This window comes from Agromyces sp. LHK192 (assembly GCF_004006235.1).
Lineage (GTDB): Bacteria > Actinomycetota > Actinomycetes > Actinomycetales > Microbacteriaceae > Agromyces.
This window is the reverse complement of record NZ_CP034753.1, coordinates 2,915,838-3,031,180: the sequence shown is the minus strand read 5'-3', so window position 1 is coordinate 3,031,180 and position 115,343 is coordinate 2,915,838. Positions and strand designations below refer to the sequence as shown.

The 115,343-nt window shown below is 72.2% G+C and carries 94 protein-coding genes, 1 tRNA gene, 2 pseudogenes and 1 riboswitch (2 of these 98 cut by a window edge); of the genes and pseudogenes, 58 read left to right on the top strand and 39 right to left on the bottom strand.

What is annotated here, in order from left to right; all coding sequences use genetic code 11:
* A protein-coding gene (locus ELQ40_RS13695; RefSeq protein WP_127794187.1) for an RNA polymerase sigma factor crosses the window boundary here: on the top strand, positions 1-126 show its 3' portion. Its footprint begins 1,158 nt before the window's first position; 126 of the gene's 1,284 nt are visible here — the last part of the coding sequence; its start codon lies beyond the left edge, outside the window; the stop codon is at positions 124-126.
* A gap of 72 nt (positions 127-198) precedes the next feature.
* Here the strand turns inward: ELQ40_RS13695 and ELQ40_RS13690 are convergent, their stop codons facing one another.
* Positions 199-1,011 (bottom strand): Bax inhibitor-1/YccA family protein, encoded by an 813-nt coding sequence (locus tag ELQ40_RS13690; RefSeq protein WP_127794186.1) that lies wholly within the window; start codon positions 1,009-1,011, stop codon positions 199-201.
* A 198-nt stretch (positions 1,012-1,209) separates the two neighbouring features.
* On the opposite strand from ELQ40_RS13690, the gene ELQ40_RS13685 reads away from it, so the two are divergent.
* The gene (locus ELQ40_RS13685; protein WP_127794185.1) at positions 1,210-2,250 is read left to right on the top strand and encodes a glycerophosphodiester phosphodiesterase family protein; all 1,041 of its coding nucleotides are present in this window, start codon (positions 1,210-1,212) and stop codon (positions 2,248-2,250) included.
* A 105-nt stretch (positions 2,251-2,355) separates the two neighbouring features.
* Here the strand turns inward: ELQ40_RS13685 and ELQ40_RS13675 are convergent, their stop codons facing one another.
* Positions 2,356-3,378, bottom strand: a complete 1,023-nt coding sequence (locus ELQ40_RS13675; RefSeq protein ID WP_205649347.1) for a YafY family protein — start codon at positions 3,376-3,378, stop codon at positions 2,356-2,358.
* A gap of 61 nt (positions 3,379-3,439) precedes the next feature.
* On the opposite strand from ELQ40_RS13675, the gene ELQ40_RS13670 reads away from it, so the two are divergent.
* The gene (locus ELQ40_RS13670; RefSeq protein ID WP_127794183.1) at positions 3,440-4,564 is read left to right on the top strand and encodes an ATP-binding cassette domain-containing protein; all 1,125 of its coding nucleotides are present in this window, start codon (positions 3,440-3,442) and stop codon (positions 4,562-4,564) included.
* Positions 4,561-5,343: an ABC transporter permease gene (locus tag ELQ40_RS13665; RefSeq protein WP_127794182.1), complete on the top strand. Its 783-nt coding sequence runs from the start codon at positions 4,561-4,563 to the stop codon at positions 5,341-5,343. The genes ELQ40_RS13670 and ELQ40_RS13665 overlap by 4 nt, the downstream gene beginning before the upstream one ends.
* A gap of 116 nt (positions 5,344-5,459) precedes the next feature.
* Here the strand turns inward: ELQ40_RS13665 and ELQ40_RS13660 are convergent, their stop codons facing one another.
* Entirely contained in the window at positions 5,460-6,158 is a 699-nt protein-coding gene (locus ELQ40_RS13660; protein WP_164863598.1) for a hypothetical protein, read from the bottom strand.
* Between the two features lie 235 nt (positions 6,159-6,393).
* Here ELQ40_RS13660 and ELQ40_RS13655 point away from each other — a divergent pair, with 235 nt between their 5' ends.
* Positions 6,394-7,623 carry a sensor histidine kinase gene (locus tag ELQ40_RS13655; protein WP_164863596.1) on the top strand — a complete coding sequence of 410 codons (1,230 nt, stop codon included), beginning with the start codon at positions 6,394-6,396 and terminating at the stop codon, positions 7,621-7,623.
* A 53-nt stretch (positions 7,624-7,676) separates the two neighbouring features.
* Positions 7,677-8,381 carry a response regulator transcription factor gene (locus tag ELQ40_RS13650; protein WP_127795314.1) on the top strand — a complete coding sequence of 235 codons (705 nt, stop codon included), beginning with the start codon at positions 7,677-7,679 and terminating at the stop codon, positions 8,379-8,381.
* Between the two features lie 12 nt (positions 8,382-8,393).
* Here ELQ40_RS13650 and ELQ40_RS13645 read toward each other — a convergent pair whose 3' ends face one another.
* Entirely contained in the window at positions 8,394-9,230 is an 837-nt protein-coding gene (locus tag ELQ40_RS13645; protein ID WP_164863594.1) for a ChbG/HpnK family deacetylase, read from the bottom strand.
* Positions 9,227-10,705 carry an MFS transporter gene (locus ELQ40_RS13640; protein WP_127794178.1) on the bottom strand — a complete coding sequence of 493 codons (1,479 nt, stop codon included), beginning with the start codon at positions 10,703-10,705 and terminating at the stop codon, positions 9,227-9,229. Before ELQ40_RS13640 ends, ELQ40_RS13645 begins: the two co-directional genes overlap by 4 nt.
* Positions 10,706-10,898: 193 nt before the next feature.
* On the opposite strand from ELQ40_RS13640, the gene ELQ40_RS13635 reads away from it, so the two are divergent.
* The 13 genes from ELQ40_RS13635 (at position 10,899) to ELQ40_RS13575 (ending at position 26,230) form a co-directional block, all read left to right on the top strand.
* A complete protein-coding gene (locus ELQ40_RS13635) occupies positions 10,899-12,023 on the top strand; it encodes a hypothetical protein (RefSeq protein WP_127794177.1) in 1,125 nt (374 codons plus the stop codon).
* Positions 11,956-14,463 (top strand): ATP-dependent helicase, encoded by a 2,508-nt coding sequence (locus ELQ40_RS13630; RefSeq protein ID WP_127794176.1) that lies wholly within the window; start codon positions 11,956-11,958, stop codon positions 14,461-14,463. Before ELQ40_RS13635 ends, ELQ40_RS13630 begins: the two co-directional genes overlap by 68 nt.
* Complete coding sequence (locus tag ELQ40_RS13625; protein WP_127794175.1) at positions 14,460-15,014, top strand: NUDIX hydrolase; 555 nt, start codon at positions 14,460-14,462, stop codon at positions 15,012-15,014. The genes ELQ40_RS13630 and ELQ40_RS13625 overlap by 4 nt, the downstream gene beginning before the upstream one ends.
* Positions 15,011-16,090: an FUSC family protein gene (locus ELQ40_RS13620; RefSeq protein ID WP_127794174.1), complete on the top strand. Its 1,080-nt coding sequence runs from the start codon at positions 15,011-15,013 to the stop codon at positions 16,088-16,090. The genes ELQ40_RS13625 and ELQ40_RS13620 overlap by 4 nt, the downstream gene beginning before the upstream one ends.
* An 87-nt stretch (positions 16,091-16,177) precedes the next feature.
* A complete protein-coding gene (locus tag ELQ40_RS13615) occupies positions 16,178-17,176 on the top strand; it encodes an ABC transporter ATP-binding protein (protein WP_127794173.1) in 999 nt (332 codons plus the stop codon).
* Positions 17,173-18,021 (top strand): ABC transporter permease, encoded by an 849-nt coding sequence (locus ELQ40_RS13610; RefSeq protein ID WP_127794172.1) that lies wholly within the window; start codon positions 17,173-17,175, stop codon positions 18,019-18,021. Before ELQ40_RS13615 ends, ELQ40_RS13610 begins: the two co-directional genes overlap by 4 nt.
* Positions 18,018-18,341, top strand: a complete 324-nt coding sequence (locus tag ELQ40_RS19405; RefSeq protein ID WP_127794171.1) for a helix-turn-helix transcriptional regulator — start codon at positions 18,018-18,020, stop codon at positions 18,339-18,341. The genes ELQ40_RS13610 and ELQ40_RS19405 overlap by 4 nt, the downstream gene beginning before the upstream one ends.
* Positions 18,342-18,709: 368 nt before the next feature.
* Positions 18,710-19,873, top strand: a complete 1,164-nt coding sequence (gene sucC / locus ELQ40_RS13600) for an ADP-forming succinate--CoA ligase subunit beta (RefSeq protein WP_127794170.1) — start codon at positions 18,710-18,712, stop codon at positions 19,871-19,873.
* 13 nt (positions 19,874-19,886) lie between these two features.
* Positions 19,887-20,795, top strand: a complete 909-nt coding sequence (gene sucD / locus ELQ40_RS13595) for a succinate--CoA ligase subunit alpha (RefSeq protein WP_127794169.1) — start codon at positions 19,887-19,889, stop codon at positions 20,793-20,795.
* A gap of 85 nt (positions 20,796-20,880) precedes the next feature.
* A complete protein-coding gene (locus ELQ40_RS13590) occupies positions 20,881-21,453 on the top strand; it encodes a hypothetical protein (RefSeq protein ID WP_240665802.1) in 573 nt (190 codons plus the stop codon).
* 108 nt (positions 21,454-21,561) lie between these two features.
* Entirely contained in the window at positions 21,562-23,112 is a 1,551-nt protein-coding gene (locus ELQ40_RS13585) for a hypothetical protein (RefSeq protein ID WP_127794168.1), read from the top strand.
* 104 nt (positions 23,113-23,216) lie between these two features.
* On the top strand, positions 23,217-24,644 hold the full coding sequence (locus tag ELQ40_RS13580) for a DUF6350 family protein (RefSeq protein WP_127794167.1): 1,428 nt from the start codon (positions 23,217-23,219) through the stop codon (positions 24,642-24,644).
* Positions 24,645-24,685: 41 nt separating this feature from the next.
* Entirely contained in the window at positions 24,686-26,230 is a 1,545-nt protein-coding gene (locus ELQ40_RS13575; protein WP_127794166.1) for an APC family permease, read from the top strand.
* Between the two features lie 25 nt (positions 26,231-26,255).
* Here the strand turns inward: ELQ40_RS13575 and ELQ40_RS13570 are convergent, their stop codons facing one another.
* The gene (locus ELQ40_RS13570; protein ID WP_127794165.1) at positions 26,256-27,284 is read right to left on the bottom strand and encodes a hypothetical protein; all 1,029 of its coding nucleotides are present in this window, start codon (positions 27,282-27,284) and stop codon (positions 26,256-26,258) included.
* Positions 27,285-27,462: 178 nt separating this feature from the next.
* On the opposite strand from ELQ40_RS13570, the gene purN reads away from it, so the two are divergent.
* The 6 genes from purN (at position 27,463) to ELQ40_RS13540 (ending at position 36,474) form a co-directional block, all read left to right on the top strand.
* Complete coding sequence (gene purN / locus ELQ40_RS13565; protein WP_127794164.1) at positions 27,463-28,056, top strand: phosphoribosylglycinamide formyltransferase; 594 nt, start codon at positions 27,463-27,465, stop codon at positions 28,054-28,056.
* Positions 28,053-29,735, top strand: coding sequence for a bifunctional phosphoribosylaminoimidazolecarboxamide formyltransferase/IMP cyclohydrolase (purH, locus tag ELQ40_RS13560; RefSeq protein ID WP_127794163.1), 1,683 nt, complete (start codon positions 28,053-28,055; stop codon positions 29,733-29,735). The genes purN and purH overlap by 4 nt, the downstream gene beginning before the upstream one ends.
* A gap of 113 nt (positions 29,736-29,848) precedes the next feature.
* Complete coding sequence (locus tag ELQ40_RS13555; protein ID WP_127794162.1) at positions 29,849-30,943, top strand: Glu/Leu/Phe/Val dehydrogenase family protein; 1,095 nt, start codon at positions 29,849-29,851, stop codon at positions 30,941-30,943.
* A gap of 92 nt (positions 30,944-31,035) precedes the next feature.
* Complete coding sequence (ddaH, locus tag ELQ40_RS19400; protein ID WP_127794161.1) at positions 31,036-32,292, top strand: dimethylargininase; 1,257 nt, start codon at positions 31,036-31,038, stop codon at positions 32,290-32,292.
* A 544-nt stretch (positions 32,293-32,836) separates the two neighbouring features.
* Positions 32,837-34,672, top strand: a complete 1,836-nt coding sequence (locus ELQ40_RS13545) for an ABC transporter ATP-binding protein (protein WP_127794160.1) — start codon at positions 32,837-32,839, stop codon at positions 34,670-34,672.
* Positions 34,669-36,474 carry an ABC transporter ATP-binding protein gene (locus tag ELQ40_RS13540; protein ID WP_127794159.1) on the top strand — a complete coding sequence of 602 codons (1,806 nt, stop codon included), beginning with the start codon at positions 34,669-34,671 and terminating at the stop codon, positions 36,472-36,474. Before ELQ40_RS13545 ends, ELQ40_RS13540 begins: the two co-directional genes overlap by 4 nt.
* A gap of 52 nt (positions 36,475-36,526) precedes the next feature.
* Here ELQ40_RS13540 and ELQ40_RS13535 read toward each other — a convergent pair whose 3' ends face one another.
* Positions 36,527-40,114 (bottom strand): DUF3376 domain-containing protein, encoded by a 3,588-nt coding sequence (locus ELQ40_RS13535; protein WP_127794158.1) that lies wholly within the window; start codon positions 40,112-40,114, stop codon positions 36,527-36,529.
* Positions 40,115-40,339: 225 nt separating this feature from the next.
* Here ELQ40_RS13535 and ELQ40_RS13530 point away from each other — a divergent pair, with 225 nt between their 5' ends.
* Positions 40,340-41,005, top strand: coding sequence for a response regulator transcription factor (locus ELQ40_RS13530; RefSeq protein ID WP_127794157.1), 666 nt, complete (start codon positions 40,340-40,342; stop codon positions 41,003-41,005).
* A 16-nt stretch (positions 41,006-41,021) separates the two neighbouring features.
* The gene (locus tag ELQ40_RS13525; RefSeq protein WP_127794156.1) at positions 41,022-42,833 is read left to right on the top strand and encodes an ATP-binding protein; all 1,812 of its coding nucleotides are present in this window, start codon (positions 41,022-41,024) and stop codon (positions 42,831-42,833) included.
* A gap of 40 nt (positions 42,834-42,873) precedes the next feature.
* Here the strand turns inward: ELQ40_RS13525 and ELQ40_RS13520 are convergent, their stop codons facing one another.
* From ELQ40_RS13520 to ELQ40_RS13490, 7 genes are all read right to left on the bottom strand, one after another.
* The gene (locus ELQ40_RS13520) at positions 42,874-43,185 is read right to left on the bottom strand and encodes an MGMT family protein (protein ID WP_127794155.1); all 312 of its coding nucleotides are present in this window, start codon (positions 43,183-43,185) and stop codon (positions 42,874-42,876) included.
* A gap of 53 nt (positions 43,186-43,238) precedes the next feature.
* Positions 43,239-43,691: a GNAT family N-acetyltransferase gene (locus tag ELQ40_RS13515; RefSeq protein WP_127794154.1), complete on the bottom strand. Its 453-nt coding sequence runs from the start codon at positions 43,689-43,691 to the stop codon at positions 43,239-43,241.
* Between the two features lie 55 nt (positions 43,692-43,746).
* The gene (locus ELQ40_RS13510) at positions 43,747-44,436 is read right to left on the bottom strand and encodes a hypothetical protein (RefSeq protein WP_240665801.1); all 690 of its coding nucleotides are present in this window, start codon (positions 44,434-44,436) and stop codon (positions 43,747-43,749) included.
* A 94-nt stretch (positions 44,437-44,530) separates the two neighbouring features.
* Positions 44,531-47,332, bottom strand: a complete 2,802-nt coding sequence (locus ELQ40_RS13505; protein ID WP_127794152.1) for a cell wall-binding repeat-containing protein — start codon at positions 47,330-47,332, stop codon at positions 44,531-44,533.
* 54 nt (positions 47,333-47,386) lie between these two features.
* Positions 47,387-49,165, bottom strand: a complete 1,779-nt coding sequence (glmS, locus tag ELQ40_RS13500; RefSeq protein ID WP_127794151.1) for a glutamine--fructose-6-phosphate transaminase (isomerizing) — start codon at positions 49,163-49,165, stop codon at positions 47,387-47,389.
* Complete coding sequence (locus ELQ40_RS13495; protein WP_127794150.1) at positions 49,165-50,211, bottom strand: GDP-mannose 4,6-dehydratase; 1,047 nt, start codon at positions 50,209-50,211, stop codon at positions 49,165-49,167. Before ELQ40_RS13495 ends, glmS begins: the two co-directional genes overlap by 1 nt.
* 37 nt (positions 50,212-50,248) lie before the next feature.
* Positions 50,249-51,655 carry a nucleotide sugar dehydrogenase gene (locus tag ELQ40_RS13490; RefSeq protein ID WP_240665800.1) on the bottom strand — a complete coding sequence of 469 codons (1,407 nt, stop codon included), beginning with the start codon at positions 51,653-51,655 and terminating at the stop codon, positions 50,249-50,251.
* Positions 51,656-51,897: 242 nt separating this feature from the next.
* Between ELQ40_RS13490 and ELQ40_RS13485 the strand changes: the two genes are divergently transcribed.
* On the top strand, positions 51,898-53,259 hold the full coding sequence (locus tag ELQ40_RS13485; RefSeq protein ID WP_127794149.1) for a glycosyltransferase family 2 protein: 1,362 nt from the start codon (positions 51,898-51,900) through the stop codon (positions 53,257-53,259).
* Positions 53,260-53,283: 24 nt separating this feature from the next.
* Here ELQ40_RS13485 and ELQ40_RS13480 read toward each other — a convergent pair whose 3' ends face one another.
* The gene (locus tag ELQ40_RS13480; RefSeq protein ID WP_127794148.1) at positions 53,284-55,926 is read right to left on the bottom strand and encodes a LuxR C-terminal-related transcriptional regulator; all 2,643 of its coding nucleotides are present in this window, start codon (positions 55,924-55,926) and stop codon (positions 53,284-53,286) included.
* A gap of 334 nt (positions 55,927-56,260) precedes the next feature.
* Here ELQ40_RS13480 and ELQ40_RS13475 point away from each other — a divergent pair, with 334 nt between their 5' ends.
* From ELQ40_RS13475 to nagB, 8 genes are all read left to right on the top strand, one after another.
* The gene (locus ELQ40_RS13475; protein ID WP_127794147.1) at positions 56,261-57,478 is read left to right on the top strand and encodes an NADP-dependent isocitrate dehydrogenase; all 1,218 of its coding nucleotides are present in this window, start codon (positions 56,261-56,263) and stop codon (positions 57,476-57,478) included.
* A 250-nt stretch (positions 57,479-57,728) separates the two neighbouring features.
* Positions 57,729-58,892, top strand: coding sequence for an ROK family transcriptional regulator (locus ELQ40_RS13470; RefSeq protein WP_127795311.1), 1,164 nt, complete (start codon positions 57,729-57,731; stop codon positions 58,890-58,892).
* 70 nt (positions 58,893-58,962) lie between these two features.
* Positions 58,963-60,228, top strand: a complete 1,266-nt coding sequence (locus ELQ40_RS13465) for an extracellular solute-binding protein (RefSeq protein ID WP_127794146.1) — start codon at positions 58,963-58,965, stop codon at positions 60,226-60,228.
* A gap of 159 nt (positions 60,229-60,387) precedes the next feature.
* Positions 60,388-61,389, top strand: coding sequence for a carbohydrate ABC transporter permease (locus ELQ40_RS13460; protein WP_240665799.1), 1,002 nt, complete (start codon positions 60,388-60,390; stop codon positions 61,387-61,389).
* Entirely contained in the window at positions 61,386-62,294 is a 909-nt protein-coding gene (locus ELQ40_RS13455; RefSeq protein ID WP_240665798.1) for a carbohydrate ABC transporter permease, read from the top strand. The genes ELQ40_RS13460 and ELQ40_RS13455 overlap by 4 nt, the downstream gene beginning before the upstream one ends.
* Positions 62,291-63,874: a glycoside hydrolase family 3 protein gene (locus tag ELQ40_RS13450; protein WP_127794145.1), complete on the top strand. Its 1,584-nt coding sequence runs from the start codon at positions 62,291-62,293 to the stop codon at positions 63,872-63,874. Before ELQ40_RS13455 ends, ELQ40_RS13450 begins: the two co-directional genes overlap by 4 nt.
* Positions 63,871-64,797 (top strand): ROK family protein, encoded by a 927-nt coding sequence (locus ELQ40_RS13445; RefSeq protein ID WP_127794144.1) that lies wholly within the window; start codon positions 63,871-63,873, stop codon positions 64,795-64,797. Before ELQ40_RS13450 ends, ELQ40_RS13445 begins: the two co-directional genes overlap by 4 nt.
* Complete coding sequence (nagB, locus tag ELQ40_RS13440) at positions 64,782-65,567, top strand: glucosamine-6-phosphate deaminase (RefSeq protein ID WP_127794143.1); 786 nt, start codon at positions 64,782-64,784, stop codon at positions 65,565-65,567. Before ELQ40_RS13445 ends, nagB begins: the two co-directional genes overlap by 16 nt.
* A 75-nt stretch (positions 65,568-65,642) precedes the next feature.
* Here the strand turns inward: nagB and ELQ40_RS13435 are convergent, their stop codons facing one another.
* Positions 65,643-66,842: a hypothetical protein gene (locus tag ELQ40_RS13435; protein WP_127794142.1), complete on the bottom strand. Its 1,200-nt coding sequence runs from the start codon at positions 66,840-66,842 to the stop codon at positions 65,643-65,645.
* A 62-nt stretch (positions 66,843-66,904) separates the two neighbouring features.
* Between ELQ40_RS13435 and ELQ40_RS13430 the strand changes: the two genes are divergently transcribed.
* Complete coding sequence (locus ELQ40_RS13430; protein ID WP_127794141.1) at positions 66,905-67,501, top strand: TetR/AcrR family transcriptional regulator; 597 nt, start codon at positions 66,905-66,907, stop codon at positions 67,499-67,501.
* A gap of 39 nt (positions 67,502-67,540) precedes the next feature.
* On the opposite strand, the gene ELQ40_RS13425 is transcribed toward ELQ40_RS13430, so the two are convergent.
* Positions 67,541-67,906: a YrdB family protein gene (locus ELQ40_RS13425; RefSeq protein ID WP_127794140.1), complete on the bottom strand. Its 366-nt coding sequence runs from the start codon at positions 67,904-67,906 to the stop codon at positions 67,541-67,543.
* Positions 67,907-67,931: 25 nt separating this feature from the next.
* A complete protein-coding gene (gene purU / locus ELQ40_RS13420) occupies positions 67,932-68,804 on the bottom strand; it encodes a formyltetrahydrofolate deformylase (RefSeq protein WP_127794139.1) in 873 nt (290 codons plus the stop codon).
* A gap of 140 nt (positions 68,805-68,944) precedes the next feature.
* Between purU and ELQ40_RS13415 the strand changes: the two genes are divergently transcribed.
* Positions 68,945-70,165, top strand: a complete 1,221-nt coding sequence (locus tag ELQ40_RS13415) for an MFS transporter (protein WP_240665797.1) — start codon at positions 68,945-68,947, stop codon at positions 70,163-70,165.
* A gap of 342 nt (positions 70,166-70,507) precedes the next feature.
* Here ELQ40_RS13415 and nagA read toward each other — a convergent pair whose 3' ends face one another.
* The 6 genes from nagA to ELQ40_RS13385 are packed head-to-tail and all read right to left on the bottom strand — an operon-like array spanning position 70,508 to position 76,024.
* On the bottom strand, positions 70,508-71,659 hold the full coding sequence (nagA, locus tag ELQ40_RS13410) for an N-acetylglucosamine-6-phosphate deacetylase (protein ID WP_127794138.1): 1,152 nt from the start codon (positions 71,657-71,659) through the stop codon (positions 70,508-70,510).
* Positions 71,656-72,444, bottom strand: coding sequence for a DeoR/GlpR family DNA-binding transcription regulator (locus tag ELQ40_RS13405; protein ID WP_127794137.1), 789 nt, complete (start codon positions 72,442-72,444; stop codon positions 71,656-71,658). The genes nagA and ELQ40_RS13405 overlap by 4 nt, the downstream gene beginning before the upstream one ends.
* On the bottom strand, positions 72,441-73,289 hold the full coding sequence (locus ELQ40_RS13400; RefSeq protein ID WP_127794136.1) for a class II fructose-bisphosphate aldolase: 849 nt from the start codon (positions 73,287-73,289) through the stop codon (positions 72,441-72,443). Before ELQ40_RS13400 ends, ELQ40_RS13405 begins: the two co-directional genes overlap by 4 nt.
* Positions 73,286-74,224, bottom strand: a complete 939-nt coding sequence (locus ELQ40_RS13395) for a 1-phosphofructokinase family hexose kinase (protein WP_127794135.1) — start codon at positions 74,222-74,224, stop codon at positions 73,286-73,288. The genes ELQ40_RS13400 and ELQ40_RS13395 overlap by 4 nt, the downstream gene beginning before the upstream one ends.
* Positions 74,221-75,141: an ROK family protein gene (locus tag ELQ40_RS13390; RefSeq protein WP_127794134.1), complete on the bottom strand. Its 921-nt coding sequence runs from the start codon at positions 75,139-75,141 to the stop codon at positions 74,221-74,223. Before ELQ40_RS13390 ends, ELQ40_RS13395 begins: the two co-directional genes overlap by 4 nt.
* Before the next feature lie 4 nt (positions 75,142-75,145).
* On the bottom strand, positions 75,146-76,024 hold the full coding sequence (locus ELQ40_RS13385; protein WP_127795307.1) for an SIS domain-containing protein: 879 nt from the start codon (positions 76,022-76,024) through the stop codon (positions 75,146-75,148).
* Between the two features lie 356 nt (positions 76,025-76,380).
* Between ELQ40_RS13385 and ELQ40_RS13380 the strand changes: the two genes are divergently transcribed.
* Genes ELQ40_RS13380 through ELQ40_RS13370 form a run of 3 tightly spaced genes read left to right on the top strand, consistent with a single transcriptional unit; the run spans position 76,381 to position 79,560 of the window.
* Positions 76,381-77,631, top strand: coding sequence for an extracellular solute-binding protein (locus tag ELQ40_RS13380; protein ID WP_127794133.1), 1,251 nt, complete (start codon positions 76,381-76,383; stop codon positions 77,629-77,631).
* Positions 77,632-77,671: 40 nt separating this feature from the next.
* A complete protein-coding gene (locus tag ELQ40_RS13375; RefSeq protein WP_127794132.1) occupies positions 77,672-78,658 on the top strand; it encodes a carbohydrate ABC transporter permease in 987 nt (328 codons plus the stop codon).
* Between the two features lie 2 nt (positions 78,659-78,660).
* Positions 78,661-79,560 carry a carbohydrate ABC transporter permease gene (locus ELQ40_RS13370; protein WP_205649346.1) on the top strand — a complete coding sequence of 300 codons (900 nt, stop codon included), beginning with the start codon at positions 78,661-78,663 and terminating at the stop codon, positions 79,558-79,560.
* Between the two features lie 170 nt (positions 79,561-79,730).
* Here ELQ40_RS13370 and ELQ40_RS13365 read toward each other — a convergent pair whose 3' ends face one another.
* Both ELQ40_RS13365 and ELQ40_RS13360 read right to left on the bottom strand, forming a co-directional pair.
* Positions 79,731-80,564 (bottom strand): DUF559 domain-containing protein, encoded by an 834-nt coding sequence (locus tag ELQ40_RS13365; RefSeq protein ID WP_164863592.1) that lies wholly within the window; start codon positions 80,562-80,564, stop codon positions 79,731-79,733.
* 229 nt (positions 80,565-80,793) lie between these two features.
* Entirely contained in the window at positions 80,794-82,383 is a 1,590-nt protein-coding gene (locus ELQ40_RS13360) for a beta-N-acetylhexosaminidase (protein WP_164863591.1), read from the bottom strand.
* Between the two features lie 273 nt (positions 82,384-82,656).
* Positions 82,657-82,738: riboswitch (ZMP/ZTP riboswitch) on the top strand.
* Between the two features lie 68 nt (positions 82,739-82,806).
* Here ELQ40_RS13360 and glyA point away from each other — a divergent pair.
* The 5 genes from glyA to ELQ40_RS13335 all read left to right on the top strand — a co-directional run bounded on the left by glyA (position 82,807) and on the right by ELQ40_RS13335 (position 88,813).
* Complete coding sequence (gene glyA, locus ELQ40_RS13355) at positions 82,807-84,081, top strand: serine hydroxymethyltransferase (RefSeq protein WP_127794129.1); 1,275 nt, start codon at positions 82,807-82,809, stop codon at positions 84,079-84,081.
* Between the two features lie 17 nt (positions 84,082-84,098).
* A complete protein-coding gene (locus ELQ40_RS13350) occupies positions 84,099-84,983 on the top strand; it encodes a bifunctional methylenetetrahydrofolate dehydrogenase/methenyltetrahydrofolate cyclohydrolase (protein ID WP_127794128.1) in 885 nt (294 codons plus the stop codon).
* Positions 84,984-85,147: 164 nt separating this feature from the next.
* Positions 85,148-86,467, top strand: coding sequence for an acylneuraminate cytidylyltransferase (locus ELQ40_RS13345; protein WP_127794127.1), 1,320 nt, complete (start codon positions 85,148-85,150; stop codon positions 86,465-86,467).
* A gap of 1 nt (position 86,468) precedes the next feature.
* On the top strand, positions 86,469-87,350 hold the full coding sequence (locus ELQ40_RS13340; protein ID WP_127794126.1) for an N-acetylneuraminate synthase family protein: 882 nt from the start codon (positions 86,469-86,471) through the stop codon (positions 87,348-87,350).
* Positions 87,347-88,813: a DUF6716 putative glycosyltransferase gene (locus ELQ40_RS13335; protein ID WP_127794125.1), complete on the top strand. Its 1,467-nt coding sequence runs from the start codon at positions 87,347-87,349 to the stop codon at positions 88,811-88,813. The genes ELQ40_RS13340 and ELQ40_RS13335 overlap by 4 nt, the downstream gene beginning before the upstream one ends.
* On the opposite strand, the gene ELQ40_RS13330 is transcribed toward ELQ40_RS13335, so the two are convergent.
* From ELQ40_RS13330 to ELQ40_RS13320, 3 genes are read right to left on the bottom strand one after another with little or no spacing between them, the layout of a single operon-like run.
* On the bottom strand, positions 88,775-89,236 hold the full coding sequence (locus ELQ40_RS13330; RefSeq protein WP_127794124.1) for an SRPBCC domain-containing protein: 462 nt from the start codon (positions 89,234-89,236) through the stop codon (positions 88,775-88,777). The two genes, ELQ40_RS13335 and ELQ40_RS13330, sit on opposite strands and share 39 nt — an antisense overlap.
* Positions 89,237-89,276: 40 nt before the next feature.
* Complete coding sequence (locus ELQ40_RS13325) at positions 89,277-89,831, bottom strand: gamma carbonic anhydrase family protein (protein WP_127794123.1); 555 nt, start codon at positions 89,829-89,831, stop codon at positions 89,277-89,279.
* Positions 89,828-91,096, bottom strand: coding sequence for an APC family permease (locus ELQ40_RS13320; RefSeq protein WP_240665796.1), 1,269 nt, complete (start codon positions 91,094-91,096; stop codon positions 89,828-89,830). Before ELQ40_RS13320 ends, ELQ40_RS13325 begins: the two co-directional genes overlap by 4 nt.
* Before the next feature lie 33 nt (positions 91,097-91,129).
* Between ELQ40_RS13320 and ELQ40_RS13315 the strand changes: the two genes are divergently transcribed.
* Both ELQ40_RS13315 and ELQ40_RS13310 read left to right on the top strand, forming a co-directional pair.
* Entirely contained in the window at positions 91,130-91,624 is a 495-nt protein-coding gene (locus ELQ40_RS13315; protein ID WP_127794122.1) for a YbaK/EbsC family protein, read from the top strand.
* A complete protein-coding gene (locus tag ELQ40_RS13310; RefSeq protein WP_205649345.1) occupies positions 91,621-92,193 on the top strand; it encodes a GNAT family N-acetyltransferase in 573 nt (190 codons plus the stop codon). The genes ELQ40_RS13315 and ELQ40_RS13310 overlap by 4 nt, the downstream gene beginning before the upstream one ends.
* A 28-nt stretch (positions 92,194-92,221) precedes the next feature.
* On the opposite strand, the pseudogene ELQ40_RS13305 reads toward ELQ40_RS13310, so the two are convergent.
* A pseudogene (locus ELQ40_RS13305) lies at positions 92,222-92,515 on the bottom strand (galactokinase); the annotation flags it as partial.
* On the opposite strand from ELQ40_RS13305, the pseudogene ELQ40_RS13300 reads away from it, so the two are divergent.
* A pseudogene (locus tag ELQ40_RS13300) lies at positions 92,515-92,847 on the top strand (YbaK/EbsC family protein); the annotation flags it as partial. The pseudogenes ELQ40_RS13305 and ELQ40_RS13300 overlap by 1 nt on opposite strands.
* A 24-nt stretch (positions 92,848-92,871) precedes the next feature.
* On the opposite strand, the gene galK reads toward ELQ40_RS13300, so the two are convergent.
* Complete coding sequence (gene galK / locus ELQ40_RS13295; protein WP_127794119.1) at positions 92,872-94,062, bottom strand: galactokinase; 1,191 nt, start codon at positions 94,060-94,062, stop codon at positions 92,872-92,874.
* Positions 94,059-95,216 (bottom strand): galactose-1-phosphate uridylyltransferase, encoded by a 1,158-nt coding sequence (galT, locus tag ELQ40_RS13290; RefSeq protein WP_240665795.1) that lies wholly within the window; start codon positions 95,214-95,216, stop codon positions 94,059-94,061. The genes galK and galT overlap by 4 nt, the downstream gene beginning before the upstream one ends.
* Positions 95,217-95,299: 83 nt before the next feature.
* On the opposite strand from galT, the gene ELQ40_RS13285 reads away from it, so the two are divergent.
* Both ELQ40_RS13285 and ELQ40_RS13280 read left to right on the top strand, forming a co-directional pair.
* A complete protein-coding gene (locus tag ELQ40_RS13285) occupies positions 95,300-96,139 on the top strand; it encodes a DeoR/GlpR family DNA-binding transcription regulator (RefSeq protein WP_127794118.1) in 840 nt (279 codons plus the stop codon).
* A gap of 54 nt (positions 96,140-96,193) precedes the next feature.
* Positions 96,194-97,135 (top strand): aldose 1-epimerase family protein, encoded by a 942-nt coding sequence (locus tag ELQ40_RS13280; protein ID WP_127794117.1) that lies wholly within the window; start codon positions 96,194-96,196, stop codon positions 97,133-97,135.
* A 132-nt stretch (positions 97,136-97,267) separates the two neighbouring features.
* Here ELQ40_RS13280 and ELQ40_RS13275 read toward each other — a convergent pair whose 3' ends face one another.
* Positions 97,268-98,446: a MarP family serine protease gene (locus ELQ40_RS13275; protein WP_127794116.1), complete on the bottom strand. Its 1,179-nt coding sequence runs from the start codon at positions 98,444-98,446 to the stop codon at positions 97,268-97,270.
* Between the two features lie 131 nt (positions 98,447-98,577).
* Here ELQ40_RS13275 and ELQ40_RS13270 point away from each other — a divergent pair, with 131 nt between their 5' ends.
* The 7 genes from ELQ40_RS13270 to ELQ40_RS19145 all read left to right on the top strand — a co-directional run bounded on the left by ELQ40_RS13270 (position 98,578) and on the right by ELQ40_RS19145 (position 109,246).
* A complete protein-coding gene (locus tag ELQ40_RS13270; RefSeq protein ID WP_127794115.1) occupies positions 98,578-99,627 on the top strand; it encodes an LLM class F420-dependent oxidoreductase in 1,050 nt (349 codons plus the stop codon).
* Between the two features lie 338 nt (positions 99,628-99,965).
* Positions 99,966-100,041, top strand: a tRNA-Lys gene (locus tag ELQ40_RS13265).
* A 27-nt stretch (positions 100,042-100,068) separates the two neighbouring features.
* Complete coding sequence (locus tag ELQ40_RS13260; protein ID WP_127794114.1) at positions 100,069-100,707, top strand: DNA-directed RNA polymerase subunit beta; 639 nt, start codon at positions 100,069-100,071, stop codon at positions 100,705-100,707.
* Between the two features lie 280 nt (positions 100,708-100,987).
* The gene (locus tag ELQ40_RS13255) at positions 100,988-101,875 is read left to right on the top strand and encodes an aminodeoxychorismate lyase (RefSeq protein WP_127794113.1); all 888 of its coding nucleotides are present in this window, start codon (positions 100,988-100,990) and stop codon (positions 101,873-101,875) included.
* A gap of 134 nt (positions 101,876-102,009) precedes the next feature.
* Positions 102,010-104,427: a helix-turn-helix transcriptional regulator gene (locus tag ELQ40_RS19160; RefSeq protein ID WP_127794112.1), complete on the top strand. Its 2,418-nt coding sequence runs from the start codon at positions 102,010-102,012 to the stop codon at positions 104,425-104,427.
* 104 nt (positions 104,428-104,531) lie between these two features.
* Positions 104,532-107,129, top strand: a complete 2,598-nt coding sequence (locus ELQ40_RS13245) for a glycosyl hydrolase family 18 protein (protein ID WP_205649344.1) — start codon at positions 104,532-104,534, stop codon at positions 107,127-107,129.
* Between the two features lie 233 nt (positions 107,130-107,362).
* Positions 107,363-109,246, top strand: a complete 1,884-nt coding sequence (locus ELQ40_RS19145) for a glycosyl hydrolase family 18 protein (protein ID WP_127794111.1) — start codon at positions 107,363-107,365, stop codon at positions 109,244-109,246.
* 150 nt (positions 109,247-109,396) lie between these two features.
* Here the strand turns inward: ELQ40_RS19145 and pstB are convergent, their stop codons facing one another.
* The 6 genes from pstB to ELQ40_RS13210 all read right to left on the bottom strand — a co-directional run.
* Complete coding sequence (gene pstB / locus ELQ40_RS13235; RefSeq protein ID WP_127794110.1) at positions 109,397-110,176, bottom strand: phosphate ABC transporter ATP-binding protein PstB; 780 nt, start codon at positions 110,174-110,176, stop codon at positions 109,397-109,399.
* Positions 110,177-110,196: 20 nt separating this feature from the next.
* A complete protein-coding gene (pstA, locus tag ELQ40_RS13230; RefSeq protein WP_127794109.1) occupies positions 110,197-111,300 on the bottom strand; it encodes a phosphate ABC transporter permease PstA in 1,104 nt (367 codons plus the stop codon).
* A complete protein-coding gene (gene pstC / locus ELQ40_RS13225; RefSeq protein ID WP_127794108.1) occupies positions 111,300-112,238 on the bottom strand; it encodes a phosphate ABC transporter permease subunit PstC in 939 nt (312 codons plus the stop codon). The genes pstA and pstC overlap by 1 nt, the downstream gene beginning before the upstream one ends.
* A gap of 109 nt (positions 112,239-112,347) precedes the next feature.
* A complete protein-coding gene (locus tag ELQ40_RS13220) occupies positions 112,348-113,439 on the bottom strand; it encodes a phosphate ABC transporter substrate-binding protein PstS (protein WP_127794107.1) in 1,092 nt (363 codons plus the stop codon).
* 158 nt (positions 113,440-113,597) lie between these two features.
* A complete protein-coding gene (locus ELQ40_RS13215) occupies positions 113,598-114,569 on the bottom strand; it encodes an NUDIX hydrolase (protein WP_240665794.1) in 972 nt (323 codons plus the stop codon).
* Positions 114,566-115,343, bottom strand: partial view of an RNA degradosome polyphosphate kinase gene (locus ELQ40_RS13210; protein ID WP_127794106.1) — the final stretch only. The gene runs 1,394 nt beyond the window's last position; only the last 778 of its 2,172 coding nucleotides appear in the window; its start codon lies beyond the right edge, outside the window; it ends in the stop codon at positions 114,566-114,568. The genes ELQ40_RS13215 and ELQ40_RS13210 overlap by 4 nt, the downstream gene beginning before the upstream one ends.

Genomic DNA, 115,343 nt, shown 5'->3' with positions numbered 1-115,343 from the left:
GGCGAACTGCTCGCCCGCCTCGGCCGCGACGACGAGGCCCGGGCGGAGTTCGAACTCGCGGCGCAGCGCGCCGAGAACGCCCGCGAACGTGCGGTGCTGCTCGCGAAGGCCGCCGCGCGGCGCTGACCCCGCCGGAAACGGCGAACGGGCCGCCGTCCCGGAGGACGACGGCCCGTTCGAGGTTCCGCGACGCGAGCGTCAGTCGCTGGACTGGGCGATCGCGAGGATGCGCAGGATCTCGAGGTACAGCCAGATGACCGTGACCATGACCCCGAAGGCGCCGGTCCACGAGTACTTCTTCGGGGCGCGGTTGCGCACGCCCTGCTGGATGAAGTCGAAGTCGAGCACGAGCGAGTACGCGGCCATGATGACGACGAGGACACCGATGATGATGCCCCACGGGATGCCGAAGATCTCGGCGCCGCGCAGGCCCCACGGGTCGTCGGTCGCGCCGAACAGCATGAGGCCGACGTTCACCAGCGAGAACACGAGGTAGCCGACCATCGCGATCAGGAAGATCTTCGTGGCCTTCTTCGACGCGCGGATCTTGCCCGAAGCGAAGAGGGCGAGCGTGACGCCGACGACCACGAGCGTCGCGATGACGGCCTGGCCGACGATGCCGCCGCCGAACTGCAGCTCGTACCACTGCGAGATCGCGCCGACGAAGACGCCCTGCACACCGGCGTACGTGAGGATCAGCGCGGGCGACGGCTCGCGCTTGAAGGCGTTGACGAGGCCCAGCACGAAGCCGACGATCGCGGCGCCGATCCAGAGCCACGGCATGGTGACGGCCGTGAACCAGCCGATCGCGGCGCCGACGAGGAGCACGCCGAACGAGATCGCGGACTTCTGCAGCGCGTCGTCGTACGTCATCACCTCGTTGTCGTTGAGGGTGGCGGGGCGGTCGTAGATGTCCTGCAGTTCGGCTGCGGAGACGTTCTGCGCTGCGGCGACGGCCCCTTGCTTCGAGAAGGCCTCGTTGCGTGAGAAGGCGGGGTTGTCGAGTGCCATGGGAGTGGTTCCTCTGCTTTCGGCATCAGTCGGATGGAGGGGAATCAGCGCGAATGGCTCATCCGGGTGCATCCGCGTCATCCCAATGTACCCGTTCGGGCCATTGCGCCGCCCGCTCCAATCCGTGACAACGCCGAGAATCCCGCGGATGTTCCCGGCGCGGATGCCCCGCCACGGCGTCGTCGATACGCTCGGAGGATGCTGCGCGACACGGCCGACCGACCGCTCGTCATCGGGCATCGAGGTGCGCCCGGGTACCGCCCCGAGCACACGGCCGAGGCGTACCGGCTGGCGTTCGCGTTGGGTGCCGACGCGGTCGAGCCCGACCTCGTGGCCACGCGCGACGGCGTGCTCGTGCTGCGGCACGAGAACGAGATCTCGGGCACGACCGATGTCGCGTCGCGCCGCGAGTTCGCGTCGCGCCGCACGACCCGCGAGATCGACGGAACGGAGCAGAGCGGGTGGTTCACGGAGGACTTCACGTGGGCCGAGCTCGCGACGCTGCGGGCGACCGAGCGGCTGGGCCCGCTCCGACAGTCGAGCGCGTCCTTCGACGGCCGATACCCCCTGATCCGGTTCCGCGACCTCCTGGAGCTCATCGACCAGGCAGCCGACGACGCCGGGCGGATGCTGCGCCTGGTCGCCGAGTTCAAGCACGCGAGCCACTTCGACGCGCTCGGGCTGCCGCTCGATGAACTGTTCGCCGCGGAATTGGATGCCGCCGGGTGGGGACGCGGCGACGAGCGCGTGATCATGGAGGCGTTCGAACCGACCGTGCTCGACCGGCTCGGGTTGCGCGGCGTCATCGGCGACCGGGTGCTCCTGATCGAGGATTCGGGTTCGCCGTGGGACCTCGTGCTGGCGTCGGGTGCGCAGGCGCCGGCCTACGACACCTTCGCGACGGAGGCCGGGCTGTACGCGCTCGCGGGTCGGTTCGACGGCGTGAGCGTCGGCAAGCGGAGGCTGCTCGGACCGCAGCGCCGTGGAACCGCGCCGGAGGTGCTCTCGGGCGCCGAGCTCGTGGATGCGGCCCACGGGGCGGGCCTGTCGGTGTTCACGTGGACGCTCCGCCCGGAGAACCGCTTCCTCGTCGCGGGGAACCGGCGCGGGGCGGCCCGCGCGGCGTGGGGCGACTGGCGCACCGAGTTCGAGGCCGTCATCGAGACCGGGGTCGACGGGATCTTCGTCGATCACCCCGACCTCGGCGTCGAGGCTCGCGGCTCGGGCGGGCAGCGCTGATCGCGCGGCCGAGCCTCGACGCGACCGGTCCGCGTCGCATTCGCGACCGCTCGTCGAGCAGCAGCTGACGGTCCGAGGGCCGCGTCGTCGCCGGTCGCGACGGCTTCAGCCGGTGCGCCGGTCGGTTCGCGGGGGCCGCTCGGCCGCTTCCCGCCTGCTCGCGGGCGCGGCGTCGAGCGCGCGCACGACGCGGGCGAGCAGCTCGCGCAGTGCCGCGCGATGCGGCTCGGCGAGATCGGTCGTGAACTCGACGCCCTCGGGGATGTAGAGCATGCCGTAGAGCGCCTCGCGGAAGTCGGCGCCGCCGATCGGCCAGCGGGTGTGCGCGGATCCCTCCGGGCTCGCGCCCTGTCCCCAGTATCCGAAGTGCTCGCGGAACTCATCGAACGGGAGTTCCATCACGACGTCGGCCTCGACCTGCAGGGGCGACCACGACGACGCCGCGAGCACCATCTCGGAGACCGTGTGCTCGTCGAGCTCCCGGGCGGGGACCATGACGCGGGTGTGGTGGATCCCGTCGATGCGGTCCACCCGGAACGTGCGCCAGTCGTCGCGGTCCAGGTCCCAGCAGATGAGGTACCAGTTGCGCTGCGAGGGCGCGAGCGTGTGCGGTTCGACCCGTCGGCGCGACGGGTCGCCGGCCTGGTTCACGTAGTCGAATCGCAGGCGCTCGCCGTCACGGCAGGCGAGCGCGAGCTCGCCGAGCACGTCGGGTGAGACCGCGGTGCCGCCGACCGACGTGGGCTGCACGACCTCGGCGAGCGCGGAGACGCGACGGCGCAGCGCGGGAGGCAGCACCTGTTCGAGCTTCGCGAGCGCGGAGAGCGTGGTGTGGGTGCCGTCGACGAGTCGCTGGGTCGCGGCGAGTCGCAGCCCGATCGCGATCGCGACCGCCTCCTCGTCGTCGAGCAGGAGCGGCGGCAGTGCGCTGCCCGCCTCGAGCCGGTAGCCGCCCGCGATGCCCGGCGAGGAGTCGATCCGGTAGCCGAGCTCGCGCAGCCGGTCGATGTCGCGGCGGACCGTGCGTTCGGTGATGCCGAGCCGGTCGCTGAGCTCGGTGCTCGTCCAGTGCCGGTGCGTCTGGAGCAGGCTCAGCAGCTTGAGGGCTCGGGCGGTGGTTTCGGCCATGCGTCCATTCTCCCGGGGATTCAGGACAGGAACTGTCCGCATCGGGTTCTAGCTTGGCGGCATGACCAGCGAACCCATCATCGAGACCCACGGGCTCACCAAGCGCTTCACGGTGAAGAAGCAGGAGGTCGCCGCGGTGACCGACCTGTCGATCACCGTGCAGCCGGGCGAACTCGTGGCCTTCCTCGGCCCCAACGGCGCGGGCAAGTCCACGAGCCTGCGCATGCTCACGACCCTCATCCCGCCGACGTCGGGCACGGCGCGCGTCGTCGGACACGACATCCACCGCGACCCCGCGGGGGTGCGGGCCCGCATCGGCTACGTCGGGCAGCTCACGAGCGGCAGCTTCGCCCAACGCGTCCGCGACGAGCTCATCAGCCAGGGCGCGTTCTACGGGATGGGACGGGCCGACGCCGTGCGCCGCGCCGACGAGCTCATCGAGTCGCTCGACCTCGGAGCGATCAAGACCCGATCGGTGCAGCAGCTCTCGGGCGGGCAGAAGCGCCGGCTCGACATCGCCCTCGGCCTCATGCACGCGCCGCCGCTGATCTTCCTCGACGAGCCCTCGACCGGCCTCGACCCGCAGAGCCGTTCGAACCTGTGGGAGCACATCATCGAGCTCCGCCGGCGACACGGCACGACGGTGTTCCTCACGACGCACTACCTCGAGGAGGCCGACCGCTACGCCGAACGGGTCCTGGTCATGGACCAGGGCCGCGTCATCGCCGACGACACGGCGACGGCGCTGAAGTCGACCCTCGCGGGCGACGTGCTCACGTTCGGATTCGAGACGTCGGATGCCGCGGCCGCGGCCGTCGCCGTCGTGTCGCGCATCGCCGACCGCGAGGCCACCCGCGCGGGCGACCGCGAGGTCACCGTCGCCGTACCCGACGGCGACCGGCTGCTGCCGACCGCGATCCGCGCGCTCGACGAGGCGCGGCTGCCGGTCGTGTCTGCGACCGGGGTGCCGCCGACGCTCGACGACGTGTTCCTCGCGCTCACCGGCCGGTCGCTGCGCGAGGCCGACCAGACCGCATCGGGCGGGGACGCCGAATCGGATGCCCCCGACGCGGGCGCCGAGGCATCCGCCGAGCGCCTCGCGGCTGCGCCCTCGCCCGTGCCCTCGCCTGGGGCATCCGCCGAATTCGAGGCATCCGGAATCGACCAGAAGGAGACGGCACGATGACCGAGCCGACCATGACCGCCGTTCGACCCAACGTCGTGCGGGACACCCGCAACGTGTTCGTCAGGGAGCTGCGCCCGGTGGTGCGCGACCCGTTCTCGCTGATCTTCAGCCTGCTCCAACCGCTCGTGTTCCTCGGCCTGTTCGCGCCGCTGCTGATCGGCGAGTCCGGGCAGTCCGCGGCGCAGACCCTGCAGTGGTTCGTTCCCGGCGTGCTCGTCATGATCGTGCTGTTCGGCACGGGCGCGACGGGATCGAACCTGCAGTACGAGATGATGACCGGCTCGCATGAGCGCACGCTCGTGGCACCGCTCGCGCGGTCGGCGCTGCTCATGGGGCGTGCGCTCAAGGAGATCGCGCCGATCGTGGTGCAGGGCCTGCTCATCGTGCTCATCGCGTGGCCGTTCGGCTTCGCGATCAACCTCGCCGGCCTCGTCGCGGGGATCGCGCTGCTCGCGGTGTTCGGCGTCGGGCTCGGCTCGCTCAGCTACGCGCTCGCGCTCGCCACGAAGGACCGCGAGTGGCTGTTCTGGGGCGTGCAGCAGTCGCTGATCTTCCCGCTGCTGATCCTGTCGGGGATGCTGCTGCCGCTCGATGCGGCGCCCGAGTGGATGCGCGCGGTCGCGGCCGTGAACCCCGTCAACTGGGTCGTGCAGGGCGAACGGGCGATGTTCTCCGGCTACTTCGGGGCGCCCGAGGTGCTGTGGGGCTGGATCTCCGCGGTCGCGGTGGCGGTCGTCGGGCTCGTGGTCGGCATCCGGGCGATGCGCCGGTCGAGCTGACGACGGCGCGCGCGGCTGCGCCGGACGCCTGCGCCGACGCGGATGGTCGCCCCGGAATGTCCGGGGCGACCATTCGCGTCCGTGCGCCGGGTGTCTGCGTGCGAGGCCGGCTGCGCTCACCGGCCGACGGCGGATGCCTCGACGTCGGAGACCGCCGGTTCGGTCGCGCCGGACTCGGCCTCGGTCCGCCAGTCGTCGAGCCCGCTGCGCCAGACGGCGACCGCGAGGGCGCCGAACACGACCACGCCGACGACCAGCGACAGGTACGACGACCAGGCGACGAAGTTCGGCAGCACGAACTCGACCACGACCCACGCGAGGAGGGCGATCGGCACCCAGAGCGGAGCGATCCGTGCACGGATCGCGGCGACGGCGAGCAGGACGAGGCCCAGCACGGTGCCGGCGAGGCCGAGGACGAGGTAGGGGACGAACACGGTCGACTCGCCGACCGCGAGTGCGGATGCCGCGGCGTCGGGGTCCGACCCGGCGAGGGCCAGCTGCAGGAGCAGCGCTCCGCCGTAGACGGCGTGGCCGAATGCGCCGAGCCCGCTGAGCGCGGCGCCGAAGGTGGCGAGCACCCTGGAGCGTCGCGCGGCGAGGTGCCCGAAGCCCACCAGCCCGATCGCCCAGAAGACCTGGGAGGCGACGAACAACTGGATGCCGACGGCTGCGCCGGGCGAGTTCGCGAGCACGCCGACGTATTCCGACGGGTCCTCGGGGATCGCCGGCTGGATCAGCAGGCTGCCGAGGCCGATCCACGCACCGGCCGCGACGGAGATCGCGACGGTCGAGCGGCGGAAGCTGGGAAGGGACATGGTGGATTCCTCTCTGGCGGTCGCGATGCGGCCGAACGGCGTCCGCGGGTGCGGCGTCGGCGGGTGCGACGTCGGCCGCGAAGGTACGCCCCGGCGGAATCCGAGGCATCCGCACTGGGTACCGAAGCGGATCGACCGACGTGCGGCGCCGTCGCCGGGAAGTCATCCGACGTCGACGCGCGTGTCCACTTCGGGTGACATCGGGCGCGGGGTGCGCGGGTCTACCCTCTGTGGCATGGATCGCTGTGACATGGATCGCAGTGGCATGGATCGCCGCGCGCGGTGGCACCTCGCCCAGGACGTCGGCCTCGCCGTCGTCGTGGCGGCGCTCGGCCTCGCCGAGATGTGGGTGCCGTTCGAGTCGACGCAGGGCGCAGCGCCGTCGGCGGCGACCTCCGTCGCGGTCGTGGTGGCGGCGATCGCGCTCGCGTTCCGCCGGACGAGGCCCATCGTGCTCGTCGTCGTGCCGGCCGTGTGGGTCGCCGCCGCATTCGCCGGCGGCGGGGTCGTTCCGATCCTGTTCTTCGGGCAACTGGTGCCCATGTACCTGGCGCTGTACTCGGCGGTCCGGCACGGAACACGGCGCGACGGTCCCGTGGTCGTCGGCGCCGTGCTCGCCGCGGTCGTCGCCGCCGACCTGACGCAGCCGGTGCTGCAATCTCCGAGCGAACTGCTGTTCCACTGGGGCGTGCTCCTCGCCGTGCTCGGCATCGGCTGGGGACTCCGGTCGTCCGAGCGGCGTGCGGTCGACGCGGCGGTCCGCGCGGCAGAGGCCCAGGCGGCCGCGAGGGAGGCGTCGGCGCGCGCCGTGGCCGACGAGCGGGCGCGTATCTCCCGCGAGTTGCACGACATCCTCGGGCACTCGGTGAGCGTGATGGTCGTGCAGGCCGGAGCCGCGGCGCAGGCCGTCGAAGACGATCCGGCGTTCGTGCGCGGCGCGCTCGATACGATCCGGTCGACCGGATCGGACGCGCTCGCCGAGGTGCGGCGGGTGGTCGCGCTCCTGCGCGAGGACGACGATCGCACGCTCGCGCCGCAACCCGGGATCGACCGGATCGCCGAGCTCGTCGAACACGCCCGGATGGACGGGCTCGAGGTCGAGTACCGGACCGCCGGCGGCGTCGCGCACCTCGGCGCCGGCGAGCAGCTCGCGATCTTCCGGATCGTGCAGGAGTCCCTGACGAACGTGCGCAAGCATGCTCTGGCGTCGAACGCGACGGTGACGCTGACCTCGGCGGACGGCCGCGTCGACATCGCGATCGAGGACGACGGCCCGCGACGTCCGGCCGCAGCCCCCGGGGCATCGGGAACACCCGCACCGACGCTCGCCCGGCCGGGAGGGCACGGGCTCATCGGCATGCGCGAGCGGGTCGCGCTCTACGGCGGGGAGTTCGCCGCAGGCCCGACCGAGGGAGGACAGGGCTGGACGGTGCACGCGAGCCTGCCGACGAGGGGTGCGAGTTGACCGCCGAGACGACCGCCGGGTCGGCGCCCTCGCAACCGGTGCCCTCGCAACCGATGCCCTCGCAACCGGCGCCCTCGCACCCGGTGCGCATCGTCATCGCCGACGACCAGGAGTTGGTGCGCGCCGGCTTCCGGCTCATCCTCGAGCGCGCCGGATTCGAGGTCGTGGCCGAGGCCGGCGACGGCGCGGCGGCGATCGACGGGGTCGCCCGCACCGCGCCCGACGTGGTGCTGATGGACATGCGGATGCCCGTGCTCGACGGCGTCGAGGCGACGCGCCGCATCGCCGCGCAACCGGACGCCCCGCGGGTGCTCGCGCTCACCACGTTCGACCTCGACGAACTCGTCTACGCCGCGATGCGCGCCGGAGCATCCGGATTCCTGCTGAAGGACATCCCGCCGGACGACCTCGTGCACGCCGTGCGCGTCGTCGCCCGCGGCGAGGCGATGCTCGCGCCGGCGGTGACCGCGCGGCTGCTCGAGCGGTTCGCCGGCACGACGGGCGGGCCGGCGTCGCCGGCGTCAGCGGCCGCCGAGGCGCAGCTGGCACGGCTCACCGAACGCGAGTCGGACATCGCCCGCCTCGTGGCCCGCGGATGCTCCAACGCCGAGATCGCCGCCCGACTGTTCCTCTCCGAATCGACGGTGAAGACCTACGTCTCGCGGCTGTTCGCGAGGCTCGGTGTCCGCGACCGCGTGCAGGTCGCCGTGATCGCCTACGAGGGCGGGCTCGTGCGCGTCGGCGAAGCGGACGCCTGATCGCCGGAGTGCTCACCAGGCGTGGGCGAGCTCGATGTCCTCGGCGTCGATCGCGGCGCGGAACGCGGGGTCGCGCAGCAGGCGGAACTCCCAGGCTCGAACGGCCGTACCGGGACCCGATGCCGCCGCCTCCTCCTCGGGGGCCGGATGCAGGAACAGCTCGCTGGTTCCCTCGGGCAGGGCGGCGAGCATCCGGCGCACGTCGTCGAGCAGCGCGTCGTAGCGGCCGAGGTCGCCGGCCGTGCGCCGGTTGGTGACCATCGCAGCGGGCAGCGGCACGCCCGCGGCATCCGCTGCGGCGACGGCCTGCTCATGCAGCGCCGCGAGCGGGGCAGGGGCCTCGGCTCCGAGGTAGGGCGCGAGGTCGCGGGGCAGTCGGAAGCCGATGCGTTCGCGCGCGCAGAGCGCGAGCGCCTCGGGCACGAACGAGCGGCCGGTGAGCCCGTAGAGGGTGCCCGCGTGCGAGTCCAGCGCGGCCGGGCGTGCGCCGAGCGCGCGCAGCCGGACGAGTTGGGCCGCGAGCTCGGCGGCGACCTCGCCGGGCACGGCGCGCTCGCCGACCAGCGCCGCGTCGAACGGGAGCGGGCCGCCAGGTTCGCTGCCCAGGGACGCGCCGGCGGTGAGCGGATGCCATGCCGCGATCCCGCGCTCGCTCGACAGCGTCGCGTGCAGCCTCGGTTCGATGCCGGCGGCCTGCAGTGCCGCGACGGTCTCGGCGGTCGGCCCGACGCCGACGACGATCGCGGTCGTCGCCGTGATGAGGCCCTCGGCGGCGAGCTCCACGATCGCGGGGTCGCCCGCCGGATCACGCCCGAGGTCGTCGGCCGTGATCACCAGGCGTCGGGTCACCCGTCGACCTCGTCGGATGCGCGGGCCGCGGCATCCCGCGTCGAGGCGTCGGCGTCTTCGCGGTGCTCGGCGGCACCCTCGGGAACCCGGATGAACCGCGCCAGCACCGCGCCGATCGCGCACAGCACGAACGGGTAGACGCACAGGAAGAACCGGAACGCGAGGTCGGGCTGGTCGCCCGGCGCATCGCCCGACTGGTACCCGAAGAACCAGGCCAGCGAGGCGAGTGCGAGCCCGCTCACGATCGCGTTGAGCCGGCCGAAGAACCCGAACGCCGAGAGGAACAGGCCTTCGCGGTGCTGGCCGTGCCGGCGCGCGTCGTCGTCGAGCACGCGGGCGACGATCAGGTCGTTCGTCGCGAGCATGCCCGAGTAGCCGATGCCGACGAGGATGCCCGCGAGGATCGCGGTGACGAGGCTGTTCGCGAAGAACAGCGGGATGAAGCTGAGCGCGAGCACCACGAACGCGAGGCGCCACGTGAACGCCGCGCCCCTGCGGCGCACCACGCGCGTCCACGCGAACAGGCCGAGCACCGAGACCAGGATCACCGCGGCCTGCAGGAACAGCGCGTCCGAGACGGGCAGGCCGAGCGCGTAGCGCACGTAGAGCTGGAGTCCCGCGAGCACGAGCGCCATCGCCGACCCGTAGCAGGCCCCGGCGATCCCGATCGTCCAGAAGCGCGGGTTGCGCACGATCTGCCACACCGTGGCGAAGAACCGCGGGCGGGCCGCCTCCGCATACCGCGGGTTCTCCTTCGCGCCGAACGCCATGAACAGGATCACGACGACCGCGATCGCCCCGTAGATGATCGCGGTGACGGTGAAGCCGGTGGTCGTCTCCTCGGTGCCGAACACCTTCGTCGTGAGCAGCGGCGTGACGGCGAGCGAGATCACGAGGGCGACGAGCTGGAAGCCCTGGCGCAGCGAGTTCGCGACCGCCCGCTGCTTCTCGACGGGGAACAGTTCCGGCAGCAGCGCGCCGTAGTTCGCGTTCAGCATCGAGTCGAACGCCTCGCACAGGATCGCGAACACTGCGAACCAGAGCACGAGGCCGAGTCCGTCGAGCGACGTCGGCGCCGAGAAGAACCCGATCATGGATGCCGCGAGCAGCGGCGCCCCGATGACCAGCCACGGCCGGCGACGGCCCCACCGGGTGCGGGTGCGGTCGGAGAGGAATCCCAGCACCGGGTTGTCGATCGCGTCGATGATCGCGTACACGACCATCACCGCGCCGTAGACGCGCACGTCGAGGCCCAGGATGTCGACGTAGTACAGGATCATCGAGCCCTTGATCATGTTGATCGGGATCGACGTCCCGAACATGCCGATGGCGTACCGCCAGGGCTTGGTCGCGGCGGCGGCGCCGGGCACGGAGCCGTCGGACGCGGCGCCGTGGGGCGCCGCGTCCGCGGGGGTCGGGGTGGCCGCGGGGCGGTCGGTCGGGGATTCGGAGGCGTTCGGGCGCGGTCCGGTCATCGAGGCTCCAAGGGGGTAGGGCGACGGCTCTGTCGGCGCGTGCGGGTCGACGATGGCCCGCGCGTGCGAACGAAAGGTTACCCGCGACCGGACGATCGGACGATTCCCCCGATTCCGGCGACGTGTGCAGATCGCCCCCGAACGGCGGGGCGGGATCGCTATGGTGAGGGCACACCACCCGAAGGAGCACTGCATGAGCGATCCGACTCCGACGACCGCGCCGCCGCGCCGGTCCCGCGCGACGACGTGGGCGATGTACCTCGCCATCGGCATGCTGATCGCCGCCGCCGTGCTCGGCGGGTTCTTCATCATCGTCGGCGACCAGGCCAACATCGCGGCCAGGGCCTGGCTCACGCTGCTGCTCGTGGCCATCTTCGCCGGCACCGTGGTGCTCGACGCCAACGTGTCGGACGGCCCGAACCGGTGGTACCTGCCCGCGTCGGTCACGGTGAACGTCGTGCTCGTGGCGGTCGGCCTGATCAAGCTCTGGAACGGCTGGGGGCAGCCGGCCGACACCGCGGACCCCGGAGTCTGGACGGTGCAGCTCGGCCGCTTCGTGCTCGTCATCATCCTGCTGCGACTGGCGCTGCTCGTCACCCAGCTGTACATCCTCTACTTCGTCTCCCGGGCCAAGAAGACGACGACCAAGGCGTTCGGCATCGCCACCGTCGTGTTCGTCGGACTGACGGCGCTCGTCCTCGCCATCCCGGCGGCCTTCCCGGAACCCGACTGGCCCGACTGGTGGTGGCGGACCGCTGCGGCGACTTCGCTCGTCGCCGTCGTGACCGCGGTGATCCCCGTGATCATCCGTGCGTTCGAGCCGAAGGACCCGACCCCTGCGCCGACGTACGGTGCGCCGGCCGGGTACGGCCAGGTGCCGCCCGGGTACGCACCGCAGCAGGTGCCTCCGGGGTACGCGCCGGCGCAGGCGCCTCCCGGCTACGCGCCCCAGCAGGTGCCCCCCGCGTACGCGCCACAGCCGGTGCCTCCGGGGTATCCGGCCCCGACGGCTCCGCAGGTGCCCCCGGGGTACGCGCAGCCGCCGGCGCCCCCGACCGCCCCGCCGCCCGCGCCCGCCGCGCCGCCGCAGGCCCCGCCCGCCGGCATCCCGCCGCAGGCGCCGCCCCGCAGGCCCCGCCGCAGCAGGCTCCACCCCAGGCGCCTCCGCAGTGACCCGAACGCCCCGGCCCCGCCGGGGCGTTCGTCGCTCCCGGCCGGGTGTCGGAGGCGCGGCCTAGAATCGACGGGACATGACGCTGATCCTCGACCCCGACGACCCGGCCGGATGGCGCGAGGCGCCCGGCAGTTCCGAGCCTGACCGTTTCGAAGCCGACCGCCCCGAAGCCGAAGACCCCCTGACCGCGGGGCTCAACCCGCAGCAGCGCGAAGCGGTCGAGTACCGCGGACCGGCGCTGCTGATCGTCGCGGGTGCGGGATCCGGCAAGACCCGGGTGCTCACGCACCGCATCGCGAGCCTCATCCAGCGCCGCGAGGCGTGGCCCAGCCAGATCCTCGCGATCACCTTCACCAACAAGGCCGCAGCCGAGATGCGCGAGCGCGTCGAGGCGCTGCTCGGCGAGGGGGCGTCCGGCATGTGGATCTCGACGTTCCACTCGGCGTGCGTGCGCATCCTGCGCCGCGAGGCCGAGTCGCTCGGGCTCAGCTCGACGTTCACGATCTACGACTCGGCCGACACCCGCACGGTGCTCAAGCGCATCATCAAGGAGCTCGACGCCGACGCCATGGGGTTCACCCCCGCGAGCGCCCAGGCGAAGATCTCGAAGCTCAAGAACGAACTGGCCGACGTCGAGTCGTACGCGCGGAACGCGAACGCGAACGACCCGCAGGAGGTCATGTTCCTCGAGATCTTCCGGCAGTACACCCGCCGGCTGCGCGACGCCAGCGCACTCGACTTCGACGACCTGATCGCCGAGACGGTCTACCTGTTCCGGGCGTTCCCGAAGGTCGCGGCGCTCTACCAGCGGCGGTTCCGGCACATCCTCGTCGACGAGTACCAGGACACGAACCACGCGCAATACGCGCTCATCCGCGAGTTCACCCGCCCGGTCGAGCCCCATGTCGTCGCCGAGCTCGACTCGCACGGCGTGCTGGTCACCGGCCTGGTCGACGACGACGGGGCGATCCCGGGCGCCTCGCTCACCGTCGTCGGCGACTCCGACCAGTCGATCTACGCCTTCCGCGGCGCCGACATCCGCAACATCGTCGAGTTCGAACGCGACTTCCCCGGGGCGTCCGTCGTCCTGCTCGAGCAGAACTACCGATCGACCCAGAACATCCTGTCGGCCGCGAACGCCGTGATCTCGAACAACTTCGACCGCAAGGACAAGAAGCTCTGGACGGCGGACGGCGACGGCGAGAAGATCGTCGGCTACACCGGGTACACCGCCCACGACGAGGCCCAGTTCGTCGTCGACGAGATCGAGGCGCTGCACCGCTCGGGCGTCGCGTACCGCGACATCGCGGTGTTCTACCGCACCAACGCCCAGACCCGTGCACTGGAGGAGATCTTCGTGCGCTCGGCGGTGCCGTACCGGGTCGTCGGCGGCACGAAGTTCTACGAGCGTGCCGAGATCAAGGACGCGATGGCGTACCTCGTCTCGGTCGCGAACCCGCTCGACGAGCTCGCGCTCCGGCGCATCCTGAACACCCCCAAGCGCGGCATCGGGCCTGCGACCGAGACGGCGATCGCGGTGTTCGCGGAGCACAACGGGATCTCGTTCCGGCAGGCCATGCGGTCGGCGGGCGAGCTCGGGCTCGGCCCGAAGGTGACGGGCGCGATCACCGCGCTCGCCGACGTGCTCGACGAGGCGGCGCTCATGCTCGTGCCCGATCAGGCGGCCATCGACGCGGGCGCGAACGAGGGCGCGGCGAAGGTCTCGGACGTCCTCGTGTTCCTGCTGGAGCGTTCCGGGCTCATCGACGCGCTGCGCAACAGCCGCGACCCGCAGGACGAGACGCGTGCCGAGAACGTCGAGGAGCTCGTCGCGCAGACGCGCGACTTCGACCGCGAGAACCCGCAGGCCACGCTGGTCGACTTCCTCACGCAGGTCTCGCTCGTCGCGGCGGCCGACGAGCTCGACGACGCGTCGGGCACGGTCTCGCTGATGACCCTGCACACGGCGAAGGGCCTCGAGTACCAGGCGGTCTTCCTCACCGGGCTCGAGGAGGGCCTGCTGCCGCACCAGATGTCAGCGACCGAACCCGGCGGCCCCGCCGAGGAGCGGCGGCTCTTCTACGTCGGCATCACGCGCGCGCGCAAGCGCCTGTACCTGTCGCTCGCGATGAGCCGGGCGCAGTTCGGCGAGGTCGCCGTCGCGATGCCGAGCCGCTACCTGCAGGAGATCCCCGAGGCGCTCATCGACTGGAAGCAGTCGCCGGGCATGGCGACGAGTCGCGGCGGCACGCAGCCTCGCGCGCTGAACGCGAGGCGCGGCGGACCGGGCTCGGGCCCCGGCGGTGGAGGAGCGTGGGGCACACGCAGCCGCGACCTCGAGCGGTTCAGCGTGACGAAGAACTCGGCGACGAAGACCGAGTGGGCGAACCGGGTGACCGGCACCGTCCGCGACAACGGCGATCTCACGCTCGAGGCCGGCGACCGCATCCGGCACACCGACTTCGGCGAGGGGCGGGTCACGCAGGTCACCGGCGAGGGGAGCAAGCGCATCGCCCACGTCTCGTTCGACTCGGCGGGCGCGAAGAAGCTGCTCATCAAGATCGCACCGATCGAGAAGCTGTGAGCTGGCCGGTGCGCGCGAGCCGCGCGGTCTACGAGAACCCCTGGATCCGCGTGGTCGAGGACCGCGTCGTGCAGCCCGGCGGCGGCGAGGGCATCTACGGCGTGGTCGAGGTGCGCAACGTCGCGGTGTTCGTCGTGGCCCTGACCGAAGCCGACGAGGTGCTGCTCGTCACCGTCGACCGGCACACGGTCGGGCCATCGGTCGAGGTGCCGGCGGGAGGCACCGACGGCGAGCACCCGCTCGTCGCCGCACGGCGCGAGCTGCTGGAGGAGACCGGGTACGAGGCATCCGACTGGACCGAGATCGGGCGGATGAACGCGCTGAACGGCATCTGCCGGGCGCCGGAGGTCGTGTTTCTCGCGACCGGGCTGACGCGAACGGACTCCGGAGACGATCCGTCCTCGCACACCCAGGCCGAAGAGGGCATCAGCGTGGTTCGCGCGGTGCCGTGGGCCGACGTCGTGCGCATGATGCGCGAGGGCGAGATCTCCGACGGCGAGACGGTCGCCGCACTGACGTACGCGGCGATGGAGCTCGGCAGGCTCGCATGACCGACGGCGACGAGGCGGGCGCAGCTCGCCCCGCCCGTCTCCCGTGGTGGCGCGACGTCCGGGCACTCGACCTGGAGGTGGCGTCGCGCGCCGCGCTCGCCGCGGCGGTGCCGCTCGCCGTCCTGCTCCTCGTCGGCCGTCCCGAGTGGACGCCGTACGCGGCGTTCGGCGGCATGACCGCGATCTTCGGCCGCGGCGAGGCCTACCGCGGGCGTGTGCGCACGGTGTCCGTCGCGGCGGTCGGCCTCGTCGTGGGCGTCGTGGTCGGCGTCGCGGCATCCGTGCTCGGCGGCGGCGTCGCGATCACGGCCGTCGCACTCGTGGTCGTGCTCGTCGGCGGCATCCTCGTCGTGAACGTCGCCCGGTTGACGCCGCCGACGCCGCTCTTCTTCGTCTTCGCGGTCACCGTGTGCGCAGCGGTTCCCGTGCCCGCCGGGGAGGCGGGCGTGCGGATCGGCGTCACGGTCGCATCCGCGGTGTTCGCGTGGGCCATCAGCCTCTCGGGGTGGGCGTTGCGTCGCGCCGCGACCCGGATCGGCGCCGATCCGTTCAAGGCGCTCCGAGCGCCCGCGCCGGTGCGGTGGGAGGCCCTGCGCGACCCGGCCGTGTGGACGGTCTGCGCGCAGCACGTCGTCGCGGCGCTCGTCGCGGGTGCGATCGCACTGGCGTCGGGACTCGGACACCCGTACTGGGCGGTGGTCAGCGCGGTCGCGGTCATCCCGCCGGCGGGCGCGGCCCACTCGCTCGCGCGGGCGTGGCACCGGGTCGCGGGCACGACCGTCGGCGTCGTCGTGACGGCGCTCCTGCTGTGGCCCGATCCCGCGGTGTGGGTGCTCGTGCTGGTCGTCGCGGTGGCGCAGTTCGGCGCGGAGGTGTTCGTCGGGCGCCACTACGGCGTCGCGCTCGTGTTCGTGACGCCGCTCGCGCTCGTGGTCGCGCACCTCGCGCAGCCGGTCGCCGTCGGCACGCTCCTGCTCGACCGGCTGGTCGAGACGGCCCTGGGGGCGGGCGTCGCCATGCTCGCGGTGCTCGCGGTCCGCGCGCTGCACCGGCGCCCGGACGGTGTCGCCGGCTGACTGGTTCACCGGTAGGGCTGGCGGAGTGCTGCATCGGAATGTAGTATTACTGCTACATCTTGCAGCGAACATGCGAAGGGTTGGGCAATGGAACGGAGCAGCACCCGCGGGGCGGCGATCGACGTCCGCGGCCTGCGGCGCTCGTACGGCGGCAGGGTCGTGCTCGACGGCATCGACCTGCACATCGAGCGCGGCGAGGTCGTGGCGCTGCTCGGGCCGAACGGAGCCGGAAAGTCGACCACGATCGAGATCCTCGAGGGGTTCCGCGAGCGCTCGGGCGGCGACGTCCTGGTGCTCGGCGAAGACCCGGCGAAGGCGGGTGAGGCCTGGCGGGCGAAGGTCGGCGTCGTGCTGCAGTCGTGGCGCGATCACGGCCGCTGGCGCGTCGACCGGTTGCTGACCGAGTTCGCGCGGCTCTACGAGCCCTACCGGGAGCCCGGTGCCTCCGGGCCGTACTCGGCCGACGAGGTGATCGACCTGGTCGGGCTCGGCGATCGCGCGAAGGCGACGGTCCGCACGCTCTCGGGGGGCCAGCGCCGTCGCCTCGACGTGGCGATCGGCCTGATCGGCCGCCCGGAGCTGCTCTTCCTCGACGAGCCGACGGTCGGATTCGACCCCGCCGCGCGCCACGAGTTCCACGAGCTGATCCACCGGCTGAGCGACTTCGACGACACGACGATCCTGCTCACCACGCACGACCTCGCCGAGGCCGAGAAGGTCGCCGGGCGCATCCTCATCCTCGACGGCGGGCACATCGTCGCCGACGGGAGCCCGGCACAGCTCGCGCGTTCGGTGGCCGGGACGAGCGAGATCACCTGGCGCGAGGGCGGTGTGGTCCAGGTGCACAGCGCCGCCGATCCGGTCCCGTTCGTGCGCGAACTGCTCGCGACACCGGGCGCCGAGATCACCGAGCTCCACGTGCGCTCGCAGACCCTCGAGGACACGTACCTCGCGATGGTCGCCCGTCGCGAGACGGATGCCGCACCGGGCGGCGCGGCATCCGTCTCCGAGTCGTCCGGCGTCGTGTCCGGCGCGGTATCCGACTCCGAATCATCCGCACCGATCCGCATGGGAGGGGTGTCATGAGCACCACCGCGCACACGATCCGAGCCGGCGTCCGCCGCGGCGCGATCGAGTCCTTCATCTCGCTGAAGACCCCCGGTGACTCGGCGTTCGTGGTTATCGGGCTCATCTCGATCGGCGTCGTCGTCTGGTTCAACCGCTCGGCCGAGATCATGCCCGGCGTTCCGGTCGTCTCGTTCGTCGTCCCGAGCATCCTGACCATCCAGCTGCTGTTCATCGCCTGCTACGGGCTCGCCACCGTGATCGTCACCGAGCGCGAGGACGGCACCCTGATCCGGGCCCGGTCGCTGCCGGGCGGCGTCCGCGTCTACGCGGTCGGCGTCATCACGAAGACGCTCTGGGAGCTCGTCGTCACGGTCGGGCTCGGGCTCGTGATCACGTGGGCGATCGTCGGCTCCTCGCTCGGACTCGACGTCGGCGGCGTCGCGATCGTGCTCGGCATGCTCGTGCTCGGCACGATCGCGCTGACGACGTTCGGACTCGTGCTCGGCGTGGTGTTCCGCAATCCGCGGGCCGTCGGCGGCTGGGGCATCATCGTCGTCGGCGCGCTGGCCTGGATCTCGGGACTCATCCAGCCGCTCGCGTCGATGGCCGGCTGGCTGCAGGTGATCGGGCAGATCAGCCCCCTCTACTGGATCGGCGTCGCGTTCCGCAGCGCCTTCGTGCCCGAGGCGGCGCAGGCCGTCGAACTCGGCGGCGACTGGCGCGTCGCCGTGGCGTTCGCGGTGGTCGCGGCGTGGGCGATCGCCGGCGCGCTGCTCGCTCCGAGGCTGTTGCGCCGTGCCGCGCGACGCGAGACCGGGTCGGCGATCGAGGCGCGGCGCGAGGCCGCGCTGCGGCGCGCATGAGCCTCGCCGCCGACCGCGGCGCCGGGCGGGCCGCGAGCCGATCGCAGCCGGATGTCGCCGTGGAGGCCGCCGCCGATGCCGGCGCCCGCGCCGACGCCGTCCACAACCGCGTCGCGATGCTCCGCGCCGAGCGACGGGTCTCGCGTCGTGAACTCGCGGACGCGCTCGGGGTGCACTACCAGACCATCGGATACCTCGAACGCGGCGAGTTCAACCCGAGCCTGCACCTCGCGCTGCGTATCGCACGGTTCTTCGAGGTGCCGCTCGAGTTCGTCTTCTCGCTCGACGACTTCCCGCGGATCGGTCCGGGCGGGCACTAGGCGCGGTGCTCGGCTGCGTGCAGGGCGACTGTGCCGGGGCATCCGTGGCGACCCGGTTCCGCCCTTGTGCATGGGATTTCGGCCCAGACGCTCCGTGGAGACGCCGAGAGCCGGATTCTCATGCACGCGATGACGGCTGCCGGAGGCCCGGGCGCGGGAGAGCGTTTACCCGGCTGATCCGCCCGGCCTGCGCGTCCGGCATCCTCTGGTGACGCGTCCCGGCCCGTCCCCGGTTCGGAGGCGCCATTCGAGGGGAGTAGCATGGCATGCGGCCCGCGCCGATATCTCGACATCGAGAGATTTCCCCGGCCCGGGTCCTCACCCACCATCCCTGCGCGAGACCCGCGCGGACCGATTGGAAGCAGAGCGTGGATCTTTACGAGTACCAGGCCCGAGACCTCTTCGAACAGTACGGCGTTCCGGTCCTGGCCGGCATCGTGGCCGACACCCCCGAAGAGGTTCGAGCCGCAGCCGAGAAGCTGGGCGGCGTCGTCGTCGTCAAGGCGCAGGTCAAGACGGGCGGCCGCGGCAAGGCCGGCGGCGTCAAGGTCGCCAAGACCCCCGACGAGGCGGAGGAGGCCGCACGCGCCATCCTCGGGCTCGACATCAAGGGCCACGTCGTGAAGCGCGTCATGGTGGCCGCCGGTGCGAAGATCGCGCAGGAGTTCTACTTCTCGGTGCTGCTCGACCGCGCCAACCGCTCGTACCTCTCGCTGACGAGCGTCGAGGGCGGCATGGAGATCGAGCAGCTCGCGGTCGAGAAGCCCGAGGCGCTCGCCCGTATCGAGGTCGACCCCGGCACGGGCATCACCCCCGACAAGGCGCGCGAGATCGCGCAGGCGGCGAACTTCCCGGCCGAGCTGGTCGACAAGGTCGCCGACGTGTTCGTCAAGCTCTACGACGTCTACAAGTCCGAGGACGCCACGCTCGTGGAGGTGAACCCGCTCATCCTCTCGGAGGACGGCGACGTCATCGCCCTCGACGGCAAGGTCTCGCTCGACGAGAACGCCGAGTTCCGCCACGCCGGCCACGCCCTCCTCGAGGACAAGGCCGCCGCCGACCCGCTCGAGGCCAAGGCCAAGGCGCTCGACCTCAACTACGTCAAGCTCGACGGCGAAGTCGGCATCATCGGCAACGGCGCGGGCCTGGTCATGTCGACCCTCGACGTCGTCGCGTACGCCGGCGAGAACCACGGCTCGGTGAAGCCCGCGAACTTCCTCGACATCGGCGGCGGCGCCTCGGCCGAGGTCATGGCCAACGGCCTGTCGATCATCCTCGGCGACCCGCAGGTCAAGTCGGTGTTCGTCAACGTCTTCGGCGGCATCACCGCGTGCGACCAGGTCGCCAAGGGCATCGTCGGCGCACTCGCCGAACTCGGCTCCGAGGCGAACAAGCCGCTCGTCGTGCGCCTCGACGGCAACAACGTGGCCGAGGGCCGCCGCATCCTCGAGGAGGCGGCGCACCCGCTCGTCACCCTCGCCGAAAACATGGACCAGGGCGCCGACAAGGCCGCCGAGCTGGCGAACGCGTAAGGAACGCAGAGCAATGACGATCTTCCTCAACAAGGACAACAAGGTCATCGTCCAGGGCATCACCGGCGGCGAGGGCACCAAGCACACCGCGCGCATGCTCGCCGCGGGCACCCAGGTGGTCGGCGGCGTGAACGCGCGCAAGGCCGGCACCACCGTGCTGCACAAGGACAAGGACGGCAACGACGTCGAGCTCCCCGTGTTCGCGAGCGTGCAGGAGGCCATCGAGCAGACCGGCGCCGACGTGTCGATCGCGTTCGTGCCGCCGGCGTTCACCAAGGACGCGATCATCGAGGCCGTCGACGCCGAGATCCCGCTCCTCGTGGTCATCACCGAGGGCGTGCCGGTGCAGGACTCGGCCGAGGCCTGGGCGTACGCCAAGGAGAAGGGCGGCCTGACCCGCATCATCGGGCCGAACTGCCCCGGCATCATCAGCCCCGGTGAGTCGCTCGTCGGCATCACGCCGGCGAACATCACGGGCAAGGGCCCGATCGGCCTCGTCTCGAAGTCGGGCACGCTGACCTACCAGATGATGTACGAACTGCGCGACCTCGGCTTCTCGACCGCCATCGGCATCGGCGGCGACCCGGTCATCGGCACGACGCACATCGACGCGCTCGCCGCGTTCGAGGCCGACCCCGAGACGAAGGCGATCGTCATGATCGGCGAGATCGGCGGCGACGCCGAGGAGCGGGCGGCCGACTTCATCAAGGCCAACGTCACCAAGCCGGTCGTCGGCTACGTCGCCGGCTTCACCGCCCCCGAGGGCAAGACCATGGGCCACGCCGGCGCGATCGTGTCGGGTTCGGCCGGCACCGCGCAGGCGAAGAAGGAGGCCCTCGAGGCCGCCGGCGTGAAGGTCGGCAAGACCCCGTCGGAGACCGCGCGCCTGCTGCGCGAGGTCTACGCCGCGCTCGGCGCGTAGCATCCGCTCGTCGAACGGCCCCGCAGGTGATCCTGCGGGGCCGTTCGCCGTTCCCGCCGTTCGGGTGCGCGTCTACGCTGGGGCCATGAGCAGCACGCCTGATGCGTCGAGTGCGCCGGCTCCCGGCGAACCGTCGACCGAACGACCGGCTCCCGGCGGATCGCCCATGATGGAGCGCATCGTCCGGGCGAGCTTCACGACCGAGGAGTCGGTGTACGGCGTGATCCTCGTCGCGGGCATGATCGTGGTCGGCGGCAGCCACGCGTCGAGTTCGTGGGAGGTGTTCCTGACGGTGATCATCACCGTCATCGTGTTCTGGGCGGCGCACGTGTACGCCGGCACCGTCGCCCACCACGGGTTCACCGAGGGGCACGAGGTCGGCATCCGCGAAGCGTTCGGCATCGCGATGCGCCGGTCGTCCGGGCTGCTCGCGTCGGCCGCCATCCCGTCGGTCATCCTCCTCGCCGGCGCGACGCGGGTGATCGACGACGTCCTGGCGGTGTGGGCCGCCCTCTGGTCGGGTGTGATCGTGCTGGCCGTGCTCGGCTGGATCGCGTTCGCGCGGCGAAACGCCCCGTGGGGGTTCCGGCTGCTCGGCTCGCTGACGACCGCCGCGTTCGGCCTCGTGATGGTCGTGCTCAAGGTGTTCGTGCACTGACGATCGGGGCCTCGCCCCGGCGGGGGCGCGCGGCCGGCGCACCGATCCGGCGCCCGGCACGGCGAGCGCGATACGCTCTCCCGCAGGGGCTGTCGAGTGGGGGGACCAATGGCCACGAAGTCGAACGGCGCGCTGGAGGCGCGCATCGCCGAGCTCGAGGCGCAGAACGAGGTGCTGCGGCGCGAGCGCGACGCCGCCGAGGAGTCCGCCGCGGCGGCAGCGGCCGCTTCGACCGCGGCCGGGGCGGATGCCTCGAAACCTGCGCGGCGTCGCTCGCCCGGCCGCTGGCGCGCCGTGGTGTCGTTCGTGCTGGTGCTCATCTCGGTCGTGCTGGCTCCGGTGGCGCTGATCTCCGCGTGGGCGCGCATCGAGCTCGTCGACACCGATCGGTTCGTCGCGACGTTCGCGCCCCTGGCCGAGGACCCGGCGGTGCAGCGCTTCCTGGCCGACGAGATCACCGACGCCGTCGAGGCCCAGGTGGACATCGACCAGCTCACGTCTGACGTCTTCGACGGCATCCGCAGCCTCGATCTGCCGCCGCGGGCGGCGGATGCGCTCGCCCTGCTCGAGCAGCCCGCGGCACAGGGCATCAAGTCGCTCCTCGACGAGACCGTGACCCGGATCGTGCAGGCACCGGCGTTCGCCGACACCTGGGCGGCCGCGCTGCGGTTCAGCCACCGCCAGTTCGTCCAGGCGATGCAGGGCGATGAATCCGCGGCGGTGCAGATCAGCGGGAAGGGCGAGCTGCAGCTCCAACTCGGTCCCATCATCGACGAGGTCAAGGAACGGCTCGTCGAGCGCGGCATCGGCTTCGCCGCCTCGATCCCCGAGGTGCAGCTCACGATCGTCCTCGCGCAGTCGGACGGGCTGGTGCTGGTGCAGACGCTGTACGCGCTGGCGGTCGGCGTGGGCACGTGGCTGCCGTGGGTGGTCGTGGCGATGCTCGTGGCCGGCGTGCTCATCGCACGCAACCGGCCCAAGGCGCTGCTGTGGACGGCGATCGCGTTCGCGTTCAGCATGCTGACCCTGGTCGCCGGATTCGGTATCGGCCGCATGTACTTCCTCGCGACGGTGAGCCCGTCGATCATGCCGGCGGATGCCGCGGGCGTCATGTTCGACGGACTGACCGAGATCATGCGGACGGCATCGACCACGCTGCTCGTGCTGGGCGTGCTCGTCGCGGTGATCGCGTGGTGCACGGGTCCGTGGTCGTCGGCCGTCAAGCTCCGCGGCTTCGCTCGGGACGGGTTCGACGGCATCCGTGCCCGTGCCGCCCGCGACGGCATCACGACGGGCGCCTTCGGCACGTGGCTCGACCGCTGGCGGGTCGGTGCGTACGTCGTGATCACGGTCATCGCGGCGCTGGTGATCCTCTTCGTCCGGCCGTTGTCGGTCGGGCTCGTCGTCTGGACGGTGGTGCTGGCGCTCGTCGCGCTGCTCCTGGTGCAACTGCTCAGGCGGCCGGCGGGCTCGCCGGAGCCCCCGGACGACGCGGCCGGCGGCGCAGCCGGCGACGGCGATACCGGCGCGCCCCACGGTGGGGCCGACCCGGTCGACCAGGCGGATGCCCCGGGCGACACGCGCCCGTTGCCCGACGTCGATCCGGGTCGGGCCGACGCCGATCAGGTCGACACCGAAGTACTCGAGCCGGGTCGCTGACGGCCCACGCCTCGGCGCAGGCCGAGACCGGCTCCGGAGGCATCCCCTCGACCCCGGAACGTCGCGGTCGAGGGTGCCGTGGTCCGCGGTAGGCTCGCGGAGCAATGACTCGCCTGACCTGTGCCCTGCTCGCCGCGCTGGAGGCGGCGGTCGCCGCGCTGGTCGGACTCGGCGTCGCGCTGGTGCCGCTGATGCTGCTCTGGGCGGTCCACTTCGGCCTCGCCGTCGACGTCGCGGTGTTCCTGCGCGCTGCCGCCGATGCCTGGTTGCTCGGCCACGGCGTCGATGCGGTCGCGCAGGTCGATCCGGTGACCGCCGAACTGCTCGGCGTGCCGGGTGCCGGCGAGCCGTTCCCGATCACGATCGCCCTGCTCGGCTTCGCGCTGATCACCGTGCTGTTCGCGCGCCGGATCGGCCGACGCGCCGCGCTCGCCGGGCATGCGATCACCGGCATCCTCTCCGGAGCGATCGTCACCGGGGCCGCGGGGGCGGCGCTCGCGGTGGTCGCCGCGCATCCCGCCCTGACTGCCTCCGCCTGGCAGGCCGCGCTGATCCCCGCCGCGATCACCGGGCTCGCCGCGCTCGGCGGTGCCGCGTACGAGACCCTGCGCTCGGAGGCATCCGTCCGACCCGACCCCGAGCCCGGTCCGATCCTGCGACGGTGGCGGGAGCTGCCGGAGCTGCCGATGGCCGCCGTGCTCGCGGCGGTGCGGATCGGCGCGGGCTCGGCATTCGGCATCCTCGCGGTCGCGGCGGTCACGGTGACGGTGCTCATCGCGCTCGACTACTCGACGGTGGTCGGACTGTCGCAGGCCATCGGCGCCGGGCTCGACGGCGGCTTCGCGATCCTCGTCGGCGAGCTCGCGCTGCTTCCGAACATCGTGATCTGGACCGCGTCCTGGCTGCTCGGTCCGGGATTCGCGCTCGGCGAGGGGTCGACCCTGTCGCCGACGGGCACCCTGCTCGGTCCGGTGCCGGGGCTGCCGCTCGCCGGGATCCTCCCGTCGGAGGGCGCGGCCCTCGGCGTCGTGTGGCTGATCGTGCCGCTCGTGCTCGGATTCGCGGGCGCGACGTTCGCCTGGCCGTGGCTCGCCCGGGAGCGGTCGCGTGCGGTCGACGCGTGGTGGATGCCGCTCGCCGTGTCGGCCGGCGCGGGCCTCGTGGCCGGCCTCGTGATGGGGCTGCTCGCGTGGTGGTCGGGCGGCGCCGTGGGGCCGGGCCGGCTCGCGCACGTCGGCCCCGACCCGCTGCCGGTCGCCGGCATCGCCGCGGTCACGGTGTTCCTCGGCTCGGTCGCGGGCACGTACACGGCGAGGATGACCGGGCACGGGCCGTTCGGCGACCGGCACGCGGGCGATCTCGACACGGATCGGTTCGACACGGATCGGTTCGACACGGGTCGTCTCGAGGCAGGCGGTCTCGGGACCGGCCGCATCGGTCGGGGTTTCCCCGACCTGCGCGACCCCGACCCCGATCGCGCCGAGACGGCGGTGCTCGACGACGCCCGGCCGGGGGACTCCCAGCGTCGCTGACCCCGGTGTAGCCTGCGCTCAGGGGAGCGAGAGGGGGGACGATGTCGACGCAGACACCGCCCGCGACGGGCCACGACGGCAAGGGGCTCGCGAAGGGCACGCTCGGGCTCTGGGGCTCCACGGTGATCGGCCTCGCGTCGACCGCGCCGGTCTATTCGCTCGCCGCGACGCTCGGCTTCGTCGTGCTCACGGTGGGGGAGCAGGCGCCGATCGCGTTCGTGATCGCGTTCGTGCCGATGCTGCTCATCGCGTTCGCGTATCGCGAGCTCAACCGCGACGTTCCCGACTGCGGCACGGCGTTCACCTGGGGCACCAAGGCGTTCGGCCCGTGGGTCGGGTGGATGGCCGGGTGGGGGGTCGCGGTCGCCGGCACCGTGGTGCTCGCGAACCTCGCCCAGATCGGCGGCATCTACTTCTGGCTGCTGGTCGCCCCCGACCTCGCCGAGAACGTCCCGGTGGTCACCGCGACGGGTGTCGTCTTCATCGCCCTGATGAGCTGGATCAGCTGGCGCGGCCTCGAGATCGGCGAGCGGCTGCAGAACGTGCTGCTCGCCCTCCAGTACCTCGCGCTCATCCTGTTCGTGGTGTTCGCGACCTGGCAGGTCGTGACCGGGACGGCGCCCGAGGGCTCGACGACCCCCGAGGCGAGCTGGTTCGACCCGTTCGCGTTCACCTCGTTCGACGCCGTGGTCGAGGCGGTGCTGCTGGCGCTGTTCATCTACTGGGGCTGGGACACGTGCCTGGCGCTGAACGAGGAGACGAAGGACCCGAAGCGCATCCCCGGGCGGGCGGCCGTGCTGACCACCCTCATCCTGTTGGTGACCTACGTCGGGGTGACGGTCGCGGCGATGTCGTACGCGGGCCTGGGCGACGCCGGCATCGGCCTCGGCAACGAGGACAACGCCGACGACGTCTTCTTCGCACTGAAGGATGCGCTGTTCGGACCCTGGGCGTGGCTGCTCGTCGTCGCGGTCATGATCTCGGCCGTGTCGTCGACCCAGACGACGATCCTGCCGACGGCCCGCGGCACCCTCGCGATGGCGGTCTACAAGGCGCTGCCGAAGCGCTTCGGCACGGTGCATCCGCGGTTCAGGACCCCGTCGTTCTCGACGCTGCTGATGGGGTTCGTCGCGATCGTGTTCTACGTCGGGATGACGCTCATCAGCGACAACATCCTGCAGGACACGATCCTGTCGCTGGGCCTCGCGATCGCGTTCTACTACGCCATCACGGGCTTCGCGTGCGTCTGGTACTTCCGCCGGACGCTCTTCGACTCGTGGCGGAACTTCTGGAACCGACTGGTCTTCCCGCTGGTCGGCGCCGTGCTGCTGACCGGGGCGTTCATCTACTCCGCGATCGACATGCTCGACCCCGACTACGGCTACACCGTGCTGTTCGGCGTGGGCGGGGTGTTCGTGGTGGGTGTCGGATCGCTCGCGCTCGGGGCGGTGCTGATGGTGGTGTGGTCGTTCTTCGCCGAGTCGAAGCCGTTCTTCCGCGGCGAGTCGCTGAATGAGGACACCGCGGTGCTCGTCCCGGACGAGGACGAACTGCCCACGATCCGATCCATCGACGGCGGCATCTGAGCGGGCATGCCCCTCCGCCTCCGGCTCAGCCCAGGTACGGTCCGGGGCCGTGCGGCGGGAGTTCGAACAGATCGGCACGATCGCAGTGGAAGACGGCGACGTTGTGGCGGCTCGAGATCGTGTAGTGGTACGCGAAGTCGTATGACAGGGTGACGGCGCCGACCTGCCGACTCCGCATCTCGAAGACGTGGCTCATCGTTCCGTCGGGGCACGCCGCGACGTGGGCGCCGAGCGCGGTGACCACGACGTCGGGCTGGCACGGCATGGAGTCCTGGTCGTCCTGGATGATGCCCATCGGGCGGCACGTGTCCACGGCGCCGCCGCCGGGAGCGGCACCGCCGGACGATCCGCCGGATGACCAGTCGTCATCGTCGGCCTCGGCTTCTCGCGCTGCGGCCTCGGCGGCCCGCCGCTCGTGGTCGGCGACCGCGGCTTCGATCGTGGCCCGAAGCGGCGCGAATCGGTCGGCCAGGGCGCCGTCCGGCGCCGAGCGGACGGCCGCGGCCGCGTCGTGCGCAGCCTGCAGCAGCGACGGGTCGGCGGACGTCGCGGCTGCCAGGTGCTGCTCGGTATGGGCGACGAGCCGCTCGACCAGCGCGGCGCGGGCGGTGTGCAGGGCGGCGGATGCGTGCACGATCCCGTCGGCGTCTCCGGCGGCGACGGCCCCGTCGATCGCTGCGAGCAACGCGACGGCCTCGGCGAGGGCCGCCGCCTCGCCGAAGCCCTCGAGGTCCCGCACGGCAGCGCGCAGCGGATCGGCGGTCGCCAAGGCCGTGCGTCGCACACCCGCGAGCGACACGGTCGACGCCTCGTGCCGTTCCGCGGTGAGGACCGGGGCGCTCGTGGGCGGCACGTCCTCCGCATCCGCGCGTTCGGCCGCAGCCGGGCCGAACAGCACCGCGGCGCCGCAGACCAGTGCGACGACGATCGCGAACGGCAGCGCGGTCGTCGCGCCCGCGCTCAGCGCCCGTCGCAGCCGGGCGGATCGGGCCGGGGGCTCGACATGGTCGTCGGCGCGGTCGTCGGCGTGCGTGGGCGGCGGGGCATCCGTCATCAGCGACTCCATCGGGAGCGGTGCGGCCGCGGGGCGGGGCCGCGGCCGGGTGGGTTCGGGTCGGGCGTCGACGTCGGCGGCGGGGGCGACCGATGTGCGGCTGGCCGAGCCTATCGGCGCCGGGCCTCGCGGCGCCACAGCTGATCGGCGCGAAGCTGCGAGCCGGTAGGCTCGAGGGGTGCTCAAGCTCGTCGTGCTGATCTCGGGCGGCGGTTCGAACCTCCGCGCGCTCCTCGAAGCCGCTGAAGACCCCCGGTACCCCGCGAGGATCGTCGCGATCGGAGCCGACCGCGACGCCGACGGCCTCGTGCTCGGCGAGGAGTTCGGCATCCCGGCGTTCTCGGTGCCGTTCACCGCGTACGAGTCGCGCGACGCGTGGGGCGAGGCGCTGATCGAGGAGATCCGGCGCTGGGAGCCCGACCTCGTCGTGCTCTCCGGGCTCATGCGCCTGGTGCCGGCATCCGTCGTCGCGGCGTTCTCGCCGTTCCTGCTCAACACGCATCCCGCCTACCTGCCCGAGTTCCCCGGCGCGCATGGAGTGCGCGACGCGCTCGCGGCCGGCGTCGAGCAGACGGGCGCGAGCCTCATCGTCGTGGACGATTCGGTCGACGGCGGCCCGATCATCGCGCAGGAGCGCGTGCCGGTGCTGCCCGACGACACCGAGTCGACGCTGCACGACCGCATCAAGCCCGTCGAGCGCCGCCTGCTCATCCAGGCCGTGCACGACATCGCCACCTCGAACCTCGACCTGAAGGAGCTCACCGCATCATGAGCGGACCCAGCCACGACCCGAGCCTCTACCGCGAACGCGACCTCGTTCCCGTGCGCCGAGCGCTCGTCGCGGTGAGCGACAAGCGCGGCCTCGTCGAGCTCGCGACCGCCCTGGTCGGGGCGGGCGTCGAGATCGTCTCCACGGGCGGCACGAGCGCGGCGATCGCCGCGGCGGGGCTTCCCGTCACCCAGGTCGCCGAGGTCACCGGCTACCCCGAGCACCTCGACGGCCGGGTCCGCACCCTGCACCCGGGCGTCCACTCGGGACTGCTCGCCGACCTGCGCCTGGAGGACCACGAGCGTCAGCTCGCGGAGCTCGCGATCGCGCCGTTCGAGCTCGTCGTGGTGAACCTCTACCCCTTCGCCCAGACCGTCGCGTCGGGTGCCGCGCCCGACGCCGTGATCGAGCAGATCGACATCGGCGGCCCGGCGATGGTGCGCGCGTCGGCGAAGAACCACGCGAACGTCGCGGTCGTGGTCTCACCCGAGCGGTACGGCGACGTCGTCGCCGCGCTGGCCGCGGGCGGCACGACGCTCGCGCAGCGGCGCGCGCTCGCTCGCGAGGCGTTCCGCCACACCGCGTCGTACGACATCGCGGTCGCCTCGTGGATGGGTTCGGTCGTCGCGCCCGATGCGGCGATCAGCGACGAGGCGATCAGCGACGAGGCGATCACCGGCGACACGGCGGATTCGGGCGCGGATGCCGCCGTCGACGCAGCGCCGTTCCCCGCCTGGGTCGCCGGCTCCTGGACGAAGGACGCCGACCTCCGCTACGGCGAGAACTCGCACCAGCGAGCCGCCCTGTACGCGACCCAGGGCGCCCCGGCCCCCGGCATCGCCCAGGCTCGGCAGCTGCACGGCAAGGAGATGTCGTACAACAACTACGTCGACGCCGATGCCGCCGTGCGAGCCGCGTTCGACTTCGCAGAGCCCGCGGTCGCGATCATCAAGCACGCGAACCCGTGCGGCATCGCCGTCGCGGCATCCGACGCCGCCGACCCGATCGCGGACGCCCACCTGCGCGCCCACGAGTGCGACCCGGTCTCGGCGTATGGCGGGGTGATCGCCGCCAACCGTGTGGTCACCCGCGCGATGGCCGAGACGGTGTCGGGCATCTTCACCGAGGTGCTCGTCGCGCCCGGCTTCGAACCCGAGGCGCTCGAGGTGCTGACGTCGAAGAAGAACCTCCGGCTGCTGGAGCTGCCCGACGGGTTCGCGCCGACCAGGGTCGAACTGCGCCAGGTCTCCGGCGGGCTCCTCATGCAGGAGGCCGACCGGCACTTCGCCGACCCGGCCGACTGGACGCTGGTCGCCGGCGAGGCCGCCGACGCCGAGACCCTCGCCGACCTCGCGTTCGCGTGGACGGCCTGCCGCGCGGTCAAGTCGAACGCGATCCTGCTGGCGTCGGGCGGGGCATCCGTCGGCGTCGGCATGGGCCAGGTGAACCGCGTCGACTCGTGCAAGCTCGCGATCGAACGCGCGGGGGAGCGCGCGGCCGGATCCGTCGCGGCATCCGACGCGTTCTTCCCGTTCGGCGACGGGCCGCAGATCCTGATCGACGGCGGAGTCCGCGCGATCGTGCAGCCGGGCGGATCGATCCGCGACGACGAGGTGATCGAGGCGGCGAAGGCCGCCGGCGTCACCATGTACTTCACGGGCGAGCGCCACTTCTTCCACTGAGATCGGTCGGGCCCGTGATCGGCGGGCCCGGCGCTACCCTTGAGGTGAGGGCGCTCACGAGGCGCCGCGAACACCGTTCCGCCCACCCGGCGGAGAGTCGAGGAGAACGATCGATGACGATCACCCACCCACCCGCAGTCCCGGCCGCCACCGCGATCCCGTTGCCGCTCGATGCACCCGACCACGAGCGCGTGCTCGTGAGCCGGGGACGCCGTTCGGGCCTCACGATCATCGTGGCCGTCCACTCGACCGCACTCGGCCAGGCGCTCGGCGGCGCACGCCTCTGGACGTACGACCACTGGACCGACGCGCTCGCCGACGCACTCCGCCTCTCGCAGGCGATGACGCTGAAGAACGCCGCTGCGGGGCTCGCCCGCGGCGGCGGCAAGGCGGTCGTGCACCTCCCGCCGGGCACCGAGCCCGACGACGCGCTGCGCCGCGCCGCGATGCTCGACCTCGGCGACGCGGTCGAGGCGCTCGGCGGCAGCTACATGACCGCCGAGGACGTCGGCACGAGCGCCGAGCTCATGGCCGTCGTCGCGGAACGGACCGCGCACGTGTGCGGCCTGCCGCCCGAGCAGGGCGGATCGGGCGAACCCGCCGATGCGACTGCTGCCGGCGTGCACGCGGGCCTGCTCGCGACCCTCGAGCACGTCACCGGCAGCCGCGACGTCGCCGGCCGGCACCTCGTCATCGCCGGGCTGGGCCAGGTCGGCGGGCGCCTCGCGCGGCGGCTGGCGGCCGAGGGCGCCCGGCTCACCGTGACCGACGTCGCCGACGCCAGGCGTGAGCTCGCCGACGAGCTCGGCGCCGATTGGGTCGACCCGTCGGCCGCGCACCTGGTCGAGGCCGACGTGTTCCTGCCCTGCGGGCTCGGCGGCGTGCTCACGGCCGAGGTCGTGGGCGACCTGAGCGTGCGCGCCGTCGTCGGTGCCGCGAACAACCAGCTCGCCGAGCGCGCGGTCGCCGACCTGCTCCGCGACCGGGGCATCGCGTGGGCGCCGGACTTCGTCGTCAACGCCGGCGGCGTCGTGCACCTCGACCTCGCGGCCACGCCCGGCGCAGGAGCCGACGAACGCGACGACAGGATCGCCGGCATCGGCGGGACGATCGCCCGCGTGCTCGCCGAAGCGGATGCCTCGGGCGAGACGACGCTGGCCGCGGCAGAGCGTCTCGCACAGGAGCGCCTGCGGGTCGCCGCACGCTGAGCCGCGCACCGAGCGCAGCCGACCGCGGAGCCGGGCGCCCGCGCCGCCGATCGCGGTCCGCGCCCGTCCCGCACCGTCGGTAGGCTGGGCGGATGACGTCCCCCGCGCCATCCGCCCAGCCCTCCCGCGCCCGATTCCGGCCGGCATCGACGCCGGGCCGCCGCGCCGCCGCGGCGATGCTGGCGGCCGCGGCCGTCGCCTTCGTGGCGTTCGCGGTCTCGACCCTCGCGCTGTTCATCGGGAACGGCCAGGCGCCCGACACGTTCGCCCGGGTCGGCGGGCACTTCTTCGCGACGTCGCTCATCGTGTGGGCGCTCCTGTCGATCGTGAACGCGGTCGGCGCCACCAATCGGTGGTTCCTGGGCCTGCTCGCCGGATTCGCCTCCGCGGTGCTCGCCGCGCTCCTCGGCACGAGCTGGACGGTGCTCGTCGGCAGCGAGCGGTTCCCGCCCGAGCTCATGCTGTTCATCCTCGGCTCGCTCGTGAGCGTGAACCTCGTCTTCATCCTCACGGTGACCGTCGCCCAGGTCTTCCTCGCCCCGCTCGTGCACCGACGGGTGCTGCGCTTCGTGCCTCGCCGTGCCGCGCGAACGATCGCGCTCGTACGCATCCCGGCATCGAACCTCGCGGAGGGCGAGCTCACCCACCTCGACCGCGTGCCGGTCGACCAGGCGCTCGCCGACGACCAGTGGGACAACTACTGCGCGGCCCTCGTCGCCGAGGGGTGGGACACCGTCGAGGTCGACGCCGCGCCCGAGCTCGCGGACTCGGTGTTCGTCGAGGACGCCCTGGTCATGTTCGGCGAGCTGGCGATCCTCACCAGTCCGGGCGCGGAGTCCCGTCGTGCCGAGATCGAGGGCGTCGAGCGTGCCGTCGGCTCCCTGCCCGGCGTCACGGTGCAGCGCATCGAGCAGCCGGGCACCCTCGACGGCGGCGACGTGCTCAAGGTCGGCGACACGGTGTACGTCGGGGCGTCGAGCCGCACGAATGCCGAGGGCATCCGGCAGCTGCGGGCCCTGCTCGCGCCGCACGGGTACACCGTCGTCGCGGTGCCCGTGACGAAGGCGCTGCACCTGAAGAGCGCGGTCACCGCGCTGCCCGACGGCACGATCATCGGGTACCCGCCGCTCGTCGACGCGCCGTCGCTGTTCCCGGTCTTCCTCCCGGTGCCCGAGCCCGAGGGCGTCGCGGTCGTGCAGCTCTCGACCGAGACGCTGCTCATGTCGGCGGCCGCCCCCGAGACGGCGACGATGCTCGCCGGGTTCGGGTACCGCGTCGTGACCGTCGACATCTCGGAGTTCGAGAAGCTCGAAGGCTGCGTCACCTGCCTCTCGGTGCGGGTGCGCTGAGGCCGCCGATCGGGCGCGGGTTCCGCGCATCCCCTGCCCCACAGAATTGCGTCTTGTGGGCGCTCTGCGCTCGGGTATAGTCTGCAAGGCTGCGTGTCGCTTCGGGGTGCACGCACATCCGGAATGACGATGCTGAAGCCGACGATGACGCAGGAGGACCCCATGCAGACCGACCAGAACTTCGCCCGCTCCGCCGCGGCCGAGGGCGCGGTCCGCGTCGCGTCCCCGATCGTCCGGTACGGATCGCGCTAGGCGCCGAGCCGCCCGATCCCGCCGGCGGAGCCGGCGTCCCTGAACCCATCGCGCTCCGGCGCGGCCGCGGCGACCGCCGCGGCATCCTCGCATCCATTCGCGTCCCGTCGACGACCCGACGGCGCGCACTCCTTCGAAAGGAACCGGTGTGTCCACCCCTGAGCACCCCCGGCGGTCGCCGGCCCACGAGGCCGAGCCCACCGGAGACGCTTCTCCCGCGTCGAGCCCCGAAAGGCTCGGCACGGTCCGCGCGCTCTGGCGCCTCCGGCCGTACCTCGGCCGCGAGCTGCCCATGTTCGTGGCGAGCATGGCCGCGTCGCTCATCGCGATGCTGACCGCGCTCGTCATCCCGCAGGTGTTCCGGCAGATCGTCGACGGCCCGCTCGCCGACGGCGACGCGTCGGCGATCTGGCCGCTGACCCTGATCGTCCTCGGGCTCGGCGTGCTCGAGGCGGGCCTGTACTTCGTCCGACGGCTCCTGGTCATCGGACCGGGCACCCGGGTCGAGGCGCGCATGCGCAACGCGCTCTACGCCAAGCTGCAGGACCTGCCGGTGAGCTTCCACGACCGCTGGCCGAGCGGCCAGCTGCTGTCGCGCGCCGTCAGCGACCTCGGGCTCATCCGCAGGTGGCTGAGCTTCGGGCTCGTCCTGCTCGTGGTGAACGCGATCGTGATCGTCGTCGGCGCGGGCATCCTCATCTCGATGAACTGGCTGCTGGGGCTGATCTTCCTGGTCGGATCGCTGCCGCTCTGGTGGGCGGGCTACCGGTTCGAGGGCCGCTACTCCGAGATGAGCCGGCTGAGCCAGGACCAGTCCGGCGACCTCGCGACGGCGGTCGAGGAGTCGGTGCACGGCATCCGCGTGCTGAAGGCCTTCGGGCGCGGCAAGCATGCCCTCTCGGGCTTCCGGGCGCGCGCCGAACGGCTGCGCAGCACCGAGATCGAGAAGGCGCGGCTCGACTCGAACATCTGGGTCTGGATCATGGTCGTGCCCGCGGTCGCGACGTCGGTGTGCCTCGTGGTCGCGGCATGGCTGGCGGCGAACGGGCAGCTGACGTCCGGCGAGGTGGTGGCGTTCTTCGCGACGCTCGCGGCGGTGGCGTGGCCGATCGAGTCGGTCGGGTTCCTGCTGGCGTTCGCGCTCGACGCGCGCACCGCGACCGACCGGTTCTTCGACATCCTCGACGAGCCGAACCGCGTCGGCGACCCCGAGCGGCCGGTCTCGGTCGAGCGGCCCGCCGGCGAGCTCGTGTTCAACGACGTCCGGTTCCGCTACCAGGACGCCCCCGACCGGTTCGACGACCTGCTCGACGGGGTCGACCTCGTCGTGCGGCCGGGGGAGACGATGGCGCTCGTCGGGCTCACCGGTTCGGGCAAGACGACGATGACCGCCCTCGCGACTCGGCTCTACGACGTCACCGGCGGATCGGTCGAGTTCGACGGGGTGGATGTCCGCGCGCTGTCGCGCGAGGAACTGCGCCGTCACGTCGCGATGGCGTTCGAGGACGCGATCCTGTTCTCGGCGTCGGTGCGCGACAACGTGCTGCTCGGCCGCCCCGACCTCGCCGGCGACGACCCGGCGACCCGGGCCGAGGCCGACCGGGTGCTGGGCGAGGCGCTGCGCATCGCGCAGGCCGGGTTCGCCTACGACCTGCCCGACGGCGTCGACACGACCGTCGGCGAGGAGGGCATGAGCCTCTCGGGCGGGCAGCGCCAGCGGCTCGCGCTCGCGCGCGCGGTCGCGGCAGACCCAGCAGTGCTCGTGCTCGACGACCCGCTGTCGGCGCTCGACGTGGCGACCGAGGAGCGCGTCGAGGCCGAACTGCGCTCGGTGCTCGCCGACACCACGGCGCTCATCGTCGCGCACCGGCCCTCGACCGTGGCGCTCGCCGACCGGGTGGCCCTGCTGGAGGACGGCCGCATCACGCGCGTCGGCACCCACTCCGAGCTCATGCGCGAGAGCGAGCACTACCGGTTCGTGCTGTCGAGCCTCGAGGAGGAGTTCCGCGAGCGCGACGGCGGCGTGCTGGGCGGGGCATCCGTCGAAGCGGCGCTCGACGGCCCGCTGGACAGCGCGCTCGACGACGACGACGATCTCGAGGACCTGCGGAAGGAGGTGGCGTCATGAGCGTCCACGGAGTCCAGGGCGAGGAACGCACCGAGTACACCCGGGCGGAGTCCCGGCAGATCCGGGCGCGCTCGCTGCGCCTGCTCGGCTCGCTGCTGCGGCCGCTGCGCACGCGGCTGTGGTTGACCGCGCTCGCCGTGGTCGCGTCCTCGGCCGCGCAGGCCGCGGGGCCGGCCCTCATCGCGTACGGCATCGACCGGGGCATCCCGGCGCTCATGTCGCAGGACTGGTACCCGGTCGCGTTCGCGGGCGTCGGATACCTGCTCACGGGGCTCGCCGGCGCGGTGCTGATCTCGCTGTACATCCGCTCGTCGGCGCGCATCAGCCAGGCGGTGCTCATCGACCTTCGCACGAGGGTGTTCCTGCACACGCAGAAGCTGAGCCTCGAGTTCCACGAGTCGTACACGTCGGGTCGCATCATCTCGCGTCAGACCAGCGACCTCGACGCGATCCGCGAACTGTTCGACGAGGGCCTCACGCTGCTCGTGCGCGGTGTGACGTACATGGCGTTCACCGCGGGTGCGCTGATCCTCCTCGACGGATGGTCCGCGCTCGTGCTCGTCGTCGCCGTCGTGCCGCTCGCGGTGCTGACCCGCTGGTTCCAGGTGCGTTCGCAGGCGCTGTTCCGCCGTTCGCGGGTCGCGAGCGCGAAGCTCATCGTGCAGTTCGTCGAGACGATGACCGGCATCCGCGCGGTGCAGGCGTTCCGCAAGGAGCGGCGCAACGAGCGCGAGTTCGGCGACCTCGTCGAGGACTACCGCGACGTCAACGCCGGCGTGCTGCGCCTCTTCGCGGTCTACAACCCGGGCCTCGCGCTCATCGGCAACACCGCGGTCGCGGTGGTGCTGCTGCTCGGCGGGTACCGGGTGATCGACGGCGCGCTCGAGGTCGGCGTGCTGCTCGCCGCCGTCATGTACACCAAGCGGTTCTTCGACCCGATGGAGGACATGGCCATGTTCTACAACGGGTACCAGTCCGCGTCGAGCGCGCTCGAGAAGATCTCGGGCGTGCTCGAGGAGGAGCCGAGCGTGCCCGACCCGGTTCGTCCGGTCGACCTGTGGACCGCCGACGGCGAGGTGCGATTCGACGGCGTCGAGTTCGCGTACACCGCCGACCGGGTGGTGCTGCCGAGGTTCGACCTCGCGCTGCCGCCCGGGCAGACGGTCGCGCTCGTCGGGTCGACGGGGGCCGGCAAGTCGACCCTGGCGAAGCTCATCGCCCGGTTCTACGACCCGAGCGACGGGCGGGTCACCCTCGACGGCGTGGACCTGCGCGACCTGCACCCGAAGGACCTGCGCCGCGCGATCGTGATGGTCACGCAGGAGGCGTACCTGTTCTCGGGCTCGGTGGCCGACAACATCGCGCTGGGGCGGCCGGATGCCCCGTTCGACGAGATCGTCCGCGCCGCGAAGGCGGTCGGGGCGCACGAGTTCATCGAGTCGCTGCCCGACGGCTACGACACCGACGTGAACAAGCGCGGCGGGCGCGTGAGCGCCGGGCAGCGGCAGCTCATCTCGTTCGCCCGGGCGTTCCTGGCGAACCCGGCCGTGCTGATCCTCGACGAGGCGACCTCGTCGCTCGACATCCCGAGCGAACGCCTCGTGCAGGAGGGCCTCACGAAGCTGCTCGCCGACCGGACCGCGATCATCATCGCGCACCGCCTCTCGACGGTCGCGATCGCCGACCGCGTGCTCGTGATGGAGCACGGCCGCATCGTGGAGGACGGCTCGCCCGACGAGCTCATCGCCGGGACAGGGCGCTTCGCGGCGCTGCACGCGGCCTGGCGCGACTCGCTCGTGTAGGCGCGGTGCGCCCGTCGGCGACGGGCGCACCACGCCCGCCGGCCGCCGCGGATCAGGACCGCGGCGGCCTCGGCGCGCGCCGCTCGACGAGGTCCTCCCGCGCCGACTCCGACCGCCGGAACTCCGGCAGCCACCAGACGGCATTCGCCCATGCGACCACGAACACGGCCACCGCCGTGCTCGTGGCGGCGAGCTCGATCATGCCGATCGCGAGCATCACCTGTTCGAGTGCCCACGCCACGGCCCAGCCGAAGGCCGCGGCGAGCACGGACACGGTCGCCCAGGAGATGAGCCGGAACCGGGTCGGCCGCCGCGTGAGCAGCGGGAGCCAGTCGGCTGTCAGCACGATGGTCACGAGCACGGCCCCGACGGCCAGCAGCGGCAGGTCGCGCTCGAGCGGCGGTTCGACCAGGGCATGCAGCCAGGCGGGCGCGTCGGCCTGCGAGGCGATGGCGGCCTGCGCGATCGGCAGCGCACCGCCGAGGAGCACGAACACCAGCACCATCAGGTTCGTGCGGACGAGCCGGCCGGGCACGGTGGTCGGCCGGGCTCCGCTCGCTGCCCTCACGGCCACGCTGGTCATGGCGAGGCTCACGCCGAGGCAGAGGATCGACATCGTCACGTTCGCCCAGGCCAGGGCGATGGCCAGCGGTGCGAGGCTCGCCGCAGCGACGGCGGAGTACTTCGCGGTCGCACGGATCGTGCCGATGCGCGCGGCGTCCACGAGGCGGCGACGCTCCTCCGACTCCAGTCCGTCGCGGACGCTTCGCCACCGGCGTCGCGAGCGGATGACGCCCCACGCGAGGCTGACGGCGATCGCCCCGACGCCGACGACGGCGGTGAGGATGCTGCCGGTCGTTGGGGTGAACGCCGTCCACGTGAGCACCCAGGCCGTTCCCGCGGTGATGCCGGCGACGAGCGCGAGCCGCGGCGGATCGGCGATCGCCGGCACCGCGACGAGCACGGGTCGCAGGACCGCCAGCACGGCCTGGACGGCGGCCGCGAGGAATCGGTTGACCGGCGCCGCCGCGCGGTCGACGAGGCGGATCGCGCGGGAGGCGAGGGCGAAGCGATAGCCCGGATCGAGGTTCCACAGGGTGTCCGTGCCCGCGCGGATCCGCGCGCGCGCGTCGACGCCGGCGCCCTCCGCGTCGGCGGAGAGCAGGGTGAGTCCGCGCTCGTGCAGGGCCGGCTCGTCGGCGTCCGCGAGCACGGCGTCCTGGACCTCTTCCACGAGGGCTTCGTCCGCCGCCGGGTCCCGCTGCGGGTCGCGGGCCTGCAGGAGCCGCACCAGGCCGGCGGCGCCGTCGAGCCGGCCCCACCACCAGTCGTTCACGCGCCAGTCCTTGGCGAGGAAGCCGAGGAAGTTCCCGAATCCGTATCCGGCGAGCTTGGTCTGCCGATCGATCTGGTCACGGTCGCCGTTGAGCTCGGCGACGGCGGCGTCGACGGAGCGTCGCGGCGTGCGCAGCGCCGTCTGCACGTGCGTGAGGAACCGGTCCCGCTGGAGTTCGGTGAACGCCGCGGATGCGGCCGGCCGCTCGTCCACCCCGATCGACCAGTACTCCACCCGTGAGAGCGAGGCGGGGATGCCGATCGGATAGGCGAGCGGGGCGAGGTGGATCGCCCGCGCCGGGGGGCGGAGCCCGATCGCCCGCCACGGCGACCTGCGCCAGTCGCCGGCGAGCTCCGTGCCGTGCGCGTCGATGGCGCCCTCGATGTCGGCCGTCGCCGCGGCGAGCTCCACCAGACAGCGATCGAGCGCACGCCAGTGCTCGGTCGCGTCGACCGCCGCGCAGGCCTCGATCCAGGTCGTCAGCCAGTCGCCGAGCTCGTCCGCCGTCGGCGTGCGGTTCGCCGCGCAGGTCCGCAGCGTCTCGAGGAGGACCCGCTCGGTCGCGAGGTCCAACGAGCCGTTCGCGTCGCGAAGGGCTGCGTACGCGGCACCGCGGACCGCCTCGAAGTCGCGCGGGGCCCGGGTCCCGGGTCGTTCCGGCACGGATTCCAGGTCGCGCGTCCAGGCGAGGACGCAGGATGCCGCGTCGGCGAGCGGCATCGGGCCGGCGAGCTGGTCCGCGAGCGGGCCGTCGGCGAGGGCGGTGAACCGCCCCACCGCGATCGCCTCGAGTCCGGCCAGCGCGGCGCGGTCGATCGGCACGTAGCGCCGTCGTCGCCTGGTCGCGGCCTGGAGCTGCCAGAGCGACGGCTGTCCGAGCGCGTCCGAGAGTCGTTCGGCCACCACGCGTCCCATCGCCCGGACGTAGGCCGAGTCGCGGCCGGAGGCTCCGGCGGGCGTCCCGTCGGCCGTCGCGAGCAGGCCTGCGCCGGCGAGTCTCCGACTCTGCTCGATCGATCGCCCCCCGTTGAACCGGTGGAGGTCGGAAGCCTCGCGCGCGACGGACTCGCGGCGCATGCTCTTCGAGAACATGGCGCCGACGGCGCGGAAGAACCGGGTGGCGTCGGGATCCCACGGGGCGGCGCCCACGAACGCCGGATCGGGCTCGGGATCGATGAAGACCATGGTGCGGTCGGCGCGCCTCGTGCTCTCGCGGACTTTCGCCGCACGAAGGGCCCGGTCGATCGGCACGTTGTCGAACACCGCCCCGTCGATGACCCGGAACGGCTCGGCGGGAGCGGGGCGATGCGCGGCGAAGGCGAAGCGCAGGTCGCGACGGTTCGCGGCCGTCCGGTCGCCGGACTCGATGCGATGCCGCACCTCGGGATCGGCGACGTGGCGCGGATCGCGCGGATCGGCCAGGTCGCCCACGGCCGGCCATTCGGTCGAGGCGATCTCCGCCGGCTCGAACCCGCCCGCGAGGGACGACGTCGAGCGCGCCGCGAGGGCGAGCTGGTCGAGCTGCACACGGTCGTCGTCGGGCTTGCCCGGGTACCCGGGAGCCGCGCGCCGGGGCACGAGGTTGTCGAGATGGTGCGCGTCCGACCCGACGAAGTGGAAGTGCCCCCGCCCGTCGACGATGTCCTCCTCGAACTGGTCGCCGCCGTCGATGATCGTGGTCGAGAGGTCGACCGAGACGTACTCGGGGACGAGGTCGTCGTGTCCGTCGGTCGACCCGTGCATCGCGGCGAGCGCGTCGAGCACACGCGGGCGGAAGTAGCCCTCGCCCTGCATGAGCGCCCGGGGCGTCCAGGCGCCCGGGCCGTGCAGCAGTCCCCAGAACCCGCCGACCTCGCCCCAGGTGCCGAGCAGTCCGTCGAGCGTGATGCCGGCGCGTTGCGCGACGGAGTAGACGACGGCGTTCAGGCCGCCCGCGCTGGCGCCCGCGAGGAGGTCGACTTCGACTCGGTCGTACCCGGCCCGGTCGAGCAGCCGCGCGTACGCCAGCGCCCGCCGCTCGAGCGCCGGGGTCGGCGGTTCGCCGCCGGGGTGGGGGAGGACCGCGATCCGCTCGTCGCCGACGTCGAACAGCCGGATGCGGCGGAGCACGTCGAGCTCGGCGGCGACTCCGCCGATCCAGACCGCGAGGCTCACGCCGCCGCGCATCACGAGGGCGATGCGCAGGGTCCGTCCGGTCGACGGCCGTGCCTCGGGCGCGACATCGCGGACGGTCGCGCCGGGCGGGAGCGGACGCAGCCGGATGCCGTCGGGCGCGGGCTCTCGAGATGCGTCGGGTCGGGGCATCCGTGGCCTTCCTCGAGGATCGTCGGGGACCGGCTCGTGCTCCCGGCAGGACCAGCGTGGCACGCCGCGCCGGGACGCGCATCGGGGACGGCACGGACCCGGGCCTCCGGGCTCGCCCCTGTCCCCTGAACGGGGGACCGGTCGCCCGCCACCGGAACGCGGTACGCTCGCCGGATCAGGAGGTGTCGACCGGGGGGATCGGGCACGTCGGAGACGGAGGGCACGATGGACGCGGCGACGGCTCCGCTGCGCGTGGCGATCGCAGACGATGCGCTGCTGCTCCGCGAAGGCATCCAGAAGGTCCTCGAGGGCGGCGGCATCGAGGTCGTCGCGTCCGTCGGGACCGGGCACGAACTCGTCGAGGTCGTCGAGGCCGGCGGCGTCGACGCCGCCGTGCTCGACATCCGGATGCCGCCGAGCTTCCGCGACGAGGGCATCGTCGCCCTCGAGACGCTGCGCTCCTCCGGTTCCGAGATCGGCGTGCTCCTCCTCTCGATGTACGCGACGCCCGAGTACGCGATGCGCGTCATGGGCGCAGGCAGCGGCACCGGATACCTCCTCAAGGAGCGCGTGTCCGAACCGCAGACCCTCGTGCGCGCGATCGAGGCGGTCGCCGGCGGGGGATCCGTCGTCGACCCCGAAGTGGTGGAGCAGCTGGTGCGACGCACCCGTGCCGACGACCCGCTGGCGAGGCTCACCGAACGCGAGCGCTCGGTGCTCGAGCTCATGGCGCAGGGGTACTCGAACGGCGGCATCGCGCAGGAGCTGTTCCTCGGCCTCAAGACCGTCGAGACGCATGTCCGGTCCATCCTGCAGAAGCTCGACCTCGAGGAGTCGCCGGAGCATCATCGGCGCGTGCTCGCCGTCCTGACGCTGCTCGGCGCGAGGTGACCGGGGCGAGCCCGTGATGGCGCCCGGCCGGAAGCGCCGGATCGCGCTGCGCACGGCCGTCATCGCCGCGGCGGTGGCGCTCAGCCTCGCGATGGAGATCTCCGGATACCTCGCGACGCCCGAGGCCGAGCGCCCGGAGACCGCGTACGCGACGCTGCACGCCGCGGTGCCGCTCGTCTTCGCGGCGTGCGCCGGCGTCGCCTGGAAGATCGGGCCGAGCCGCCTGCCGGCGCGGTTGATGATCGCCTTCGTGGTGCTCTGGATCCCGCAGTCGATCTACCACGTGATCGGCGATGTCGGCTGGCTGTGGCCGATCGTCCGCGGCGTCGACCTCGGTTGGGCGGTCGTCACCGGTGTCCTCGTGCTCATCTATCCGCGGGGATGGCTGAGCGGCCGGTTCGAGCGCTGGATCGCCGGCATCGCGCTCACGGCCTCGATCGTGAACCTGCTCACCGTGCTGCTGTTCGGGTCGCCCGGCCCGGAGACCTGCGACTGCGCCCCGAACCCGTACCAGGTGGCCGAGGTCCCGACGTTGTTCTCGATGCTCGACATCGCCTACCGCATCGTGGGCGGCCTGCTCGCGCTGGTGATCGCGTTCCGACTCCTCGTGCAGTGGTTCCGGGCGAGCGTGCCGGCTCGGACGGTCGCGTTCCTGATGCCGCTCGCCCTGTTCGCGTGGGCGGTCACGCTGTCGGCGCAGGCCGTCAGCTACGCCGCGCAGTCCACGCAGCAGGAGATGCTCGCGACCATCTCGCTCATCGCGATCGCTTCGGTGCCGGTGAGCTTCGTCGCGGGCATCTCGCACGCCAGGAACATGCGCGCCCGGGTCGCCGACCTCATGCGCATCACCCGCGAGGGCGCCGATCGCGGGCTCTGGGCCGAATCGCTCGCCCGCACCCTCCGCGACGCGTCCGTGAAGGTGTTCTGGTGGGACGAGGAGCGGGGCGGGTACTTCGACGCGGACGGGCGGCCGATCGGCCCGCACGTCGACCCGCGCGGCAGCCAGAGCGTGCTGCCCGTCGCCTCGCCGCTCGGCGTGCCGATCGCGCTGATCCGCCACGACCGCGTGCTCACCGACAACATGCGCCTGCTCGACGGCGTCTCGAGCGCGCTGCGCCTCTCGGTCGACAACGGCCGGTTGCGCTCGGAGATCGAGCGCACCCTCGAACAGGTCCGCCAGTCGCGTCAGCGCATCGTCGAGGCCGGCGACGAGGCCCGTCGCCGGATCGAGCGGGACCTGCACGACGGAGCCCAGCAGCAGCTCGTCTCGCTCGGAGTGAGTCTCCGGCTCGCGGCCGACCGTGCCAGGGAGCTCGGCGACGAGCGGCTCGTCGCCGAGCTCGAGGCCTCCATCGACGCGCTCACGCGAGGCCTGCGGGAACTGCGCGAGCTCGCGCACGGCATCCACCCCAGCCTGCTGTCCGCCGGTGGGCTGGAGCTCGCCGTGCCCGAGCTCGCCGGACGCTGTCCGGTGCCGGTCGAGGTCGACGTGCAGGCCGGCGGCAGGCTGCCCGAGGTCATCGAGTCGACCGCGTACTTCGCCGTGGCGGAGCTGCTCGCGAACGTCGCGAAGCACTCCGGCGCGACGCGGGCATGGGTGCGCGCCCGCCTCGGAGACGACGCGCTGGAGGTCGTCGTCCGCGACAACGGCCACGGTGGCGCGTCGATCGATGCGGGGACCGGGATGCTCGGCATCGCGGACCGGGTCGACGCCGTCGGCGGCACGCTCGAGGTCGAGAGCCCGCCCGGGGCCGGGACGACCGTGACCGTCGGGATCCCGCTCGACGAGTCGGCGTTGCGTGCCGCGGCCGGCGGGCATCCGGCCTGAGCCGGGGTGGGCGCGGGCGCCCGCGGACGCCGACCGGGTCCTAGGGACGCCAGCGGCAGGCGGCCAGGTCGATCCGGTAGCCGCCGTCGTCCGTCGACGGGCGCAGGGGAGTGCCCTCGCGCTCGTACTCGATCAGCGCGCGTTCGGCGTGGCCGGCCGGGGGCAGCCCGCTCGCGCGGACGACCCGCCACCACGGCACCTCGGCCCCGGACCGGGCCATGACCTGCCCGACCATGCGCGCGCCGCGCGACCCGAGGAGGGCCGCGACGTCTCCGTAGGTCGCGACGCATCCGGGCGGGATGTCCGCGACCACGGCGAGGACGGCCTCGGCGAACCCTTCGGCTCGAGGCATCCGATCGCGTGGAGTCCGGTCCCGCGGCGTCCGATCGCGAGGCATCCGGTCGTTCAGAGTTCGAGGGCGCCGATCACGTCGCCGTACGCGGTCTCGCCGGTCTCGCGGAACCCGATGCGGTGGAAGAACGCGCCGGGCCCCTCCTCGTCGGGCTCCCACAGCACGGTGATGCGGTCGACTCCACGACGCTTGGCCTCCTCGGCCAGCGAGGTCGCGAGGAAGCGGCCGACGCCCTTGCCCTGCACCTCGGCGTCGACGTTGATGCGCCAGATGCAGGCACGGAAGAAGTCGTGCTCGTTCTCCGGGTCGAAATTGCCGTGGATGAAGCCGACGACGCGGTCGTCGAGGAGCGCGACCCGCTGCCACGCGGTCGCCGGGTCGACGACCGAGGACTCCGCCGAATACGTCACGGGGGAGATGAACTGCTCCTGTCCGGGCTTCAGCGACAGCTGGTTCGCCGCGACGATGTTCGATGCGGACAGGTCCTCGAGTCGCAGTTCAGCCATGCCTGCAAGGCTAACCCGCCCCGGGCCGTCGAGGGTAACCCTCTCGCCGAGGCGTTCAGCGGACACCGCTGGTGGTGACGATCCGCAGCCACGGGCCGGGCGGCACGTCAGCAGCCTCGACGAAACGCCAGTCCACGCGGTCGCCGTCGCCGTCGAGCTCGGTGAAGCGCAGGCATCCGTTCAGAGCCGGGGAGACGTCCAGCCCCGCCCCGTTGAAACGTCGGTTCGCCGGCCTCGCGTCGTCGGCCCCGAACACGTAGGCGGCATCGTCGTATCGCCCGGGACCCGCGTCCTCGACCTGACCGAAGCAGGTCGCTCCGTTCGCGCGGAGCTCGACCCACCGGTTCTTCATCAGGCTCGCGGACGGGTCGTCGACGAGATCGCGGTACTCGGGCTCCCCGGCCCAGGGCACGACGTCGCCTCGCATCGCGAACGCCCCGGGATCGTGCACGTCGTCGAAGGGCAGGTCGAGGTAGAAGGGGTTCTCGAGCGGGGTCATCGAGGTCGGGAACCATCCGTCGTGCTCCGACCGCACCTCCGTCCCGCACGAACCGGCCGTCACGACGCCGTCGCAGCCGCCGTACGAGGCCATCCACCCCGAGTCGTAGGTGGAGACCTCCTGACTGCCGTCGGGCGCCGACGGATCGAAGACCTCGCCGACCCAGAACGTCGTGGCGACGATGCCGGTGTGCCACGGATGCGCGTCCGCCCGAGGCGCGGCGACCGCGTCGACATCGTGCGGCACCGGTGTACAGGATGCTGCGCAGCCGAGCGCGGCGACGAGGAGGGCTGCGGAGCCGCCCCGCCCCGCCCTCCTCGCCGCCCCGGCCGCGCGCATCTCACCCGCACACACGCAGCGCGGCGACGTCGGCGCCGAGTGAGGCCTCTCCGCCGAACAGGACCAGCGCATCGCTCTCGAGGTGCTCCAAGCCGGTTGCGGCCGTCGGCGCGAGGCATTCGCCCGGCGTGAGGTGGATCGGAGCATCCTTCCAGCCGGCGAGCGCCGCGCCGACGAGTGCGTCGGGGAAGTTGGAGCCGGTCGCGAGGTAGGACGTCGGCGCCGCGCCGAACGAATCGAGGACGATCGCCGAAGCGGTCGCGTACCGATCGGGCCCGGCGAGTCGGGTGACGGCGACCCCCGGAATCCCATCGGCCGACGCGGCCGTCGCGATCGAGACGGACGCGGGCCCGCCGGCGATCTTCACCGTCGTGGCGCCGAGGTCGACGAGGAGGGCGCGGGTGGCTGCGTCGAGCGCCGGCGCCCCGCTCGGGACGAGCACGGTCGGCCCGTTCGCCCGACTCGCCGCGGGGGCGGCGGCGAGCGCATCGGGGAAGTTCGCGCCGGTCGCCAGGAACACCGTGGACGCCCCCGTGTCGCCGAACGCCTCGTCCGCGATGAGGCGCGAGGTCGCGTAGCGGTCGGGGCCGGCGATCCTCGTGACGGGAGCGATCGCATCCAGTGCGTCGGCGACCGACTGGGACACCGAGCCGGTGCCGCCGACCACGATGATCTCGGCCGGGTCGAGGCGTGCGATCTCCGCGCGCACGACGTCGGGCAGCGCCCAGGGCAGGGTCAGCAGCATGGGGGACTCGAAGTGCGCTGCGGCCGGCGCTGCGCTCAACGCGTCGGGGAAGTTCAATCCGTTCGCGACGTACACGCGGGCGACGCCGGGCGCGTAGGCCTTCGCGATCTCGACGGCCGTCGCGAACCGATCGGGCCCTGCGATACGGCTCACCGAGAGCAGCCGCGGCTGGATCGGGGCGGTCTGGGCCGAGGTGCGCGTCACGGGCGAGTACCCCGTGAGCGAGCCGGTGACCTCGACGGATATCCGGTGGCCACGGTCGGCATTGACCAGCCGGTACGTCGGCGAGACGGCCCCCGCGATCGCCACGCCGTCGCGGAGCCATCGATGGGCGTGGACCACGCCGGCGGGTGTCCACGCTCCCGGACTCGCGTTCAGCGTCGCTCCGGCCCGCAGGATCCCCGCGATCGTCGGCTGCCCGGACCCGACCACCCCGACGCCGACCACCACACCGGACGAGGTCGCCGTCGCCGTCGTGTGACCGGCAGGCGTGCCGGTGATCCGGACCGCGACCGTCGCTCCCTGGTCGGCCGCGACGGGCGTGTAGGTCTGCGCCGTGGCGCCGGCGATCGCTACGCCGTTGCGGAGCCATTCGTACGAGAAGGCGGCGGGCACGGGCATCCACGTTCCGGGGGCCGCGCTGAGCGTCCCGCCGACCACGGGCGTCCCGGTGACGACCGGGATGCCCGGCAGCGTGATGCCGGGTGCGCCCTCGAGGTCGTAGAGGGCGTAGTCGTCGGTCACCAGCTCCCCGTTCGAGAACAGGTTGAGCCCGAAGCTGATGCCGGTGTATCCGGCAGGGATCGGATCGGAGTCCCAGACGGCCTGCGTGTACCCGGGCACGGCCGCGAACCACGGACTGGAGGTCCAGTACTCCCAGCCGCCGACCGCATTGCGCAGGTAGACCGCGAACTGCGTGACGGCGCTCGACGTGTACCAGGCGCGCAGCGAGTACCGATGGCCGGGCGTCACGGTCGGCGCACAGGATCCGAAGTCCATCGTGAGGATCGCCTTCGCATCGCCGTCGACGTACCCGGCCATCTGCAGCCGCTCCGCGACGAGTCCGGTGCGCCCGGGCGACACCGTGGAGAAGGTCGGGCTGTTCGTGCCGAACCCCGCGCGCATGAAGCAGCGCGGCACTCCGTCGTCCCCGACCTCCTCGAGGCCCGGGTTCGCGACCCCGTTCACTCCGGGCCCGGGCGCCGGGGGCAGGGTCGAGCCCACCACCGGCTTCACGGCACCGCCGACGACCTCGTGCACGGTCCTGACGGTCGTGTTGTGCGTCGTCGACCGCGCCGCCAGCCACTGCGTGAACTGGGTGAACAGCCCCGGCGTGACCTCCAACCCCTCGACGTCGCAGTCGTCGCACACGTGGTGGAACGTGAGCCCGACCCATCCGCCGGTGGTGGACTCGGCGTTCGTCACGCTGGCCTGGAGGTCGGCGAGGGTCCAGGTCGCGTCGACCATGTCGGGAACCCGCAACTCGAACGGGTCGCCGGGCGGGATCGCCTCCGCGAATCCGCAGCCGGTGCAGCCGAATCGCGTCTCGATGTCACCGAGGTTCCGCGCACTGTTGTACCCGCACGCCTCGACCGCCTCCTTCGCCGTCGGGCTCATCGAGGCGAAGGGGTACGCGAAGCTCGTCACCTGGAAGCCCCACGCCGAAAGCGTCGCCCGACTCTGACAGGCCTGGTTCATCGCCTCGTTCTCGCTGAGGGTCGCCATGTCCGGGTGCGTCACGGTGTGGGAGCCGATCTCGTGCCCCGCGGCGGCGAGCTGCTGCAGTTGGGCGAGGCTCTGGTGGCCGGGTTGGCCGATGAACCCGCTGAGGGTGTAGAACGTGGCGTGCAGGCCGCTGGCCTCGAGGATCGAGGCAGCGGTCATCTGGTTCTCGTTCGAGTCGTCGAACGTGATACTCACGACGGTCGGCGCTCCCTCGAGCGCCTGGGCCGGTGGTGCGGCCGCGACGGCGGACACCGCGAGCGCGGCTCCGAGGACGATGGCCGCGACCCGGCTCGGCCGGCGGCCGGCTCGGAGCGGTCGATCGGGGGCGTTCATGATGGCGTTCCTCCCTGGGATCCGGTGCTGCGATGGTTCGGTGTCCCGATGCGGTCAGTCGACCGTCACGGACTTGGCGAGGTTCCTGGGCTTGTCGGCGTCGAGGCCCAGCGCGCCGGCGAGGCCGAGGGCGAGGCGTTGCAACGGCACCACGGCCTCGAGGGGCCCCCACGGGAGCCGCACGTCGACGGGCGCCTCGATCCGGCTGCCGATGCGGCCGACGGTGATCACCCGGCCGCCGCGAGCGCGCACCTCCGCGATGTTGCTCGGGAGCCGCACGTCCCCGTCGTCGACGACGACGACCGGAGTGCCCGCCTCGACGAGTGCGAGCGGGCCGTGCTTGAGTTCGCCGGCGGGGTAGGCCTCCGCCCAGCGATAGCTGAGCTCCTTGAGCTTCAGCGCCCCCTCGGCCGCGTACGGCACCGCGGCACCGCGCCCGAGGAAGAGGAACCCCGGAGCGGAGCGGACCTCGCCGACCACGTCCTCGACGTGGGCGGCGTCGGCCGCGCGGGCCAGACGACCGGGGACGTGCCGGAGTTCGTCGGCCAGCCGCCGCGCGGTCGCACGGTCGAGCCTGCCTGCGTCGACCATCGCCGAGAGCATCACCGCACTGCCCACGAGCACCTGGCAGACGAAGGTCTTGGTCGCGGCGACGCCGACCTCCGGCCCGGCAAGGCAGGGCACGGCGGCATCGACGGTGCGGGCGAGCGTCGAGTCGGGGTTGTTCACGAGGGCGAGCACGGGGGAGTCTGCCGGTCCCTCGTCGATCGCCCGGAGCACGTCGGCCGTCTCGCCCGACTGGCTGATCGCGAGCGTCAGGGTCCGGGGCTCCACGAACGCCCCGGCCGCCTCGCTCGCGACGACGGACTGGAACCCCCCGCCGCCGAGTCCCGACACGACGCCGCCGATGACCTCGCCCGCGTTGAGCGACGTTCCGCAGGCCACCACGCGCACCCGATCGAATCGGGGCAGGTCCAGCGACCTCCAGAGGGAGCCGTCCGCGATGCCGTCGACCACCGAGCCGACCGCGCGTTCCGCTGCCGCCGGCTGATCGGCGATCTCCAGGTCCATGTGCCGGTCGTGCGCGCCGAGCAGCGGCCGAGACGCGTACGCCACGACCGGTCGCAGGTCGGGCGGTCGCGATGGGCGGCCCGCGGTCGTCCATTCGACGTCGGCGCCGACGGCGACCACCTCGTGCTCGCCGACGACCCGGAAGCCGTCGACCCAGGTCGCGAACGCCGAGGCGTCGCTTGCGAGGCAGACGCCCTCATCCGACGCGCCGACGAGGAGCGGTGAACGATGGGCGGCTGCGGCGAGCCTTCCGGTGCGCGCGTCCATCGCGACGATCGCCCACGAGCCGTGCAGGCAGGCGGTGGCGGCGGCGAGCGCGTCGCGGACGTCCTTCCCGCGGGCGACGGCCTCCTCCACGAGGTGGGCGATGATCTCGCTGTCCACCTCGGACTCGAAGACGTGGCCGCGCGCGGCGAGCGCGCCCGCCAGTTCCTCCGCGTTCTCGATGATGCCGTTGTGGACGATGCTGATCCGGCGCGCGCAGTCCTGGTGCGGGTGCGCGTTCGTGACCGACACGCCGCCGTGCGTGGCCCACCGCGTGTGGCCGATGCCGACACCACCCAGCGCGGGACCCTCCCAGGCGTCGACCAGTCCGCGCAGCGCGGCGACGCGCTTCGTCGTGCGGAACACCGCGGTGCTTCCGTCGGCGGCGAGGACCGCGACGCCGGCGCTGTCGTACCCCCGGTACTCCAGCACGCCGAGTCCGGCCACGAGCCGGCCGACCGCGTCCGACTCGGTCCGGCACGCGATGATGCCGCACATCAGGCCGCCCCGATCGCCGCGCTCGACACGGGTTCGAGCAGGTCCGGCCCGGGGACGGCCAAGGCCATGGTCTGGTCCGCGGTGCCGTGCCGGAGCGCGCTCGCCGCGACCCGGAGGATGATCTCGTCGAGCGTCGTGGACGGCTCGAACCCGACGAGTTCGCGGGCGAGCGAGTTGTCGGGCACGCGGCGTCGCATGTCCTCGTACCCCGGTGCGTAGGCGATCTCGTACGGCACGAGCCGGATCTCGCTCGGGCTCTCGAGCAATTCGACGATGCGCGTCGCGAGGTCCAGGATCGACACCTCGGCCGCGCCGCCGAGGTTCACCGCGCGGCCCACGGCTGCCGGGCTCTCGGCGAGTCGGACCATGGCCGGCACGACGTCGCCGACGTAGGAGAAGCACCGGGTCTGGCGGCCGTCGCCGAAGACCGTCAGCGGCTCTCCCCGGAGTGCCTGGTGCACCAGGTTCGGCACCACCATCCCGTACCTGCCGGTCTGCCGGGGGCCGACGGTGTTGAACAGTCGCACGATCGCGATGCGGGTCCCGTGCTCGACGACGTATCCGTGGGCGATGGATTCGTCGATGCCCTTCGCGGCGGCGTAGGTCCATCGGGAGCGCAACGGGGAGCCGAGCACCCGGTCGGCGTCCTCGGAGAGCGCGTCGGAGGTGTTCTTGCCGTAGATCTCGCTCGTGGACGCCAGCAGCAGCGACGAGCCGGACTCGAACACCGCGTGGATGACGTTCTCGGTGCCGTGGATGTTGGTTCGCAGGCTGCGCAGCGGATGCTCGACGATGAGCTTCACGCCGACCGCGGCGGCGAGGTGGTACACCCGGTCGGTCGCGCCGACGATCCGCTCGACGAGGCCTCGATCGAGCACCGACCCGTGGATGACCCGCAGGCGCCGATCGCCCTCGAGGTGGGCGAGGTTCCCGCGGGACCCGGTCGAGAAGTCGTCGAGGACGACGACCTCGTCGCCGAGCGAGAGCAGGTGCTCGGCCAGGTGGCTTCCGATGAAACCGGCGCCGCCGGTGATCGCTGATCGCATGATGACTCCCTGTTCGGCTGGGGTGCGCGTCGTTCGGTCAGAGCAGGACGCGCTGCGGAACGTCGACCGACCGGTAGGTCGTGTCGAGGACCCGGGGTACGGCGGCGAGCCATGACCGGTCGACGCCGCTGTGCGTGGTGTGCAGGATCGCCAGGTCGGCTTCGAAGGCCGCGCCATCGGCGACGTGCTCGAGGACGCTGCCGTCGCGCAACCGCACGCTGGCGAAGAACGGGTCGCTGTATCCGACATCCGCTCCCGCCGCCCGGAGCCGGTCCATGATCTCGAGGGCGGGTGATTCGCGGAGGTCGCCGACGTCCGGCTTGTACGAGATCCCGACCACCAGGACCCTGGCACCGGCGAGCGGACGGCCCACGTCGGCCAGGACCTCCCGGGCGCGTTCGGCGACCCGTCGAGGTCGGACCGCGATCTCCGACATCGCCTGTTCGATGAGCGGGAGCATGAGGTGCGACTTCCGGAACTGCCAGAGCAGGTAGTGCGGGTCGCATGGGATGCAGTGGCCGCCGACTCCGGGTCCGGGATAGAACGGCATGAATCCGTACGGCTTGGTCGCCGCCGCGTCGACCACCTCGGTCACCGAGACGCCGAGCGCCGCGCACGCTTCGGCGAACTCGTTGGCCAGGGCGATGTTCACCGCGCGGAAGGTGTTCTCGAGGAGCTTGGTCATCTCGGCCGCCTCGAGCGACTCGACGGGATGGACGGATCGGGTGGAACGACTGAGCAGTGCGCGCGCCGCCTCGCGACAGGCCGGCGTCGCGCCGCCGACGACGCGCGGCACGTCCTCGTGCTCGAATCCGGCGTTGCCGGGATCGATCCGCTCCGGGCTGAACGCGACGTGGACGTCCGTTCCGGCGATGAGGCCGCGGCGGGCGAGCGGTTCGACCAGGAAGTCGTGCGTGCACCCCGCATAGGTGGTCGAGGTCAGCACGATCAACTGGCCGGCCACCGCGTGCTCGACCACCGTTCCGCACGCGGCACGGAGGATGGCGAGGTCGGGGGTGAGGTGCTCGTCGATGGGCGTGGGTACGCAGACCACGACGGCTGCGGCGCCGGACAGGCGGGCGGCGTCGTCGGTGATCGCGAATCCGGCGTCGTCGCGGAGCGCGGTCGCGAGCCGGAGGCGATCGAACTCGAGCAGGTCCGCAGCCCCCGCACGGATCTGCTCGAGTCGTCGCCCGTCGGAGTCGATGCCGAGCACCCGGGCCCCGTTGGCGTGGAAGGTGAGCGAGGTGGGCAGGCCGACGTAGCCCAGTCCGACGATCGCGACGTCGTGATCGAACACGACGCGTGGGATCCGGGGCAGGCGCCCGCCGCGGATCGGGTCGTCGGGCATGGTCTCGGGTCGGTGCTCCTCGCCGTGCCGCGGGAGTGCGCGCACCGTCGGTCCGGCTTCCGCCGGCGGTGCGACGATCGGATCGGAGGTCATGGCGGCTCCTCGGGCTGCGTGGACGACGAACGGTTCCGGAGACCGGGTCGTCGAGCAGCGGATGCCGGTGCCCCGGTCATGTGCGAGCAGTCTGGGCGACCCGGCCCGTGCGGGGGAGGGGCGCGGAACGATCGTGCGGATTCCCGCAGGAACTCCGCAGTGCCCTGCGGGAATCCGCGCGCCGGGCGGCCGGCGGGCTAGCTTCGGGGCAACCGGTGCGCCGGGAACCGGAGGGAGCGGAAATGGACTTCTTGCCGGTGGCCGTGATCGCCCTGATCGGCGTCAACACGCTGCTGTGGGCGAGCGTGGGCGCCGCGCGGGCGATCCGCCTGCGGCTGGTCCCTCCGGCCATATCGCCGCGGTCGTCGTCCGCGGTCCGCCGGTCCCGTGTCGCCGTGCTGATCCCGGCGCACGACGAGGCCGCCGTCATCGCGGCCACCGTCCGTTCGGCACGCGGCCAGGTGCCGGTCGACCAGATCTTCGTCGTGTCCGACGGGTCGAGCGACGACACGGCCCGGGTCGCCTCGGCCGAGGGTGCGAACGTGATCGAACTTGCCCCGAACCGGGGCAAGGCCGGGGCGATCGTGGAGGCGATCGCCCGGTTCCGGCTGGTCGAGCGGTTCGACGCCGTCCTGCTGCTCGACGCCGACACCCGTCTCGACGGGCGCTACCTGGAGTCCGGCCTCCCCGCGTTCGACGACCCGGGCGTCGTCGCGGTCGCCGGCCGCGCGACGTCGATCCTCGATCCGCCGTCGGAGACCCTGCTCGGCCGTCTGCTCGTCGCGTACCGCGAGCGCTTCTACGTCGCGGTGCAGTACCTCCTCAAGTACGGCCAGGCCGCGCGTTCGGTCAACGTCGTCTCGATCGTCCCCGGCTTCGCGAGCATGTACCGGACCGGCGTGCTGGACCGGATCGAGATCTCGGCACCGGGTCTCGTGATCGAGGACTTCAACATGACGTTCGAACTGCACGCCAAGCGCCTGGGACGCATCGCGTTCCACCCGGGTTCGGCGATCGCGAGGACGCAGGATCCCGACCGCCTGGTCGACTACGTGAAGCAGATGCGGCGTTGGACCCTCGGATTCTGGCAGACGGTCCGGCGCCATCGGGTGCGGCCGGATCGGTTCTGGGCCGCGCTCGGCCTGTACATGTGCGAACTGCTCGTGGGCAGCACTGTCCTGCTCGTGATGCTCGCGCTGCTCGTCGCCTTCGCGGCGACGTGGATCTGGGCCTCGGCGACGGGCGATCCGACCCCGATGGCGACCCTGGCCTCGATCGTGCCGCCCGCCGTGGTGGTCGCGGGCATCCTGGTGCCCGACCTGCTCCTGACGCTCGTCGTCGTCGCGATCACCGGAAGCCCGGGTTTCCTGCGCTACGCGCTCGCCTTTCCGCTCGTGCGCGCCGTGGACGCCGTGATCTGCATCCGCACGCTCGTCGAGGCGTTCCGAGCGGGCGGGACGGCGGACGGCCGGTGGACGAGTCCGCTGCGCCGGGCGCAGGCTGCGTCCGACCCGACTGCGGAGCCCGGCTCCGGCGGCGGGCCCGGCCGCGAACCCGGACCGGGCACGGCCCCGGGCGCGGGCCCGTCACGCGAGGCGGGTTGACCTCGCGAACGCCTTCCCCCGGGGTCAGCCGACCCGCTCCGTGAGGATCTCGCTCGCGGGGGCGAGCATCGAGATGAGCTGGGAGCGCGACATCACCCCGAGCCGTCGGTAGATGCTCGTCAGCCGGACCTCGACCGTTCGCACGGAGACGTAGAGCTCCCCGGCGATCTCCTTGTTGCGCAGGCCGCGACGGACCAGTCGCACGACTTCCAGCTCATCGGGCGTGAGCGCCGCGAGCAGGGGATCGACCGGCGAGGGTCGGCGCGCCGCCGACCTCGGGCGCGCGGTCCGCCGCGTCCACTGCGTGGTGCCCAGCTGCGAGAACACCGCATGGGCGGATCGCCACTGCTCGGCGGCTTCGCGCGCCCGCCCGAGCGCGTCGAGCCGATCAGCATGGCCGGCGAACGTCCGGGCGCGCTCGTACATGAGGTCGCCGGAGGAGGCCATGCGGAGGGCCCGTTCCCAAACGGCGAGGGATTCGTCGCCGTCGGCGATCAACGCCTCGATCCGCGCCCGGGCCTGATCGGTCCATGGAGTGCGATGTCCGGCGTGCCGTCCGAGGAAGACCCGGGCGTGCTCGAGCGCCTCGGCTCGCCGATCCGACAGGACGCAGGACTCGACCAGGTCCACCTCGCAGCGCAGGAGCGTGGGGTTCCCGAAGGCCGCACCGATCGACATCGCTGCGCGGAGGGCCGCGACGGCGTCGTCGAGCCGTCCGGTCGCGAGCGCCGAGGCGCCCTCGAACGCCGCGAGCCGGGCGGCGAGCGACGGGTCGTCGTAGGTGAACCTCGCCCGGAGCCCGTCGAGCTCGGTGGTGTCGCCGTCGATCAGCCGGCTCCACGCCCGCAGGACGAGGTCGAGCGGCTGTGCGCGCCTGGCGATCCCCGGCGACCGGCCGCGGTCGATCAGGGCCGCCGCGTCGACATGGCGACCGGCGCGGATCTCGAGTTCGGCGAGGAACGTCCGCGCGTGATCGACGATCAGCCGATTGGCCGCCGGCTCGACGTCGAGGACGGCGTGGAAGGTGCGCCGGGCGTCGTCGTTGCGATCGAGGAACGTGAGGGTGCGTCCGAGCACGAGGAGGCCGAGCGGCGAGGCCGGCGCCGGTCCGCGTCCCGAGCCCGCCGGCTGCGCCGTCGGGCCGTCCGGGGTTCCCGCGACGGCGGAGCACTGCGCCGAGACGACCGAGAGCAGCGCATCGTGCCTGCCGCCGAACGGCGTGGCGGCCGTGGCCCGCTCGAGCAGCTCGGCGGCGGAATCGACCTCCCAGCGTTCGACGTGCAGTGCTGCGAGCTGGGTGAGGCGGAGCGGGTGGGCCTGTTCCGAGACGCATCGGTAGTCGCCGTCGTCGACGGAGAGTCGGCGGGTCGCGACGAACGAGGTGATCAGCCGCATCGCCGCGATCGGCCCGACGCGATCGGCGTGCGACGGCGCACGGTGCGCGTGTCGCACGTACCGCTCGGCGTAGGCGGGTTCGCCGGCGTACAGCAGGTGGTGCGCGAGGCGCAGCAGGTGGGGCGCGGCGACGGGAGCGAGGTCGGCGAGGGCGAGCGCGCGCTCGGCGACCTCGACCGCCTGCCAGGCGAGGCCGCGGCGCGCGAACTCGGCGGCGTCCTCGATCATCTCCGTGGGCGACGCGCTGCCCGCCTCGCCATGGCTGACGTGCCATCTGGCGAGTGCGGGATCCGTACCGGACTCCGCTTCGGCGAGGATCCCGTGCAGCCGCGTCCGCGTCGCGGCGGGCAGCGCCCAGTAGGTGCGCGATCGCAGGACCGGGTCGGCCAGCCACGTGTAGCGGCCGTCCTGCGCGGCGGCCCCGCTCGAGAGCAGGCGGTCCAGCTCATCGGCGTGGGCGGCGCGAACGGCGCGCAGTGTGTGCAGGTGGGCGCACGAGAGCCGTGCGAGCAGGCCGTCCTCGGGCGGCGTCTCGGCCGAGGCGAGCCGGAACGGCAGCTCGATCGGTGCGGCGTCCGTCAACTGGGACTCGGTCAGCCGTGCCGCGATCTCGGACACGGCGCGGACATTGCCGTGGGCTCCGTCGACGAGCAATTGGTGCACGGCGCCGTCGGCGCGTCCGCCGACCGCTTCGGTCGCGATCCGCCTCGACCGGTCGGGGTCGTCCGCCTCCAGTGTGAGGGCTCGCATCAGTCTGAGCGGGCCCGGCGGGTGCTCGGATCCGCACGACGCCACGATCCGCAGGCCGGTGCCGGCCAGCCTGGTGGCGAGCAGCGAGAGGACCACCTGGCTCTCGCCGTCCATGAGGTCGGCGTCGTCGATCACCAGGACGCCGGCGTCGAAACCGCCCTCCCGGATCAACGTGAGCAGGGCGACGGCCACGGCGCCGGGGGTGGGCTCGCGGCCCGACTGCTCGAGCAGCCGCATCGACAGCGCGACGAACTCGGGGGCGTCGAAGGCCGCGGCCATCGCCGAGGCTCCGGAAAGGGGCACATGGGCCATCCAGGCCCCGACGCGCGTGCGCCGAACCGGGCCCGCATGGTCGTCGACGGTCGCGAGCAGGGTCGACTTCCCGGCGCCGGCGGCGCCGATCACGAGGACCGCGCCCTCGCGGGGCTCGTGCAGGACGGCGGCGAGCCTGGCCCGGTCGTCGCCGGCCGTGGCGATCGCGGATGCCTGCGCGAGGGCGCTCAGCGGATCGGCGCCGATCATCCGGCGGCTGTCGGGTTGTGTCGGCCGGCGCGTGCGCGCCGGCTTCCGGGAGCGGACATGCGGTGCTCGATTCGGCCTGGGTAATCGTCACGCTCAACAATGAGGGGGGCTCATGTACGCGCCACGATACGCCCACGGGACGCGACCGTCCGCCCCCAATTCGGGTGCCCATTCTGCGCCGGGGGCGAGCCTCGGCGGGGAGCGTTCCGAGCGCGGGGTCGGGAGTACTTGTCTCGATGTCAAGATATTTCGAGGAGGCGGTAAGCTGTTCGGCGGCGTGTCCGGCCCGCCAGAGACTTCCTCAGCTCCCCGAAACGATCCAAGGAGAATCCTCTTGTCCAAGATCAAGGTTGCAGGCACCGTCGTCGAACTCGACGGCGACGAGATGACCCGCATCATCTGGCAGGCCATCAAGGACCAGCTGATCCACCCGTACCTCGACCTCGACCTCGAGTACTACGACCTCTCGATCCAGAAGCGCGACGAGACCGACGACCAGATCACGATCGACGCGGCGAACGCGATCAAGAAGCACGGCGTCGGCGTCAAGTGCGCGACGATCACGCCCGACGAGGCGCGCGTCGAGGAGTTCGGACTCAAGAAGATGTGGCGTTCGCCGAACGGCACGATCCGCAACATCCTGGGCGGCGTCATCTTCCGCGAGCCGATCATCATCTCGAACATCCCGCGCCTCGTCCCCGGCTGGAACAAGCCGATCATCGTCGGCCGCCACGCGTTCGGCGACCAGTACCGCGCCACCGACTTCAAGTTCGAGGGCGAGGGCACGCTCACGATGACCTTCACGCCGAAGGACGGCTCGGAGCCGCAGTCGTTCGAGGTGTTCCAGGCGCCCGGCGCCGGCGTCGCGATGGGCATGTACAACCTCGACGAGTCCATCAAGGACTTCGCGCGCGCATCGCTCAACTACGGTCTCGCCCGCAACTACCCGGTGTACCTCTCGACCAAGAACACGATCCTGAAGGCCTACGACGGCCGTTTCAAGGACCTGTTCCAGGAGGTCTTCGACGCCGAGTTCAAGGAGAAGTTCGAGGCCGCCGGCATCACCTACGAGCACCGCCTGATCGACGACATGGTCGCGGCGAGCCTCAAGTGGGAGGGCGGCTACGTCTGGGCGTGCAAGAACTACGACGGCGACGTGCAGTCCGACACGGTCGCGCAGGGCTTCGGCTCGCTCGGCCTCATGACCTCGGTGCTCACCACCCCCGACGGGAAGATCGTCGAGGCCGAGGCGGCCCACGGCACCGTGACCCGCCACTTCCGCCAGCACCAGCAGGGCAAGCCCACCTCGACCAACCCGATCGCCTCGATCTTCGCCTGGACGCGCGGGCTCGCGCACCGCGGCAAGCTCGACGGCAACCAGGAGCTGATCGACTTCTCGCTCACGCTCGAGGACGTCGTCATCAAGACGGTCGAGTCGGGTGCGATGACCAAGGACCTCGCGCTCCTGGTCGGCCCCGAGCAGGCCTACCAGACGACCGAGGAGTTCCTGGACTCCATCGACGCGAACCTGAAGGCGCGCCTGGGCGCGTAACCGCGGTCGCTTCGCGAGGGGTCGGATGCTTCGGCATCCGGCCCTTCGTCGTCTCCGTGGTCGACCCGGCGGGGCGGAAGGTCACGGGTTTGTAAATATCCTGAACGAATCTGGGTCGAACGCTTGCCAAACGTTTTGTTCGTAAGCTTTACTAACAAACGTGACTGCTACGGAAGCAACCCGGACGGCGACCTCGCCGAACGAGACCGGGACGACCGCGACGCCGGCACCCGGCGCGGGTGCTTCCGAGGTGCACGCCTTCGCGCTCGGCGGTCTCGGCGCCCGCGGTCGCGTGCTGCGCCCGACGGCGAAGGTGCTGCCCGAGCACGCCCGTGGCCACAACCGGTCGCTCGTCCTCCAGACGCTGTACTCGCAGGGCGCACGCAGCCGTGCCGACCTCGCCCGCGAGACCGGCCTCACCCGCGTCACGGTCTCCGACCTCGTCGCCGAACTCATCGCCGAGGGCCTGGTCGTCGAACTCGGCCCCCGCGAGTCGGCACGGCCCGGCAAGCCCGCGACGCTCATCGACATCGCCCGTCGGGCCTTCCAGATCATCGGGCTCGACCTCGCCGAGCACTTCGTGCTGCGCGGGGCCGTCATCGACCTGGACGGCCGGATCGTCGCCCGAGCCGACCTCCCGCTCGAGGGCACCACCGGCGACGCGCTCACCCGGATGGTCGTCGACCTCGCCGCCAGCCTCGCCGCGCAGGCCACGGCGCCGCTCCTCGGCATCGGCATCGGCACTCCCGGCATCGTCGACCCCGACGGCACCGTCCGGTCGGCTCCCAACCTCGGCTGGTCGAACGAGCCGCTGCGCGCCCGTGTCGCCGCCGAACTCGGGGTGCCCGTGTTCGTGGCGAACGACGCCAACATGGCCGTGCTCGCCGAGCACGGTGCCGGCGACGGCGGCGACCTGCTCCTCGTCAAGATCGGGCACGGCGTCGGCGCCGGCCTGATCGTCGGCGGCCGTCCGGTGATCGGATCGGGTTTCGCGGCCGGCGAGATCGGCCACGTCGTGGTCGGCACCGACAGCGGGCCGCTGTGCGCGTGCGGCCGGCGCGGATGCCTCGAGGCGTGGGCGGCGGTGCCGCGTCTGGCGGCGCAGCTCGAGGACGCCGAGCGAGCGGGCGGAGGGGCAGCCGCTCGCGACGAGATCCTGCACGAGGCCGGCCGCCGGCTCGGCATCGTGCTCGCGCCCGTCATGGGCGCCCTCAACGTGGCGGAGGTCGTCCTCAGCGGCCCCGCCGCCCTGCTCGACGGCGCGTTCCATGACGCGGTCGTCGACACGCTCCGGAACAGGACGATCGTGGACCAGCACCGCGATCTCCGACTGCGGATGACGACGCTCGGGGAGGACATCGTCCTCCGCGGCGCCGCCGTCATGGTCCTGTCCGGACAACTGGGGGTCTCCTGACCTCCGCCTTCGCACCACTGGGTGTCAGCTCCCCCGCTGTCGCCTTCACCCCACGAAAGGAAGCAACGCAATGAGGAAACTCAGCATCGCAGCGCTCGGCGCCGTCGCCGCGCTCACGCTCGCCGGCTGTGCCACCTCCGGAGGCACCGACGCCTCTTCGGAAGGCGCGGAGATCCGCGTCTGGCTCGTCGGCACCGACACGCCCGACGAGGCGCGCGACTACCTCAAGACCACCTTCGAGGAGGAGAACCCCGGCTCGACCCTCGTGATCGAGGAGCAGGCGTGGGAGGGTCTCGTCGACCGCCTCACCACCAGCCTCTCGGGCTCGGACAGCCCCGACGTCGTCGAGGTCGGCAACACGCAGGCTTCGGCGTTCACCTCGGCCGGTGCGTTCCTCGACATCACCGAGCACTACGAGGACCTCGGCGGCGACGACCTGCTCCCCGGCTTCGTCGAGGCCGGCACCTACGACGAGAAGTTCTACGCGGCCCCGCTGTACTCGGGCTCGCGCCTCGTCTTCTACAAGAAGGACGCCTTCGCCGGCATCGGCGCGAGCGTTCCCACCACGCTCGACGAGTACGTTGCGACCGGCGAGGCCCTCGCCGCCGCGAACCCCGGCAAGTCCGGCATCTGGTGGCCCGGTCAGGACTGGCGCAACGCGCTGCCCTTCATCTGGGAGAACGGCGGCGAGGTCGCGGTTCCGGACGGCGAGGAGTGGGACGCCCAGCTCAGCTCGCCCGAGTCGGTCAAGGGCCTGCTCCAGGTCCAGGAGACCATGACGAAGGCCTCGGTCGCGCCGAAGGACGCGAACGAGACCGGCCCCGAGGTCGGCTTCTGCGACGGCACCACCCTGCAGCTCTCGGCACCGAGCTGGGTCAAGTGGTCGATCCTCGCCCCGGCCGACGCCGAGGCCCCGGGTTGCCCCGACCAGGAGGCCAACCTCGGCGTCTACGCCCTGCCGGGCGCGGACGGCGAGGCCGCGCAGGTCTTCGCCGGCGGCTCGAACATCGGCATCGCCGCGAAGTCGCAGCACCCCGACCTCGCGCTGTCGGCGCTGGAGATCATCCTGTCGGACGAGTTCCAGACGATCTACGGCCAGAACGGCCTCGTGCCGGCGAAGCTCTCGCTGGCCGACACGCTCGGCACCGACGAGGTCGCGCAGGCGACCGCGCAGGCCGCCGGCAACGCGCGCCTGACCCCGGCTTCGCCCAAGTGGGCCGACGTCGAGGCCGCCCGCATCCTCGAGGACCTGTTCGTCAACATCGCCCTGGGCGGCGACGTGCAGTCCCTCGCCGAGGAGGCCGACACCCAGATCGAGGACATCCTCAACGGATAGTCCCGATCCGGATCGCGGTGCGGCGGCATCCCCCCATCCCCGCCGCCGCACCGCGCCCCTGAGCCGGGCGGTCGTCGCTCCACACATCGGCGGCCGCCCGCACCTCGGTTCGGATCCGTCATCCGATCCGGCACCCTCGAACCCCAGGAGACTTGCACCATGACCACGGTCGACAGCGGACGGGACTCGATGCCCAGCGCCATCGACGGCGAGCGCATCGTCGCCCCCGAGCCCCCGCGCGCGAACGGGCGCAACACGCAGCGCCGGCGCCGGGCGGGCGGACTCACCCCCTACGTCCTGCTCATCCCCGCCACCGCCGTGCTGGCCGCCATCGTCGGCTGGCCGCTGATCCAGCTCATCATCACCTCGTTCCAGGAGTTCGGCCGCGCGCAGGTCTTCGGCGCCCCGCCCGCCTGGGTGTGGTTCGAGAACTACACCGCGGTCCTGACCGACCCGGTCTTCTACCAGGTGCTGGCGCGGACCATCGGCTTCGCCGCGGTCTGCGTGATCCTCACGATGCTCCTGGGCACCCTCATCGCCCTGCTCATGGTCCGTCTGCCGAAGCCGTTCCGCATCCTCCTGTCGGTCGGCCTCCTCCTCGCGTGGGCCATGCCGGCCCTCACGGCCACGATCGTGTGGGGCTGGATGTTCGACACCGACTACGGCGTGATCAACCACACGCTCGTCGAGTGGTTCGGCCTCGAGCAGTTCGACAGCCACCCCTGGCTCATCGAGCCGATGAGCTTCTTCCTCGTCGCCGCGATCATCGTCATCTGGGGTGCGATCCCGTTCGTCGTGTTCACGCTCTACGCCGGGCTCACCCAGGTTCCCGACGAGGTGATCGAGGCCGCGCAGCTCGACGGCGCCGGCGCCTTCGCGCGCTTCCGGCTGATCGTCTTCCCGTACCTCAAGCCGATCTTCCTGATCACGGCGGTCCTCCAGATCATCTGGGACATGAAGGTCTTCACGCAGATCTTCGCGCTGCAGGACATCGGCGGCATCCGCGCCGAGACCAACACGCTCGGCGTGTACATCTACCAGGTCTCCATCGCCGGCGGCGACTTCGGCATGGGCGGCGCCCTCGCGATGATCTTCGCCCTGATCATGATGGCGATCTCGCTCTTCTACATCCGCCACCTCATGAAGGAGGACGAGCAGTGACCACGACCAGCATCGTCGCCGGTCCCCGCGCGGACCGGGGCCCCGCGGCCCAGCGCTCCGGCAAGCCCGGCCGCCGCATCGGCAACGTGATCTACAGCGCGATCGCGATCCTGCTGTTCGTCGTGTTCGTCTTCCCGGTGTACTGGATGATCAACACCTCCTTCCAGCCGAACAACGACATCCGCGGCTCCGAGGTGCACTACTGGCCCGACAACTTCACCCTGCGCAACTACGAGACGGTGCTGTTCGACCCGGGTCGCACGCCGTTCCTCCCGGCCGCGGCGAACTCGCTCATCGTGACGCTGCTGACCGTGGTGATCGCCCTGGTCTTCGCCTTCCTCGCGTCGGTCGCGGTGACCCGCTTCCGGTTCAAGAGCCGCAAGGCGTTCATCATCGCGATCCTGGCCATCCAGATGATCCCCGGCGAGGCCATGATCGTCTCGGTGTTCCGGGTGATCGACGGCTGGCACCTGTTGAACACCATCATCGGCCTCACGATCGTGTACATCGCCGCGGTGCTGCCGTTCACGATCTGGACCCTGCGCGGATTCGTCAACGGCGTCCCGATCGAGCTCGAGGAGGCGGCCATGATCGACGGCTGCTCGAAGGCCGGCGCGTTCTGGCGGGTCACGTTCCCCCTGCTGGCCCCCGGCCTCGTCGCAACGGGCGTGTTCGGGTTCATCCAGGCGTGGAACGAGTTCCTCATGGCGCTCGTGCTGAACGCCCGGCCCGAGATGATGACGCTGCCGGTCTGGCTGCGCACGTTCCTCGTCGCCAACGGCACGACGAACTGGGCGGCGATCATGGCGGGCTCCACCCTCATGGCCATCCCGGTCATCGTGTTCTTCCTCTTCGTGCAGGGGCGCATGACGAGCGGCCTGGTGAGCGGAGCGGTCAAGGGATGACCACGGCGCTCGAGACCGTCGTGGGCTCCGACCTCCGACGGGACATCCTGACGAGCCTGCTTCCGGCCTTCGACGGACCCGAGGCGCCGCAGTGGGTCCTCGACCTGCTCGCGGACGGCCTCGGCGGCATCTGCCTCTTCGGGTCGAACGTGGTCTCGGTGCCGCAGCTTCGCGAGCTCACCGCGACCCTGCGCGCCGCCGGCCCGGACGCGGTCATCGCGATCGACGAGGAGGGCGGCGACGTCACCCGCCTGTTCTACGACCGCGGCGCCCCCTTCCCGGGCAACGCGGTGCTCGGCCGGCTCGACGACATCGAGCTGACCGCCCGGGTGGCGCGCGAGGTCGGCGAGGCGCTCCGTGATGCGGGCGTCACGCTCACCTTCGCGCCCGACGCCGACGTCAATTCGAATTCGCACAACCCGGTCATCGGCGTCCGCAGCTTCGGCAGCGACCCGACCCTCGCCGCGCGCCACACGGCGGCCTGGGTCGCCGGCGTGCAGTCGACCGGTGTCGCAGCCAGCGCGAAGCACTTCCCGGGCCACGGCGCGACCTCGGTGGACTCGCACCTCGCCCTCCCGGTCGTCGACGTGCCGATCGAGACGCTGCGCGTGCGCGAGCTCGTGCCGTTCCGCGCCGCGATCGCCGCCGGAACGGCGACCGTCATGACCAGTCACATCATGCTCGCGTCGCTCGACACCGAGCTGCCGGCCACCTTCTCCTCGCGCATTCTGCATGGCCTGCTCCGCGGGGAGTTGGGGTTCGAGGGCGTCGTCGTGAGCGACGCGCTCGACATGCACGGGGCGAGCGGCGAGCACGGCATCCCCGAGGCTGCCGTGCTCGCCCTCGCCGCCGGGTGCGACCTGCTCTGCATCGGCGCCGACGTGGCGCCCGAGACGGTCGACGCGATCGTCGAGGCGGTCGAGCGGGCGGTCGAGTCCGGCCGCCTGCCGGTCGAGCGCGTGGCGGATGCCGCTGCGCGGGTCCGTGGGCTGTCCGGATGGTCGTCGCTGGCGGCGGCCGCCGATCCGATGACGGATGCCGCCGCGCCCGCGGTCGGGCCGGCCCAGGTTCGCGGGGCCTTCGACATCCGCGACGGGGCGCTGGACGCGGTCTCCGGTGCGGGCCGCGTCGGCACCGTGGTGCGCATCGACACGGTCGCGAACATCGCGGTCGGCATCGCGCCGTGGGGCCCGTTCGCGGCCGAGGCGATCGCCGACGGCCCGTCGTGGCTGTCGACGAGCCGTCTGGTGCCGCTCGCCGAGGGCGACGTGCTCGACGGCCTCGCCGAGCTGCCGGGTCCGGTGCTCGTGATCGGCAAGGACCTGCACCGCCACGACTTCGCGGTCGCGGCCATCGACGGGCTCCGCGCGGTGCGCGGCGACGTCGTGACGATCGATCACGGGTGGCCCGGCGACGACCGTGCGTACGCCGACATCGCCGTGTTCGGCGCGTCGCGGTTGATGGGCGAGTCCGTGATCGGGCTGATCGACGAGGCGCTGCGTGCATCCGGCGCGGCCGGTGCCGCGGGTGTGGCCGACGGCTTCGAGGCGGCACCCGCGCCGGGGGCGGTGGCGACGTGAGGCTCGGCATCGACATCGGCGGGACGAAGACCGCCGCGGTCGCGATCGGCGCCGACGGGGAGCTCAGCGACCAGGTCCGCATGCCGACCGGGTTCGGCGCCGAGCAGGTCGTCGCCACCGCGCTGCGCACCGTCGAGCGCATGAGCGAGCTCGCCGGCGTGCACGCCTCGTCGTTCAGTTCGATCGGCATCGGGATTCCGGGCGCCGTCGACGGCCGCACCGGACGGGTCGCGCACGCCGTCAACCTGGGGCTCGAGGGCCTCGACCTCGGCCCGCGCCTGGCCGACCGCCTCGGCGTCGAGGTGCGGGTGGAGAACGACGTGAAGGCGGCCGCGCTCGGCGCGCACCACCTCCTCGGCGTCGCCGACGGCCTGCGCGCCGACTCGATGGCGTACCTGAACCTCGGCACCGGACTCGCCGCGGGCATCGTGCTCGGCGGCCAGCTGCTGCGCGGCGGCCACGGCGTCGCCGGCGAGATCGGCCACATCCCGGTCGATCCAGCGGGCGATCGCTGCGGCTGCGGGCAGCGCGGCTGCCTCGAGACGCTCGCCTCGGGCTCTGCGCTGAGCCGGATGTGGCCCACCGAGCATCCGATCCCCGCGCGCGACCTGTTCGACCGGGCCGATTCCGGTGAGCAGGCCGCGTTCGAGGTGCGCGAGCGCTTCTTCACGGGCGTCGCGGCCGCCGTGCGGCTGCTCGTCCTCACGACCGACGTCGACACCGTGGTGATCGGCGGCGGCCTCGCCGCGCTCGGCGACGAGCTGCTGGTGGGCGTGCGGCATATCCTCGATGGGTGGGCCGCCGACTCGGCGTTCCTCGCATCGCTCGACCTGCCGCATCGCGTCCAGGTCATTCCCGCAGGGTTCCCGGCTGCCGCCGTGGGTGCTGCGCTCGTAGGAGAGGACCTATGGCAGAGATCGTGATCGTCCGCGACGAGCAGGAGGCGGGGGCACTCGTCGCCGACGCCATCGTCGCCCTCATCACGTCCAAGCCCGACGCCGTGCTCGGCCTCGCGACCGGATCGACCCCGCTCGCCACGTACGCGGCGCTCGCCGATCGCATCCGCGAGCGGTCGATCGACGTGCGCGGGGTCCGCGGCTTCGCGCTCGACGAGTACGTCGGCCTTCCGGCCGGGCATCCCGAGAGCTACCGCTCCGTGATCACGCGAGAGGTCGTGGAGCCGCTGGGGCTCACACCCGAGCTGATCCGCGTGCCGAACGGCGACCCCGCCGGCATCCAGCACGCGGGCGCCGACTACGAGAGGGCGATCACGGCGGCCGGCGGCGTCGACGTGCAGATCCTCGGCATCGGACGCACGGGCCACATCGGGTTCAACGAGCCGGGCTCGTCGCTCGCCTCGCTCACGCGGGTGAAGACCCTGACGGCGCAGACCCGGGCGGACAACGCCCGCTTCTTCGACTCGCCCGACGACGTGCCGATGCACTGCATCACGCAGGGGATCGGCACCATCCTGCGCGCGCGGCACCTCGTGCTCCTCGCCTTCGGCGAGTCGAAGGCTCCCGCGATCGCCGCAGCCGTCGAGGGTGCGGTGTCGGCCAGCCAACCGGGTTCGGCCGTCCAACTGCACCCGCATGCCACGGTGATCGTCGACGAGGCCGCGGCGTCGCAGCTCGCGAACCTGGGCTACTACCGGCACGCGTGGGCGAACAAGCCCGACTGGCAGGGCATCTGACGTCGGCGTCCTGACGTGACAGGCGGATGCCCCGGGCCGCGCCCCGGGGCATCCGCCTGCGGTTCGTGCGGCCGCTCAGACGGCGACGGGGACCCGCGTCTCGTCGTCCGCGGGAACGGGGTCGTCGGCGTGCGCCGCCTCGGCGTCGGATTCCGCGCCGCCGGCCGTCCGGAAGTGGCCGACGAGCGAGAGCACGATGCCGACGGCCGCCCAGCCGGCGAGCACGAGCCACGGGAACGCGGTCGGCGCCTCGGGGAAGTACGACAGGTTGCGCAGCAGCGTGCCCGCGGCGCCCGGCGGCATCCACTGTCCGATCGCGCCCCAGGGCGCGACGAGGAACTCGACCGGCATGGTCGCCGCGGAGAGCGGGTTGCCGACGAGCATGAACAGCACGGCGCCGACCGCGATGCCGGCGCGGCCCATGATCGCGACCAGGCCCGTGATGGTCGCGGCCATGGCCCCGAGGGCCAGGGCGATGGCGCCGGCGTTCAGCCAGAAGTCGCCCTGGAGCGCGCCGAACCAGCCCTGCAGGATGCCCGCGAGCACGAGGCCGGCGGCGGCCGAGTAGGCCACGACGGCGACCACGCGCCGCATCGCGCCGATGACGACGAGCGAGATCGCGATGCCGCCGAGCATGCCGCCGAGCACGAGCGGGAACATCGCCGCCGCGAGCCCGGTGCCGCGCGGGTCGGACTCGGCGAGGGGAACGATGTCGGTCACCTCGACGGTGACCTCGGGGATCTCGGGCGCCGACGGCGCCGCGGGCGCGGCACCGGCCGGCGGCGCCTGCCCAGCGGCCTGCGCCTGCGCGGCCTGGACGGCCTGCTGCACGGCCTGTCCGACGGCGGCCTGGATCTGCTCGGGCAGGGCCGCGCGGATCTGCTCGTCGATGCCCGCCTGGAGTTCGGCCGCGAGGCCGGTCAGCATCTGGGCGACCGCCGGGCTCGCCGCCGTCGCGATCAGGACCTCGGGCGCGTCGGTCGGTCCGTCGCCGAGCACGACGGCGCCGTACGCCTCGCGCTGCTCGATCGCGGCGACGGCGGCGGCGCGGTCGTCGACGCGGGTGAGTGCCACGGCACCGTCGGCGGCGGTGTCGACGCGCTCCTCGGCCTGCGCGACGGCCTCGTCCGGTCCGGCGACGGCGATCGGCAGGTCCTTGGGGTCGGCCGTGACGCCCGGCCACGCGAAGGCGAGCAGGACGATGCCGACGACGAGTGAGAGCGCGGCGCCGATGGCGATCGCGCGGGGGACCGGGGTCCTGGTTGCGGCGGTCATGGCTTCCTCCAATAAAAAACGAATGCTCGTTCTTTATACGCCCATCCCGTAGCATCGTCAACATGCCCAAGGTCACCGACGAGCACCGGACCGCGCGTCGCGAGGAGATCCTCGATGCCGCGGTCGGGTGCTTCATGCTCCGCGGCTATACCCGCACGTCGATCGCCGACATCGTCGAGGCCTCCGGGCTGTCCGCGGGGGCGATCTACGGCAACTTCCCCGGCGGCAAGGGCGAGCTCTTCGCCTCGGTCGCCGCGCGCGTGCTCGAGGCCCGGCGCGCCGAGCTCGTGGACCGCCGAAGCGGATCCGACGTGCCGCTGGCGCCCGGCGAGCTCATGGCGACGATCGTGGGCGGGATCCGCGGCGAGCCGTTCAGCGGCATCCTGCCCCAGCTCTGGGCCGAGGCGCTCATCGACCCCGAGATCCACGGGCTGGTCCGGGGGGTGTTCGAGCGCCTGAAGGAGACGATCCGCGCGCAGCTCGCCGAGTGGGCCGCCGCGAACCCCGAGCGCATCGACGGCGATCCGGGCGAATGGGCGCGAAGGGTCGCGCCGGTCGTCCTCTCGGCCGGGCCCGGGTTCATCCTCCAGCGGGCGCTGCTCGACGACTTCGACGAGGAGGCCTTCCTCGCCGCGCTGCCGACCGCGTACGTGCGCTGACGCGCGCCCGTGCGACGCATCCCGCTCTCGCGGGAAAGGTCAGCCCGCGAACTCCCTGCGCCCGTGGATCACTCCGCTGACGGCCGCGACGACCGCGAACACCACGGCCACGATGGGCTGCCCCATGATCCACCAGGCGATCGCCGCGGACGAGAACACCGCGATCTCGACCAGTGCCTTCACGAACGGGTCGACCGCGAACACCGCCTTCGGCGAGCGGAACAGCGCCCACAGCAGGATGGCGAGCACCGGAGCTCCGATGCCGATGAGCACGCCCGGCCACGGCAGGGGGAACGCGGCGAAGCCGAAGATGCCGAGCGACACGATCGCGAAGATCTCGAGGAGGAAGCGCAGGACGTCGTTCGGGCCGATCTTCGGCAGCGGTTCGGGGGTGCGGTCGTTCACGACCGACAAGCCTAACCTGCGCGGCTCAGCGGAAGATGATCGTCCGCGCTCCGTCGAGCAGCACGCGCCGCTCGGCGAACCACTTCACCGCCTGGCTGAGCGTCCGGCTCTCTTCGTCCTGGCCGATCGCGACGAGCTCCGACACCGAGCGCGAGTGGTCGACGCGGACCACGTTCTGCTCGATGATCGGCCCCTCGTCGAGGTCGCTCGTCACGAAGTGGGCCGTCGCGCCGATCAGCTTCACCCCTCGCGCGTGGGCCTGGCGGTACGGGTTGGCGCCCTTGAAGCCGGGCAGGAACGAGTGGTGGATGTTGATGCAGCGGCCGGCCAGCGCCTCGCAGAGCGCCGGGGAGAGGATCTGCATGTACCGTGCCAGCACCACGAGCTCGATGTCGTGCTCCTCGACCGCGGCGAGCACGCGACGCTCGAAGGCCGCCTTGCCGTCGGCATCGGTGACCGCGGCCGACTCGAACGGCACGCCGTAGAAGTCCACGAGGTCGCGCAGCGCGCCGTGGTTCGACAGCACCAGCGGGATCTCGACCGGGAGTTGGCCGGCGTGCCGGCGGAACAGCAGGTCGTTCACGCAGTGCCCCGCGGTCGACGCGAGCACCAGGGTGCGCAACGGGCGCCCGACCTCGTCGAGATGCCAGGTCATGTCCCAGCGGGCGACCACCGGCGCGAGTGCCGACTCGAACTCGGCACGGTCGGCGGGCGACTCGACCTGCACGCGCATGAAGAAGCGCCCCGACTCCGTGCTCTGGAACTGCTGGCTCTCGGTGATGTTGCCGCGGGCGGCCACGATCGCGCCGCTGACGGCGTGCACGATGCCCGGCGAGTCGACGCAGCTGAGGGTGAAGACCCAGTGGTGCGTGCGTCCGTCGGGCGTGGCTTCGGTCATCCAGCCAGCGTACAAGTGGAACGCGTAGGCTGACGTACGGTCGCCGGTTCCCGCGCGGCCCTGGGCGCGCACACGAGCGCGTAGACGACCCGCGGCGTGCACGCACCGCCGGGCGGGTACGCCGTCGGGGAGACATCCGCATGTCGATCACCGATCACCGCCGCGCGCGCGACGTTGCCGTCGTCGACGACCGCCCGATGCCCTGGCCCGCGCTCGTCGCGCTGGCCGCCGCCGTGTTCCTGTCGATCACGACCGAGCTCGCGCCCACCGGGCTGCTGCCCGAGATGGGTGCCGGCCTCGCGGTGCCCGAGGCGCTCATCGGCCTGACCGTGTCCGTCTTCGCGTTCACGGTGGTGCTGTCGTCGGCGCCGCTCGTCGCCCTCACGAGCCGGATGCCCCGGCGCGGGCTCATCGTCGGCGTCCTCGTCGTCCTCGCCGTGTCCACCGGCCTCTCGGCGCTCGCGACCGAGTACTGGATGCTGATCGCCGCGCGCGTCGTCGGCGGGCTGGCCCACGGCGTGTTCTGGGCCGTGGTCGCCGCCACGGCGTCGCGTCTCGTGCCCGAACGGCGGATCGGCCGAGCCGTCGCCGTGGTGCTCGGCGGCGGAACGCTCGCGATGGTGCTCGGGGTCCCGGCGACCACGATGCTCGGCCAGGCGATCGGTTGGCGGCTCGCCTTCCTCGCGGTCGCCGCGCTGACGCTGGTCGGTGCCGTGGCGGTCCGGATGCTGCTGCCCAGCGCCGAGGCGGGCGCGGAGCGCACCGTCGCGCGCTACCGGCGCGGCGACCCCGGGTTCGGCTCGGTCATGCTGCTGTGCGTCATCACCGCGGTCATCATGCTCGGCCAGTACGCCGTCACGACATACGTCGCGCCGCTCGTGACCGACGTCATCGGGCTGCCTGCGACCGCCGTCGGCCCGCTGCTGTTCGTGTCGGGCGCCGCGGGCGCGATCGGGCTGATCGCCGCAGGGACGCCCCTCGCCCGGAACGGCGGTGGCGCACTGCTCGTCGCCGTGCTGACGGCCGCGGCGGCGCTCGCCGTGATCGGCCTGGGGCTCGACCCCGTGGTCTCGGTCGTCGCGTTCGCGGTGTGGGGACTCGCGTTCGGCGCGATCCCGCCGATCCTGCAGACGACGCTCCTCCGCACGGCCGCACCGGCCGCGCGCGACGCTGCGAGCGCCCTCTACACGACGGCGTTCAACCTCGGCATCGGCGGGGGAGCGCTCGCAGGCTCGATCGTGTTCGGGACCTGGGGCGCCGCCGCGCTGCCGTGGGGCTACGCGGCCGTGCTGCTCGTCGCCGCGGTCGTCATCGGCATGGCCGTCCGCCGGCGCGCCGGTCGGGGCATCCGCCGGGCCTGACCGTCCCGGAGGAGGGCGCCCGGCTCGCGGACGGGCCGCGCCGACCGGTGCGCTGAGGCGCCGCGGACCGGATGCGCGAAGAAAAGTTCCGGAACCCGCGTCATGATCCGGGCGGGCGGCGCTCTCTCAGGTGTACGACGCTCCACACGCGGGCACCCGAACCGCGTGTGGGGCGTCACCCGGAGAAACCCGGTCCGATCGGCGCAGCGTGGGGGCGAGGCGCAGGTCGGGAGCCGGCCGGGTTCCGAGCGATGTCGGGGAACACACGGCTCGGGACCCGGCTGACGGCTCGCGTCCGAACTCGGCGCGGGGGATCAGCCGGCAGCGGTCAGCCGGCGGCGGTCAGCCCTGGCGCACGCCCGCGGCCCAGACCCCTTCGACCGCGAGGTCGTCGGAGAGCAGCACCGCGTCGGCGGCGTAGCCGCGGTCGAGTCGACCGAGGTCGCCGGCGCGCCCGATCGCCGCGGCGGGCGTCACGGTGAGCGCGTCGACGGCCTCGGCCAGGGGGATGCCGCTGTCGACGACCGCGCGTCGGAGCGCTTCGTCGAGCGTGAGCGTCGAACCCGCGATCGAACCCGTCTCGCGGAGCCGGGCGACGCCGTCGAGCACGACGACGTCGAGCGAACCGAGCACGTAGTCGCCGTCGGCATGGCCCGCGGCCGCCATGGCGTCGGTGATCATCGCGACGCGGCCCGGGGCGCCGCGGAACGCGAGGCGCACGACGTCGGGGTGCACGTGCACGCCGTCGTTCACGATCTCGAGGGTCACGTGGTCGGCGTGCATCGCCGCGACCACCGGTCCGGGAGCGCGGTGGTGGATGCCGTGCATCGCGTTGAACGCGTGGGTCAGGATGCTCGCGCCGGCGCCGAACGCTGCGAGCACGGTCTCGTAGTCGGCGCTCGTGTGCCCGACGGCGACCGCGACCCCGGCGTCGGAGAACTGCCGGATCGCGTCGATCGCGCCATCGTGCTCGGGCGCGATCGTGACCTGCCGGAGCGACCCGGCGGCCGCATCGAGGAGGCGGGCGACGGCGTCGGGGTCCGCCGTGCGAAGTGCGGCGGGATCGTGGGCGCCGCGGAAGCGCTCGTCGAGGAACGGGCCCTCGAGGTGCGAGCCGAGCACCCTGGGGTCGCGGGCCGCGACGGCCGCGACGGCCGCGAGCGTGCCGACGAGCCGGTCGATCGGCCCGGAGACCATCGAGCAGACCAGCCGGGTCGTGCCGTGCGCGGTGTGGACCTCGAGCAGCCGCTCGATGCCGGCCTCGCCGTCCTCGACGGCCGCGCCGCCGGCGCCGTGGCAGTGGATGTCGATGAACCCGGGCGTCAACCACCGACCGGCGGCATCCACCACGTCGTCGGCGTCGCCCGTCTCACGCCATCCGTCGCCGGTGCCGCGTGCCGTGACGACGTCGCCGTCGAAGCGGACCCACGAATCCTGCACGGCGTCGCCGCCGGAGACGAGACGGGCGGAGTGGATGACGGTGCTGCGGGTCACGACGCAACGATAACGTCGAAGCCGGCGTCGACGAGCCTCGAACGCTGCTCGGCCGTGCTCGCGGCATCCGTGATGACCGTCTGGAACAGTCGTCGTTCGCCGATCGCCGCGAAGGCGCGTCGGTCGAGCTTGGTGGAGTCGACGACGAGGACCGCGCGGGTCGCCCGCCGCGCCATGAGCGCGTTGACCGCCGCCTCGCGCTCGTCGTGCGAGGTGGGGCCGACGACGGTGTCGATGCCGTTGGCCCCGATGAACGCGAGGTCGAGGCTGATGTTGCCGAGCACGCCCTCGGCGTAGGAGCCGACCAGTTCGTACGAGCGGGCGTGCACCACGCCGCCCGTGACGACGGTCTTGATCTGCGGGCGCATCGCGAGCTGCATGGCGATGTTGATCGCGTTCGTCACGATGGTGAGACCCGGGTCGGATGCCGGCTCCATGATGTCGGCGCGCGACATCAGTTCGTCGGCGATCGCCGTGGCCGTCGTGCCGCCGCAGAGCCCGATGACCGCGCCGCGCGGCACGAGGGCGCTCGCCGCACGCGCGATGGCGGCCTTGGCCTCGGGGTTCTGCTGGTGCTTGTAGCGGATCGGGAGGTCGTAGGCGACCGAGTGCGCCACGGCGCCGCCGCGGGTGCGGGTCAGCAGCTGCTGCTGCGCGAGCGCGTCGAGGTCGCGTCGGGCGGTCGCGGGCGACACGCCGAGGCGCTCGACGATCTGCTCGACCTCGACCTGGCCGTCCTCGGCGAGCAGGTCGAGCACGGCGCTGAGGCGTTCGGCACGATTCATCCGTCGGTGTCCCTTCCGGCGAACAGCGAGAGGAGGCGGGCGGCTTCGACGGCGACCGCCTCGCGACCCGCGGCGAGGTACTTCCGCGAGTCTACGGTCGCCGGGTGGTCTGCGAGGTACTCCGTGATCGCGCCGGTGAACGCGGCGTTCAGGTGCGTCGAGACGTTCACCTTGACGATGCCGGCGCGGATGCCCAGCAGCAGGAGGTCGTCGGACACGCCCGAGGAACCGTGCAGCACGAGCGGAACGGGGACCGCGGCCCTCAGGCGCGCGATCAGGTCGAGGTCGATCCGGGCCGTGCGCTCGACCATGGCGTGCGATGAGCCGACGGCGACGGCGAGAGCGTCGACGCCCGTCTCGAGGACGAACCGCGCCGCCTCGGCGGGGTCGGTGCGGACGCCGGGGGCGTGCGCACCGTCCTTGCCGCCGATCTCGCCGAGTTCGGCCTCGACCGCGACCCCGGCGGCACGGCCCGCCTCGACGACGCGGCGGGTCGCCGCGACGTTCTCGTCGTACGGCAGCGCGGCGCCGTCGTACATCACCGAGCCGAACCCGAGGCCGATCGCCTGCAGCGCGAGGTCGAGCTCCTCGGCGTGGTCCAGGTGCACCGCGACGCGTGCCGGCGACGCCTCGCCGAGCCGCAGGGTGGCGGCCGCGATCGGTGCGAGCCCGCCGTGGTACTTCACGCAGTTCTCCGAGATCTGCAGGATCACCGGCAGTCCGGTGCGCTCGGCCGCGGCGACGAGCGCCTCGGCGGTCTCCAGGTGGAGCACGTTGAACGCGCCGACGGCGCGGCCCGCGGCGGATGCCTCGGCGAGCAGGTCTGCGGTGGGGGCGAGGGTCATCGGGGCTCCAGGATGATCTCGCGCTCCAGCGCGAGGTGGTCGGGGTGCAGGTCGCCGGCGAGCGGCATGAGCACGGCGGAGGCCGACCACGCGGCCGCGCGCGACGCCAAGGAGGCGAGGGCGGCCTGCCCGGCGGGCAGTGCGCCGGAGCGCCGGTCGGCGATGGCGGTGCAGATCGCGGCGACCGCCGCGTCGCCCGCGCCCGTGGCGTTCCCCTGGAGGGTCCGGCCGAGGCGCGCCGAGACGGCCCCGCCATCGGAGACGGCGATGAGTCCCTCGCTGCCGAGCGAGGCGACGACGAGTCGCGCCCCGAGCTCGACGAGTCCACGGGCCGCGCGCAGCGGATCGGTCTCGCCGGTCGCGACGAGGAGTTCCTCGCGGTTCGGCTTGACGGCGGCGGCACCGGCGCGCGCCGCGGCGAGCAGCGCCGGTCCCGCGACATCCGCCACCACGGGCACGCCGGCCGCGGTCAGGTCGGCGACGAGCGCGGCGACGTCGTCGGGCGAGACCCCCGGCGGCAGGCTGCCCGAGACGGCGACGACCTCGGCGTCGGCACCGTGCCGTCGCGCGGCGGCGAGCAGCTCGTCGCGCTCGACGGCGTCCAGCGGGCTGCCGAACTCGTTCAGCACCGTGGCCTCGCCGTCGCGCCGGTCGACGACGGCGACGCTGCGGCGCGTGGGGCCCGCCACGTCCAGGAGCCGGTGCGGGATGCCGCTCCGGCGCAGCTCCTCGGCGAACTCGTCGCCGGTCGCGCCGCCGCGCGTGGTGAGCGCGAGCACGTCGCGGCCCGCACCGTGCAGGACCCGGGCGACGTTCACCCCCTTCCCTCCGGCGCGCGCGACGCCGCGCTCCACCCGGTGGGTCGCCCCGGGGTCGAGTGCGGCGGTGTGCCAGGTCAGGTCGAGGGCCGGGTTCGGCGTGACGGTGAGGATCATGCCGCGGCATCCCTCGCCGCGAGCGCGGTGCCGAGCACCCCGGCGTCGTCGCCGAGCTCGGCGGGCACCAGCAGCGGTCGCCGGTGGAACGACAACAGGCCGTCCAGGCGCGCGGCCAGCGGGTCGAGCAGGTCGGCGCCCGCCTGCGCGAGGCCGCCGCCCACGACCACGACCTCCGGCGCCAGCAGCGCCGCGACCCGCGCGAGCTGTTCCGCGAGCGCCTCGACGGCGTCGTCCCAGACGCGCTGCGCGGACCCGTCGCCGGCGCGTGCGGCGGCGAGCACCTCCTTGGCGCCGGCGACCTCGATGCCCGTCGCCTCGCGGTAGCGACGCGCGATCGCGCTCGCCGACGCGATGGTCTCGAGGCATCCGACGGCACCGCACGGGCAGGGGTCGCCGTTCGGGTCGCTCAGCGTGTGTCCGAGTTCGCCGGCGTACCCGCCGGCCGTGAGCGGGCGGCCGTCGACGATCGATGCCGCGGCGATCCCGGTGCCGATGGCAACGAGGAACACGTTCGCGTGGCCGCGCGCGGCGCCGAGCCGGCGCTCGGCGATGCCGGCCGCGCGCACGTCGTGGCCGAAGGCGACCGGGAGTCCGACCGCCTCGGCGGCGAGGTCGCGGATCGGCGCGTCGCGCCAGCGCAGGTTGCTCGCGAACACGGCGATACCCGTCGAGTCGTCGACGAGGCCGGGCACGCTCACGCCCGCGGCGACGGGCGTCACGTCGGGGAACTCCTCGCGGTAGGCCGCGGCGAGCCTGGCGACGCCCGAGACGACGGCGCCGGCCGGGTCCGAGGCATCCGACACGGTGGCGGTGCGACGCAACCCGAGCACCCGGCCCCCGGCGTCGACCAGTGCGGACTTGGTGTCGGTGCCTCCCACGTCGAACGCGAGGACGGCCGGACCGGGCCCGAGCACGGTCTCAGCCCTCGAGGATCACGGAGCGGGTCAGGCTCCGCGGGTGGTCGGGGTCGAGGCCCTTGGCGGCGGCGCGGGCGAGCGCGACGCGCTGCGCGCGCACGAGTTCGGCCATCGGGTCGAGGCCCGCGTGCTCGAACCGCGCACCCGTGGCGGCGACATCCGCGGCGAGTCCCTCGGGTGCCTCGCCGAACTGCCAGGTGACCCGGCCGGGCGCCGCGATCGCGATCGGACCGTGGCGGTACTCCATCGAGGGGTACGACTCGGTCCACGACTGCGAGGCCTCGCGCATCTTGAGGGCGGCCTCCTGCGCGAGGCCGTAGCTCCAACCCGTGCCGAGGAAGCTGTACTGCTCGGCGCCGACGAGGTCGGAGTCCAGGTCTTCCGCCAGGGCCGTGCGGGCGTCGGCGATCGCCGGGCCTAGGTCCTCGCCGAGCGAGGCGCGGAACAGGGCCAGCGCGGTCGTCGCGAACCGGGTCTGCACGACCGACCGCTCATCGGCGAACGGCAGCGTCAGGGCATCGTCGACGAGTCCGACGAGCGGCGACTCGGGGTCGCCGATCACGCCGATCACCCGACCGCGGGCCCCGCGCTCGCGCAGTCGTCCGACGAGCCGGAGCACCTCCGAGGTGGTGCCGCTGCGGGTCAGTGCGACGACGGCGTCGTAGTCCCGGCCGAGCGGTGCCTCGGATGCCGCGAACACGTCGGTCTCGCCGTGGCCGCCCTGTTCGCGCAACCACGCGTAGGACTGCGCGATGAACCACGAGGTGCCGCATCCGACCACGGCGACGCGTGCGCCCCGCTCGGGAAGACGGGCGTGGAGCCCGGCGAGGCCGGCGGCGCGCTCCCAGGCCTCCGGCTGGCTCGCGAGCTCGATCGCCATGTGCGAGTCGAAGGCGGTGCGGTCGGTCACGGAGGGCTCCTCTGCGGTGGTCGGGCGAGCGGCGATGAATGATCGCATATGAAGCATATCTGGCAGAAACAATCAGTTCAATGATCGTTACCGAAGGAAGCGACTGATTGTCAGGAACCTGAACAAATTCTGGTAACGAAGTTGCCGGAGTGGTTGACGTGACGGTTCCGGCGGCATAGATTTCGACACCGGGTGAATGATTCTGATCGAATCACCCGAGAAACGTTCAGGAAACGTCACTGCGCGACAGTGGCGATCTGGACACCCGCACCGGTGCGAAGCAGCTGACGCTCGGTGCACCACCCACCAGAGTGAGGAAACAGCGAATGAAGAAGAGCATGCGCTTCGGTGCCGCGATCGCGCTCGCCGCGACCGCGTCCCTGACGCTCGCCTCGTGCGGGTTCGGCGGATCGTCCGGCGGCGGAGAGTCCGGCGGCGACGGCACGACCCTCGACCTGCTCGTCCCGAGCTACTCCGACAACACCCAGGCCCTCTGGGAGGACGTCGTCGACGGCTTCGAGTCCGAGAACCCCGACATCACCGTGAACCTCGAGGTGCAGTCCTGGGACAACCTCGAATCGGTCATCGCGACGAAGATCCAGGGCGACGAGGCACCCGACATCTACAACGGCGGGCCGTTCGCCGGCTTCGCCGCCGACGAGCTGCTCTACCCCGTCGAAGACGTCGTGAGCGCCGACACGCTCTCCGACTTCCAGGAGTCGTTCCTCGCCAACGCCGAGGTCGACGGCACCGCGTACGCGCTGCCGTTCATCGCCTCCGGGCGCGCGCTCTTCGTCAACAACGCGCTGCTCGAGCAGGCCGGCGTCGCAGCTCCCCCCACCACCTGGGACGAACTGCTGGATGCCGCCACCAAGGTCTCCGCGCTCGGCGGCGGCATCGCCGGCTACGGCATGCCCCTCGGTTCCGAGGAGGCGCAGGCCGAGGCGGCCGTCTGGCTGTGGGGCGGCGGCGGCACCTTCGGCGACGAGTCCGCGATCACCGTCGACGACCCGTCCAACCTGCCCGGCGCCGAGCAGATCAAGGCCATGATCGACGCGGGCGCCACGCAGGCCGACCCGGGCTCGACCGACCGGTCGCCGCTCATGGACATCTTCATCCAGGGCCAGATCGGCATGCAGGTCGGCCTCCCGCCGACCGTCGGCCAGATCGAGGAGGGCAACCCCGACCTCGACTACTCGATCGTCCCCATCCCCACGCAGGACGGCAGCCCCTTCACGCTCGGCGTCATGGACCAGCTGATGGCGTTCCAGAACGACGGCGACAAGCAGGAGGCGATCACCGCGTTCTTCGACTACTTCTACTCGTCCGACGTGTACGTGCCGTGGGTGCAGGCCGAGGGCTTCCTCCCCGTCACCAAGTCGGGCGCCGAGGCGCTCGGCGGCGAGGAGGCGCTCGCGCCGTTCCTCGACGTGCTGCCCGACGCGCAGTTCTACCCGAGCACGAACCCGCAGTGGTCGGCGGCCGACTCGGCCTTCAAGGCGCTGTTCGGCCAGATCCAGACGAAGCCGGCCCAGGACGTCCTCACGGAGATCCAGGCCCAGGTCGACGCGTCCTGATCGTCATGCACCACGGAGAGGGGTCGGTGAACCGCGACTCATGAGCACCACCACCGAGACCGAATCGACCCCGACGGGGGCGGCCGACGGCCGCCCCCGCTCCGGCGGGCGTCCGGGTCGGCGTTCCGGCACCGGCGAGCGCAAGCCCGGCGCGCGCGACCTCGCGCACGCCCTCCCGTGGATCGCGCCCGCGCTGATCCTCATCGCCGGCGTCGTGTTCTTCCCCGCCGGCGTCATGTTCTTCAATTCCACCCGCGACATCTCCATCTCGGGGGTCGACAAGGGCGGGGTCGGCTTCGACAACTACGTCGAGGTCTTCCAGTTCCCGTACTTCTGGCCGATCCTCGGCCGCACCATCGTGTGGGTCGTCGTCGTGGTCGCGATCACGGTCGTGCTGTCGCTGATCCTCGCGCAGATCCTCGACAAGGCGTTCCCCGGCCGGCGCATCGTCCGCCTCGTCGTGATCATCCCGTGGGCGGCATCCGTCGTCATGACGACGATGGTCGTCTACTACGGCCTCGAGCCGTATTTCGGCATCATCAACACGTTCCTCGTCGACATCGGCCTCGTCGACACCCCAGAGGGCTACGGCTGGACCAGGAACCCTGCCACCGCGTTCGCCTGGTCGATCGTGGTCGCGATCTTCGTGTCGCTGCCGTTCACGACGTACACGATCCTCGCCGGCCTCCAGACGGTCCCGGGCGATGTGCTCGAGGCCGCGAAGATGGACGGCGCCGGCCCCGTGCGCACCTACTTCGGCGTCGTGCTGCCGCAGCTGCGCAGCGCCCTGGCCGTCGCCGTGCTGATCAACATCATCAATGTCTTCAACTCGCTGCCGATCCTGCGGGTGATGACCGGCTCGATCCCGGGCTACGACGCCGACACGATCATGACGATGATCTTCAAGTACATGCAGAACCAGCACAAGATCGACGTCGCGAGCGCCCTCTCGGTCGTCGCCTTCGCGATCGTGATCGTGATCGTCGCCGTGTACGTCAGGGTCGTCAAGCCCATGAAGGAGGTCTGAGCATGGCCGTCACCGCTCCCGCCTTCGAGACGATCGCCCCGCCGCGTCGTCGGCGCCGCTACACCCAGGACCAGGTCAGCCTGCCGCGCGTGCTCCTGCGCATGTTCGCGGGCCTCATCGTCGTCGCGATCTTCATCCTCCCGTACACGATCATGTTCTTCGGCTCGGTGAAGACGAAGGCGCAGATCCGGTCGGTCGACCCGACGTACTTCCCGACCGAGTGGCACTGGGAGAACTACATCACGATGTGGTCGACCCCCGAGACGCCGCTCGTGCAGAACCTGATCTCGACGATCGTGATCTCAGTGTTCGCGACGCTGCTCGTGCTCGCCGTCGCGATGCCCGCCGCCTACTACACGGCCCGGTTCCGCTTCCCGGGCCGCATGGTGTTCCTCTTCCTCGTCATCGTGACGCAGATGCTGCAGCCCGCGGTGCTGACCTCGGGCCTGTTCCGGCAGTTCGTCGCACTCGGCCTGGTCGACACCTGGGCCGCGATGATCTTCATCAACGCCGCGTTCAACCTCTCGTTCGCGGTGTGGATCATGCACTCGTTCTTCGCCGGCGTACCGAAGGAGGTCGACGAGGCCGCGCAGCTCGACGGCGCGGGTCGGCTGACCGTGCTGTTCCGGATCAACCTGCCGCTCGTGTGGCCCGGCATCGTCACCGCGATCGTGTTCACCTTCGTCGCGTGCTGGAACGAGTTCGCCGCGTCGCTCGTGATCCTCTCGACCGCGGGCAACCAGCCGCTGTCGGTCGCGCTCACGAAGTTCGTCGGGCAGTACGAGACGAGCTGGCAGTACGTGTTCGGTGTCTCGATCGTCGCGATCATCCCCGTGGTGGTGCTGTTCATGCTGATCGAGAAGCGCCTCGTCGGCGGCCTCACGGCGGGCAGTGTGAAGTAGCGGGCACGTCCAGCTGGGAGGTGCCGGTTTCAGGAAAGCGGAGGCTGCTCAGGACGAATCCGGCGATTCGGTCCTGAGCAGCTTTCGAACTCCTGATTCGGTGGTCACGATCGGGTGCCGCGAGGTGTCCGGCGGCTCAGGCGACCGGGGTGTTCGGGCGAATGGGGTGCTCAGGCGACCAGGTGGGCGCCGATCGCGATCGCCTGGCGGATCTGCAGCTCCACGATCGGCCATTCGAACATGACCTGGTCGTAATCGAACCGCAGGACGGTGAAGCCCATCAGCGCGAGCCGCCGGTCCTGCGCGAGGTCCCGACGTCGACGCGTGCGGTCGCTGTGCGGTCCGAATCCGTCGATCTGGTAGGCGAGCCGCTCGCCGATCAGGCCGTCGACCGGATGCCCGTCGATCACGGCCTGCTGGCGAACCGGGATGCCGATACGCCGCAGCCGGACCGCAGGCAGGGTCTCGATCCCGGAATCCGACAACTCGGATGCTTCGGCTCGGACTCGTCGCGCTCGGTCGCTCCCGAGCGGCAACGCGCCGAGACGCTCCACCGAGACCTTGCCGAGCCGGATCGCCGATTCCCACACGACCAGCGCGTCATCGATCGGCCTGCATTCCGCGATATGCACCAGGGCGTCGTCGATCGGCTCGATCAGTTCGAAGCGGTGCGGCCGAATCGGGCCCGGGTTCCAGTGGATGACCGCGTCGCCCGCGTCGAACCGCGATGCATTGGGTGCGACGGCGAGGTGAAGGCGCTCGTCCGCGATCGTCCAGAGGCCGTGTTCGGCGGCCGCCGTCACACAGGCCAGCCTGCCGCTGACGGATGCCGCGCGCCGGAGCCGCCACGGAGCCGACCGGGTCGCGATCCACGAGCGACGCACGCGTTCGATGCGGCGTTCGTGCACGGCGAGCCGAATCGCGTACCTGGTGTATCCGGCGATCAGGGCCTCGTCCACGTGTCGGATGCCGCCACTCGTGGTCAGCCAGTCCTCGATTCGCATGCCCGATGCTCCCGCGGCCGGGTCGTGCCGGAGCCGCGTCGAACCGGGAGTCGGGTACTCGTCGCCCATCGCGGGCTGTGCAGAAGCAATTGGGCGCTCGGCCGTACCGGTTTCAGGAGATCGGAGGCTGCTCAGGACCGAACCTGCAGATCAGTCCTGAGCAGCCTCCGATCTCCTGAATTCGGCACGGGTCGACAGGTGAAGGGTGCGCGTGCGCGATGCGCGCGGGCTAACGCCAGTCGATCCCGCGGATGCGGTAGAACTCGACGCCCGCGGCATCCCAGTAGGGGGCGAGCCCGGCGACGCGCTCGACGAACGCCTCCTCGTCGCGCCCGCCCTCGACCCGCGGCGACCAGGCGATCTCGGCGATGCCGGTGATGCGCGGGAAGGCCATGAACTCGACGTCGTCCATGGTCCGCAGGGTCTCGGTCCAGATGGGGGCCTCGACGCCGAGGATGTCGGCCTCGCCGACGCCCGGCACGATGTCGGCGGGCTCCCATCCGTACGCCTCCTCGAGCGTCGTCGGACCCTTCGCCCATTGCAGGCCGATGTCCTGGCCGAGCGCGTTCTGCGGGTCCTCGACGTACTTCATGTCGAGGTAGGCGACGTCGGCGGGGGAGAAGATCACCCGGCCGCCCTGCTCGACGAACGACCGGGTGTCGGCGAGGGTTTCCGCCGCCGCGGCGGCCTCGTCGCCGGGGGCGCCCTCGGCGTCGTCGGTGGCGCCGACGAATCCCCAGTACTGGCCGATGGTGCCGGGCGGGAGGTTCCGGGAGGCCCCGATCTCGTGCCATCCGATCACGGTCTTGCCGGTCGCCGCGCCGGTCGCGGTGATCCGGTCGACGAGGTTCACGTAGTCCTCGGGGCTCGTCGCGTGCGATTCGTCGCCGCCGACGTGCAGCCAGGGGCCGGGCGTCATCGCTGCGACCTCGCCGAGCACGTCGGCGAGGAACCGGTCGGTGACCTCGGCCCGTTCGGGTGAGGCGCACAGCGAACTGAAGCCGACCTCGATGCCGTGGTACGGCTCGGTCGCGACACCGTCGCAGTTGAGTTCCGGGACCGAGCTCAGCGCGGCGTTGGTGTGGCCCGGCAGGTCGATCTCGGGAACGACGGTGACCGAACGCGCGGCCGCGTACTCGACGATCCGGCGGTAGTCGTCCTTGGTGTAATAGCCGCCCTCGTCGTGCCAGACGGCGGTCTGCCCGCCGAGGTCGGTGAGCTGCGGCCAGGCGTCGATGCGGATGCGCCAGCCCTGGTCGTCGGTGAGGTGGAGGTGCAGCACGTTGAACTTCAGGAACGCGATCGCGTCGATGTACGACAGCACGTCGTCGACGGGCATGAAGTGGCGGGCGACGTCGAGCGACGCCCCGCGGTAGGCGAATCGCGGGCGGTCGTCGACGGACGCCGCGACGGCGGCGAAGCCGTCGGCGGGTGCCGGGGTCCGACCCGAGGCATCCGGCGGCAGCAGTTGCAGCAGCGACTGGGTGCCGCGGAAGAGCCCCGAGGCGGCGTCGGCCTCGATGCGGGCGCCGTCGGCACCGGTCTCGAGCGTGTACGCGTCGGCGGCGGGGTCGGTCGTCGACTCGCCGGCGGATGCCCCGCGCACGACCAGGACGATGTCGGATGCCCCTCCCTCCATGCCGTCGACGACGGGCAGGTCGTATCCGGTTCCGCCGCGGAGGCGATCGGCGAGGAGCTCGGCGATCGCGGCGGCGCCGTCGCCGGACGCGACGAGCTTCGTGTCGCCGGCGAGTCGGAACGGCGTGTCATCGGGGCGGTACTCGGCGGATGCGGGGAGCGGGACGATTCCGGTGGTCATGGGGGAACCATTCTGTGGTGCGGTCCAGGTGCAGGCGGTGAGCATGACTCCGAGGGTGCCGATGGTCGCGAGGGCGGCCACGGTCGCGGTCGCTCGTCGATTCCGGTCGGGCGGGGTCGAGCGGGTCGTGCGTCGTCGCATGCGGTGTCCTCAGGGCAGGAGCTGGAAGGGCAGGAACTGGAGGGCAGGAACTGGAAGGAAGGGATCTTTACCAAGAGCATCCCACGATCGCCGCCATTCGGACAGTGCCCGGCGCCGATCCGTTGCTAGGGTGGTACCCGTCGCGACTGGCGTTGAGATGGGTGCCCATCGGGGAGCGACTGGTACGGACCGACCGCACGCCTGGGCCGGTACGCGAACCTCGTCGCGAGTCGCGCGAGGCAGCATCTCTTGGTCCGTCCCACCTGCTCAAAGGAGCCAGCCTTGGCCGAATCGGTCTTCAACCAGCCGCTGTCCGTCGTCGATCCCGAGATCGCGGAGGTCCTCGAACTCGAGCTGGGCCGCCAGCGCGACTACCTCGAGATGATCGCGAGCGAGAACTTCGTGCCCGTCTCGGTCCTGCAGTCGCAGGGCTCGGTGCTCACCAACAAGTACGCCGAGGGGTACCCCGGCCGTCGCTACTACGGCGGCTGCGAGTACGTCGACGTCGCCGAGAACCTCGCGATCGAGCGCGCGAAGTCGCTCTTCGGGTCGCAGTTCGCGAACGTCCAGCCCCACTCCGGCGCCTCCGCGAACGCGGCCGTGCTCTCGGCCATCGCGACGCCCGGCGACACCATCCTCGGCCTCGAGCTCGCACACGGCGGCCACCTCACGCACGGCATGCGCCTGAACTTCTCGGGCAAGCTGTACAACGCCGTCGCGTACGGCGTCGACCCCGAGTCGTTCCGCGTCGACATGGACCGGGTGCGCGACGCCGCCCTCGAGCACAAGCCGCAGGTGCTCATCGCCGGCTGGTCGGCGTACCCGCGCCACCTCGACTTCGAGGCGTTCCGGGCGATCGCCGACGAGGTCGGCGCCAAGCTCTGGGTCGACATGGCGCACTTCGCCGGCCTCGTCGCCGCGGGCCTGCACCCCTCGCCCGTGCCCTACGCCGACGTCGTGTCGTCGACCGTGCACAAGACGATCGGCGGCCCGCGCTCGGGCTTCATCCTGACCAACGACGCCGACCTGCAGAAGAAGCTGAACTCGAACGTGTTCCCGGGCCAGCAGGGCGGCCCGCTCATGCACGTCATCGCGGCGAAGGCCACCGCGTTCAAGATCGCCGCGTCCGAGGAGTTCACGGACCGCCAGGAGCGCACGCTGCGCGGCGCCGCGATCCTCGCGGACCGCCTCACCGCCGACGACACCCGCGCCGCCGGCGTGGACGTGCTCACGGGCGGCACCGACGTGCACCTCGTGCTCGCCGACCTCCGCAACAGCGAGATCGACGGCAAGCAGGCCGAGGACCTGCTGCACGAAGCGCTCATCACGGTGAACCGCAACGCGGTGCCGTTCGACCCGCGCCCGCCGATGGTCACCTCCGGCCTGCGCATCGGCACGCCCGCCCTTGCGACCCGTGGCTTCGGCGACGCCGAGTTCACCGAGGTCGCCGACATCATCGCCGAGACGCTCAAGGGCGGCGCCGACCTTCCGGCGCTGCGCGCCCGGGTCGAGGCGCTCACCGGTCGGTTCCCGCTGTACCCCGGCCTCGAGCAGTAGGGCGAGGGGAGACCCGCATGACCGCGGTGAAGTTGGACGGCGTCGCGACCGCGTCGGCCGTGAAGTCGGAACTCGCCGATCGCATCGCGCACCTGCGTGCGCACGGCGTGGTGCCCGGGCTCGGCACGTTGCTGGTCGGCGACGACCCGGGCTCGAAGTCGTACGTCGCGGGCAAGCACCGCGACTGCGCCGAGGTCGGCATCGAGTCGATCCGCGTCGACCTGCCGTCGTCGGCCACGCAGGCCGACGTGCTCGCGGCGATCCGCGACCTGAACCAGGCTCGCGAGGTGACGGGGTACATCGTGCAGCTCCCGTTGCCCGCCGGGCTCGACGAGCACGCGGCGCTCGAGGCGATCGATCCGTCGAAGGACGCCGACGGACTGCACCCGACGAACCTCGGTCGACTCGTGCTCGGCATCGAGGGCGAGCTGCGGTCGCCGCTGCCGTGCACGCCGGCGGGCATCGTCGAGATGCTGCGCCGGTACGACGTGCCGATCCGCGGGCAGCACGTGACGGTGATCGGCCGCGGGTTGACGGTCGGTCGGCCGCTGGGGCTGCTCTTCACGCGCAAGGGCCTCGACGCGACGGTCACGCTCACGCATTCGCGCACGACCGACCTGGCCGCCGAGGTGCGCCGGGCCGACATCGTCGTGGCCGCGGTCGGCGTGCCGCACCTCGTGCAGGCGGACTGGGTCAAGCCGGGCGCTGCGGTGCTCGACGTCGGCATCACCCGGGTGCAGGACGAGGAGACCGGCAAGGGCCGGCTCACGGGCGACGTCGACCCGGCCGTGGCCGAGGTGGCCGGGTTCCTGTCGCCGAACCCGGGCGGGGTCGGCCCGATGACCCGGGCGATGCTGCTGGCGAACGTCGTGAAGGCGGCGGAACTGCAGCTGGCCGGCTGAGAGCGGGCGGCGCACCGTCGGCGCACGACCGCTGATCGGATGCCCCGGGCTCGCGCACCGCGCGGGCACCGGGGCATCCGTCGTCGCGCCCCGTCCACCGGGCGCCCCCGGAGCGTTCACCGTCGCGCCACCGTCGGGTCACGTCGCCGACGTAGCGTGCCCGCATGGCCCGAATCGATCCCCGTCTGCGCGGTACCGCGGTCGCCGTGATCCCGGCGCGCGGCGGGTCGAAGGGCCTGCCGGGCAAGAACGTCATGCGCGTCGGCGGCGTGCCGCTCGTGGCGCGCGCGGTCGCGGCCGCCAGGGCTGCCGAGACGATCGGCCGCGTCGTGGTGTCGACCGACGACGACGAGATCGCCCGGGTCGCCCGGGCCGCCGGCGCCGAGATCGTCGACCGGCCGGCCGCGCTGTCGGGCGACACGGCGACGAGCGAGTCCGCGCTGCTGCACGCGCTGGGCGCGCTGCATCCCGAACCAGCCGCCGATGCGGCGCACAGCCACGACGACGGGCCCACCGCGGCTCGGGGGAACCCGCGGGGCGAGGCACCCGTCGTCGTGTTCATCCAGGCGACGAGCCCGTTCGTCGACCCGTCCGACCTCGACGCCGCGGTCGCGAGGGTCGCGACCGGCGACGTCGACAGCGTGTTCTCGGCCGTTCCGAACCACGCGTTCCTGTGGCGCGAGGTCGAGGCGAGCGAGCGGGCTGGGTTCGCGGCCGGCGCCATCGGCGTGAACCACGACGCTGCCGTGCGGCTTCGCCGGCAGGAGCGCCAGCCGGAGTTCCGTGAGACCGGCGCGTTCTACGCGATGCGCACGGCGGGGTTCCGTGCGGCGGGCCACCGCTTCTTCGGGCGCGTCGGCGTGCAGCTCGTGCCGGAGCTGCACGGGGTCGAGATCGATACGGCGGCCGACCTCGTCGTCGCGCAGGCGCTCGCCAACCTCATCGACGGCGCGTCGCACGGCGTCGACGTGGACGCGGTCGTGACCGACTTCGACGGCGTGCACACCGACGACACCGCGATCGTCGGCGAGGCGGGCGTCGAGTTCGTGCGCGTGAGCCGCAGCGACGGGGCCGGTGTCGCGCGGCTGCGCGAGGCGGGCGTGCCGGTGCTCATCCTCTCGGCGGAGACGCATCCGGTCGTCTCGGCCCGCGCGGCGAAGCTCGGCGTCGAGGTGCGCCAGGGCGTCGCCGACAAGGGAGCCGCGCTGCGCGAGTGGGCGGTGGAACAGGGCATCGCGCTCGATCGCATCGCCTACGTCGGCAACGACCGCGGCGACCTGCCGGCGCTCGAGATCGTCGGCTGGCCCATCGCGGTCGCCGACGCGATCCCCGACGTGCACCGGGTCGCGCGGGTCGTGCTGCAGCGCCGCGGCGGGGCCGGCGCGGTCCGCGAACTCGCCGACGCCGTGCTCGCGGCCCGGGCCGCCGCAGCATCCGGGGACGCGAATCGCCCCACCTACGCCACCGCCATCGAAGGAGCCTGACATGTCCGTCCGCATCGGTCGCCACGAGGTCGGCGCAGGCCGACCCGCCTACGTCATCGCCGAGATCGGCCTGAACCACAACGGCGACGTCGAGATCGCGAAGCGCCTGATCGACGTCGCGGCGGCGGCGGGATGCCAGGCCGTGAAGTTCCAGAAGCGCACGCCGGAGCTCGCGACGCCCGAGCACATGAAGGACGTCCCGCGCGAGACGCCGTGGGGCACCATGAGCTACCTCGACTACCGTCGCCGGGTCGAGTTCGGCCGCGACGAGTACCTCGAGGTCGCGCGCCACGCCGACCTGTCGGGCCTCGACTGGTTCGCGTCGCCGTGGGACGAGCCGTCGGTCGCGTTCCTCGAGGAGGTCGGTGCGGCCGCGCACAAGATCGCGTCGGCCTCGGTGACCGACCTGCCGCTGCTCGACGCCGTCGCCGCGACCGGCAAGCCGGTGATCCTCTCGACGGGCATGTCGACGATCGCCGAGATCGACGCCGCGGTCGAGGCGCTCGGCGGCACCGGCACCGGTCGCCTGGTGATGCTGCACGCGACCAGCAGCTACCCGATGCCGCACGAGGAGGCGAACCTCCGCACGATCCACACGCTGCGCGAACGCTACGCCGGGGTGCCGATCGGGTACTCGGGCCACGAGCGCGGCCTGCAGATCTCGCTCGCCGCCGTCGCGCTCGGCGCCGTCGCGGTCGAACGCCACATCACGCTCGACCGCACGATGTGGGGCAGCGACCACTCGGCGTCGCTCGAGCCGCAGGGCCTCGAGCACCTCGTGCGGGACATCCGCATCATCGAGGAGGCGATGGGCGACGGCGTGAAGCGCGTCTTCCCGGGGGAGCTCGCCCCGAAGGCGAAGCTGCGCCGGGTGCTCGTGTGACCGAACGGTCGACGCCGGAACCGGCGGATGCCGCGTCGGCGGCTGGCGTGGCGCCGGATGCCGCGTCGCGGCACCTGCTCGTCGTGGGCGACACCGACTCGTACCTGAAGTGGGGCGCCGCGCTCGCGACCCGGCTTCCCGCCGGGTGGCGCAGCGACCTCGCGATCCTCGCGACCGACGTCCGGCCGAGCGCCAGGCAGCTCGCGGCCGCGCTGACGGGCACGAGGTGGGCGACGGACGCCCCGCACCGCGTGCACCTCGCCGACCTCGCCGCGCTCGTCGCCGAACTTCGCCCCGACGCCGTGCTGCTCGCGCTGCGCGGCCCGCTGGTGCGGGTCGTGGCACCGCACCTGCACGCGCTGCCCGACCGCCCGGTGCTCGTGTCCGGGTTTCCCGGCCTGACGATCCCTGCGGTGCCGAAGGCGACGATCTACCGCGAGCAGGTCGACCTCGTCGTGCTGCACAGCCGGCGTGAGGTGCGCGACTTCACCGGGGTCGCACAGGCGCTGCCCCAGCGGCCGCGCTTCGCGCTCGGCACGCTGCCGTTCCTCGCCGACGCGGCGGCGGCTTCCGCGGCAGCAGCGGCGCCCGCGACCGGCTCCATGCGAGGGCCCGAGGCATCCGACATCGTGTTCGCGGTGCAGGCGAAGGTGCCGGCCACGCGTGACGAACGGGTCGCGCTGGTCGGCATCCTCGGCGAGACGGCCCGGCGCAACCCGTCGCGGCGGGTGGTCGTCAAGGTGCGCGCGCGGGCCGGCGAGGCGCAGACGCACCTCGAGGAGTTCGACCTCGGCGAGCTCATCGCCGACCCGGCGGTGCACCGCGAACTCGGCTTCACGCTTCCCGCGAACCTCGTGATCGAGGACGGGCCGATGGCCGCCCACCTCGCGCGCGCCGCCGCGCTCGTGACGGTGAGTTCGACGGCCGTGCTCGAGGCGATCGCGGCCGGGGTGCCCGCGCTCCTGCTCGACGACTTCGGCATCGGGCCGAAGCAGATCAACGTGGTGTTCGCCGGGAGCGGGTTGTTCGGCGACGGAGCGGCGCTCGCCGCGGGCGACTGGCGGTTGCCCGAACCGGCCTGGCTCGACGACAACTACTTCCATCCCGCATCCGACGACGACTGGCTCGTAGCGCTCGACGAGCTGATCGTCGAGCGCACCGCCGCGCCGCTGCCCGCGCTCGAGCGCCGGCACAACCTCACGGGCGGCGCTCTGCGCCGCGCGTTCGAGCGACGCAAGATGCTCGGAAGCGAAGACCGCGAACCGCTCGGCACGGTCGCGATGGCGTTCGCGATCCCGGCCCGCGGCGCGGTGCGCGCCGTGCGGCGGGCGCGGCGGGTGCTCGCGGGCGGTGCCGGTGACGTCGGTGCCGCGGTGCAGCCGGTGAGATCGTCGACCGGGCTCGGTCGCGCACCGGAGGCTCGCTCAGCGCTCGAGGTGGCCGGCCAGGTTCACGAGCGATGAGGTGATGCCCTCGGCGTGGTCGCGCGCGCCGATGCCCGAGGGGACGCCCTCGGCACGCACCTCCACGACGGTACCGTCGCCGACGCTGCGCAGCGTCCAGGTCATCCGCATCGTGCCGTGGAACGCGGGGTCGTCGGAGACGAACTCGACCTCCTGCACGATGCGTTCGCCCGGGTCGATCCGGACGATGCGGACGTCGGAGACATCCTCGTCGGCGGACGACTTGCCCGGGGCATCCGTCGCGTCGTCGTAGGTGAGCACCATGCGGAATCCGCCGCCGGTGCGCATGTCGAATCGCTCGAACCGTCCGTGCATACCCGCGGGCGGCAGCCATGCCGCGAGCGCGTCCGCGTCGGTGAGTGCGGCGAACACGGCGTCGGGGGCCGCGTGCACGAGCAGGCTCGCCGAGTCGGTTCGGGTCATGGCAGCGTCGGCTCCCGCCTCCGCCTCGGGCCGGTCGCCGTCACGGCCGGTCTCCGGTACGGCCCAGGGACGTCGCGTGCAGGTCGCGGTGCGCGAGGTAGGCGCCCGCGTTGCGGCGGATGCCGTCGCGCTCGGCGTCGGTGAGTTCGCGGCGGACCTTGGCCGGAACGCCGGCGACGAGTGACCAGGGCGGCACGACCGTGCCTTCGAGCACGACCGCGCCCGCGGCCACCAGCGAGCCCTCGCCGATGACCGCGCCGTTGAGCACGGTCGCGCTCATGCCGATGAGGCAGTCCGCCTCGATCGTGCAACCGTGCAGCACCGCGGCGTGGCCGACCGAGACGCCGGGACCGATCGTCAGCGGGAACCCCTGGTCGACGTGGCAGACGACCGCGTCCTGGAGGTTCGAGCCCTCGCCCAGCACGATCGGCGCGGCCTCGGCGCGCAGGACCGAGTTGTACCAGACGCTCGAACCGGCCTCGAGGCGCACGTCGCCGACGATGACGGCGCCCGGCGCCACGAAGGCCGAGCCGTCGATCGCGGGGGCGGGGCGACCTTCGAGGGGGATGATCCGGGCGGCGGCGTCGGCACTCATGCCGCAAGCCTACGTCGACGTCCGAGCACCAGCAGCCGGATGCCCGCCCCGACGGCGAACACGCCGACGCCGCCGACGACGGACTGCCACGGCAGGGCGGCGACGAGTGCGAGGCACCCGATCGCACCGGCCGCGGACGCCCAGCGGGGGAGCCGTCTCTCGGGCGCGGGCTGCCGGAGCGCTGCGAGGTTGGCGACGAGGTAGTAGCCGAGCACTCCGAAGCTCGAGAACCCGATCACCGATCGAAGGTCGCCGATGAGGAGGAGCGCGGCGACGCCGACGCCCACCGAGACGGAGGCTGCCCACGGCACCCCGAAGCGCGTGGACACCCGTGCGAGCGGGGCCGGCAGTTCGCGGTCGCGGGCCATGGCGAGCGAGGTGCGACCGATGCCCGCGACCAGGGCCAGGAGCGCACCGACGGATGCCGCGCCGGCCGCGACCTGGACGAGCGGGACCGCGGCGGGCCACCCCACGAGGCGCACGACGTCGGCGAGCGGCTCATCGGCGTCGGCGAGGTGCGGCGCCCCGAGCGCGGCGAGCAGCGTGACGCCGACCCCGGCGTAGAGCACGACGACCACGGCGAAGGCGATCGCGATCGCGCGCGGGATCGTCCGCGCGGGATCCACGACCTCCTCGCCGAGCGTCGCGATGCGCGCGTACCCCGCGAACGCGAAGAAGCAGAGCCCGGCCGCCTGGAGCACGCCGTACGGCGTGGGCTCGATCGTCGCCGTCGCCGTCGCCGTCGCCCCGTCGCCCTCCGCGGCCAGCGCGATTCCCGCGGCGATCACGACCGCGAGCACCGCGCCGACCGCGATCACGATGACCGCCGCGACGCGGGCGGTGCGCGTGATGCCGACCAGGTCGACGCCGACGACGACCGCGACCACGGCGAGGGCGATCGGGCGCTCCCATCCGGCCGGTGCCAGGTACTCCGCCGCGGTCAGGGCCATCGCCGCGCAACTCGCGGTCTTCCCGATCACGAACCCCCACCCGGCGAGGAACCCGGGCCAGGCGCCGAGCAACTCGCGTCCGTACCGGTACGCGCCCCCGGACTCCGGGTACCGGGCTGCGAGCTGCGCCGTCGATCCGACATTCGCGAGCGCGACGAGCGCCGCGATGCTGAGTCCCACGAGCAGGAGCTCGCCGGCGACCGCGGCGGCGGGAGCCCACACGGCGAACACGCCCGCCCCCACCATCGACGCGATGCCGATCGCCGCCGCTCCACCGAGCCCGAGACGGCGGGCGGGCGCGTGCTCCGTGTCCACCCGCGCATCGTAGCCGCTCGATACGATCGGGGGATGACCATGCCCTCCCACGCCGCCGTCGACCGTGTCGCCGAGGCCCTGCGCGCCGCGGGCGTCGAGCCGCGCATCACCTGGTTCGACGGCGCCGTGACGACCGCGCAGCTGGCCGCCGACGCGCTCGGCATCGAGGTCGGCCAGATCGCCAACTCGCTCGTCTTCACCATCGACGACGAGCCGATCCTTGTGCTCACCTCGGGATCGCATCGCGTCGACACCGGGTGGCTCGGAGAGCAGCTCGGCGGCACCATCCGTCGCGCTTCGAAAGAGGTCGTGAAAGCGGCGACCGGCCAGGTGATCGGCGGCGTCGCGCCCGTCGGCCATCTGTCGCCCATGCGCACGGTCGTCGACGTCGCGCTCGCCGACTACGAGGTAGTCTGGGCCGCCGCCGGGCACGCGAAGACCGTGTTCCCGACCACGTTCGACGAGCTGGTGCGCCTCACGGGCGGCACGCCGAGCGAGGTCGAGCCGGGGCTGGAGGCATCGGCGTGACCTCGCCCGGCGTGGCCTGGCCGCGACGTGCCGGCGTGCTCGAGCTGCGCACGCCGACGCGCGAGCTGCTCGAGGAGGTGCTCGTGTGGCGCAACCGGCCCGAGGTCGTCCGCTGGCTGCTGCGCACGACGGTCGACCCCGAGACCTTCATCCGGGTCTGGCTCGAGGATGTCGGGGAGCCCGACCACCACACCGCCGTCGCCGTCCTCGACGGCACCGTCGTCGGGACGGGCTCGCTTCGCGTGCACGACGGCATCGGGCAGTTCGACGGCGATGCGTGGCGCCGGTCGGAGGCCGAGCTCGGCTACCTGATCGCTCCGGCGTACGCCGGCAAGGGCTACGCCACCGCCATCGCCCGAACGCTGCTCGAACTCGCGTTCGACGAGCTCGGGCTGCACCGCGTGACGGCCGGATGCTTCGCCGACAACGTCGCGTCGTGGCGGGTGATGGAGCGACTCGGCATGCGCCGCGAGCAGCACGGCGTTCGTGACTCCTGGCACGCCGAGCTCGGTTGGGTCGACGGCGTCACCTACGCGATCCTCGCGGAGGAGTGGGCGACGGCGAAGTGACCGCACGCCGCACACCGCACGCCGGGGCTCAGCGGTCGCGCCGCGCGCCGTCGCTCGGCTGCTCGGTGAAGATCACCGGCTCGCGGTAGCCCGCCGCCGCGAACGCGTCGCGAATCGCCTGCGTGACAGCCGGCACGAGTTCGTCGGCGAGCAGCGCGATGACCGATCCGCCGAAGCCGCCGCCCGTCATGCGGGCGCCGACGGCTCCGTTCGCCTGTGCCGTGGCCGCGGCGAGGTCGATCTCGGGCACGGTGATCTCGAAGTCGTCGCGCATCGACGCGTGCGAGGCATCCAGCAGCGCCCCGATCGCGTTCGGCCCCCGTGTTCCTGCTCGACGACGAGCCGATCCTCGTGCTCACCTCGGGTGCGCACCGGGTCGACACCGAATGGCTCGGCGCCGAGCTCGGGGGCGTCATCCGTCGCGCCTCGAAGGACGACGTGAAGCAGGCGACCGGCCAGGTCATCGGGGGCGTCGCGCCCGTCGGGCACCCTGCCGCGGTGCGGACGTACGTGGACGTCGCGCTCGCCGGGTACGACGAGGTCTGGGCGGCCGCGGGGCACGCGAAGACGGTGTTCCCGACGACGTTCGACGAGCTCGTACGCATCACCGGCGGCACACCGACGGCGGTCGAACCGGGCGAGGCCGCGGCCTGACCGACTCGGCGGGTCCCGGCTCGCTCAGCCGTCCCGGCGAGCCCCCTGCGACGGGGTGACGGTGAACACGGTCGGCGTGCGGTGTCCCGCCGCGGCGAACGCGGCCAGCACGGCCTCGGTGATCGCCGGGACGAGCGCGACGTCGACCAGCGCGATCGCCGATCCGCCGAATCCGCCACCGGTCATCCGGGCCCCCACCGCGCCGCCCGCCTGTGCGGTCGCGACCGCGAGGTCGAGCTCGGGCACCGAGATCTCGAAGTCGTCGCGCATCGACGCGTGCGAGGCGTCCAGCAGCGCGCCGATCGCGTGCGCCCCGCGTTCGCGGAGCGTGCGCACGGTGTCGAGCACGCGCTGGTTCTCGGTCACGATGTGGCGCACGCGCCGGAAGGTCTCGTCGTCGAGGACGCCCTCGGCGCGCGGCAGGTCGTCGAGGTGCACGTCGCGCAGCGACTCGACGCCGAGCGCCCTCGCGCCCTGTTCGCACGACGCCCGTCGGGCCGCGTACCCACCGGTGGCGTGCGCGTGGGCGACGTGGGTGTCGACGACGAGCACCGTCAGCCCCTCCTCGGCGAAGTGCAGCGGGATCACGTCGCTGTCGAGGCTGCGGCAGTCGAGGAACACGCCGGCGTCCGCCTGCGCGAGCAGTGACGCCGATTGGTCGAGGATGCCGGTCGGTGCGCCGACCACGCGGTTCTCGGCGAGCTGCCCGACCTTCGCGAGCGTCGGACGGTCGAGCCCGAGGCCCCAGTGCTCGTTCAGTGCGAGGGCGACCGCGCTCTCGAGCGCGGCCGACGACGAGAGCCCGGCGCCGACGGGGACCTCCGAGGCGATGTGCAGGTCGACGCCGCGCACGTGCGCGAGGTCGGCGCCGAACTGCGCGAGCGCCCAGACCACCCCGAGCGGGTACGCCGACCAGCCGGCGACGGAGTCGGGGGTGATCTCGTCGAGGTGGATCGAGACCTCGTCGGGCGAGAACCCCGACGAGACTCGCACGACCTGGTCGTGCCGGTCGCCGAGCGCGACCGCGGTGCGCCGGTCGAGGCCGAACGGGAACACGAAGCCGTCGTTGTAGTCGGTGTGCTCGCCGATGAGGTTGACGCGGCCCGGCGCGCTCCAGACCCCGGCCGGCCGCCGGCCGTACCGCTGGAGGAATCCGTCCGAAGCTGCCGAGTCGGTGTGGTCGGCGTCGTGCCCGCTCGTGCCCTCGGAGCTCATACGTGGACCCTCTCGATCGCGGCGCGGAGCGCCTCTGCCTGCGCCTCCGGCGTGACGTCGCCGATCCAGGCCCCCATCGCCGCCTCGGAGCCGGCGAGGAACTTCAGCTTGTCGGCAGCCCGCCGCGGGCTCGTGAGCTGCAACGTCAGGCGCACCTCATCGCGTCGCTCGTGCACCGGTGCCTGGTGCCATCCCGCGATGTACGGGGTCGGCGTGTGGTACAGCGCGTCGATGCCGCGCAGCAGTCGCAGGTAGACGCGGGCGAGCTCGTCGCGCTCGTCGAGCGTGGTCTCGGCGAGGTCGGGCACGTGCCGGTGGGGAACCAGGTGCACCTCGATGGGCCAGCGCGCGGCGAACGGCACGAAGGCGCTCCAGTGCTCGCCGCGGATGAGGACGCGCGGGCCGTCGAGCTCACGCGCAATGTGGTCGGCGACCAGCGTCGGGCCGTAGTCGTCGATCGCGTCGAGCAGGCGCTGCGTGCGCGGGGTCACGTACGGGTACGAGTAGATCTGGCCGTGCGGATGCCCGAGGGTCACGCCGATCGCCTCGCCGCGGTTCTCGAAGGGGAAGACCTGCTGCACGCCCGGCAGGGCGGAGAGCTCGGCGGTGCGGTGCGCCCAGGCCTCGATCACGGTGCGGGCGCGTGAGACCGACTGGGTGCCGAAGGAGCCCTCGTGCTCGGGGGAGAAGCAGACGACCTCGCAACGTCCGATCGACGGGAGGCTGCGCTCGATGCCGATCGTGCGGGTCTCGGCGAGGCGGGCGGCCGCCGCGGCCGTGATCGCATCCGCGGAGGCATCCGCCGCGACGTCGTCGGCGAGGCCCGGTCCGAACGACGGCGACTTGTTCTCGAACACCGCGACGTCGTAGACGCTGGGGATCTCCGACGGGTTGCCCGGCGACTGCGGCGAGAGCGGGTCCAGGTGTGCGGGCGGCAGAAACATGCGGTTCTGCCGGTTGGCGGCGATCGAGATCCAGTCGCCGGTGAGCGGGTCCTGCCGCATGTGCGCGGTGGCCGGACGCGGGTCGAGCTCGCGCTCGTCGAGTGCGCGTTCGGGTCCGAGCACGGTGTCGGCATCGTCGAAGTAGATGAGTTCGCGGCCGTCGGCGAGCGATGAGCGTCGCACGGCGATGCGCGGATCCTGCGTGGTCACCCGGCACAGGCTACGCCGCTTTCGTTTCGCAAACAAGTCGGTTGCGTATTGCAAAGCAAGGCTTTCGCAACGACAATGGCCGTATGGCCGAACCGGTGGACGCCGCAGGGCGCAGGGACCTCGCCCTCGCGCTCGTGACCGAGCGCGGTTTCGTCCGCGTCGCCGACCTCGCCGCGGCGTTCGGCGTGACTCCCGTCACCGCGCGGGCCGATCTCGACGCGCTCGAGCGGGCGGGCGGCATCCGGCGGGTCCACGGTGGCGCCGTGCCCGCCGCCCCGACCGGCTCCGCGGCGCGGTCCCTCCTCGACCAGGCGCCCCGGCCCGAGCGGGAACCCACCTTCGAGGAGGCGCTCGCGACCAGCGTCAGCCCGAAGCGCGCGATCGGCGCGGCGGCGGCGGCCATGGTGCGCAGCGGCCAGAGCCTCATCCTCGACGTGGGCACGACCACCCTCCAGGTCGCGAGGGCGTTGCGCGCCCGCACCGACCTCGAGGACGTCACGATCTTCACCAACGGGCTCTCCATCGCGCTCGAGCTCGAGCCCGAGATCCCGCGCTTCACCGTCGTCGTGACCGGCGGCACGCTGCGTCCGAAGCAGCACTCGCTCGTGCATCCGCTCGCCGGCTCCATGCTCGACGAGGTGCACGTCGACCTCGCGATCATCGGATGCAACGGCGTCGATGCCACCCTCGGCGTCACGAACGCGAACCTTCCGGAGGCGCAGGTCAAGGCGCTCATGCTCCGATCGGCGGCCCGCGCCGTCGTCGTCGCCGACGCCGCGAAGCTCGGCGAGGTCCATCTCGGGCGGATCGCACCCGTCGACGCCTTCGGCCTCCTGATCACGGATACCGCAGCGCCCGACGTGCTCGTCGAGGAACTCGAGGAGCGCGGACTCACGGTCCGGCTCGCCGGCCGCGACGCCTGAGCGATCCCGGCGCGCGCGATTCCGGCCGCGGCGATCCCTCTAGGATTGGGTGCCATGACGCTGCCCACTGGCGAACAGTTCGACCTCGAGACCACCACCGCGAGCGGCGAACTCCGCGCGACCATCACGGCCGTCGCCGCCGCGATCCGCACCCTCACCATCGACGGCGTCGACCTCGTGCCGCCGTACGCCGAGGACCGCACTCCGCCGTCGGGCGCCGGCATCGTGCTCGTGCCGTGGCCCAACCGCATCCGCGACGGTCGATGGACCGACGAGTCCGGCGAGGTGCACCAGCTCGCGATCACCGAACCGAAGCTCGACAACGCGATCCATGGACTGCTGCGCTACGCCGAGTACCGGGTCGTCGAGCGCGAACGCGACTCGGTGACCCTGGCGGCGACCGTGTACCCCCAACTCGGCTACCCGTACACGCTGGGCACCGCCGTCAAGTACGAACTCGTCGCGGACGGGCTGAAGGTCACCCACTACCTCGAGAACCAGGGCGGCGAGGCCGCGCCCGTCGCCGTCGGCACCCACCCGTTCGTCAAGATCGGCGGCGTGTCCACCGACGACCTCGTGCTGCGCCTCGACGCGTCCAGCCACATCGAGGTCGACGACCGTCTGCTCCCGACGGGAGAGGTGCCCGTCGACGGTACCGGATTCGACTTCCGCGAGGGGCGCCGCGTGGGCGACGTGCAGCTCGACGATGCGTTCGGCGAGCTCGCGGCCGACGACGACGGCATCATCGAGCACACCCTCACGGCACCCGACGGCCGTGAGGTCGCCGTCTGGGCCGAGGAGGAGTTCGGGTACGTGCAGGTGTACACGACGCGCGAGTTCCCCGGCGAGGACGGACAGCAGGCGATCGCCGTCGAACCGATGACGGCGCCGGCCGAGGCGTTCAACTCCGGCCGCGGCCTCCGGCTGCTCGACCCGGGCGAGGAGTGGCGCGCGAGCTGGGGCATCCGCTTCCGGGGATTCACCGCCGCCGAGTAGCGGCGGCGGCGCGACGCGGGTCTCGCTCGAAGTCCGGAGCATCGCGCGTAGTTCGGAGCCTTCCCGCGGAAACCTCCGAGGTTCGTGCGTTCATCCGAACCTCGTGAGGGGTGCGGCGGCGGTCGCGCGGCTTCAGCCCGCGCAGGAGCCCGAGTCCACCGGGTCGGCGAGGCCCGGTGACGCGGCGGCGAGCGGTGCGAGCGTCGCCAGCGGCACGGCGTAGCCGACGTTGTCGACCTGCTCGCTGCGGGCGAAGACCACGCCCGCGACTTCGCCGTCGAGGTTCAGCACCGGCCCGCCCGAATTGCCGTGGTCGACCTGGGCCGCGATCGTCGTGACGTCGCGGGTCGAACGCTCGCCGTCCTCGATGATCGTGAGCGCGCCGGTCGACATCACCTCGGCGGGACGGAGCTGGAACGGCCCGCCGAACGGATACCCGGCGACGGCCGATGCCGTTCCGGGAGGCGCTTCGGCGGCCAGCGGGATGGGATCCGCATCGAGGCCGGGCACCGCGATCACCGCGAGGTCGACGTCGGGCAGCCACGCGACGACGCTCCCCGCGCGCGCACCGCCGCCGGGCACCTCGATCAGGGGTTCGTCGACTCCCGCGACGACGTGCGCGTTCGTGACCACGCGGTCGTCGGCGACGACGAAGCCCGACCCGGACATGGTGCTTCCGCACTCGAAGGCCGTGCCCGTGATCCGCACGACCGACGCCGACGCGACCGCGAGCTCGGGGTCGTCCACCGACACCTGCGGCAGGTCGGGGGCCACCGTCGGCCCGCCGAGCACCTCGCCGATCCAGGGGAGTGCGCCGCCGACGGCCGCCGTGCGGACCTCGGCCATGAACGCCTTCGCCGGGGTCGGCGTCAGCTGGTCGATGCCGCGGACCACCCACGAGCCGGCGACCGCGGGCGACAGCACCGGGACGCCGAGCGTCGCGACGCCGGATGCCACGAGCCCGATCACGAACGCCGAGACGAGCAGGTTGCCCACCGCACCGAGGAGCCGGTCGACGACCCCGAGCTTGACGGCGTCGGCACCCCTGCGAAGCGCCCGTCCGACCACGGCTCCGAGCGATGCGCCGACCGAGAGCAGCACGACCGCCGTCGCGGTCGCCGCGGCCACCCGCCACTCGGGCGCAGGCACGAACGAGGCGACCCACGGCATCAGGAAGAACGCGGCGATGCCGCCGGCGACGAGGCCGGCGAGCCCCGCCGCGGTGCGCAGGATCCCCGCGCGGTAGCCGTTGACGAGCGCACCGACGAGCAGCACGACGAGCGCGATGTCGAGCAGCAGGCTCCAACCCATGGCACCACCCTCTCGCATCCGGCTGGGACGACGCCCAGACCGCTCCCGCGACCGGGATCGATCGCGCTCGCCGATCGGTTAGGGTCGGAAGCGCTCGCGCGCCGGCGCGATGCCGCACGATGAGGAGTGACATGCGCGTCGGGATGTTCCTGAACTATGCGGGCGGGTTCCGCGAAGCCGCCGACGAGGTCGCCGAGCTCGAGGCATCCGGCATCGACCTGGTCGTCGTACCCGAGGCGTACTCGTTCGACGCGGTCAGCCAATTGGGCTTCCTCGCCGCCCGAACCGAGCGGATGACCCTCATGTCGGGCATCCTGCAGCTCTACACGCGCACCCCCACGCTCACCGCGATGACCGCGGCAGGGCTCGACTTCGTCTCCGGGGGCCGGTTCGAGCTCGGCGTCGGCGCCTCCGGGCCGCAGGTCATCGAGGGATTCCACGGCGTCCGCTACGACGCACCGCTCGGCCGCACGCGCGAGCTCATCGAGATCTGCCGTCAGGTCTGGCGCCGCGAGCCGGTCGTGCACGACGGCCGGCACTACCGGATCCCGCTGCCCGAGGGCGAGGGCACCGGCCTCGGCAAGCCGCTCAAGCTCATCAACCACCCCGTGCGCGACCGGATCCCCGTGACCGTCGCCGCCCTCGGCCCGAAGTCCGTCGAGCAGACCGCGGAGATCGCCGACGGCTGGCTGCCGATGTTCTTCCACCCCGAGCGCGCGGCCGGCGTCTGGGGCGACGCGCTCGCCGCGGGCGGTGGCCGTCGCGACCCGGCGCTGGGAGCCCTCGACGTGTTCGCGAACCCGGCGCTCGCGATCAGCGAACGTCCGGAACTCGTCGAGCGTGCGATCGCCGCGGTCAAGCCGAACCTGGCGCTCTACGTGGGCGGCATGGGGGCCCGCGGCAAGAACTTCTACAACGACCTCGTGGCCGGCTACGGGTTCGCCGACGACGCACGCGTCATCCAGGACCTCTACCTGGAGGGACGCAAGGCGGAGGCGATCGCCGCCGTACCCGACGACCTCGTCCGCGCGATCTCGCTGATCGGCTCGGCAGCGGAGGTCGCCGACCGGGTCGCGGCGTTCCGCGAGGCCGGGGTGACCACGCTCGCGGTCACGCCGCTGGCCGAGGCATCCGCCGATCGCATCGCGCTCATGGCGGGGCTCCGCCGGATCGCCGACTGAGCGGCGGAACCGGACGAACACCCCGTGAACGCGGGGTAACGGATCGGCATTCAGGTCTGGCGTCCGGCGCCGTCGTCGCCTACGGTGAATGCACCGCACATCGCTGTGCGGAAGGGGATCCTGGGGAGGAGCCGCCGTGACGGGAGCCGTCGATCGAGAACAGGGGATCGGCGGGAGCGCCCGCCTCCACGGTTCCGGACGGCTCCCGTCGGGCGGTGTCCCGGCCGCCTGATCAGGACGCGGTCCGGCCCGCGATCCGTCGGATCGCCCACCCCGTCGTCACCCCGGCGGCAGCGCGTTCGTTCCGCCCGCCGTGCGCATGGAAGAATCGACGTCGAGCCCCTCTAGCTCAGTTGGTAGAGCAGCGGACTTTTAATCCGCGGGTCGTCAGTTCGAGCCTGACGGGGGGCACCATCGGGCCGCCGGGGTATCCTGTCGCGAATGGCCGCCGATTTCCACCGTCCGACGAGGTTCCCGCCCGGGATGTTCGACGCGATCCAGGGCGGCGACGACCCCGCCGCCCTCAGCCGCATCGCGCACGACACCGCCGCAGCCCTGCTCTCGAGGGTGCGCGCCGACCCTGACCCGGAGGTCGTGCGCCGACTCGTCTCCTACGCCGACACGCACGGCATCGACACCATCGCCGAACTCTGGGCGAACTCGTCGCCGAGGAGCCTGCCCGGAGCCCTCTGGCGCATCTACCTCCTGCGCACCCTCATCCGCCAGGACGCGACCGGCACCGGACTCGCATTCCAGCGCGGCACCGAGGTGTCGCACACGATCGACCAGGTCGTCGCGGGTGCCGCGATCCCGACCGGCCCCGACGAGGTCCGCGACCTCGCCGACACCATCCTGCACGGGGTGTTCGCGGGCGACTTCGCCGTCGCGCTCGACCGGGCGGCCGCCTTCTGCCGGGTCACCGCCGCCGGATACGCCGACCTCGCCGACGACGCGGATGCCTCGGACGCCGTGAACCCCGACCGCCCCGCGGAGCTCACCCGCCGGGCGCTGCGGCTGACCGAACTGGCCGACGAACTGTCGTCGTGCGCCCGCCTCTGGCGACACGACTCGCTCGACTGAATCGTCGCCGCGGCCCGGGAATAGGTCCGGGGTCGACTCCGTTAGACTCTTTCGTGCCGGGCCGCAGTAACCCCGGGCTCCAAATCTCGCCGCTTCGAGCGGCCTCGCGCCGAGAGGCGTTTCTGCGGCCCGGTATCTTCATGTCCGCGGTCTTCATGTCCGCGGTTCGGAGCGGGCTGGGCTGCACCTTCCGCCGAGAGGCGTTTCTGCGGCCCGGTATCTTCATGTCCGCCCTCCCCGCAGTGGACGACGGCATCCGCCGAGCACGTACGATCGAGGCATGCCCGCGACCGTGACGCTGCTCATCGAACCGCTGCCCGCCGATGCATCCGTCGACGACCTGGAGCGCACGTTCCGCGAGGTCGACCAGGCCGAGCCGGCGCTGCGGGTCGGCGAGCTGTCGACGCAGCGCGGCGACGGCATCTTCGAGACGATCGGCGTCGTCGACGGGCACGCGCAGGAGGTGCGTCCCCACCTCGAGCGGCTGCGCAACTCCGCGCGCATCTGCGACCTGCCCGAACCGAACCTCGTGCAGTGGGAGGCGGCGATCGCGACCGCGCTCGCACGGATCCCGGCGACCGGGGAGTTCGGCATCAAGCTGGTGCTCAGCAGGGGTGTCGAGCACGGGCCGGCGCCGACCGCGTGGCTCGCCGCGTCGCCGGTCGCCGATCAGTCGGGCCCGCGCGAGCAGGGCATCCGGGCGGTGACGCTCGATCGCGGATACGACCGCGGGGCAGCCGAGCGCGCCCCGTGGCTCCTGCTCGGCGCGAAGACGCTCTCGTACGCGGTCAACATGGCGGCGATCCGGGAGGCGAAGCGCCGCGGGGCCGACGACGCCGTGTTCGTCTCCGCCGACGGCTACGTGATGGAGGGGCCGACGTCGAGCGTGATCCTGCGCCGCGGCGGCGTGTACTCGACACCCGCGCCATCGGGCGCGATCCTGCACGGCACGACCCAGCAGAGTCTCTTCGAGCACCTGGCGGCCATCGGTGGACAGGTCGAATACCGCGACATCCCGGTGGCCGACCTTCGTTCGGCGGATGCCGCGTGGCTGGTGTCGAGCGTGCGACTCGCTGCGGGCATCACGGCCCTCGACGACCGGCCGATGCCGTACGACGCGGCGGAGACGGCTGCGTTCAACGCCTACCTGCTGACGCCCCGCGACTGACTCGCGCGGCGTTCGGGCTCCGGCTTGCCCCGTCAACGGGGGCTTGCGTGAACGTCGGGCGAATGGTCTAGGTCGGCTTTGTAAAGTTTGCTAACATATTCGCACGCCACGTCGATGAAGCGAGCGGAGTCAGCATGAGCACTGCAGAGTCACGTTCCACATCGAAGGTCGCCCGCCCGACCCGCGACAGCGACGCGGTCGAGGGAACCGTGCAGATCCTCGAGCTCCTCGCCCGACACGACCTGGTCGTGGTGCCGCACATCGCGGCTCGGATCGGCCTCGCCGTCGCCGGTGATGCCGAAGCCGTCCTCGAGACGGCCAGGGCGCTCCGGCCGAGCCAGCGACTCGGCCGGACCGCCCTGCCCGACCCGCTCCCCGTCGTACCCGCGATCGCACGTGCGCTCGACGGGCAGGCGGGCGAACTCGCGGACTGGGAACGCCGGGTCCTGCTCACGGCCGCGGTCTCGGTCGGTGACCGCACCGACGTGCTGCTCGCGGCGGCCGACTGCTCGATCGCCGACCTCCTCGACGGGCAGGTCAGCCGTCACCTGCTTCTCGTCGCGGGCCACTTCACCTTCGCCGACCCGCGTATGCGGATCTGGGTGCACGGGCGGGCGACGCTGGCCGAACGCACGGACGTGCACGCCGCGCTGGCCGCCGCGCACCACGAGATCGGCGACGGCGACGACGCCGTCTGGCATCGGGCGCTCTCGACCCTCGAAGGCGACCCGCAGCTCGTGGAGCCGTTGCTCGCGATCGCCGCGGCCGCCGACGCGATCGGCGAGCCCGAGCGCGCGCATGCCGTGGCCCGTGAGGCGGCGAGCCATGCGCGAGGCCGGGCGCGAGGCGCGGCGCTCTGCCTCACCGGCATCGCCGCACTGCACCTCGGCATCGTCGACGAGGCCGTCGAGCGACTCGCGGAGGCGCTCGACTCCGACGACCCGGCGGTCGAGCTGCCCGCACTGCCGGCATTCGTCCACGCGGTCGGGATCGCGACCGGACAGGTGCCCGACGATGCGCTCGACCTCCGGCTCCACGCCGCCGCGCAGACCGACTCCGTCGACCGGTTGCGCGCGCTCGCCCACGCCGTCGCCATCGCGGCGTGCCTGCATGCCGAATGGGGTGAGGCCGTCGCAGCGCGTCGCCGGCTCGCCGATCTCGCGCGGCTCGTGCGAGCCGCAGACGCGGTCGGAGCAGTGGGTGGGGCGCGCACGGGCGGACCGACGGATGCCGCGAGTGCGGCCCTCGGGTCGGCGGGTACCGCCTGGAGCTCGGCCCGCGGGTGGTGCGCCGTGTTCGGCATCTCACCGGATCCGTCGGACGACCTCGGACCGATGCCGGCCGACGGCCGGCCGCTCGCCGAGGTGCGCACGCTGACCGAGTCCCTCGAACTCGCGTTCGCGGGGGAGACGGATGCCGCGCTGCGACGCCTGCGCGACCGGCTCGGCAGCGAACGCGACGGCGACGTGCGCTCACCGCTCGCGCGCGCCTGCCGCGAGGTCGTCGCCGCCGTCGTCCGGCTATGGGCCGGAGCGGTGGACTGCGCGGCGGAGGGGCTCGCACGCGCAGCGGCCGACCTGCCGGTCGGGTTGGCGTTCGGCGGGTTCGGCGCCGCGCTCGCCCGCCGACTCGACCTGCTCGCGGACGGCACCGTCGGCGTGCTCGCCGCCGCGATCGACGATGCGAACCCCGCATCGGGTTCGGTCCCCCGGCGCGTGGCCGAACAGGTCGACCGTGCACTCATCGCGTTCGTCGACGGACGCCCGATCGAGGCGCGTGCGCTCCTCGCCCTCGCGGGGGAGCGCCGGCGTTCCATCGACGGCGGCATCCTGTACCTCACCGACGTCGACGAGGTCGCCGGCGCCGAGCCGGGCGTGGCCGGGGTCGAGCGACTGCCCGCGGACGCCGTCGCCGCTCGCGTCGCACGGGCTCGGATCCGACGTGTCGTGTCTGCGGGCAGCGCCACCGAGCTCACCGGGCTCGCCGAGGAGGTACGGGCGATCGCGTCGCCGTATGAACGCGGCCGTGCGGAGCTCCTGCTCGGCGAGGCCTGCGTGGCCGCGGGGGCGACGGGAGCGGCCCTCCGCCACCTCGTGCTGGCCGAGGGGTTATTCCGCGAGAGCGGCGTCGGGCCGTGGCAGCGCATCGTGACGCGCCGGCTCCACGAACTGCCGCGAGAGCCCGCCCCGGCCGCTGCCGGCCCGCAACCCGTCCGGCAGTCGTCCACCCGGCCGGACGGGTCGGGGGCGTCGGCCGCGCCGGGCGCCGGACCCGCACCGCTCGAGGCCGCCGAGGCATCCGACCCGCTGCGCCGATGCCGCGAACGGTGGGCCGACCTGCTCACCGAACGCGAGCTGGAGGTCGCGATGCTGGTCGCGAGGGGCGCCTCGAACCGGGAAGCCGCGGGCGAGCTGTTCGTGTCGGTGCGCACCGTCGAGGTGCACGTGGGGCGGGTGTTCACGAAGCTCGGCGTGCACTCGCGCGTCGAGCTCGCGGTGCTCGCACACCGAGGCACGCCCGCCGGGATCCATGGAGCCGCGCCGCGTACGTAGTCCTGCGTATGCGTGGATGTGCGGACGCGCAGCCGCGGGGGCCGTCGTTAGGTTCTCAGGTGCCGTGCGCAGCCGCGCCGGCTCTCACTGGACGAAGGACTCCCATGCGACCGACAGGCAAGCTGCGTCACCGACTCCGCGTCGGTGCCGTCGCCCTCGGGCTCGCGGTGCTCGGGACGGCGCTCGTGCCGCTCGCAGCAGCGAACGCCGCCCCCGACTGCGCCACGCCGTGGAACGCGACGACCGTGTACACCGGAGGCCAGGCGGTCTCCTACGACGGCTCGAACTACTCCGCCAAGTGGTGGACCCAGAACGACGTGCCCGGCGCGGAGCAGTGGGGTCCGTGGGCCTCGCAGGGCGCCTGCGGCACCACGACGCCGCCCACGACACCGCCGGCCACGACCCGCCGGCCACGACCCCGCCGGCCACCGAGCCCCCGCCACGACGCCGCCGGCGACGACGCCCCGGCCACCGAGCCGCCCGCGACCGGCACCCCCTGGACGAGCAACCCCGACGAGAAGTGCCGCCCCGACGGGTTGTACCAGACCCCCGGCGTGGACGTGCCCTACTGCACGATCTACGACGAGCAGGGCCGTGAGAAGCTGCCCAACGGTCTCGAGCACCGGGTGATCGGCTACTTCACCAACTGGCGCACCGGCGCGAACGGCCAGCCGCGCTACCTCGCGAACGACATCCCGTGGAAGCAGCTCAGCCACATCAACTACGCGTTCGCCCACATCGACGGGCAGGGCAAGGTCTCGGTCAACCAGACCGTCGCGGGCAACGCGTCCACGGACATGACCTGGCCCGGCGTCGCCGGCGCCGAGATGGACCCGGCGCTGCCCTATAAGGGCCACTTCAACCTGCTCACGAAGTACAAGAAGCAGAACCCCGGCGTCAAGGCGCTCGTCTCGGTCGGCGGCTGGGCCGAGACCGGAGGACACTTCGACGGGTCCGGCGCTCGCGTCGCCGACGGCGGCTTCTACACGCTGACGGATTCGCAGGCCAAGATCGACGCATTCGCCGAGTCGGCGGTGTCGTTCATCCGCACCTACGGGTTCGACGGCGTCGACATCGACTACGAGTACGCCAACAGCAACGGCAAGGCGGGCAGCCCCGACGACTTCTCGTTCTCGGAGCCGCGTCGGGCCAAGTTGTGGGCCGGCTACGAGTCGCTCATGAAGACCCTGCGCGAGAAGCTCGACCGCGCGGGTGCGGCCGACGGCACCCACTACCTGCTCACCGTCGCGGCACCGGCATCCGGCTGGCTGCTGCGCGGCGCGGAGGTCTACCAGGTGACGCCGTACCTCGACTACGTCAACATCATGAGCTACGACCTGCACGGGTCGTGGAACGACTACGTGGGCGGCAACGGTCCGCTGTTCGACGACGGCAAGGACCCCGAGCTCGCCGCGGGCGGCGTCTACGGTGCCTACAGCAACATCGGGTACCTGAACACCGACTGGGCGTACCACTACTTCCGCGGCGCGATGCCGGCGGGCCGCATCAACCTCGGCGTGCCCTTCTACACGCGCGGTTGGGACGACGTGCAGGGCGGCACCAACGGCCTGTACGGCAAGGCGCCCCTCGCCGACCAGGCGAAGTGCCCGCCGGGCACCGGTCCGACGATCGGCGGCACGTCGAAGTGCGGCAACGGCGCCACGGGCATCAACAACCTGTGGCACGACCTCGACAAGACCGGCGCGGAGGTGGGCGCCGGTGCGAACCCGATCTGGCACGTGCTGAACCTGCAGAAGGGCGTCGTGGGCGACTACACCGCCTCGTACGGCGCCCCGACCACCATCACGGGCACGTACACGCACCACTTCGACCAGACCACGAAGACCGAGTGGTGGTGGAATGCCTCGACGAAGACCTTCCTCTCCGGCGACTCGGACCAGGCGATCACGGCGAAGGCGGACTACATCGCCGACAACGGGATCGGCGGTGCGATGATCTGGGAGCTCGCGGGCGACTACGAGTACAACGCGCAGAAGGGGCAGTACGAGATGGGCTCGACGCTCGTCGGGCTCCTGCACGACACGCTCGCGGCCTCGCAGCCGTACGACGCGACGAAGGCCAACGTGGCGATGCCGACGAAGGCGATCGACCTCGGCGTGGAGTACACCGAGTTCGCGTTGGGCGACAACAACTACCCGATCAACCCGCGGGTCACGTTCGTCAACAACTCCGACACCGCGATCCCGGCCGGCTCCACGATCACGTTCGACACGGCGACCAGCGACACCGGCGCGATGGGCGAGCAGAACGGCTGGGGCATCACGAAGGTCTCGAGCGACCACACCGGCAGCAACGTCGGCGGTCTCAAGGGCGACTTCCACACGTACACGCTGAAGGTGCCGTCAGGCGGGATCCCCGCGAACGGCAGCGCGTACACCAAGTTGTCGTGGCGGCTCCCGATGACCGAGATCTCGAACCTCCGCGTGAAGGTCGGGTCCGAGACGTACGCGGCGCTGCACGACCTGCCGCGAGGTGCCACGGTCGTCGAGCCCTCGACGGGGTCGGGCGGCGGCACCGGCGGCGGCACCGGCACGTGCACGGCGACCGCCTGGAGCGCGACCGCGGTCTACACGGGCGGCGCGAAGGTGTCGTACGGCGGCTCGACGTACACCGCGAAGTGGTGGACGCAGGGCGACCAGCCGGGTTCGGCGGCGGTCTGGGGCGACCCGGTGACCTGCTGACGCCGGCATGAACCGCACCGGGGGCCGCTGACGCGGCGCTCGGGCACGACGGGCGGGGATCCTCGGATCCCCGCCCGTACGTGCTTCCACGTACGCGGCCGGATGCCGATCATGTGGTTCCCGCGGACGCCGCAGCCGACCCCGGCTTCCTAGCGTGGGGACGTCCACGGGTGCACCGCACCCCGTTCCTCCAAGGGTGAACGACACGTCACCCCGACCACGAAGGCATGTGCATGCAGAAGACACCACCGAGGCGCGGCATCCGTCGCGTGCTCGCGGCCATCGCGACCGGCGCACTCGTCGCCGGACTCGCCGGCATGGGCGCGGCGAGCGCCCAGGCCGCCGAGCCGGAGGCGCCCAGCGGCGTCAACGGCTACCGGAACGTCGGCTACTTCGCCCAGTGGGGCGTCTACGGCCGCGACTACAAGCTCAAGCAGCTCGAGACCTCGGGCGCCGCGGCGGACCTCACCCACATCAACTACGCGTTCGGCAACATCCACCACCAGACGCTCAAGTGCTTCATCGCCAACAAGGCCCAGGGCACGGGCCCCAACGGCTCGGACGGCGCCGGCGACGCGTGGGCCGACTTCGGCATGGGCTACACCGCGGCCAACTCGGTCGGCGGCGTCGCCGACACCTGGGACCAGCCGCTCGCCGGATCGTTCAACCAGTTGAAGCAGCTCAAGCAGAAGCACCCGAACCTCAAGGTCATGCTGTCGATCGGCGGCTGGACCTGGTCGAAGAACTTCTCGAAGGCGGCGGCGACGGATGCCACGCGCAAGGCGTTCGTGTCGAGCTGCATCGACCTCTACATCAAGGGCAACCTGCCCGTGATCGACGGACGCGGTGGCGCCGGCGCCGCGGCGGGCGTCTTCGACGGCATCGACATCGACTGGGAGTGGCCGGGCTCGAACGACGGCGAGGTCGGCAACCACGTCGATCCGGTCAACGACAAGGGCAACTTCAAGCTGCTGCTCAAGGAGTTCCGCACCCAGCTCGACGCCTACGGCGCGACGACCGGCAAGGACTACCAGCTCTCGGCGTTCCTGCCCGCGAGCCCGTCGGTGATCGACGCCGGGGGCTGGAACGACCCCGAGCTGTTCCAGTACCTCGACTTCGGCAACGTCCAGGGGTACGACCTGCACGGCGCGTGGAACCCGTCGCTGACGGGGCACCAGATCAACCTCTACGACGACCCGGCCGACACGCGCTCGGCGTCGCAGCAGTTCAGCGTCGACAAGGCGGTCAAGAAGTACCTCACCGCGGGGATCGCGCCCAAGCAGCTCGGTCTCGGCCTCGCGGCCTACGGCCGCGGCTGGAAGTCGAGCTCGCAGGCGCCCTGGGGCGCGGCGACCGGTGCCGCTGCGGGCACCTGGGAGGCCGGCATCGAGGACTACTCGAAGCTGAAGAACGTCGGCACCGGCTACCACGACGCCGCGGTCGGGGCCTCCTGGCGCTTCGACGGCACCAACTGGTGGTCGATCGACGACCCGAAGACGATCGCGCTGAAGAAGGACTACATCGTCTCGAAGGGCCTCGGCGGCGGCATGTGGTGGGAGCTCGACGGCGACCGTGAGGGCGAGCTCGTCGGCCTCCTCGCCGACGGCCTGCGCGCGGCGCCGACGGGTCCTGCGACCGACCCGACGAACCCGACGGATCCGACCGACCCCACGGACCCGACCGACCCGACCGACCCGACCGACCCGACGGGTTGCACGGCGGCCGCGTGGACGGCCTCGGGCACCTACACGGGCGGTGCGAAGGTCTCGCACGACGGCTCCGAGTACGCGGCGAAGTGGTGGACGCAGGGCGAGACGCCCGGTTCCGCCGCGGTCTGGGCGCTCATCGGCCCGTGCGCGACCGACCCGACGGACCCGACGGACCCGACGGACCCGACGGACCCGACCGACCCGACCGACCCGACCGACCCGACGGACCCGACCGACCCGACCGACCCTGGCACCTGCTCGACGGCCGCGTGGAACGCGTCGACGGCCTACAGCGGCGGCGCGACGGTGAGCCACCAGGGCTCGGTCTACAAGGCCAAGTGGTGGACGCAGAACAACGTCCCCGGTGCCGAGCAGTGGGGACCGTGGGCGCTGCAGGGCGCATGCTGATCGCCTGACGCACTGATCGGCGCCGCCTGACCGCGACGCCGATCCCGAGAGACACGGATGCCCCGGAGCACGAGCTCCGGGGCATCCGTTCGTCTCCGCCGTGCGGGCCGCTGGCCGGGGCGACCCTGCCGGCGCGACCCGGTCGGCGGATCAGCCGAAGCGGCCGGAGACGTAGTCCTCGGTCGCCTGCACCGACGGGTTCGAGAAGATCGTGGTCGTGTCGGCGTACTCGATCAGCTTGCCGGGCTTGCCGGTGCCGGCGATGTTGAAGAACGCGGTGCGGTCGCTCACTCGCGACGCCTGCTGCATGTTGTGGGTCACGATCACGATCGTGTACTCCTGCTTGAGCTCCTCGATGAGGTCCTCGATGGCGAGCGTCGAGATCGGGTCGAGCGCCGAGCAGGGCTCGTCCATCAGGATGACCTCGGGGGAGACCGCGATGGCTCGTGCGATGCACAGGCGCTGCTGCTGGCCGCCCGACAGGCCCGAGCCGGGTCGGTCGAGCCGGTCCTTGACCTCGTTCCAGAGGTTCGCCCCGCGCAGCGACTTCTCGGTGAGCTCGTCGGCCTCCGACTTCGACATCCGGCGGTTGTTCAGACGCGCCCCCGCGAGCACGTTGTCCTTGATCGACATCGTGGGGAACGGGTTGGGCCGCTGGAAGACCATGCCGACCTGACGGCGCACGAGCACCGGGTCGACGCCCGGGCCGTAGAGGTCGTTGCCGTCGATGAGGACCTCGCCCTCGACCCGCGCGCCCGGGATGACCTCGTGCATGCGGTTCAGGGTGCGGAGGAAGGTCGACTTGCCGCAGCCCGACGGCCCGATGAAGGCGGTGACGCTGCGGGGCTCGATGTCGAGGGACACGCCCTCGACTGCGAGGAACTTCGAGTAGTAGACGTTGAGGTCGTTGACTTCGATGCGCTTGGACACGGGTTTCCTTTACTGCCGGCTCAACGGCCGAACTTGGGCGCGAAGTACCGCGCGACGAGGCGCGCGATGAGGTTCAGCGCCATGACGATGAGGATCAGGGTGAGCGCACCGGCCCACGCGCGGTCGAGGTACGCCTCGGCCGGGTTGCCCTGGTTGGCGTACTGCGTGTAGACGAACACCGGCAGCGACTGCATGCGGCCGTCGAAGAGGTTGTAATTCATGCTCTGCGTGAAGCCGGCGGCGATGAGCAGCGGCGCGGTCTCGCCGATGACCCGGGCGATCGAGAGCATGACCCCGGTCGTGATGCCGGCGATCGAGGTCGGCAGCACGACCTTGACGATCGTGAGCCACTTCGGCACGCCGAGGGCGAGGGAGGCCTCGCGGAGCTCCATGGGCACGAGGCGGAGCATCTCCTCGCTCGACCGCACGACGACGGGGATCATGAGGACCGCCAATGCGACGGCGCCGGCGATGCCCAGGCGCACGCCCGGACCGAAGATGAGCGCGAACAGCGCGTAGGCGAACAGGCCGGCCACGATCGACGGGATGCCGGTCATCACGTCGACCAGGAACGTGATGCCGCGCGCGATCTTGCCGCGACCGTACTCGACGAGGTAGATCGAGGTCATCAGGCCGATCGGGATCGAGATGAGCGCGGCCGTGCCGGTCATCAGCAACGTTCCCATGATCGCGTGCAGCGCGCCGCCGCCCTCGCCGGTGACGTTGCGCATCGACATCGTGAAGAAGTCGGCGTCGAAGCGGGCGAGCCCGAGGCTGACGACGGTCACGGTCACCGAGATGAGCGGGATCATCGCGAGCAGGAACGCGCCGGTCACGAGCGCGGTGACGAGGCGGTCGGTCGCCCGGCGGCGACCCTCGACGACGGACGAGAAGATCCACACGATCGGCACGTACAGCACGGCGCCGAGGAGGATCATGCCGACCCAGTTGAACTCGCCGGAACCGGCTGCGATCACGCCGAACAGCACGGCGGAGACGGCGAGCGTGGCGGCGAGCATGTACCAGGGCGCACCGGTCGGCAGGCGTCCGGCGGTCAAGGAGTTCGAGATGGGGGCGGCGGCGGGCTTCCGGCCGGTCTCGGGCGGAGTCGTGGTGACGGTCATCAGTTCGCTCCCGAGAATTCCTTGCGGCGGTCGACGATCCAGCGCGCGATCGCGTTCACCGCGAAGGTGACGATGAAGAGGATGAGGCCGGTGGCGATGAGCACGTTGACGTTCAGCGCGTACGCCTCGGGGAAGCTCAGCGCGATGTTCGCGGCGATCGTCGTGGGGTTGACGGAGGTCAGGAGCTCGAACGTGATCACGTGCGAGGCCGAGAGCACCATCGCGACGGCCATGGTCTCGCCGAGCGCGCGGCCGAGTCCGAGCACCGAGGCCGAGATGATGCCGGGGCGGCCGAACGGCAGCACCGCCATCCGGATCATCTCCCAGCGGGTGGCGCCGAGCGCGAGCGCGGCCTCCTCGTGCAGCACCGGCGTCTGCAGGAAGACCTCGCGGCAGATCGCGGTCATGATCGGGAGCACCATCACGGCGAGCACGACCGCCGCGGTGAGGATGGTGCGGCCCGTCGCGGTGACGTCCCCGGCGAAGAGCGGGATCCAGCCCAGGTTCTCGTTGAGCCAGGCGTAGAAGGGCACGATCGCCGGCGCCAGCACGCCGATGCCCCAGAGGCCGAAGACGACCGAGGGCACAGCGGCGAGCAGGTCGACGACGTAGCCGAGCACCGACGCGAGCCGCCGCGGTGCGTAGTGCGAGATGAACAGCGCGATGCCGATGGAGACCGGCACCGCCATGAGCAGCGCGAGTGCGGCTGCCCAGATGGTGCCGAATACCAGCGGGCCGACGTACTCCCAGAAGTTGGTGGGCAGGATCGACGCGTCCTCGTTCGTGGCGAAGAGCGCGGGGATCGACTGCACGACGAGGAAGATCGCGACCGCGGCGAGCGTCACGAGGATCATCGAGCCGGCGAACAGCGCCGACCGCGAGAAGACGAGGTCACCGAGGCGCATCTTCGCCTTGATCGGTGCGGGAGCGGTGCTCATCTGGTCGGGTTTCCTCGGTTCGTCGGTGCTGCTGGAGCTCGGTGGGTGGTACGGGTCGGTGCCCGGACCCGGGCTCCGTCGCGGAGCACCGGGCCGGGCACCTGCCTGCTTACTTGATGGAGTCGATCGCCGCCACGACCTGCTCGCGCAGCGTGTCGGAGATCGGGGCCGAACCGGCGTCGGTCGCCGCGGCGTCCTGGCCCTCGGCGCTGGCGATGTACGAGAGGTACGACTTCACGAGCTCGACGTTGTCGGGCTCGGCGTACTCCTGGCAGGCGATGAGGTAGCTCACGAGGACGATCGGGTAGACGCCGGCCTCGGTCGAGGTGCGGTCGATCTCGATCGCCAGGTCGCCGGCGGCACGGCCCTCGGCGAGCGGCGAGGCGTCGACGATGGCTGCGGCGGCCTCGGGCGAGTACTGGACGAACTCGTCGCCGACCTGGATCGCGACGGTGCCGAGGTCGCCGGCGCGCGACGCGTCGGCGTAGCCGATGGTGCCGGTGCCGTTGGTGACTGCGTCGACCAGGCCCGAGGTGCCCTGTGCGGCCTCGCCGCCCTCGATCGGCCAGACGCCGTCGGCCTCGTGGGTCCAGACGTCGGGAGCGGTCGCACCGAGGTACTCGGTGAAGTTCTCGGTCGTGCCCGAGTCGTCCGAGCGGTGGACCGGCGTGATCGCGGTGGCAGGGAGCTCGACGCCCTCGTTCAGCGCGACGATCGCGGGATCGTTCCACGTGGTGATCGTGCCGGCGAAGATGCCCGCGACGGTCGCGGCGTCGAGGTTGAGCGAGTCGACGCCCTCGAGGTTGAAGATCACCGCGATCGGCGAGATGTACAGCGGCAGCTCGACGATGTCGGTGTCGGGGGCGCACTTCGCGAAGCCGCCCTCGGCGAGCTCCTCGTCGTTGAACGCACGGTCCGAGCCGGCGAAGTCGCTGGCGCCCTCGAGGAACGTCTCGCGGCCTGCGCCCGACCCCGAGGGGTCGTAGTCGATCGTGACTTCGGGGTTCGCGGTCTGGAACGCGGCGATCCACGCCTGCTGCGCGCTGTCCTGCGACGACGCGCCGGCGCCGACGAGGTTGCCCGAGAGGGACGAGGCCGACTCCTCGGTGGTGGCGCCCGACTCGTTGGAGGCGCAGGAGCTGAGCGCGAGCACAGCTGCGGTGGCGATGACGGCAGGCACGCCGAAACGCTTGAGGTTCACGTGATTCCCTTCCGGGGTCCGATTGCAGGTTGCGGGCCGGTGCTCGGCCCGACTGCGACGCTAAGCGGCTCGAGTGACGAGCTTGCGCTAGGACGGTGAACGGAAGGTGAACGGAGGTGAACGAGCGGATGCCCCGGGTCGGGTGCCCTGGGAGGTGCTCAGGCGGTGCGCGACATCCGGAGGGTCGGCGCCGGGTGCGTCTCGACGGCGACGATGCCCGAGCTCGGGTTCGTCGCCGAGACGTGCACGACGCTGAAGGCACCCGGTTCGAGCGCGGCGGCGTCGTCGATGTAGGCGCCGAACGGCGTCGCCGTCGCGAGGGCGAGCTCCCGGAGGATTCCGGGCAGCACCGGGCCGTGGCTGCACAGCACGGCGGGCTTGCCGACCCTGACGCGCTTGCCGACGACACGGCGCACCTCGTCGTCGCCGGATTCCCAGGCTTCCTGGCTGATGCCGTCGTCGCGCCTGATGCGCAGTCCCGTCGCCGCGGCGAGCGGCGTCACCGTGGTGACGCATCGCACCGCGGAACTCGACACGATGCGTCGGGGCCCCCAGGCCGTGAGGGTCTCGACGAGGGCGGCAGCCTGCGCCACGCCGGTCGCCGAGAGCGGCCGGCCGGGATCGGCGCCCTCCCAGCCCGAGCGCGACACCGCCTTTCCGTGCCGCACCACGAGCAACGGGAACGTGGTCGTCACGGTCTCGTCGACGAGCCTCGCGAACGCGTCGAGGATCGCGACGTCGGGCTCGTAGCTCAGGTACGAGCGCGCCCGCTTGACGGTCACCCACTCGACCGCCGCGATCTCGGCGTTCGGCCGGAACGTCGAGCGCTGCACGGCCTGCTCGCTCACCTCGGCCGCCCAGTAGTGCACGACCTTGTCGCGGCCGCTCGGCATCGTGTAGCGCGACTCGCCGAGAGGGACCCCCAGTGCGATCGCGAGGCCCGTCTCCTCGGCGATCTCGCGGACCGCGGTCTGCGGCAGCGTCTCGCCGGGGTCGACCTTGCCCTTGGGGATCGTGACGTCGCCGTAGGCGGTGCGGTGCACGACGAGCACGTGCACACGTCCCTCGATGAGCCGCCAGCACAATGCCCCGGCGGCGAAGACCGCCTCCTCGACCACCGCGCGGCTCATCGCCGCTTCCCGGGTCGGCTGCGATGGGCGACGCGGCGCATCAGGGACTCCTGCAGGTCGAGCAGCGGATGCCCCTCCGCGTCGCTCGAGTGCCTCGTCCAGGTCCCGTCGCCGGCGAGGTGCCACGAAGCCGTTCCCTCATCGAGGGCGAGGTCGAAGTTCGCCTCGATCTCGTCGAGGTGGTCGGGGTCGGTGAGGCGCACGAGCGCCTCGACCCGGCGGTCGAGGTTGCGGTGCATCATGTCGGCGGAGCCGATGTACACCTGCGGGTCGCCGTTGTTCGCGAACGCGAAGATCCGGGAGTGCTCGAGGTACCGCCCGAGGATGGAGCGGACGCGGATGTTCTCGCTGAGTCCCTCGACCCCCGGCCGGAGGCTGCAGATGCCGCGCACCCAGACCTCGACGGGCACGCCCGCGTTCGACGCGCGGTACAGCGCGTCGATGATCGCCTCGTCCACCATCGAGTTCACCTTGATGCGGATGCCGCTCGGCTTGCCGGCCTCGGCGTTGCGGGTCTCCGCCGAGATGAGCTTCAGCAGGCCCTTGCGCAGGTGGAGCGGCGCCACGAGGAGTCGCTTGAACTTCTTCTCGATGGCGTACCCGGACAGCTCGTTGAACAGGCGGGTGAGGTCCTTGCCGACCTGGTCGTCGGCCGTGAGCAGGCCGAGATCCTCGTAGATGCGGCTCGTCTTCGGGTTGTAGTTGCCCGTGCCGATGTGGCTGTAGTGGCGGAGCTGCCCGCGCTCCTGGCGGATCACGAGCGCGAGCTTGCAG

Excerpts from the sequence above, each read along its gene's own strand:
- ELQ40_RS13690 (WP_127794186.1), bottom strand. The coding sequence starts at position 1,011 with ATGGCACTCGACAACCCCGCCTTCTCACGCAACGAGGCCTTCTCGAAG.
- ELQ40_RS13685 (WP_127794185.1), top strand. The coding sequence starts at position 1,210 with ATGCTGCGCGACACGGCCGACCGACCGCTCGTCATCGGGCATCGAGGT.
- ELQ40_RS13675 (WP_205649347.1), bottom strand. The coding sequence starts at position 3,378 with ATGGCCGAAACCACCGCCCGAGCCCTCAAGCTGCTGAGCCTGCTCCAG.
- ELQ40_RS13670 (WP_127794183.1), top strand. The coding sequence starts at position 3,440 with ATGACCAGCGAACCCATCATCGAGACCCACGGGCTCACCAAGCGCTTC.
- ELQ40_RS13665 (WP_127794182.1), top strand. The coding sequence starts at position 4,561 with ATGACCGAGCCGACCATGACCGCCGTTCGACCCAACGTCGTGCGGGAC.
- ELQ40_RS13660 (WP_164863598.1), bottom strand. The coding sequence starts at position 6,158 with ATGTCCCTTCCCAGCTTCCGCCGCTCGACCGTCGCGATCTCCGTCGCG.
- ELQ40_RS13655 (WP_164863596.1), top strand. The coding sequence starts at position 6,394 with ATGGATCGCTGTGACATGGATCGCAGTGGCATGGATCGCCGCGCGCGG.
- ELQ40_RS13650 (WP_127795314.1), top strand. The coding sequence starts at position 7,677 with ATGCCCTCGCAACCGGCGCCCTCGCACCCGGTGCGCATCGTCATCGCC.
- ELQ40_RS13640 (WP_127794178.1), bottom strand. The coding sequence starts at position 10,705 with ATGACCGGACCGCGCCCGAACGCCTCCGAATCCCCGACCGACCGCCCC.
- ELQ40_RS13635 (WP_127794177.1), top strand. The coding sequence starts at position 10,899 with ATGAGCGATCCGACTCCGACGACCGCGCCGCCGCGCCGGTCCCGCGCG.
- ELQ40_RS13630 (WP_127794176.1), top strand. The coding sequence starts at position 11,956 with ATGACGCTGATCCTCGACCCCGACGACCCGGCCGGATGGCGCGAGGCG.
- ELQ40_RS13620 (WP_127794174.1), top strand. The coding sequence starts at position 15,011 with ATGACCGACGGCGACGAGGCGGGCGCAGCTCGCCCCGCCCGTCTCCCG.
- ELQ40_RS13615 (WP_127794173.1), top strand. The coding sequence starts at position 16,178 with ATGGAACGGAGCAGCACCCGCGGGGCGGCGATCGACGTCCGCGGCCTG.
- ELQ40_RS13610 (WP_127794172.1), top strand. The coding sequence starts at position 17,173 with ATGAGCACCACCGCGCACACGATCCGAGCCGGCGTCCGCCGCGGCGCG.
- ELQ40_RS19405 (WP_127794171.1), top strand. The coding sequence starts at position 18,018 with ATGAGCCTCGCCGCCGACCGCGGCGCCGGGCGGGCCGCGAGCCGATCG.
- sucD (WP_127794169.1), top strand. The coding sequence starts at position 19,887 with ATGACGATCTTCCTCAACAAGGACAACAAGGTCATCGTCCAGGGCATC.
- ELQ40_RS13590 (WP_240665802.1), top strand. The coding sequence starts at position 20,881 with ATGAGCAGCACGCCTGATGCGTCGAGTGCGCCGGCTCCCGGCGAACCG.
- ELQ40_RS13585 (WP_127794168.1), top strand. The coding sequence starts at position 21,562 with ATGGCCACGAAGTCGAACGGCGCGCTGGAGGCGCGCATCGCCGAGCTC.
- ELQ40_RS13580 (WP_127794167.1), top strand. The coding sequence starts at position 23,217 with ATGACTCGCCTGACCTGTGCCCTGCTCGCCGCGCTGGAGGCGGCGGTC.
- ELQ40_RS13575 (WP_127794166.1), top strand. The coding sequence starts at position 24,686 with ATGTCGACGCAGACACCGCCCGCGACGGGCCACGACGGCAAGGGGCTC.
- ELQ40_RS13570 (WP_127794165.1), bottom strand. The coding sequence starts at position 27,284 with ATGACGGATGCCCCGCCGCCCACGCACGCCGACGACCGCGCCGACGAC.
- purH (WP_127794163.1), top strand. The coding sequence starts at position 28,053 with ATGAGCGGACCCAGCCACGACCCGAGCCTCTACCGCGAACGCGACCTC.
- ELQ40_RS13555 (WP_127794162.1), top strand. The coding sequence starts at position 29,849 with ATGACGATCACCCACCCACCCGCAGTCCCGGCCGCCACCGCGATCCCG.
- ddaH (WP_127794161.1), top strand. The coding sequence starts at position 31,036 with ATGACGTCCCCCGCGCCATCCGCCCAGCCCTCCCGCGCCCGATTCCGG.
- ELQ40_RS13545 (WP_127794160.1), top strand. The coding sequence starts at position 32,837 with ATGTTCGTGGCGAGCATGGCCGCGTCGCTCATCGCGATGCTGACCGCG.
- ELQ40_RS13540 (WP_127794159.1), top strand. The coding sequence starts at position 34,669 with ATGAGCGTCCACGGAGTCCAGGGCGAGGAACGCACCGAGTACACCCGG.
- ELQ40_RS13535 (WP_127794158.1), bottom strand. The coding sequence starts at position 40,114 with ATGCCCCGACCCGACGCATCTCGAGAGCCCGCGCCCGACGGCATCCGG.
- ELQ40_RS13530 (WP_127794157.1), top strand. The coding sequence starts at position 40,340 with ATGGACGCGGCGACGGCTCCGCTGCGCGTGGCGATCGCAGACGATGCG.
- ELQ40_RS13525 (WP_127794156.1), top strand. The coding sequence starts at position 41,022 with ATGGCGCCCGGCCGGAAGCGCCGGATCGCGCTGCGCACGGCCGTCATC.
- ELQ40_RS13520 (WP_127794155.1), bottom strand. The coding sequence starts at position 43,185 with ATGCCTCGAGCCGAAGGGTTCGCCGAGGCCGTCCTCGCCGTGGTCGCG.
- ELQ40_RS13515 (WP_127794154.1), bottom strand. The coding sequence starts at position 43,691 with ATGGCTGAACTGCGACTCGAGGACCTGTCCGCATCGAACATCGTCGCG.
- ELQ40_RS13505 (WP_127794152.1), bottom strand. The coding sequence starts at position 47,332 with ATGAACGCCCCCGATCGACCGCTCCGAGCCGGCCGCCGGCCGAGCCGG.
- glmS (WP_127794151.1), bottom strand. The coding sequence starts at position 49,165 with ATGTGCGGCATCATCGCGTGCCGGACCGAGTCGGACGCGGTCGGCCGG.
- ELQ40_RS13495 (WP_127794150.1), bottom strand. The coding sequence starts at position 50,211 with ATGCGATCAGCGATCACCGGCGGCGCCGGTTTCATCGGAAGCCACCTG.
- ELQ40_RS13490 (WP_240665800.1), bottom strand. The coding sequence starts at position 51,655 with ATGACCTCCGATCCGATCGTCGCACCGCCGGCGGAAGCCGGACCGACG.
- ELQ40_RS13485 (WP_127794149.1), top strand. The coding sequence starts at position 51,898 with ATGGACTTCTTGCCGGTGGCCGTGATCGCCCTGATCGGCGTCAACACG.
- ELQ40_RS13480 (WP_127794148.1), bottom strand. The coding sequence starts at position 55,926 with ATGATCGGCGCCGATCCGCTGAGCGCCCTCGCGCAGGCATCCGCGATC.
- ELQ40_RS13465 (WP_127794146.1), top strand. The coding sequence starts at position 58,963 with ATGAGGAAACTCAGCATCGCAGCGCTCGGCGCCGTCGCCGCGCTCACG.
- ELQ40_RS13460 (WP_240665799.1), top strand. The coding sequence starts at position 60,388 with ATGACCACGGTCGACAGCGGACGGGACTCGATGCCCAGCGCCATCGAC.
- ELQ40_RS13450 (WP_127794145.1), top strand. The coding sequence starts at position 62,291 with ATGACCACGGCGCTCGAGACCGTCGTGGGCTCCGACCTCCGACGGGAC.
- nagB (WP_127794143.1), top strand. The coding sequence starts at position 64,782 with ATGGCAGAGATCGTGATCGTCCGCGACGAGCAGGAGGCGGGGGCACTC.
- ELQ40_RS13435 (WP_127794142.1), bottom strand. The coding sequence starts at position 66,842 with ATGACCGCCGCAACCAGGACCCCGGTCCCCCGCGCGATCGCCATCGGC.
- ELQ40_RS13430 (WP_127794141.1), top strand. The coding sequence starts at position 66,905 with ATGCCCAAGGTCACCGACGAGCACCGGACCGCGCGTCGCGAGGAGATC.
- purU (WP_127794139.1), bottom strand. The coding sequence starts at position 68,804 with ATGACCGAAGCCACGCCCGACGGACGCACGCACCACTGGGTCTTCACC.
- ELQ40_RS13415 (WP_240665797.1), top strand. The coding sequence starts at position 68,945 with ATGTCGATCACCGATCACCGCCGCGCGCGCGACGTTGCCGTCGTCGAC.
- ELQ40_RS13405 (WP_127794137.1), bottom strand. The coding sequence starts at position 72,444 with ATGAATCGTGCCGAACGCCTCAGCGCCGTGCTCGACCTGCTCGCCGAG.
- ELQ40_RS13400 (WP_127794136.1), bottom strand. The coding sequence starts at position 73,289 with ATGACCCTCGCCCCCACCGCAGACCTGCTCGCCGAGGCATCCGCCGCG.
- ELQ40_RS13395 (WP_127794135.1), bottom strand. The coding sequence starts at position 74,224 with ATGATCCTCACCGTCACGCCGAACCCGGCCCTCGACCTGACCTGGCAC.
- ELQ40_RS13385 (WP_127795307.1), bottom strand. The coding sequence starts at position 76,024 with ATGGCGATCGAGCTCGCGAGCCAGCCGGAGGCCTGGGAGCGCGCCGCC.
- ELQ40_RS13380 (WP_127794133.1), top strand. The coding sequence starts at position 76,381 with ATGAAGAAGAGCATGCGCTTCGGTGCCGCGATCGCGCTCGCCGCGACC.
- ELQ40_RS13375 (WP_127794132.1), top strand. The coding sequence starts at position 77,672 with ATGAGCACCACCACCGAGACCGAATCGACCCCGACGGGGGCGGCCGAC.
- ELQ40_RS13370 (WP_205649346.1), top strand. The coding sequence starts at position 78,661 with ATGGCCGTCACCGCTCCCGCCTTCGAGACGATCGCCCCGCCGCGTCGT.
- ELQ40_RS13365 (WP_164863592.1), bottom strand. The coding sequence starts at position 80,564 with ATGCGAATCGAGGACTGGCTGACCACGAGTGGCGGCATCCGACACGTG.
- ELQ40_RS13360 (WP_164863591.1), bottom strand. The coding sequence starts at position 82,383 with ATGACCACCGGAATCGTCCCGCTCCCCGCATCCGCCGAGTACCGCCCC.
- ELQ40_RS13350 (WP_127794128.1), top strand. The coding sequence starts at position 84,099 with ATGACCGCGGTGAAGTTGGACGGCGTCGCGACCGCGTCGGCCGTGAAG.
- ELQ40_RS13345 (WP_127794127.1), top strand. The coding sequence starts at position 85,148 with ATGGCCCGAATCGATCCCCGTCTGCGCGGTACCGCGGTCGCCGTGATC.
- ELQ40_RS13340 (WP_127794126.1), top strand. The coding sequence starts at position 86,469 with ATGTCCGTCCGCATCGGTCGCCACGAGGTCGGCGCAGGCCGACCCGCC.
- ELQ40_RS13330 (WP_127794124.1), bottom strand. The coding sequence starts at position 89,236 with ATGACCCGAACCGACTCGGCGAGCCTGCTCGTGCACGCGGCCCCCGAC.
- ELQ40_RS13325 (WP_127794123.1), bottom strand. The coding sequence starts at position 89,831 with ATGAGTGCCGACGCCGCCGCCCGGATCATCCCCCTCGAAGGTCGCCCC.
- ELQ40_RS13315 (WP_127794122.1), top strand. The coding sequence starts at position 91,130 with ATGACCATGCCCTCCCACGCCGCCGTCGACCGTGTCGCCGAGGCCCTG.
- galK (WP_127794119.1), bottom strand. The coding sequence starts at position 94,062 with ATGAGCTCCGAGGGCACGAGCGGGCACGACGCCGACCACACCGACTCG.
- ELQ40_RS13285 (WP_127794118.1), top strand. The coding sequence starts at position 95,300 with ATGGCCGAACCGGTGGACGCCGCAGGGCGCAGGGACCTCGCCCTCGCG.
- ELQ40_RS13280 (WP_127794117.1), top strand. The coding sequence starts at position 96,194 with ATGACGCTGCCCACTGGCGAACAGTTCGACCTCGAGACCACCACCGCG.
- ELQ40_RS13275 (WP_127794116.1), bottom strand. The coding sequence starts at position 98,446 with ATGGGTTGGAGCCTGCTGCTCGACATCGCGCTCGTCGTGCTGCTCGTC.
- ELQ40_RS13270 (WP_127794115.1), top strand. The coding sequence starts at position 98,578 with ATGCGCGTCGGGATGTTCCTGAACTATGCGGGCGGGTTCCGCGAAGCC.
- ELQ40_RS13260 (WP_127794114.1), top strand. The coding sequence starts at position 100,069 with ATGGCCGCCGATTTCCACCGTCCGACGAGGTTCCCGCCCGGGATGTTC.
- ELQ40_RS13255 (WP_127794113.1), top strand. The coding sequence starts at position 100,988 with ATGCCCGCGACCGTGACGCTGCTCATCGAACCGCTGCCCGCCGATGCA.
- ELQ40_RS19160 (WP_127794112.1), top strand. The coding sequence starts at position 102,010 with ATGAGCACTGCAGAGTCACGTTCCACATCGAAGGTCGCCCGCCCGACC.
- ELQ40_RS13245 (WP_205649344.1), top strand. The coding sequence starts at position 104,532 with ATGCGACCGACAGGCAAGCTGCGTCACCGACTCCGCGTCGGTGCCGTC.
- ELQ40_RS19145 (WP_127794111.1), top strand. The coding sequence starts at position 107,363 with ATGCAGAAGACACCACCGAGGCGCGGCATCCGTCGCGTGCTCGCGGCC.
- pstA (WP_127794109.1), bottom strand. The coding sequence starts at position 111,300 with ATGACCGTCACCACGACTCCGCCCGAGACCGGCCGGAAGCCCGCCGCC.
- pstC (WP_127794108.1), bottom strand. The coding sequence starts at position 112,238 with ATGAGCACCGCTCCCGCACCGATCAAGGCGAAGATGCGCCTCGGTGAC.
- ELQ40_RS13215 (WP_240665794.1), bottom strand. The coding sequence starts at position 114,569 with ATGAGCCGCGCGGTGGTCGAGGAGGCGGTCTTCGCCGCCGGGGCATTG.